We start from the raw sequence: 115,343 nt of genomic DNA, 5'->3' as shown, positions 1-115,343 counted from the left end.
ATGTAAAAGAGAAAATCGTGAAGGCTTTTTCGCTTGCTGAAGCGTGTGACATTGTAAAAGAACAATATATGGAGACATTGCTGGAAGGCGAATCATTTTACATTTTTCCCTTTGTTCGTCAGTTAGATTTTGATGATAACAAACGAGTTGTTTTGCCGGTGGAAGGTGAAATGGTAAGTATCGCTCGATTAGAGTAAATGGTTAATTAAAGTGAATTTTATATTGGTTCAAAAGCAAAGTTTCCCTCCTTTTGTATGTTTTGTGCAATTGGAAAATGCAGAGTTGTGCAGCGAGGAATGAAGAGTATTGCAACTTGACATGGAGCTCAGCGGGCATAACTATTAAGCCAAGAAGCCGGCAGTATCATGGGCTGGCTTTGCACAACATGGCTATCATGCCCGCCTGTTCATGTAAAGTTGGTCTAAGCCAAATTGTCTTCAAATTACAACCTGATTTAAAGAATTATGGAATAATGAAGAATTTCTTTTCTGTAAAAAAGACATATAATAAAAATTAAAGATGATGTGCGTTTTAATCACTGGAGGGGAATCGAGAATGAATTTTTCAAGAGAAAATCATTCAACCCTTGAAGAATTCTACAAGCTGAGAGAAAATACAGAGCAATTATTAGAGTATATAGATGGAGTCATATTTATGTCACCTTTTCCATCTACGAAACATCAAAGGATATCAGGAAGGTTACATGCACAATTATTCAATTTGTTAGAAGGTAAAGATTGTGAAGTATTTCATGCTCCTTTTGATGTAGAGTTGAAAAACGAAAATATGGTTGGTACAAAAATTGTAATACCGGATCTATCCGTCATTTGTGATAAAACCGGATTAAATGAAGTCAAATACGTTGGAGTTCCAACCATAATTATCGAAATTATCAGTCCATCTAATCAATCACATGACTTAGTTTTTAAATTGAATCTTTATATGCAATACGGTGTCAAGGAATACTGGATTGTAAATCCACTTCTGAACACGGTTCAGGTCTATGCGTTGGACGAAGAAGGTCAATATCGACAAGCGGATGTAGCAAAAGACGATGGAGTTGTGCACTCTACCGTATTGCCAAATTTCAAGGTGGATATAGAGAAGTTATTCTCTTGATTCGATGCTAAAAATCCTTTTCCTTTGGGTTTTTACATTATGATTTGTTGTATGACTCAGGAAATGTTCTTCCGGCTTTTTTATTCGCATATGATCTACAAATTGTAAATGATGAGGAATATAAGCCGTGAATCTTTGCAAAAGTATATAAGTATGACTGGAGAAAGGGGGAGAATTGATGCAAAGATACACAATACTTATATCGTGTACAAAAATGAAAAAGGTATTGTGAAAGAGTATCCAAATGGGAAAGTGGAAATAGAGGGAGACGGAGAGAATGAATAGAAAGTTCATTCTCTTCTTTTTTGTATACAGTGGAGTTAAAACGGCGTAGAAACGAAGGTATAATGTTTAAAATCATCTATTTTCTTATCAATGAAAAGAGAAACAAATAAAAGCGGCCTTTTGGGTCAGGTGAACTCAGGTAAAAATCATCGGGATAGGATGTTCGGCAATAAATCAGTCATTCTATTTTGATGTTTTTTTATTTATCAACAGAAAGTGGGGATTTAGGAATGGAAAACTATTGTGTTGTTCGATCAACAAAAGAAATGGACTATCAAGAAACAGTGGTGGAAGCTTTTTCTTTGGATGAAGCGAAGGAAATAGTTAGAGCGCAATATATTGAAAAGTTGTTGGAAGGGGAATCCTTTATTGTCTTTGCTATGTCCAACTATCTGGGGTTTGATGAACACAACCGGTTGATTTTTCCTTCAGGTGAAGTGTCGATTATGTTTGGGCGGCTATCGAAACAAAGATAAAATCAGCAAGATAGAAGAATTGCTCTATGGAGATAAATCTCTCCATAGAGTTTTTCTTTCTCCTCTTATTCTTTTATGCTTTGATTCGTTCCTTTATTACAATAGATGAAAATAGATAAGGGTGGAGGAACATGGAAAAGTCTGCATACACTTTTGGTAACGAAATATTGGAATGCGTTCTACTAGTTTTAAAAACTATCTTCTCCGGTTTCTAATGAACAATTTTGAGAGTTGGTTTCTTTAAGAACTAGGAAATTTTTTCTTGAAATGGGTGTGGAAAAAGAACCAGTCAATTCCTTTATAGAGAAAGTGAAGTAGCAAGTGGAACAAGATGAAAAGAGCGATAAAAGCGGACGATTGAAAGATACAGCCATTATAGTTGGTTACGTTTATAATGGTTGACAAGAAACCGGAGAATAGATACTCATTGTTCCTTTTATTAGTAACCGCACATCGTAACTAATATTAAGACAAAAAAACCGACAAATTTTATTGTCGGTTAATTGTAGATGTTAAATTACTTCAAATAAGATCATTTTTTAGTCTATCGTTCCGTACTTAAACTTTTACAAAGGATAATCCATTTTACATTGGCGTAGATTAATAGCTTCCTTTTCTTAAACTTGGATTTTTAGAGTAAAACCAATCTAAGAATGCTTTTGCCTTTTGGTAGGCCTCGGAAAATGAAATCCTTTCACGCAAACCCTTAATATTTATTGTTTTTCCGTCTTGATTAAATTGGCAGCGGTAAACATTAACGGTTTCGTCCTCATTACGCTCGATAAAGACATAACCATTAAGGCTATATTGATAGGCATACACCTCACCAAAATTGCCAACGAGCCAACCGCGGCTTTTAGTAAATTCGTTGTTTAGCAGCCGCTTTTTTAAGGCTTCTTTATTTGCTTTAAACTTTGGAAGTTCAAAATCTCTTTCCGAGCCTATATATAACTTGCTGTTATCGATCCAAATGTCAACATCATTAGTTTCTAGGTGATGAAGGAACTCTGTAATGGTCAAAGTTCCTGCACCACTTTATATTTTTTCTGTATTTCGGCATTATTAATAGGGAAATTAGGAGCCTTTAGGTCGTCTTGTTTCCCTTCTTTTACCCTTGTATTCCCAACTATTTTAAATATGTTAGGGCTATTAGGGTTTAAATTCGTTGATTGAAACAAAAAAGGGTTCACATGAATAAATTCTTTTCTACCCGACTTTCCGCCCCATACTCGTTGGATATAATAACGTGATTCTAAAACATCAAAGGCCCTACTTAATCGTTCAGCAATTTCGATTCTTTTTCTTGTTTTTTGCCAAATGGTTTGTCTACTGATGATTAATTCTTTTTCATTTAAAATCTTCTGTAAGATAAATTGAGCATCTACTAGTAATGGATTTTGCTTCATTATTCCAAAGGCTTTTTCTGCGTGAGAAATAAAATAATTCTTTAATTGAAAAGCATTGACCAATGTTTCTATATTGATGGTTGTTGGTATTTCTGCGATGCTAGTGGCTGTTTCTGCATGATGAGAAACATGCAGAAGTCCTGCAATTCGTACCAATTGTCCAACCAGTTTTCCGCCCCAAGATTTTAATCTATCATGCAAAACCCCGCCTTCTCGGAACTCCATTTCAACTTCAGATTGAAATTTGACTAATTCCATTTTGGCCGCTTCATCAAAGCGTAATATAATTGGATCTTTCGTCTTGAAATTTAATAACTTCTTTATTAAAGCAGTGTATTGATTTCGTATCTCTTGCGGAATGGGTGGTGAATTTGGATCACGATAACCAACGTAATCATTCGGAACAGCAAATAAGAAACGTGGGATAAATCCACGATCATGCAGAGATTCTGGCATACTTTGTAAGACACTGGGTTGTGCCGATATACAAATTGTTAACAATGGCTTATTCAATCTTTCTGTTCCACGTCCAACTCGGTCTACCCTGAGTGGATCACCACTGTATCCTTTCAGAAAAACATCTAGCTTTACTTTATCTGTACCCTTTCCTTTTAGTTTTTCCAACAAGTCTCCTTCTGCTGACATAATAGAGATTTTCTCGTTGTTTTCTTTTAGTCTAGTTACTACTATTTCTGGGGTTACATCATCAAGTAATAAAGATGGTAAATACAATTCAGGTAGCTGTTCTAATTCATCGACAACATCTTTTATTTCTTCTTTGATTGCGGGATCCTTCGTTTTTGCGAAGTCATTTTGAAGTTTTTCAATTCGCTTTTCTAAAGCGGTTCGTTCAACTTTTCTTTTTTTTACTTTAGATTTCATTTCTTCAATCAGTTCATTTTCAAACGAATAAATTGGCTCTGTCATACTAAGATAAACAGGAGTTTTCCGATTTGATGACTCCATCAATGGCATCGTGTAAGTGTTGAGGCTCTCCTTCCAGCCGGCCTTTGGTTCTATCACAAACTTTTCACTTAAAACAGTAGATAACACTCCTATTGCCACCATTGCTGCTAAATCAGGAGGCGTTTGAGTGAATTCTGCAACTGCATTGATCATATTTCGAATTATTGGAGTGTGGACCTCAATTGGAAATGCAGGAGTGTTATATTCATCAATGATTACTGGATCCTCCCACTCTACTTCCTTATAGGCATAGTTGTCAGAACTAATTCTTTTATGCTCTTCATTGACCTCTATCATTACATCGTTAAACAATTTACTTTCTTCTACACTCGATAATTTTCGGTCCTTTCGAACTTCTTCTTTGTCCTTATTAGATAATTTAAGAGGCATATCGGTTAAATTGCTTTCGTTTGTACGCATTTGCGCATTCAATCCTTTCTCTTTTTAGATTTTTGTTCTGTTTTAAGCTTAAATAAGATAACAGCAATCGTTAGCCATTCGAATACTTTGGAATAACTTTTTTTGAAAAAATATTAACTTTTTTTCAAATTGGCGAAGAAAGATTGAAAAAACAGTAAAGTTGGCCCTAAATTCCCTAAAATATTGGAATTACTTGTTGCTCAAGATGTTCCTCTAGGGAAAGGCGATTCCTTGATAGACCCTAAAGCCCCTAAAAGGAAAGGTATAAAGCATTTTATGGATAAACTTTCATATCTCAATTTTTAATCGAATATTTTGGATAAAATCATTATCAAGTGGTTGAAGTGTTCGGAGGGGAAGAAGGCTATCAAGAATGCTTGGATAGGGATCGAATGAAGACGAAATATTGTAAAGTGAAAAGAAACCATTGCTGCGAATTCCGTAATTCAAAATGAAAGAGTTAAAGGAAATTATAGAAGGGTTTCTCAAGGAACGTCAGTTGAATATTGATTATTTGTAAAGCCGGTAAAACATGGGTTTACTCGTTTTTATATTTTGAAAAAACATCGTGGTTGTTCAGGTATTTATTTGTTTATCGAAATAGCCTTAAAAAGAAAAAAGAACATCGGGGTAAACCGATGTTCTAAAGAGATAACCATGTTAATTTATCATGAAGCAACTCAATAGCAGTTTGCTGCTTCTCTGGCCATTTATCTTCTGGAAAGCGGAGTGGTAAACAAGGTAAATGGCTCTTATAGAATAAAATAGACTGCTCAAAACCCAATGGACTTAACGTAGAAATATTTTCCGTTTTAATAATAGCTTTGATGTTCTGGAAAAGGTAAATAAAGTAGCTATAGGCACCAGATTCGTATTCATTTACAACTCGTGAGAATACTAGCTGTTGCCTATTGCCATTCGTTACTATAGCATACAAAAGTGAACGATCTATGCCACTTAGCTTAATTCGGTAAGAATGATTTCCTTGACTAGCCAGATAATCTTTCAAACTCTTTGCTGCAATCTGGTTATATTTAAGTCGCTTTATCTCAAATAAAACGGTTTCTTCCAACTTGTTAAGAGGAGAAAGAACTAAGTTCACCCTTACAGCAAGTTTGTCCATTGCATTCATATAGGCGGTTAAAATTGTTGTCCATCTTCTTTTCAATCCATAAATTTGTCTTTTCGCATCGGTGATAAATAAGATTCCTGCTGGAAACTTGTTAATGTCTATTTGCGATAAATAATTCCTATAGTTGATGAATTTTTCATATAGTTGTTGATAACTTTCCGTTCCTTTGTCGATTTCTATGAAGTAGTTTCGGCCATCTGAAAGATGTAGTTCACTGTCAGGTCTTAACTTTCCTTGTATTTCCTTATATTTATATTCCCTTGTAGCATACATTGATAAACGGTAATCAATCTGCTCTTCTGAATAGAGGAATTCAAGTTTGATCAATGAATCGATTAGTAATAAATGATGCGAGATTTGTTCTAGCGGTGGTTTATAGATGCTGTATTCAAGATCTGCGTGGGTATGAAATCCTTCTATTTCATCAGCAAACTTGAACCCTTCTCCTACCTGACCTATTTCTATATTCAATACATCTTTTGCTAGTTGAAAACCCTTCGGTGTTAAGTAATAGATTGACCCCAAGCTAATCTCATCTTCTAGTTTTTTGGACGTGATGATTTTTTGTTTTTTAAGCCGTTTTAAATAATTGTGAATCATAGATTTTTGTGAATTTTTAGGTTCCCAGCTGTTATGCACTATCTGTGTTAATTGTAAGGCTGTCATTCCTCGAAAGCGATATAACGTTGTCAAGATGTCTTGATCACGACCTGATAACTTAATTTTACTCATACTGTGAAAATCCTCCTTTTAGTTGATATCAAGCTGTGGGAAAAAGAACTAAGTCACGGTTGTCCCGATGATTACCCAAGCCAACTTTATTCATTGTCATTTCGCTCCCAGTAAGGGATTGAAAGGCAATGAACTATCGTGACTGTGCTGGTGAATAATAATGAACCGTTCACAAGGTTATTAATAAGGTGATTCATTTAGTGACTGGGCTTCAGGAAACAAAAAACACTCTTCGGACAAGAAGAGCGTTCGCTTAGAGTGATCTATTTTTCATAAATCATCGTACCTTTATTTTCCGTACATTCGAATACTTAATAGAATGTTTATTAAAGTTTATTGCAGTAAAGTTTCACAACATGGTATTGTTTCATGAAATGACAAATGTATACGCTAATTTATTTTAGCCTCCTAAAAAATTTTTTTAGCAAAACCTTAAAAAGAAAAAAATACGAAGGTATACTCTTTAAGAATTTCAGCAAACCCTAGAAAATTATATTAGGAGGACAACATGAAAGTAAAAGAATTAATTCAAATGGTGAACGAAGAAGGAATGGATATTTATCAATTAAGCGAAGAGAAGGGTTTTTCAAAAGGAACATTGCGCCAGCGAATGATTAAGGAAGGTTATAGGCAAGATAAAGCAACAGGCAAGTGGATATATGAAGGTGATGAAGAACTGGAGCCGCTTGAAAAGGTCATCACGTACCCGTCAAAAAGAAAGCGTTCTGTATTAGAACAAACAAATCAATCAAATGTTAGTGGGAAAGTTGATCTCTTAACGGCTTTAATTCAGCTACCGCTTGACTATGAAACTGTGACTGGATCTTTCAAAACGGATAAAGCTCTTTTAGAACGGATGAAGAAATTCATTAAACAAGTTTCATTGCCTGCCGGCAAGGTTTATTCTCTGGCAATTCTTGAGTTTCTTGAAAAGTATGAGCCAGTGATAGATAACTTGAGACAACAAAAAAATAATTTTGAATTTATTAAAAACTCAACTTTCGCAGTGAAAAATTTATGAATAATCCTTGATTTGATAGGTTTCTTTGGGTATCTCATATTCACTTGACACTGAAAAAATTCGTCTAAAAAACAAAAAGACACCTCTTTCTTTTGGTAAACTATTGGTGACCAAACCAAAAAAACCAAAGAAAGAAAGGTGTCACCATTATGATAACGAAAAAAGAGTATTTTGCGCAATTACCAAAAGAAATAAAAGACGGATTTTCTGAATTACAAATTGGTAATCATTTAAGAAAAGCAGGAATTATCAAGGCTTGTGGTTATTCTTGTTTATCGATTTTTCAACTATTATTTCTTCTTGTTTTTCAATACAGAAACTGGTACCACGCCTTACAAAGCAAAAAGGCTGCCGATTTACCAGGAAAAGATACCATTTATCGTTTTTTGAACTCGTCTACGTATAACTGGAGAACCTTTTTACTATCTCTGAGCTCCGAAGTGATTCGTCGTGTGAAACAAACGATTTCGAAGCGCCGTGTTACCGTGTTTATTGTAGACGATTCGATTTATTCTCGTAACCGTAGTAAATCGGTTGAGCTTCTAGCTAAAGTATTCGATCATTCCACTCGTCAGTTTGTCAATGGTTTTCAACTATTAACGCTCGGATGGTCCGATGGCTTTACATTTGTACCTATCGATTTCGCTCTTTTGAGTTCAGCGAACCAAAAGAATCGCTTGAACGAAATCCATTCGTCCATTGATAAACGAACCACAGGCTACAAACGACGGCTCGAGGCATTGGAAGCAAAACCAAACATGGTGTTGAAATTAGTAGAACATGCATTGGATAAAGGAATTTTCGCTGATTATGTGCTCATGGATACATGGTTTACTCATGCCCCGTTGGTGGAGAAGATTCACTCCAAAGGCCTTTTTGTCATTGGTATGGTCAAACAGCTGAAACAACGGTATCTTTTCAACGGAGAACGTTTAACCTTGGAACAACTGTATCGAAAAGCGAAACGAGACATTGGCAAAAAAGAAACACTCGGCTCGATTCACGCAACCCTTCATACGGGTTTACCAGTGAAAATCGTGTTTGTGCGGAATCGAAACAACCAAAGTGAATGGCTAGCCATTTTGAGTACAGATACCACGCTGTCTAATGAAGAAATCGTTCGAATCTATGGGATGCGTTGGGACATTGAAACCTTTTTTAAATTCAGTAAATCGTTTTTACATTTAGCCAAAGAGTTTCAAGGTCGTTCCTATGACATGATGATTAGCCATACTACCATTGTCTTCACTCGGTATATCTTGATTGCTTGGCAACTTCGGAAAGAAGAGGATCCGAAGACCATGGGCAACTTATTCTTGTTTCTATGTGACGAAGTAAAGGAGATGGACTTTAAAACGGCTTTACTACAATTGATTTCTCTTTTCCAAACTTTGGCTGAAGCTAAGGTTTATTTGAGTATGGACATTTTTCAGTGTCAACTGTCCAATTGGATTACTTCTTTACCTCGTTATATCAAGGACTGTCTCCATATTTCTGTGTGCGAAAGTTGAGTTAAAAATATAAAACTCTAATTTTCTGAAAGAATGTATTCATAATATGATATTTAACATTAAGTTTATATATTTTCACTAAAAGTTAATTTCAGTGAAGGATGATGACAGTTGAAGCCTTGTAAACTTAGCAAGTTCAAATTAATTTAAATAAAGTTAAAAAAAGATAAAAAAGTTCTCAAAAAAGCTTAAAAAGAAAAAAATCGCTGATAAAATGAATCATGTCAAAGAGATCAACCAACTAAATAACGACTACTTCTCATAAAAAGGGAAAACCCCAAGAGAAGAAAGTTTGTAGAAGATACAGTGTGTAAATCCGCTGATTAGTGTGTTACAGACACACATCTATTAACTTTCCTTTTGGTGGTTTTCCCTTTTATTTTCTTGAGTAGAAGAAATGAATTCCTCAAGAAGATCCATCAACAACTGTTTCTGCTTGAGAGTTAGCTTAATTCCCTTATAATAGATGGTTTGATTCTCTCTAAAGACACTAAATAAATCGTGGGAAGGAGGCGAGGCTTTTTTCATATAACCTGCTTTTTCCATTAAATGCTCATAAGCAACATCCAAATGAGCATGAAACTGCTTTAACAGTTCTGGAGAGGGAATTCCCTTTTTACCAGTTTCAATTTGAGAAACGTAGGCGTTACTGATATCCAACAATTCAGCTAGTTGGTCTATCGTCAGTCCTTTCCTTTTTCTCAGTGAACGTAAATAAAGTCCAAATTCCTTTGCATCCAAAAAAAATCACCAACCAATGCTACACTTTCGTTTGCAGTGGCAAAGAAAGGAAGATATAATAATAACAAAAAGTTAATTTTTTATAACTAATAGTTAAATAAAAGGAGACCGTAGTATGAAAATTGTCTTTAAAGATGTAGAACAATTTCGCATAACATTAATTCAAAATGGTTATTCTCAACGGCAATTTTCGAAAAAGATTGGGGTGAGTGAAGCGTACTTGCATCAAATCATCCATCAAAAGAAAAATCCAAGCCCTGCGATTGCTAAGAGAATAACGGGCCAACTTGGACTAGATTTTCAAGATATCTTCATCGTACAACCGTAAAGAAAAGATGTTGTCGATGAAGATATTTTAAAGACCAATTATAACCCGTACTGGACCGTAGTTGTCTATCTATTAAGTAATCATAGCAGACTACAGAAGTATTTAACAGATGAATATAACAATATTCGAGAAGGATGACTTCGTTTATATTCTAACCATGCCGAGCTGGACTTAAACGAAATAGATTTCTTAGACAAAAATAAATAAGCACCTCGTCATAGAGGCTATGACTAGGGAGTTTAAGGGAGGCGAACTACATGTTATTTAGTGAAGCACAAGAAGCATTTAAAAAACATTTGATTTATCGTGAAATGAGTGGAGAAACAGTCAAAGGTTATATGAAAGATCTACGATGTTTTAATCGATATATGACAGATGTGTACAACGGAGCCATTTATGTTGAAGACATTACTACAGATGATATTGAAGAATATATGCATTATTTGCTTGACGAACGGGAACTCGCCCCTCGTAGTCGAAATCGCTATTTATTTAGCTTACGTTCGTTTCTAAACTATGCAGTGAAAAAGCAATGGGTCGAACATAATGTTGCCTCAGAAGTGGATCCAGTAAAAGTAATGGAAGAGAAAAAGGTGGCATTAACTGAAGAGGAAATAGATGAATTGCTGGCGACTATTAAGCATAAAATCGTAAAGTTTTCAGTCGCTTTCCTATATTATACGGGAATGCGAGTGAATGAAGCACACAACATAACTTTTGAAGACATTGATAATGAACGAAATCGATTATTAGTGAACGGAAAAGGGAAAAAACAACGTTACATTCCAATCGCTAAATCTCTCAAACCACATTTGGAAAATTATTTGACAAATATTCGCGGACCAATAGATTCACCGTATCTCTTAGCGACAAAGAAAACAGGAAGGCTTTCTGCAGGATATATTAATTATGAACTTCATAGAGCTACTAAAGAGCTTGGATGGGACAAGAATGTTACCTGTCATGCATTAAGAAGAAGTTTTGCTACCAATCTATTACGTAAACGTGTAGATGTTTTTAAGATTTCTAAATTATTAGGACATTCATCCATTAAAACAACTACAGTTTATTTGCAATTAAATGAAAATGAGCTACAAACAGACATTGATAAGCTTTAAGGAGGTATAATCGTGAGTATATCAGCAAAAAGTATGCCAATTTATGATGATAAAGTGAATTTAATCATTAGAAGCTTAGGAGATGGAATTTCAAGAGAGGAATTGGCTGCGCAGTTAAAATATCGTGATTATAAAGGTTTGGATATGTACATGCGTCGTAGAAATTTTACATGGGATTCTGATGCACAAAACTATAAACCGGTTGCAACACGTATTAATAAAAAGAAGACTATCCAAGAGGATACTCATAAGGGGAAAGTATCTCGAATCATGCAAGCGTTTAAAGGTGGAATGGATCCGAAAGCGGTAGCTAAGGAATATGGGTTTGCTAGTCATAGAGAATTAGCAGATTATATGACTAAAAAGGGCTATGAGTGGAACGGTGAAGAAGGAAATTATGTTCGTAAAACAGGAATTGAGAGCGTTGAGGAACTACAGAGTAAAGCATCTTTAACTTCAAAGGAACAAAAAGAGAATCAGGACAAAACATCCACAGATAAAGATGATGAATTATTTCATTTAGTGAAAACTCTTTATGAAAAGTTGAATATTACTTCAGATCCAATTGTTGATAGGGTTCCCCGATATCTAGTTTCGGGAATTGCCAAAACAAAATCAGTGCAGTTGAGTCATTTACTACATCAGTTGGTAGAAGATTTTAGTTATGAAAAGAACATTACACAGCGTCAAATTTTTGAGACAGCTATTATTGATTTCTTAAGAAAATACGGATACAAACATGAAGTTGACACTCTGCTTCGGAATAATTAAACCAAGAGGGATCTACCCTTCTTGGTTATACATATTTATTGTTCGTAGAATTGTGATTCTCTGATAAATCTAATTAAAATAGCTCTAATATTGTTCGTAGAACCTTTGAAAAGCAAAATAGAGATTGTTCGTATAATTTTTTTGATTAGGAGGACTGCAATGAAGGATTGTATTGAACATTTTGTCCGTTATCTATACGAAGAAGCAAAAGATCCAAAAACAATTACATCTTATCGAACAACTGCAAACCACTTTTTAAAATGGAAAGAGCAACGAGATGGAGTTTCTTATATAGAAGAAACTCGTCCGATTGATATTAAGGAATACATAAGTTACTTAAAGCATCAGTGTAAACGGAAGCCGGCAACCATAAATAAATATATAGCAGGATTAAAAGTCTTCTTTGCCTATTTAATAACAGAGGGAGTGATTAAAGACAACCCTATGACCCGTATTAAGATTGAAAAACTTGAATATGCCGGCAGTCCGAATCAAACAAAATGGTTAACAAAAGAAGAACAAGATCGCTTCATTAGTTATGTCGATTTAGAAAGAAACGAATTCCAGCGGCTTCGCAATCTTGCCATCATCGATTTGATGTTATATACAGGGCTGCGGGTTAATGAAGTGACATCTTTAGAAATAATGGATGTTCAAACAAAGGAAAGAGATATTAAAGTAATTGTACGTGAAGGAAAAGGCAATAAATATGCTACTGTTTTGCTTGTACAGAAACATGCGCGTAATTTACGAAAATGGCTTAAATACAGGAAACACCTTGTAAAACCAATTCATCTAGAATCTTCCCGATTATTTGTCTCCGAACGATCTCCATTTTTGTCTGAGCGGGGAATCCAAAAGATGCTAACCAAATACGCTCGGCTAGCAAACATGGAAAACATAACTCCCCACCGCTTCCGCCACAGCTTTTGTAAGAATTTAGCCAATGCTGGAACACCGATTGAGATTATTAGACGCTTAGCACGACATGAAAGTATCCAGACGACAGCTATTTATGTGGATTCTTCACAAGAAGAACAATTAGAGGCATTAAGAAGGTTGTGATATTTTTTTCACTAAGATCATTGATCATTGCCTATAATCTATTAGGATTCTTGAGCAATTAATAAAGGACATAAACAAACTGTGTTATTAGAAATATTGCGAAGAGCAAAGCAAGGTCCTTTATTTAAACCAGATGGTGTAGCAGAGTCATTGCATGGTGATTTACATGGTTTTGCAAAAATTAAGTCAAAATCACTCAATATACGAATCATTTATCGTCCTATGGATGGACAGCCAATTCGAATGGAAGTGATTGCAATCGGACCAAGGGATAAACAGAAAGTATATCGAATGGCGGCAGAGCGCTTGCAAAAATTTTTTGATCAAATGAAATTACTTAAAGATTGAGAATAAATATTAATTGAGCCTAAGCTTAACTAAAGTGGTTAGGTTTTATTGATTTGATTGATGATATTCTAAGCATATTTGATCATGTTAATGATCTTTACATACGTTGGTTTTGGCATTACTAACAACAATAATGATATTGAAACTTTAGAGAAATATTAATTAAATTAAAAGGTCCCTTTTAGGATCTTTTTTATTTGTCATTTTGTGCATTATTTTTTTGATTGAATATTACTCACTTCTCTTTTAAGTGAAATTGTAAACTCATGTCCATTTAATAATTTAAAACTATGAATAAAATCACATATTTTTACCAATTAATAACTATAAAAAGTTATTTTAGGTGATTAATGTGATTAAATGGACAAATGAAAAGGTCGAAAACATGCTGTTAAGTTTAAATAAAGGTTATCGGCTTCTAGAAATTATAAGGGAAAAAAAGGCTACATTTTTATTTATCAGTTGTCCGCAAGAAAATCATTCACCACAAAAAATGAACACAAGGTCTTTTTCTAAAAGAATAGATGAAAAGATTGAACTTTGCGATCAATGTGCTGGTAGAAAACATCATCATTTTGATGAAGTAATGTCAAAGGAAAAATTATTTCATTTATATGTTGAAAAAGATATGAGTTCTACAGAGATTGCATTAAAGCTGGGAGAGGGGGTTACAAGACAACATATTAATTATCTTCTACGCAAGTATGATATTCCTAGAAAACAACAGCACTTTAATCGTCCTAAGCCGTTACAGCATAGATTACCAAGAGAAAAATTATATCTCCACTATGTAACTGAGGGTAAAAGTCAGATAGAAATAGCTAAGATATACAACGAAAATCCTGCAAGTATTAAATATTTGATGCAAATTTATCGTATACCAGCAAGAAATAGAAAAGAGGCTAATAAGCTTAGATCTTTAAAATATGCCAAAGTCAATACAGGCTTTTTTGAAAAATTTTCTTACGAATTTTTTTATGTATTGGGTGTATTTCTTTCTGATGGATGGAGATCTGGTAATTTAATTGGAATTCAAATGACTGATAATGATGTTATTGAGTATATTGCAAAAGTCATTGGCTATACTGGGGAAATCCGTACTAGAAAGCCAAGATATGGCGGAAAAGTAAATGGCAAACAGATTTATGGAAGGAAAATAATATATGAAATCCAATTTCGAAACTTTAAAGTAGCGCAAATACTTAATGATTGGGGGTTAGTTGAAAGAAAATCAAAAAAATTATTATTTCCAAAAATACCAAAAAAATTTGTGGGGGCTTTTTTAAGGGGCTTTTTAGATGGAGATGGATCAGTCATTATAGAACAGCAAAAAAATAGTAAAGGGACGTATAAAACTAAGCAATTTAGATTGGTTTTTTACACTTCCTCAAAACAATTTAGGGATTCCCTATGTGAATTATTAAAGAAAGAGTACACAATCACTGGAGGGAGCGGATTTGAGAAAGAATCCAGTAAGTACTACCTTTCAATAGGTAATAAGCAAAGTGTATATACTTTATGTAGACTATTATATGAAGACATTAATGTATTCGGTATGGAAAGAAAAAAGAAAAAAATAAAATACATATTAGATTATCAAAAAAGCGATAAAATACCCGAATATAAAAGGCTTTCAATAGAAGAAGTTAAAATAATCAAACAACTTTTAAATCAAGGAATACCTATTGTTAAAATTGTTAAAAAAATTGGCTGCTCAACATCAGCCATTTACTCAATTAAGATTGGAAGAACACATAAGGATATTACTATCTAAAAAAGTTTCGTTTTTGCAGAGTTATGAATGGTCATTTATGATGAAATAAAAGAATACGTTAAATGACAGTCAAAAATTTTGACAAGAAAGGATAAAGAATCATGAGGACATCTAAATTCATAAACTCTATTAACATTGACGAATCATGGAAACCTTTTTTAAACAGACAAGAAGTGATAGAGGAATTATTTAAAATTGAACAACGAATTGGTAGCAACTACACCCCACCCGCTCCATTAGTCTTACGATTCGCTACCACGGATTTAAAGACGATTAAGGTTATAATGATAGGCAAGGACCCTTATCCGGAAAAAGGAATTGCCACCGGGAGAAGCTTTGAAGTTAATGGGGTTAAAGATTGGAACGATAAACAAGTTTCTCGTTGTTCCCTTCGTAACATTATTAAACTCCTTCACAAAACATATCTAGGTTATGAGAAAGCGAAAGGAATTAAAGAAATAAGAAAGGATATTCAATCGGGGAAATTTCCTATCCCTTCACCAGATCAAGTATTTTCGTATTGGGAAAGACAAGGAGTTCTCTTTTTAAATACGGCTTTTACATGTGAAATAGGGAAAATCGGAAGTCATCTTAATGATTGGAAATGTTTTTTTAGAATGCTGCTAACTTACATTGTTTCAACAAATAAAAATATCCGCTTTTTTTTATGGGGTAAAGAGTCCAGGAAGTATTCTCCATTTCTAACTAAATTAGGAGTAAGTCCAGAATATCTTTATGAAAGTACACATCCTTGTAACAATAGGGATGATGGAGATTATCAGAAAGGAACCAATTTCTTGAATAATCCATGCTTCAAAGATACCCTTCATGACATTAACTGGACATTATGATGATATTCGCATTGCCTATCTTGTGTCTGAGAAGAAAGTACAGCCCCATAACATATTGGGGATTACGTTTACCAATAAAGCGGCCAATGAGATGAAAGAGCGTGTATTCTTGTTTTCTTCCGGAAAACCTTCTATTAAAGTCTTGTGCAATCACAAATGAGGTATGTCAAAGATGCGTCAGGAATCTATAAACAGAATGGAACGGTGTCCTGTTTAAAAAGTCATGCTTTAAAGTATAGGTGTATTTTTTGGAACTTCTCTACAAATCAATTACGCCATATTCAGTAAATCGTTTATTCAATTCGTTCATTAAAAAGTTGTGTGCTTCTTGAGTAATTCGAATATGTGATCTTCTAAAATGCATGCTTTGAAGGGTTTTTTGACTAACATTGGTTCTTTTTCTTAAAGATGGAAAGGCTGCTTTACCAATACTATTGTATAAATCTATTAATCGGATTCCATATCGAATAGGAGCATTAATTACTTTTCCGCTTGTAAACTCAACATAGTAAGGAAACCGGTGTTTCCATGGCGCATTTTTAATATCAGTATCGCCAACTATATTATCCTTATGGAAACCATCTGTCTTAGCATATCCAACAATCATCGGAGTAGGGCGATCATTTTCATCGAAACTAACAATTGTTAAGAATAGAGTGTCATCCTTTACAATTCCACTTGGTCTGCGAGGAAAGTAAGTAGTATTTAAATCTCGACGTCGTATCCCCTTCATTTGTTGATAATTCAAATTATTAGGAATTCTATCCTCTCCTGTTCCTTCAAACTTTAACCAATAGCCAGTACTTTCTTCATCTAATTCATATGTATTTTCTAGGATGGATTCGAATAAATCAGGGTGTACAATTTTTTTCAGTTCTACACCCTTCTTTTTATTATTTGAATATGTAACGGTTTTATCTTTTTGATTGGCTGCTAATTGAGGAACATGTTTCTTTTCTTCATCAATCCATTCTTGTGTAACAATTCCTTCGTCCCCTGATAGTTGAATTTGTTCTAGTAAGTCATAGAAATATTCTTGTGCTTTTTCTGCAATTTCTGGTTCGTCGTCCATTAATACACAAATTTCATGGTTAGATACAAAGCCACCTTTTGTGAAATTGGCTGATCCAATAATGGTAGAATGTGAATCGAATAGATAGAGTTTTGAGTGTAAATCTACTAACGCATAAATATTCGCTTTTGCATGTAATAGATGCTCTAGCCCGTAAATACTACTGACACGTTCAATGAAATCTTCACGGTAAAATCGGGTAATGATATTACAAACGACTGAAGGATTCTCATTTAACCAATCTGCTAATAAGTTTGCTGTTTGTGTGCCAATAAAAGGTGAAACAATATTTAATTCGCCTTCTGTTTTCTCTAGGAGTTCTTGAAATTGATTTAGCAAGTTTTTTGATATTAAATTTACTGGCATCTTTTAACCCTCCTTGTATCTTTTTTCTCTTTCAACACCATACCTTGAATGTTACATGCATACTTTTTTAAGTAAATCAACAAGTCTAGTGAGAATAGCAAACTATTCAACATGCCCTCAAAACCTATTATATCAAGGGTTGATGCCATAATAATATTTTTTTGTGTAAAAAAATGGAATGTTGATGGAGTATAAGTGCGATTACTTCTAAAAGTTTAAAAGTTGAATTCAACAAAGCGGTTGATGATACAAAAGCTAAGTTTGAAGTGAAAAAAGGTTCTGTTACTGTAAACGTAGCAAAAACTACTTTCTCTGCGGATAAAAAATCTGTTGAACTTGAACTTGCTAGCAAATTATTTGAAGGCGAGTACACTGTTAACGTAACTGGTCTTGCTGATCAAGCTCTTACAGGTTCTGTTAAAGTTGAAAATGAGAAAGTAGCTAAAATCGAACTCCTTGGTGAAGTTGCTCCAATTAATGCACAAGACAAAAAACAGGCAACAGTTGCTTATCGTGTTTTAAACCAATACGGTGAAGATATTACAAAATCTCCAATTGCTACTTCTATTGAATGGCATGCATCTAGTGGTGTAACAGCAGCTGATGATGATAAAGGACTTTTAACTTTAACTAAATCTGATGGCTTTAAAACAGGAGATAAAGTTGCTTTAACTGGTATCAATACATCTACAAATACAGTAGTTTCTGATGTTGTAACAGTAAGTGATGCTTCCGCTACGGATACAGTAGAATTCGATGGCGTTTATAATAAAGATGGTAAAGAATTCTCTGGTGATCTAGACGTTTCTGATTTTGCTTTATTGTTAACTGCGAAAGATCAATATGGCAAAACCGTTAAGGCGGATCAAGTGAATGATGATGTTGTATTCACCTCTTCAAACCCATCCGTTTTGACAGTTTATAAAGCATATGATGAACAAGGAAAAGATAAGAACCAAGTTGGTTTGAAATTTAAAGCTGGTTCAAACTATGCTAATGGTGGTAAAGTAATTATCACAGCAATTTCTAAATCAAGTGGTAAGGTATCTCAATTTGAAGTGAATGTTAAAGCAGCTCCAAAACTTGATACCTTCACTTTAAGTGCACCTACTGATGTAGTGGCTGCTGGAGAAACTGTAAAGATTCCATTTACAGCTGTTGATCAATATGGAAATGCGATTACAAAATATGATGATCTTGAAAATAAAGTTACTTTCTCCTCTAATAATGCTGAGTTGAAGAAAGATGCATCAGGAAATGCTTATCTTGAATACAAAGCACCTGATACTAAAGGTTTACAAGTATTAGTAGCTACAGTTGCTGGAAGCGGAAAAGTTTCTCAATTAACTATTGATGTTAAAGATGCTGCATATCCTGCAACTATCGAATCTCTTAAAGATGTAACAACTACTGTATCGAAAAATGGTAGTGTAAAAATTGGTCTTTCTAACCTTGTAGTAAAAGACCAATATGGTCGTACTTTTGATCTTAAAGGTAAGTTATCCAATACAGCAGGTCTGGGTAAATACCGAATTGTTGCAACTGACTCTGAAAATGGTGCTGTAAAGGTTGACAATGCAGATACTTCAGCTGAAATCACGGCTGACGATGGTATTATTACAATTACAGGTCTTGAAAAAGGTTCGGAAGATGTAACATTTAAACTTCAGCAATCTGTAAAGAATAGTGATAACACTTATTCTTTTGAAGATGTAGCAACAAGCCCATTAAAAGTAACATTTAATACAGTCGATAAATCTGCATTTACTTCCTTTGAAGTTGGGGATATTGCACCGTTGTATGCTGATGGTACTGCTACAACTTACAAACGTGATCTTAAAGTTTACGGTGTGAAGGCTGATGGTACTAAAGTTGAACTTCCATCTTCTGATTACACAGTAATTACTGACAACAATGTCGCTTATGATAAAAATACAGGCACATTAAATGCTGTTTTAGATGCGACAAAAGACGCGGGTAAATTTGGAACAAAAGATGAAATCACTTCTAAAGTTACAGTAATTGTAGATGGATTTGATACACCGAGCACTATTACAAAAGATGTTGTAATTTCAAAAGAAGCTCCAAAAGCAGATAAAATTGAATTTACAGATGCAGTTTCTAACGGCGTAGCTTCTATTCCTGCAAGTGTTTTAAATGACGATTCTGATGATGCTTCCGATTTAGACGCAGTTCTTAAAGTTACTGACCAATATGGTGTTAAAATCGATTCTCCAAAACCAATTATTACTGTTACAAATGTAAAAGAGAAAACTGTAGATGCAGATCCTAATCAACGATTCAAGGTTGAAAGTAATGGATCTGATACAATTGATATTCAAAATGCAGAGGCTGGAGATACATTTACTGTAACTTACCTGTTAGACGGTAAAACAGTGACTGTTAAGTTTACCGTTGAATAATTTAAAAGCTATTACTTCGAAAATGTCGAAAAGCTCTGCGGAGAGAAATCTCCGCAGGGCTTTTCTTTTTCGATTCTATGTTATATGTTGGGGTTAAGAGACTTTTCAGGCAAAAATAAAAGCACTTACGAAGATCTCCCTTTAAAATGATAGTCGGCGAATACATCAAAAAGGAGATTTCGTAAATGCATTCTCATTTTATCACAAAACTGCTTGGGTTAGAAGATGTTGAAATCACTCATGTAGAGGATCAAATCACTCACTTTGAAATCCATATTCAAACGCCTGTAAAAGTTCAAAAATGCCCCTGCTGTCAGAAGGAAACTTCCTCTGTCCATGATGATTGGATTCAAAAGATTCGGGATGTAAAGGTCTTTGAAAAATATTGTTTTCTCATCTTGAGAAAGCGCCGATACAAATGTAAGTCCTGTGGAAAACGGTTCTACGAACTCTATTCTTTTCTAGAACGTTACCAGCGCCACACGAAAAGGCTCCTTCAAGCACTTTTGGTTAAAGTGAGGGAGTATAACTTTAAGCAGGTTGCCAAGGAAACAGGACTTGGGCATTCCACTGTCATTCGGCTCTTTGACAAGCACTATTCCTATGACAATAAGGCCCTCCCGAAAGTTCTGGCCATTGATGAATTGAAAGGGACTTCTGAAACGGGCAAGTACCAATGTATCATTGGCGATCCTGTAAACCGAAGGGTTTACGATATCATTCCTAACAGGAATTTATCCATTCTAAAGGAATATCATGAAACGAATGTCATATGGCATTCGGAATTTTAAGAGACTAAGAAATAAAGCTTTATGTTCACTCATCTAGTCAACTACAAAAAAAGGGGCACTTCGATAAGTGTACCCCAACAATTGACATAGAGCCTTCTTTTTTATTTTTAAAAGATAAAAAGGAGAAGCTGTACGTACTTCTTCTTCCTCACTCCCGCTTCCATTCTCCCTTACAATCTGGACATTGCCATTTAATCACCCGGTCTGCTTCCAGATTGGATATGCCGATTTTTCTGCTAAAGTGGGTGGCATTACCGTAGTGGTGCTGCAGTTCTTTCGGAATTGGGTTTCCCTGTAGATTGGCTCCGCAAAAAGGACAATCTTCTTTGCGATCATCCATGTTTTTTCACGTCCTTCCCAAGGTAAGAATGTCCTTTTTTATTTTCAGAAACGACAAAAGTTCTGTAAATAATCCAGTTTTAGACGATTTCCGGGTACCGTCAAGAATTTTGTGTAAGAGAGTATTCTCAGATACGTTTTTTTAATCTTGGAGGAGGTGTTTAGTTGTCTTATATGAGACTGAATATTCAGTCTCATATAAGACAACTTAGTCTCCCTAGACTCTGTTCTTCATGAACAAAATTTGGTCTTTCAGTATCTTTCTTCAAACATATCTTGAAGTGCCTTGTATGCCGTAGAAAACCCTTTAAGTTTTCTAGTGGACCATTTTTCATTCAAGTCCTGTACCGTTAAGAACGTGATTTTTTCTGCTGCTTCAATACTGGTTAAGCTGTTCATCGTTTTGAGTCGTTTACGTATATCTTTAATCGTTCGTTCAATCGCATTGGTCGTGTAGATGACACTACGAATACTGGTCGGATATTTCATGAATGTTAGGAGGACATCTAAATCTTGTTCCCAAGATTGGACTTCTCTAGGATACTTTTTAGACCACTTGTCTTTAAACTCATGAAAGGCTTGAATGGCTGCGTCTCTTGTCATCGAACGATAGATCAGCTTTAGGTCTTCAGCCACTTCAAATTGGTCTTTTTTCCTTACCTTGTTTAACGTATTTCTTACTTTGTGGACCACACATCGTTGAACATCGGCTTTCGGATAGACGGCTTTAAAGGCTTCTTCAAGACCTGGGAGTCCATCAAAAACACCAAGTAAGACTTCATGAGCACCGCGTGTATAAAGGTCTTGGAGAATCTCTTGCCAGCCATGCGCGCTTTCTTGACCTCCAACGTAAAAGCCAAGAATTTCACGATAACCTTCTTCATTGACACCAAGAACAACGTAAATGACTTCTTTGGCATACGTATCACGACGAACTTTTATATAAAACCCATCAAGATACAACACAGAATACCGTTTGTTTAATGGACGTTGTTGCCATTTTTGAATATCCTCCAACGCGGCATCTGTAATATGACTAATCGTGGTAGGAGAGTAGGTTGAACCAAGAATTCTTTCGATAAACTTCCCAATTTCTCGAGTGCTCATCCCACTTTGATACATTTTAATAATCGCCTGTTCCAGCCAGCCGTCTTGACGTTGATAAGGCTCAAACAGTTGAGTCTGGAAATCCCCGTTGCGATCTCTTGGAACCGTAAGAGCTTCTATTTTCCCGTACTTTGTATCAAGAGTACGGTGATAATAACCATTTCTTGAGTTTTGAACGTGTTCCTGTTCCACTTGGAGGAAATTTTTGATTTCTTCTCTCATGATGAATTCAAGCTTTTCTTGAACAAAATCTTTTATCATATTTTCCAGTTGATTTGCGAAATCTGAGTTGAGTATACTATTACTCATAAGGTAGGGTATCTCCTTTCAGTTTTGTTTGGTCGCAAATCTGAGAATACCCTGCCTTTTTCTTTTTTTCTAGTAGAAAAATTTGCTTACACAAAATAATTTACATCATCGATTTCCGATATGACATATTTTTTGCAAGGGTCTAGCAATTAATATTTTCTTAATACAAATATACAAAAATATAAAAATAAAGAACAAAAACATTAGAAAAATATTAGATTTTCTATTTAACTTAAATATCGAAAAGAAGTTTTCAGATTCGGCATTAACTGTCTTTATTTACCAACAACAACAGAGAAGAAGAGCAACGGTTAAGTTTAAATGATATTTTGATCGGCATCGAAAACGATCTTTTTTATGCGAAAAGCAAAACGCTCAATAAACAATTGCTGATTACGATCAATAATATGCTGAATACAAGAACAGCCCCTAATCCGATACGTTTATTGTACGATTTAAGCTTGGACGGCAAAAAATTTGGTATAATTTTCTTTAGGATATAATATTTTCTGAATGTTCGTACATACCAAAAAATTGGCCGTCCGGTTTCATTAACATCGGGCTCTCTCACGGCATACCTGCTTTATTAATTGTTTTGTGCAATGGCAGGAATTTTGTTGACGTTGTTAGCGATCCAAAACGGTAAAAAAACGCCTTGGGACAGCGCGTTTTTATTATCCAAAGTTTAAAATATGGATAAAAGAAAAAGGCAGGGTATTCTCTGATATTTTAAGAGGGTACCCTATCTGCATGAATACGGAATTACTTGAAAAATGTTCAAATTTCAATGAACGATAAGGTGGGATCTGGAAGCATGCATTTGAAGAAAATTTTAGTTGTAGATGATAATGAAGATATTTGTCTTACAATCAAGCAATATTTGGAACTTTATAATTACACGGTGGAATATGTACATAACGGCACCGAGGCATTGCAAATCATTAACAATGATTTTGATTTGATTATCTTGGACATTATGATGGAAGGCCTTGATGGAATGGAATTGTGTGGGATTATCCGTGACAAAGTGAATTGTCCGATTATTTTTGTCAGCGCAAAAACGCTGGAGGAAGACAAAGTTCAAGCTCTATCCATCGGCGGGGAAGACTACATGACCAAACCTTTCAGTTTAAAAGAGTTGAAAGCAAGAATTGATTCCCATTTAAGACGGGAAGAGCGGATCCGTTCGAATGACAGGCATTTGTTAAGTTCTAAAAATATTACCATCGATCTTTTGGCCAATGAAGTCTTTTGTAAAGGGGTTCAATTGCATTTAACAAAAAAAGAATATGAGATTATTAAATTGTTAATGTTGAATAAAAATATGGTCTTTTCTAAGGAAAGAATTTTTGAACGGGTATGGGGATTGGATTCGGAAAGTCAATTAGAAACGGTGACGGAAAGCATTAAAAACATTCGGAAGAAAATCCGGTCTTTGGATAAGGAAAACTCCTATATTAAAACATTATACGGATTAGGCTATAAATGGGATGTTACAAATGAAAAAGGATAAAACAATAAAAAGAGATTTTTATTTATTGGTTGTAAAGGTCTTTTTATCAACAATTTTGTCTTCGGCAGTTACTTATTTATGTTTAATCTATTTTATCTTTATGTTTACCGAAAATAATATGATTAAACCGACGGATTATTTTGTGAAATATTTGGATGTTATTGAAAAAAAGATTGAAGAAAGCGCTCCGGACATTTTAAACGGGGAGCTAATTAATCTAGATCAGTACAGTAAAAAAATTGAAGGGGAAGTATTGGATATCAATGGCAATCATCTTTACGGCGATCAGGATGTTGCGGGATATAAAGTGAAAGTCGGTGAAGTAATTAATCGTGAGATTGTAAAAGGAAGCTATGTTTACAGATTTATCCCCATTAAACATGATAATGCCATTCAAGCGGTGTATGTGCTGAAAGCTCCTTTCGGGTTTATCATTAATAATCAGGATCGCCTCGGAATCGTGTTGATTTATGTTGTGTTGTTGATTTCTCCGTTAATATTTTTTGTGATTTATTTAATTTTTTATACGTCCAAGCTGTATAAATCCTTGTTTAATAATATTAAAGTGTTGCTTCAGGCTGCGGATAAAATTTCCAACGGAGATTTTGATTTTAAGATCTCGGGATTGAAAAGAAAAGAGTTTATGAGGATCCAAGATTCGTTTAATACGATGATCGACGCTTTGAAAGAGATGATTGAAAGTATATCCAAGATCGATGATGAACGAAAAATCATGGTGTCGTCGATTGCCCACGACATACGAACGCCGTTAACTGTTATTCAAGGGCAAATGGATTTAATTAACGATTTGAAAGACATAGAAAAATTTGATATTACCCCGCATTTAGATATTATTCGGAAAAATTGCAGCAAAATGAGCATGCTTACGGACAATTTGTCGCTTCTTTATAAAGTGGAAAACGTCGACTTTTTGTTGAATATTAAAAGAGTTGATTTGGGTAAAATGCTTCATGAGAAAAAACAAGAAATATCAACCATGGCTCATTATAAAAAAAACGTTCATATTCATTTTGATGTCCACTTAAGCAAACGATATTATTTTCTTGATGAAGCCATGTTAATGAGGGTTTTGGATAATATTTTGTATAACAGTCTGAGATTTACAACTAGCGGGGAAATTAAACTTGAAGTACATGATGAATCCGACGGTCATTCAAGCAAAATTTATTTTAAATGTTCGGATACGGGGACCGGATTCAAGGAAAAAGATACGTCTCGGTTATTCAAGGCATTTTACCAAGATGAGCAATATAAAAACCATGTCGGGTTAGGCCTTTATATTTCGAAAAAAATTGTCAATAATTATGACGGACAGATTCAGGCGTACAATAATGAAAACGGTGGGGCAACCGTTGAGTTTTATATCAAGGAGCTATCCAATTATTTGTTGTAAATCGAGTGGAACTGTATCATCTTTTAAAAGAAAGGTTTCGACATATAAGGATTTTAAAAAATTTTCGCATTTCACAAGAAGAGGCGTCTCATCATTCGTTTTCGGATGGGAGATTCCCCTATTTTTATACCTTCAAAAAAGTGATGAAAAAATATAGGTAGCCAAAATAATATATTCGTAAAGAAAAAAGGTCTGGATTTTGTAATGCTCCGGGCCTTTTATGTGTCGGGAACTTTTAAGCTTTGAACAAATTGCTCAGAAAGTTTTTTATAATAGCGAACGCAGGTAAGGTAAAACCCACACCAGTTTTCCTCACTCACCATTCCACGGTCGCCAACGAGAAGCACTTTGTCGATCGGGTAACGCTTTTTCATATCCTCAATAACTTCCCGAACGTTTTTGTATCGTGCATATTGCCAGAGAAGACTTGGCGACCAATCGGAATGCCTTGTTTGGTCATGAGGAGTTCAATCAACACTTATTTCCGATCGGAACGGTGGTCTTTGGAGAAACCTCGTTTGGCAATCTCTTCATCAGCCTCTTCCCCTTCGAAGCAGGTGCTTGTCGTATCATAAAACACGATATCCACGTCTCAAGAGAAATCAAATCCGTTAAATTCCCATATAACTGCATTTCTTTTCTTTCTTCCAAGAAGTCCAAGGCACGATAGTAGTGTTGAAGCTGGATTTCGGAAAGCCCTTCTGCGTAAATGGTGTTAACTCACCGCTTGAAAATCCGATATTTACTTCCCGGATCCATCAGGCGATTTAATACCATGGCCAAAATAGCTTCATCATATTGTGAAGCTATTTCCGCGTCATCCATCAACTTCTTCAGAAGACGACCTAAACCGAGCTTGTCCCAAATTTTACGGAACAGATAGACCGGACCGAATTCCTTTGTCCATTTGACTGTAACAGAAGTTTTAGTTTGGTTATGGATTCGCTCAAAATAGCGCTCTGAAAATTTGGCCAGCCCTTCAATCAGCGTATCAAGAGAGCCGCTTTCCAATAAAATTTCCAACCTCCCCAAGTTATAGAGCGTCTCTTGGCGAACCTTATTTCACAATTAAGTTCTTGTTTTGTAGTAGGGTGGTATCAAACTTAAGTCAAAATAATTATAAAAACTTTATATTGAAAAGGTAGTATGAAGTTGGAAATGATTGATGGAAGTATCGAAAAAAATTGGGTGAATCCGTAAATGGTAAAATTGCAGTAATTTTCCGGATTCCCCTTAATACAAAGGAACAGAACATATGGCTTTTAAGACAGATCTGAGCTTTTTTAAATATGACTGTAAAAATATCGGGTCGGCAACATTGATCAAAGATGATGCTGATCAAGGAAACAGGGCGTTTTCCGGGATAACTTATCAAGCCGCCGAGTCGTTAAAATTTAATTTTTTTAACGTTGAAAGGAGAATAAAAATGTCAGAGTATTTTTTGGAAACGAAACAATTAACCAAAGCTTTCGGCAAACAGCTTGCCGTTGACAATGTATCAATCAGGGTCAAGGAAAACACGATTTACGGATTGCTTGGACCGAACGGAGCCGGGAAATCAACCATTTTAAAAATGTTAACGGGTCTTTTGCGGCCGACAAAAGGCGAAATTCTCTTTAATGGGCATCTGTGGAGCAGAAAAGATCTTAAGGAGATCGGCGCGCTTATTGAGTCACCGGCCCTTTACGGCAATTTAACGGCTTATGAAAATTTGCTGGTTCATGCAAAATTATTAAATCTTCCGGATTCAAGAATTAAAGAAGTGCTGAAAATCGTGGATTTGGAAAATACAGGAAAAAAGAAAGCCTCGCAGTTTTCCTTCGGGATGAAGCAACGATTAGGGATTGCCAAAGCACTTTTAAATGATCCGAAGCTTCTGATTCTCGATGAACCAACCAATGGACTGGACCCGCTTGGTATTCAAGAATTACGAAAACTTATCAGATCTTTCCCGAAACAAGGAATGACGGTCATTTTATCAAGTCATATTTTGCCGGAAGTAAAACAATTGGCCGATCACATTGGCATCATCCAAAACGGAAAACTTAAATATCAAGGAGAAATCGAGGAAGATCAAGATCTGGAAAAATTCTTTATTGATGTAGTCAGCGGATTATGAGGGAGGCTGTAAATCATGCTGAATATGATACAATCTGAACGTTTAAAATATAAGCGGACTTTTGCGAAAAAGCTTGTATATATTGCACCGTTTTTCTTTGTACTATACGCCATTATTACCATGCCTACGATCCATTCCAAATATAATTATTTCGAATACACGGTATTTAATTGGTGGCCGTTAATATTTCTTCCTTTGGGGACGGCATTGATCGCGTCACTGGCCGCCATGCGAGAAAAAAAGTCAGGAAATTACAGAGCTTTACGTTGTCACGATATCAGCATTCCGCGAATGTGGTTCAGTAAAATCATTGTGATTGCCTATTATACATTGCTTTCATCCATTGAACTGATCATTTTGTTGATCCTGTTAAAATTATTTTTACCCAACAGCATTTCATCAGCAGCTGTCGTTGTAATGGCCAGTCTTACCATATGGATCACATCGTTGGCATACATCCCAATCGGGTTGTTTTTTGCTGAACGATTCGGAACCGTTATTTCCATAATTGTCAGTTTGATAGGGATTGTATTGGGCGTGGTCATGGCTCCGGAATCATACTGGATGTTTATTCCTTGGAGTTGGGGAATGAGATTGATGTCTCCGATCGTCGGTGTTCATCCGAACGGAGTACCGTTGAAAGAAGGGAATCCTTTGTTGGATCCTTCCGTTATTCCAATAGGCATTCTTGCCTCCATTGTTATTTTTGTTTTATTATCTCTTGTTACCGCGTTTTGGTTTTCGAGAAAAGAGGTGAACTGAATTGTCTTTTTTGCATGTTTTGTCATCCGAATGGCTAAAGACAAGGCGTACAACCATTAGGCTGATCGTGTTTGTGATGCCGATTATTTATCCAATTTTTATGTTATGGTATTTTTCCAGATACAATGATCCATCTTTTTGGCAAGTGAAAATATATGGAGGATTTTTTGAGGTATTGAGCGTTTCGTTACCGATTATTATTTCTTTGCTTACCGGTTTGATCGCCTATCAAGAAGAAAAATCGGGAAGTTTCATGAATGTGTTGACTGGTCCTGTTTCAAGAGCGAAATTTTACTTTGGGAAACTTTCTTTGCTTATTTTTGCCGCCATTACGGATATATTCTTGGCAACTTTCCTTATGTTGTTGGGGATGAGATATATTTTGAACGTAGAAAATGTGCATTACGATTTATTTTTGCAAGGAGCGCTTTTGTCCTTGGTCGGATCACTTATTCTTTTTTCCTTGCATTTGCTGATCAGTTTTGCATTCGGGATGGGTGCGTCTATTGCGATCGGTGGCGGAGGATTCCTTGTTTCAGCAATTATTGGGGCAACGGTTGTGGGTGATAATATTTGGCAATATATTCCGTGGGCTTGGACCGTTCGCCTTTCGCAAGTTCCTATGTTATTGATGCTTAAGGTCAAACATGCATTCGGAATGGAGTTGTCGGACTTGTATTTTCAAGAGTTGATGAAAGGGATCATACCCGCAAGTATATGTTTTATTCTCGTAACATTACTAGGTTTAGTTTGGTTTAATCGTTGGGAAGGGGGCAAGTCCTATGAATAAAGGAAAAAATACAGGGGAAGGAGGAGAAAAGAAAAGTGAAAAATTCCGTCCTGCTTATGGCTGTTGCCGGGGTAATTCTTTTGGGAGGCTGTTCCCTATTAAAAGATTTGAAACAAACCGCCTCCGAGAATATGGAGATTGATAAAAGGTTGCCGAAGTATAAGTTGAATATGGAAAATTTTAAGGAAATCAGCTATGAGGGTAAAACCTATGAGATTCAAGAAGCGGAAGTTACGAAAGAAGATTTGGATGAACCGATTGGAAAGGTTACGGAAACAATCACGATTAATGAAAATAATGAGATATTAAGCAAAAAAGAGCTTAAAAAAGTTGAAGTGGTTCCAAAGGAAGAAGACGAGAAACGAACGCATTTAAACTATGGTTGGGTATACAGCATAAAAGATGTAAGTCCGGATGAAGAAGTTGCGGTAGTTATTAACAATAAATTTCATGTAGCCAAAATGAAATAAAGTTCATAGATGGTATGTATTTGAAAAGTACTTTCCTCTTTGGAGGGAGTGCTTTTTTTCGAGAGCTTAAAATATTTTGTGTAAACATCAACAATTGTTGCATTGAATATTGAATAGTGGAGCATCGGAGAATTCTAGCGTTGCCAAAACTGTTACTGCGGTAAATGCCGCTGCGGCCTTTTGGATCAGGTGAACTTAGGTAAAAATCATCGGGATAGGATGTTCGGCATTAAAGCCGTCATTCTATTCCGATTTTTTTATTTATCCAGAAAACGGAGATTTATTAAAGATGAAATTAAATTTGACACGCAACGCACTTTTATTAAAAAAAATTTCAAAATAATCGAAAACAGTCGATAAAATAGATGTCGATATTTATATAAAGAAAAATATTGGAAGGGGAAACACCTTAGATGAAAAAACAGTCATTAATATTCTTTGTGATTATTTTTTTCCTTACGACCGTCATAAGCGGGTGTGGCGTGAAAGAGGAAGATCCTTTAAAACACAAAACGAAGGTTGGCATCATGTTATCGGATGATGGCTTGGGGGACCAGTCCTTTTCGGATGCGGCTTTTCGAGGATTAATGAAAGCAAGAGATGATTTGGGCATTGTATTTGATTATCGTGAGTTGAAAGATACGAAAACATATGAACAAGGATTGAAAGAACTGGTAAAAGAGAAAAACGATATCGTGATTGGTTTAGGATATATGGTGCAAGAGGATTTGGAAAAAGTGGCCAAACAATATCCGAACCAAAAATTTGTGCTGATCGATGCCGTATCGGATTTGCCCAACGTCACTTCCATTACGTTTAAAGAAGATGAAGGAAGCTATTTAGCAGGTGTCATTGCCGCGTTGACGACCAAAACGAAAACAGTCGGTTTTATAGGCGGGGATAATGTTCCTCTTATTCAAAAGTTTGCGAGAGGTTTTGAAGAAGGAGTAAAGTCGGTGGATCCAAGCATTAAAATATTGACGAAATATGCCGGCGGCAACTTTGGCGATGATAAGCTAGGCGCTCGTATGGCTAAAGAAATGATTGCGAATCATAGTGACGTACTCTATGCGGCTGCCGGATTTACGGGGGTCGGAGTTTTGAAAGAAGCCGAAAAAAACCACGTATATGCCATCGGTGTGGACAGCGACCAATATTTTTATGCAGAAAAAGCCGTTGTCACTTCGATGATGAAAAACGTGGATGTCGCTATATTTAATATCATCAAAGATTACAAGAAAAACAAAGAACTGCCTTCTCATCCGATCGAATTAGGGCTGAAAGAAAACGGTGTGGGTCTTGCTCCTATTCGAGTCATTCCTTTCACGGATAAAGATAAAAAAGCGCTGGAGACAGCGAAAGAAAAGCTCATTAACGGAGAAATTACTCTTCATCAAAACTAGATACTGGAGGATATCATGACGATTAAAAAGAAAATTTTACTGAATTCATTGCTCATGTTAGCTCTCTCAATATTCATGATCGCATTCATCATTATTCGTATGTTATCCATACAAAGTTCGAACCAAGATTATATGAAAGTTTTACTGACTGTCCAAGAGTTAAGGGCCGAAACGAAAGCGACGATGCAAAGTTTAAATACTTTTGCCTACAACATGACAGATGGAAACAAACAAGATGCAGAACAACAATTAGAACTGACGGATAAACTGTTTAAACAAGCGGACGGACTGTTAAAGGAAAAAGAATCAAAACAAATTCTGAGTAAAGCGCAAGCGAAGTTTACGGACTTAAAATCTCAATCATTGGATGCTCTTAAAGATGAAAATGCTCCTGAAGTAAAACGGCAGTCGCTGAGAACCCTGGGTATCACAAATGATTTATACATGTTGGATCTCTATACATCCAACCACTATGAATTTTTGCAAGCATCATTGAAGTCTAAAATCAGTTTTGTCATCACGTTTGCTCTTATCGGAAGTATAATCCTGCTCGTCGTTACAGCTGTTGTCGTTATGAGAATGGCAAACGGTATTACGAATCCTTTAAAGAAGCTGGCGAAAAACGCACAAGAAATTGCTTCAGGGAATCTTATAGTCGACCATGTTGAATACAAACATCATGATGAACTCGGTTTATTAAACGATGCTTTTTCTAAAATGGTCGATCACCTATCCAATTTGTTGACTTCCATCGAACATGCCAGTGAAAAGGTAGACTTGTTCGCCAAAGAATTAGAAACGGAGAACCAAACGTTAACGGAGTCAAGCAACCAAATTGCCGTTTCCACCGATGAATTATCAAAGGGAGCGCAAAGCATTTCAGAGGATTTGCAAAGCTCCGTAGAATTAATCGAACAAATGGACCGGCAATTTGCTGACAACGTTGAAAAAGCAGGGAAATCTGTTGAGTTTGCGAATGATGCCAATACGGTGATCATGGACGGCAGAAATGCCATCAATGAACAAAAATCATTCATCGAGAACAATGTGAAAGCGACACGTACGATCGAACAAGCTACCAATAACTTTATCCAATATGCTGTCAAAATCGAAGATATGGCCAAAGTCGTTTCGGATATTGCAGACCAAACGAACTTGCTTGCTTTAAATGCGGCAATAGAAGCTGCACGAGCAGGGGAAGCAGGAAAAGGATTTGCCGTGGTTGCCGAAGAGGTCAAAAAGTTGGCGGAAGATTCCACACAGGCTACGAAACAAATCTTTGAGATGGTCAATTTCATTAAAAATGGCTTAACATCGATTACTTCTTCCGTTGAAGAAGGGGTTAAAATTGCAGATCAGCAAAATAGAAACATGAACCGCACCTTGGAAGTCTTCGAACAAATCGAAGAAAAAGTAAAAGGAATCACTTCGGTGCTGGAAGAGTTGGTCAGTGGGGTTGATCGTTCTAAAAAATCCAACGAATATGTTCTGCAAAATGTAGAGAGCATCAGTGCAGTTGTGGAAGAAACAGCGGCAGGAAGCGAAGAAATCTCTGCCTCCACTCAGGAACAGAAACATTCTATTAGTAAAATGGTGGGAAAAGTGTCTTCGCTAAGAGAACTGACCGAATCCTTAAATGCAACGATGTCTCAATTTAAACTGAAAGAATAGCAGATTGGGTGTGGGGCGTCTGCACCCGATCGTGGTTGAACAAAACATGTCGAAGAAAAGCTCTGCGGAAAGGTCTCTCACGAGGCTTTTCTTTTTTTATTTTCTTAGCGGAATGGATCATTCTTTGTTTTTTGTTTGAAGCGTCGTTCTGGCTGCCGCTTGGCTAATCGGCAAGAAAGATGATAAAACTTCATTCATTTTGATAGAAGTGATTTATAATATGTATGAAAGATTACGTATTTTAAGAAAAATTTACAAAATCCGACATCCTCAAGGAAATGCAAAAGTGGATAAATGGACATCTTTTACTGTTTGCGGCAAGGATTGAACCGGTGGTGATTTCGGAGTTGGATACATAAGCAGGGCATATTAATTCATTTCTTACAGCGCGAAGCCAAGAGAATCAGTCCGCTGCAACACTTTTTCTCGCTAAGCTGTTTGTAATGAAAAAGAGGAGATGCAACGAAGAAGAGCTGAGAAATGAAGCAATAAAAGACGTGATTTTTACGATAGGAGGAAAAATGAATATTCGCAAGCTGATTATTCCTGTTTCTTGTCTTGCACTTACGCTTATTATTGGTACATTCGGCTATATGTGGACAGAGCACCTGTCTTTTTTTGATGCGGTATGGCTGACGGTCGTTTCTGTGCTGACGATCGGCTACGGGGATATGACACCGACGACGATTCAAGGGAAGATTTTTACCCTGATTATTATTCCGGTTGCGATTGGGATTGTGACGTATATTTTGGCCCGATTTGCCAGTGCGGTGATTGACGGGAAATGGGCGGATGAGGTGAAACGTAGAAAAATGAACCATAAGATTGATCAACTGGAACAACATATTATTGTATGCGGTTTGGGAAGAGTCGGCAAACAAGTGGTTGCTCAATTAAAACGGGAACATCAGCCGATTGTAGCAGTGGAAAAAAACGAGCAAATATTAGAAAAAACAGAAGATCTTCTTTATGTAAACGGAGATGCCACCGATGATGATGTTCTCATCGCGGCCGGCATTGAACGGGCTTCTTGTATTGTCATCATGCTGCCAAGCGATACCGATAACGTGTTTATTACGCTCACGGCACGAGGAATCAATCCGAATATCCTCATTGTAACGAGGGCGGAGAAAGAAGAGGCGGAAAAAAAGTTATACAGTGCCGGTGCGGATAAAGTGATTAACACTTCCAGCATCGGCGGAAAACGAATGGCGATGTCCGTATTGAAACCAGTCAGCATGGAATTAGTGGATACCCTTTTGCAAGATTCGGAAGGAGCCTATAATGTGGAAGAAATCGTGCTGAGAGAAGATTCCAAGCTGGTCAATCAAACGTTAAAGCAGTCGAAACTCCGTCAAGTGTGCGGGGTCACCATTGTGGCCATCAAGCGGGGAAATACGATCATCAGCAACCCGAAACCAGATGAACAACTGTTGGCCAATGATTTATTGATTGTCTTTGGCAGAGAGGATCAGCTGCGGAAATTCGAACAATTGTGATGCGACCTTATCACCCGCCGGAATTTTTCTGCGTATGTGCTCTTAATATTTGAGACCATCTATTGATGGATGCTGCTTCCGCTAACTTTATTGCATTTGACTCTCGCTCGACGGTTCGCCATTCATGGTACTGACCGCTGAAAAGAATGGAGTAGTTTCTTGAACAATGGCAGACAATAAAGAGGAAGAGTTGGATAAGGAGAGAAATGTTTGAAAAAAATCATTTTATTCGGTGCTTTATTTCTTATTTGTTTGGGGTGGACAGATCAAACGAATGCGAAAACCATTTTAAATGCACCCTATATTCAGCAAATGCCCCAATTGCCTCGCGGCTGTGAGGTCACATCTCTCGCGATGCTTTTGCAGCACGCAGGAGTGAAAGTGGACAAAATGACATTGGCCAAGCAAGTGAAAAAAGTTCCTTTTCGTCAAAACGGCCTCTACGGCAATCCTTACGAAGGATTTGTCGGAAATATGTACACGTTCACACAAAGCGGCTACGGGGTCTATTATCCCCCCATTTATGAATTGGCTCAAAAATATATACACGATCGGGCTGTCAATTTGTCGAATAAAGATCTGAAGACGATTTATCAATTTATCGATCGCGGTGCCCCGGTTTGGGTCATTGTCAATTCAAAATTTAAGAAACTGCCTTCTTCTGAGTTTCGTATTTGGAATACCAGAAAAGGCAAAGTTGCCATTACTTATCGGGAACATTCCGTTCTTATAACGGGGTATGACGATCGTTATATCTATATCAATGATCCTCTGTACCATCGGAAAAATCGTGCGGTCAACAGGAAAGGCTTCGAAGCGGCCTGGATACAAATGGGCAGACAAGCGATCAGTTATTTGCCAAAACCGAATTGGAAGAAAGAGTTGAAAAAAGGACAGATAGGGAAAGTGACGATTTTAAAACCGATACAGCTCCAAAGCAAGAATGAAGCAGGTCAGCTCAAGTTCGTCCGAATGCTTTACCCATATGAGACCTATCGAGTGTACAGCTACAGCAAAGACAACGGAGGAATGTATCAGGTAGGAAGTAATCTTTATGTCAAAGCGTTGCAAGGATATTTTCTATATGAAACGCCTTAGTATAAGTGTCTGTTGTGCTTCGTAAAGTATGCTGAAAAGCTCTGTTTAGGCACTGGTATGTTCTTATTGATCTAGACAATGCCGCTATGAAAAATGATTAGGTAAGCCTATTGTCCTTCCGACACAAAAAGTCCTGTAGAAGCTTCTACAGGTTTTTTTTTCTTGTATTTGAAACTTTATTTTGTAAGGACAAAAGTAAAGAAGTTCATTTTTGAATTTCCTTCGATGGGAATTAGGCGTCGGAGTCTTGAATTATTTTCTATAAGTTCAATAAAAAAATGTTATTTAGGACATTGTGCCCATAAAATATGGTATAATTTAACTAGTATGGAAATACCACTACATAATTCGATAATATGAGAAAGGAGGAAATAGTAGTGAAAAAGAATCCATACATATCCTTTATCGTTGTAATATTTTTATTATTTAGTAATTTGATTTTTAACTATGGAAAGGCTGAGGCAAAGAATTCTTTTAAAGATGTACCGACGAATTATTGGGCGGCGGATGAAATTGACTATTTAAGCTCAAAAGGTATTATTAGCGGGTTTAATGATGGATCCTTCAAGCCCGGTCAATACATAACCAGAGGACAAGCTGCCATCATGTTGACGAAAGCTTTGAGCCTAAGTACCAAAAATCGTCCGAACCCTAATTTAAAGGATGTCAGCACGCGCAGCCCTTATTACAAACCGGTAAGTGCTCTAGCAGATGAGAATATTATCGACGATCTTATTAAAGATGGTTATTACTACCCTGGTCAGCTGCTGACGAGAGGAGAGATGGCGGCTATTTTGGCAAAATCTTATGGATTGGGTGGAACATCCACTGAAAAATACATCGATGTTCCAGATTACTATTGGGCGTATGAATACATTCAATCGTTGGCCGCAAACCATATTACAACTGGTTTTAGCGATAAGACTTTCAGACCCAATCAGCCTTTAACAAGAGCCGAATTTTCGGTGTTTTTATCAAGGATCATGGACAGTAAGTTCAGAAGTGTCGGCAATCGAACAGTCTATTTGGATAATGGGATTGAAGTGATGAATTTTCAGTCAGGGTCTTCGCAAAATTCATATAGTTCTGCTTATGCTGATCCATATTACACTGTAGAAAGCAATACGGGTGAAAAATACAAAAATTATTTGACTATGCATATAAGTTCCTTTGCAGATGCCGGACAAGGCTGGGAATATGTAGAATTTCCGTTAAATGGAAGATATGAAACTTTCAGTGCCATCGTCGGTTTAACCAAACAATACCAAAATACAACCAATGAAATTCATTTAAAATTTACAGCAGATGGACAGCCTTTAAAGAATATGACTTGGACTGCAGGAATGCTGACGGAAAATGTTACTGTAAATGTTAAAGGAAAGAAGATTTTAAGAATTTATATGGAAGTGGAAGATCCAAAAGACACTTCCGAAATAGGTTTGTTTAATCCTGTTTTTACCTTAAACAATGAACCTGCTCCATTAATCAGTGCGCCGCGTCCGTCTAAAACCGTTATCTATAATGAAAATGGGATTAAAATAATGAATTTTCAGTCAGGTTCTTCGCAAAATTCATATAGTTCTGCTTATGCTGATCCATATTACACTGTAAAAAGCAATACGGGTGAAAAATATAAAAATTATTTAACTATGCATATAAGTTCCTTTGCAGATGCCGGACAAGGCTGGGCATATGTTGAGTATCCTTTAAATGGAAAATACAAAACCTTTAAGGCGACAGTTGGATTAACCAAGATGTATCAAAATACAAAAAATGATATGACTCTTATTTTTTCAGCCGACCAACAACCTTTAAAAACCATGACATGGTCTGCGGGCATGCTTACACAAGATGTTTCAATTGATGTGACAGGGAAGAAAATTTTAAGAATCTATGTTGAGGTACCTAACCCGACGGATACTTCCGAAATAGGGTTTTTCAATCCCATTTTTATTAAAAATTAAAATGTGTGCTTGTCTCATCCTTAAGTCTGACGGAAAACACTGCAGAGAGAAGTCTCTGCAGTGTTAGTTTTTGTTTTTATAAATAAAAGATTCTGTATATGGCGAAAAGACAACTTATTCACTGATTTTAAATAGAATAGGAATAAGAACCAAATGGAAAAGGAGCGGTTTTATGGCAGTATCCTGTATAGAAGATACGTATAGAGGTCACAATGATAAAAAAGATCCTATTTATTCATCGTTATTATTATGCATGCGTAGGGTAGAGCGAAAAAGGATCTCAAATTTAGCATTTCTTTATCGAGTATTTGTCGAAAAATTTTTACGATATTTTTAGTATCGTTTTGGACGTATATTCTATATAATAAAGTTAAACAGCACGTTCGGAAGGAGGAAGGACTATGAACGTCAATGTTTGGGAGTTCATGGGAATTCAAAGGACGGATCAAACTGAATCTGATCGATTGTTGACTTTCATTATGAATAGTATGATCAGCAGTTTATTTCATTGTATGAAATGGTCACCTGCTAATTTTGTTTCGTTCCCCCAAATGGTAAAATACGGAATTGATCTTGACGATGAAAATTCGTATTTTTGGGACTGGATGAATGAGTACGGTATAGGCTATGTAAAAAACATTGGAAAAACGACGTTACCGGATACAGAGGAAATATTAAACTTTTTAACATATAGACAGATGCTTTTAGAGATAGACATTGAAAATGAAATCCATTCTAATCTGTTATTGTCTATTTCTGAATTACTTACAGCACTAAATGAATTTATAACGGGTTGTATGGAATCGTCTGCCACTGATTTAGTAGATGTTTTTGAAGAAACCGTTTTTTTTAATAATAGGCTGAAATCTGATTCGGATCATATAGAATGGGAATTTATATTAAGCTCTGCTGTAAATCAGCAGGGCTTTTGTTATAATTATACAAAAAAAGAGTGGATATTATTGGATAATCAACAGGCTTACGAGTTGTATACATTGGCTAAAACAAAAATTCAGTTAATAGAAGCAAGTCTTGAATCTGTACATATAGACAAGATGAAACCGTTTCAAAAGGGGAAATATGTAAATGAAATTGTTTTAGGTAAGCGCTTAGAACCAATTAGTGAAAAAGAAGTTAACACTTTTTTAAAAACCGTTGTGAATAGTAGGGAAGAGGGTAGTGGTGATATAGTATTAAAAATCGAAATTGTATACAAAGGACGTTTTAAGGCTAATACTTCTGCTTCAACAGAAAAATTAGAATACTGGACAGATATACAAACGGTTCCACAGTTATTGCCATATACTCGTAGTTTAATAACTTCTTTAACTTCTCATATGCTAATCGCACCAATTGTGTTACCAACGATGGATATCTTGGAATCAATGAAACTGAATCATGAAAATCAATCGGTCGGTGAGTAAATTGAATGCTTTGATGCGAATACAATTCTGCCATTCAGATTATCCATACCCTAATCTTGAACCAACGGCAAAAAAGATTGCCGAATTTTTATTTACTTATAGAAGTCAATTTAGGCCTTTTTGTGAGTTTATGAGGATCAGCAGTACATGGACGCTTGATAATTATAAAACAAAACTCCAAAAATGGTCTCAAGCCATAGCTCCTAATCGCAAAAAAGCAGCTCCAGATACTTTACAATTGATTAATTTAACTCATGAATTCTTTTCAGTGTGCCAAAATGAAGAAGATCGAAAAAAAATGCGCGGGCTAGTTCCGGAAAAGTTATTTGAAAAAGTCTTTAGTTTAAGGCACAGTGGTAAAAAAGGTGTTTTTGGATATGGGGTAATGGTAGTGGTTGATGGCAAACCGGTAAAATATATTCCGTCGTTTTCTTATAAAAAAGAAGATGACAGCGATGTTTATCGGCAAACGGTCGATGCTGGATTTTGGGATGGAGAAGTGGGAGAGTTTGCAGAGGTTAAATTCAGCCCAGAAGCCTTCCATACGAAAGACATTAAATATTTACAGTTACTAGCAAATGAGTTAAATACTGCAGGTCTCAATTATTCGATATTGTTGGTATCTTTTGATAATAAAGAATTAATACGCTTTAAGTTACAGCGTCTAGGTTTATGGAAAAAGGAGGATTCATTTTATTTAATTGGACGAGATGAGTTATTCCAATGGGGGATGAATTCTTAAAAGATGACTATAATGGAAAATAAAAAGACCTTTTCCTTCTAAATAAAGTGTAGATAGTAGAGATTCATCTTTTATACAAAGAATGGAAATAATATAGGAACAAAAGTATAATATAAGAAAGGAGGGATGTTTGATGATAGATGTTGTTCAAGTAAACCGAAGATCGATGTTTCAAAAAGTTCTTGTGACGTTTGTGATTTCTTTATTATTCGCAACGGTCGGTATGTATGCAGGGAAATTTGTTCCTCCGGTATTGATGTTTCCGTTGGCCGTAGCGGAATTTGTCATGATTTTCGCAGCGCTTTTATTAAGAAGAAGCAAAAGCGTCGGCTATACGTTTGTTTATGTTTTTACCTTCCTTTCCGGAATCACTACTTATCCGATCGTGAGCCATTATATTTCCGCAGCTGGTGCGCAAGTGGTTTTGATGGCTTTTGGTTCGACATTCGGGATATTTGCCGTCATGGGCTTGATCGGGGCCGTCACCAAAAAAGATTTATCGTTCTTGAGCACCATTTTATTGGTCGCCTTATTAGCGTTAGTGTTCATTAGCATTTTTAATATTTTTAGCCCGTTAACTTCCAGTGGAATGCTCGCATACTCGGTCATCGGGTCCATCGTTTTCTCTCTTTATATACTTTTTGATTTCAACCAAATGAAACACCATCACATTACGGAAGAAATGGTTCCGTTATTAACATTATCTCTGTATTTGGATTTCATTAACTTATTTATCAATATTCTTCAAATCCTCGGTATTTGGCAAAGCAAAGATTAGGCTGCTGTCGCCTGCAATATGTCAAAAGCTCTGCGGAGAGAAATCTCTGTGGGGCTTTTCCTTTATGTGCGCCCGGCATGTACATGAACTATAGGGTGTAAGTCCCGAACCCCGAAGACAGAAGTAGAGGTTAGCCAAGAGCAAGGGTGTCCGTGGTGACGCGGAATCTGAAGGAAGCTGGAGGCAAAACACCGGTCCGAGGAACACGAACCTCATATAAGGCTAGGTATGATTGAGTGAGTTTGCATAACAAAACAAAGCTCTTTCTGTCGAAGGTCATATCGAGTAAATGAGGCGGATAGATGGTGTGAAAGTGCATGTACTTACCCGGGGAGGTCTGGCGGATATGTGAAGTACTCTTCATAACCTACTTAGTGATAAGTAGCTGAACCGTCAGAAGTCAGCAGAGGTCATAGTATTAGTTGGTCTAGAACAACTAAGAAGGACCGAACAATTAAGAGAGAATAGCCCTTGGTATTCAGTGAGTCATGATGAACACAGAAAACGTAGTACCTCACTTGAGGGAGGAAGCGGTGAATCCCGTGGGAGACCTCTTGGAGGGTGGAGTGACCACTGGCATAAAGAGAACAGCTATTCACGGAAGTTATAAAGACTTGCGTCAATTATCTTAATTGAACCGCCGTATACGGAACCGTACGTACGGTGGTGTGAGAGGACGGGAGTTAATCGCTCCCTCCTACTCGATTCGCGTTCGCTGATATGACGCAAGGTTTAAAAGGAAGTATGGTCATAATAAAGAGATCCTGAAATTTCTAATAAGGAAAGGTGCGGAAATGAGAAAAGATCGTTTTTTCTCCCATCAGCTGGTTCAATCGTATCTTGATGATGTGTGCAAAAGGCTGCATGGTTTGCCTCCAGGTGTAAAACACCCCTTTATTCAAAAGGTTCGTACTGATTTATATGAAAAGGCATTGGAAAAAGAAAAGAAAGGGATTGGACAGGAAGAAATTCCTCAAAGTGTGTTAATGGAATTTTTGTCTCCGAATGAATTGGCGGTTGATCTTTTAAAAGAGTATGATAGGGAAGATTTGAATCATCATGTCATAAAGCTCAGCTACTCTACCGTGTTAGCCACAGGTTCTTTTGGTGCTCTTTCGGTGCCCATTTTGTTAGGGTTCGTCAATGTATCTGCCATTTTGCCTTTTGTGATCGGATTTATTATAGGGAATATCTATCTCCTATTCGGAAAGTTCACGTGGAATAGAACCCTTCTCTCTCATTTTCAAAAAACGATGAGATTCATCCCTTGGATGTTTGTGCTGCCTTTTGTTCTCTTTGCGGTCCGCACCATGATCGTCCGACAAATCGATCTGTTTTCTTTCTATTATTTAGTGGGGTATCTTATCGTGTCTATTTTATATATTCGTTTTCTTAAAATGTTGCCCAAACATCAAGAAACCAACACGGATTTATCGCGATGATATGCCCGCAAACCAATCATATGCGGGCGATGACACAGTAAATTCTCAAACTGTCTAATAGGTTTAATAAAATTTGGTTGTTAAAAAGCAGATCGTATATACCTGGCCGCTCTGGTGTCCTTTCATCACAACACGGATAAAAAAGTTGAGGGCCAGGTGTTGATCGGCATTCTCATTATTTCCCGCGGAATAACTGTCTTGGCAAAAGAGAAGAGAGAAAGTAGCCGCCAAAGAGCAGATAGACCGGAATAACCGGAACGCGGTAGCGTTGTCCGCCGACGAGTAGACCGAGGGAAGTCAAAACGGCAAATCCCAGTATAAATAAGATCAGAAATAAAATTTCCAGCCGCATTTTCTTTTCTTTCCATAAACTCCAGACGATTCCGGCTATGCTGATGAAGAGAGTCATCCAATCGAGGGCGTCAATCCCTTGGAAGAACAGACCGGTTTTCAGCACAAGCCGTTTGATCGTTTCGCCGGGGTAAGAGAGCATGTAATGAACGGCTTTTTCTTTTAACAACTCGCTTTTTTCTGATAAGCTCAATCGGCTGTATGAAAAATACTCAGGCTCTACAAATTGGTCGACGATGGTCGTTGCAAAGAACGCCACTTTCGTATGAGGATTATTGGCGATATATAGATTTTGCCCGCTATAGTTTTCCAAAAGCACAAATTTCCCGTGAAGAGACCAGTTGTGAAGCCCATTGGCGGCTAAACAAACAACGGGAATCAAAAAGGCGAGAATCGTCGCGGCTCGCAATTTTTTTGTCCGCCAATATAGGAGCCATAACAGGCCGAGCAGCAAAAACACATACATAAGATGAGGCCGGAATAATAAGCTAGCCGACAAAAGCGCTACGGACGTTATCAGCCATTTTGTTTTCTTTTCGTCGCGAATAAAGCGCAAGATGCTGTATAGGATTAAGAGAATAAACGTAATAAAAAGCGTTTCTGTCAGCAAATATTGCGGACCGTTCAACAACAAGACAGGATGAACAGCATACAGAAGCCCGGCCGCCATGCCCGATTTGAAACGGTGAAACAATTGTTCTCCCAAAAAGGCAAGAAGGACGCCGTTGAATCCGTAAACGACATACTGAAAAAGAATAAAAAGTTTAGCGCTGTGGAAAAACGCAAACGGCACTAAAAAAATGGAGAACAGCGGGGGCACAATAATGTCCTCTTTGCGGACGGTGTTGATCATCCCGTTTCCCTTGACGAAATTTTCGGCTATATTAAAATAAAGCTGACCATCCGGAGTAATGCGAAAGAATTGTTTTCCGGTTTGATATAAATAAAAAAGTAGTATTGCTTCCGTAAGAAGAAACAAGAATACATAACCGATTATGTTTCGTTTATGAATCGTTGGCATATGGAGATCCTTTCTATTGTCATTTTTCATTTGCATTATATCATGAAAATTCTGCTTTGAATTTACAGAGCCGGAGGATTTTGTCTTATGGAAAAAATCTTGATCATCATCCCTGCCTACAACGAAGAGGACACGATACACCATACTGTAAACCGGCTTCGAAACTCCTGCAGCTATGATTTTATTGTCGTGAATGATGGGTCCACCGATCGGACGGAAGAAATTTTAAACGAACATCAAATTCCCCATATCAGTCTGGCGGCGAATCTCGGGATCGGCGGAGCGATGCAAACCGGCTATATTTATGCGTACAGGAACGGATACGATTATGCGATCCAATTGGATGCCGACGGCCAACATGATCCGAAAGACTTGGAAAAATTAGTTCAGGCCATCACCGGCTCCGATTACGATATGGTCATCGGGTCTCGATTTGTGGAAAAAACCGGGTATAAAGGCAGTTGGATCAGGAGATTGGGCATTTATTATTTTTATTATATGTTAAAATGGATTGCTCACATTAAAGTAACCGATCCGACATCGGGCTACCGCATTGTCAACCGCAAAGTAATGAAAGAGTTTGTCCGCCACTATCCGGTTGACTATCCGGAAGTGGAAGTATTGGTGAGATTGGCGCACCAGCATTTCAAAATAAAAGAGATTAAAGTGGAAATGAATGAACGGCAAGGCGGACAATCTTCCATTACACCGTTTCGATCCATTTACTATATGTTAAAAGTCACGTTTTTTTCTTTAATTCGATCGGTTTTTTAAAGGAGCGTTATGTATATGGGGTTTGTGCAAATCATTTCGATTGTCATGGCCGTGTTGTTTTTCGTGCAAGTCGTGTGGCTGACTTCCAAAAATAAACTGCAGGATCAGCAGGCGTTCCTTTGGCTGGTTTTGTCTGTTGCGGCGATCTTGATTGCATGTTTGCTTCCGGTTTTAAATCGATTGGCACGGGCCGTTGGCATTTCGTATATGCCGTCTTTTATTTTTGTGGCGGCTTTTTTCGTCGTGCTGACTTTGCTGATGTATCATACGATTGTTTTATCCAAACAGCAGGCAAAGTTGACCAAAGTCATTCAAGAACTGGCCTATGTAGAAAAAGAACTGGAAGATCTGAAACATTCGCTCAGAGCGGAAAAGGAGGAACGCCATGACGCCGATTAATTTTGTGCTGATATTGGTCAACACTCTCATATTGGTGAGCGGACAATTTTTATGGAAATACGGGATGATGAAAAGCGGCCAAATTTTTTCCTCTCTTTTGGGGATTTTGAAGCTGCTGCTATCGCCGTATATATTGACCGGTTTGATTTTGTACGGGGCTGCTACGGTGTTGTGGCTGTTTATTTTATCGAAAGTTCCGTTAAGCGTGGCGTACCCGATCCAATCGCTTGCCTACGTGTTTGCATTGTTTGGGGCCTATTTCTTATTCGGAGAAACGCTGACAAGTTGGAAAATAGCAGGCGTGCTGCTCATTGTGGCAGGCGTAGCCATGATTAGCGTTCATAGCGGAAGATAACCATTATATGTCTAAAGAAAAAGACGAGGGAGCAGCTCCTTCGTCTTTTTGTCTTTTGGATGAATCTTAATAGAGTTCTGAAAAGCAACGGATCACACCGCTTATGCTTGTCCCGTTTCCGTTTAAATGGCACGTTTTTTTCTTTTTAAGAAATTCAGCATTTGGTAGAAACCTTCCCGATAAAACAGATACAGCCCTGCGACGTAAAAGACGACTCCGAGCGGCACCAAAATCAGGATCTGCCATAAAGGATAAAGATGATAAAGCGGCAGCGTTTCCTTTATGGCGATCAGTACGACCGACATCACAATAGTCGGCGGTAAAGCTTTTACGATCAATCGAAATAGCCGCACTTTTTGGGACGGATGAAAATCCTTATAAATCACAATGGCCGTGACGATCAAGTAATAGAAGGAAACGATGGAACTGGATAAAGCAAGCCCTTTATATCCTAATGGTTTGATTAAAATCCAGTCCAACAGTGCGTTCAGCAGGATCGTCGTAACGGTCACTCTGAAAATGATTTTTGTTTTCCCCAAGGCGTACATGGCTTTAGAAACGATATATTGCATGCCTTGCGTAACAATAATGGGCAGAAAGCAAACAAGCGCCATATAAGTGTAGTGCGTGTCCATCGCTGTAAACTTTCCTCTTTGGAATAAAAAAGCGATTGCTTCTTGTCCGACTAAATAAATACCTGCCGTAATGGGCAATAGGGTAACCAGAGAAATTTGCATTCCTGTATAAAAAATATCTTGAAACTTTTCCGGATCATCCAATTGTTCGGATAAAAGCGTAAAGATAATCGCCGCAATCGAAGTGGCGTAAATATTATGCGGGACGGATGTCATAAGCGATGCGTAATTTAAATAAGTAGCCGCCCCCGGAATGCTGGAAGCAAACGCCTTATCGACAAACAGATTGGTTTGGCTGACAACCGAGTTTAACAGCGAAGGGATCAAAAGCACCAGAAACGTTTTCCGAAATGTCGCATCTACATGAAGAGTAGGCTGCCAACGGAATCCCGTTCGATACAGATAGCTGAATTGGATGACCACGCCGATGAAAGTTCCGATGATAAACCCGTAAGCTAAACTGTTAATTCCCCAATAGCTGGAAAACACCAGAGCGAAAAGCGCACTGGTCAACGGCTGGACAAGCTTAGCGAATTGTGAAGGGACGAACACCCGATGCGCCTGTAAATAGGAATCTAAAATTCCGCTTAATGCCACTAAACTCATAAATAAAAAGAAAAATTGAGTGATAGCCACAGCGACTTTTTCTGTCTGTGGTGCCATGTGGCCATAAATGAACGGCACGATGTCAGGAACAAAGAAATAGCCGATCACTGTAATCACGAGGAAAAGCAGAACCGTAAAATTCATGACGCCATTCGCATTTCGTTCCGTTTGTTTAGCGTTCATTTTGGAATGGCTGACGTACAGCGGCAAAAAAACATTGTTAAAACCGCCGGAAATCATGTCCATTGCCAGGCTGATAAAAGAGAAAGCAAGAATATAACCGTCCGTCAGATGACTGACTCCAAATTCCCGCGCAATAATGCTTTCTCTCAGGAATCCCGACAGTTTAACAATGAAAGCTAAAATAGTCAGCCAAATGGCTGTTTTTTTCAAGGACATAACGAGACACCTCTTCAAAAATAAAATGCAACAGCCTTCCGAAACGGCAGCCGTTCTATAAGTAACGACTGTTGGAAGAGTTCATATGTTCATGTGTCATGTAATGGGAACAGCGCAATCGATGTCCAATAAATGATGGAATGTCGGTCCTGCCCTCTTTTCGATCCAATCAATCCACCTAGAAAAGCCGCCTCGCAGTAAACACGATCTCGTGTTTTTGCAACGCGGCGGGGAACGGTTGATTTTGGTTATGATGGAGAACAGTCTTCATCCTTTATGACGAGGAAAATTTTCCTGCAAGGTGGATGGAACCCCAACAATTTCACAAGGTATACAAATTTTAAATTCTATAAATGATTTATAATGATAGAGTAAAATAATGGATAATTTGGAATCCACTCAAGATGGTTTATATTTTACCATTGGCCTTATGAACATTCAATGTAAATAGTGCAAAGTATCAGTGAATTTGCTATACTATTTGAGTTGAGTACTATGCTTATTAATTTTGCGATTAAAAACAAATTTTTTGTTTTTCAATATCATCATAAAGAGAGGTCTTTCACATGCAAAAAATATGCGTAATGGGATTAGGATACATCGGACTTCCTACTTCTGCAGTTTTTGCGCAGGCAGGCTTTGATGTCGTAGGTGTAGACGTAAACGAAAAAGTGGTGGAAACGTTAAATAGCGGCGGGATCCATATAGAAGAAAACGGTTTGGAAGATGTCGTCAAAGAAGTGGTAAAAAAAGGAAAATTGCGCGCATCTACACAACCGGAAGAAGCGGATGTGTTTATCATTTCCGTCCCGACTCCTATTCATCAAGATGAAACCGCGGATGTAAGTTATGTGATCAGTGCGACGAAGATGATCCTCCCTTATTTGCGCAAAGGCAATATCGTCATTGTGGAATCGACCATTCCGCCAAGAACGATGGATGATATTGTCGCTCCTTTGATCGAACAGGCAGGATTGGATCCAAGAAAAGACGTGTATGTTGCCCACTGTCCGGAACGGGTGCTTCCTGGCCGAATTTTAATCGAGTTGGTGGAAAATACTCGTATTGTCGGGGGGCTGACGCCGGAAGCAGCGAAAAAAGCGGCAGATGTATATCGGAAAGTCGTGACAAAAGGCGAAGTCATTGAAACCGAAGCGTTGACGGCGGAAATGTCGAAGCTGATGGAAAATACGTTCCGTGATGTCAATATCGCCCTTGCCAATGAGTTGGCCAAAATCTCCAACCGACTTGGAGTGGATGCTCATAAAGTAATTGAACTGGCCAATAAGCACCCACGTGTCAACTTGCATCATCCCGGTCCGGGCGTAGGCGGCCATTGCTTGGCAGTAGACCCTTATTTTATCGTCGAAAAGGCGCCGGAAGAAGCGAATTTAATCAAGTTGTCTCGAGATATCAATAACTCCATGCCTGATTTTGTCGTAGAACAAGTAGAGAAATTGACGGCGGAATTGGCGAAACCGACGATTGCTCTTTGTGGACTGACTTACAAAGGCAACATTGACGATATCCGCGAAAGTCCGGCTCTTGAAGTAGTAGAAAAATTGATGCAAAATCCGCGCTATGAAATCCGGATTCACGATCCGCACGTTCAACCGGATCAAGTGCCATTTACGCTGCTTCCGTTTGAAGAAGCGATTCAAGATGCTCATCTTGTTGTGATTTTAGCGGATCACAATGAATTCAAACAGCTGGATCCTGCCGTATTAAAACAACGTATGAAAACGCCGGTAGTGTTTGATACGAAAAATTGCACGAATCTAAAAGACGCTGAGGGGATCACCCTTCATCGAATCGGCGATTTGACCAAATTAAAAGCAATTCAGGAATAAAGCAAGGGATGTCAAAAATGGAAAAGGAACAATATTTAGGCGTCTCCGTTTCACCATTGACTTATGAGGAAATCATTGCCGACATTAAAAAGCGGATTGCCGCGGGAAAAAAATCGACCGTCATTGCTGTCAATCCGGAAAAAGTGATGGCGGCGAACCGCGACCCGCTTGTAAAAGAATTAATCAATGAATCCACTTACCAAATACCCGACGGAGTTGGCATGATTATTGCTTCCAAGTTAAAAGGCGGAAAAATTCGCGAACGGGTGACAGGTGTCGATATGATGGGGCGGCTTCTTCGTTTTGCCGCAGAGGAAGGGCACGGTGTATTTTTGTACGGTGCCAAAGAGGAAGTCGTCTCAAAAGCAAAAGAAAATTTGGAACGGCAAATTCCCGGTCTGATCATTTCCGGCTATGAAAACGGCTATGTTCAAGACCAATCAGCTCTTATTCAAAAAATCAACGATTCCAAAGCTGTCCTTTTGTTCGTCGCTTTAGGAAGCCCGAAACAGGAATTGTGGATAAGAGAACATATGAATGAGCTGAAGCATGTGAAAGTGTTTCAAGGAGTGGGCGGCAGCTTTGATGTCTATTCCGGGATGGTCAAACGGGCCCCGGCCTTTTTCCGAAAAGCAGGCTTGGAATGGTTGTATCGGTTAATAAAAGAACCAAAGCGGATAAAGCGTCAAATGGCGTTGCCGAAATTTGTCCTGAAAGTATTGGCCAGTCGTTGAAGAGGAAGATGGCTGGCCTTTTAAAAAGCAGAAAGCGCCACTTGGAGGGGAAGTTCGGATGAAAGTACTCCATGTTATCAGCGGAGGAGAAACCGGGGGATCGCGCAAGCATGTGATTACCCTTCTAAAACAATTTGCAAAGAATGAAGTCGTCTTGGCCGTATTCCAAGAAGGAGCTTTGTCGAAAGAAGCCCGGGAAAACGGCATTCATGTCGAAGTGTTTCAGCAAACTTCCCGCTATGACCTTTCTGTTTTAAAAAAACTGGCCCGATATATTCGGCAAGAACGGTTTGATTTGCTGCACACTCATGGCCCTCGCGCCAATCTATTCGGTCTTTATTTAAAGAAAAAAACCAAAATTTGCTGGGTGACGACGATTCATAGCGATCCATCCCTCGATTTTATGAAAGCAGGAGTGAAAGGAAAAATTTTCACGGCGCTGCATCTTTATGCCGTGAAAAAGATGGATCATTACTTTGCGGTGTCTGAGCGGTTTAAGAAAAATTTAATGGCCGCCGGCATTCGTGGAGATCACATTACCACTATTTACAATGGCATTCATTTTACAGCAGAAAAAGCAGTTCCGGTGCCCAGAGCCGAACTTGGGGCGGACAAGGATGACATCTTGTTTGTCATGGTGGCGCGTCTGCATCCGATTAAAGGCCATGAAATCGTATTGGAAGCTCTTCAAAAGTTGGGGAATTCACAGGTAAAAGTGCTCTTTGTCGGCGACGGTCCGATTCGAAGCGAGTTGGAACAAGCCGTCGAACGGCGCGGCCTTTCCGAACAAGTCCGCTTTCTCGGCTTTCGAAAAGATGTTGAAGAAATTTATGCGGCGTCGGATGCGGCTTTATTGGCTTCCTATAGCGAAAGTTTTCCGTTGGCGCTGCTGGAAGCGGCCAATCAACATTTGCCCGTCATCACCACCGATGTAGGGGGAGTAAATGAATTAATTACGAACGGAAAAACCGGTTGGATTGTGCCGACTGGTGATGCCGATCTTTACAGGCAAGCAATGGAGGAAGCGATTTCCCGCAAGCAAAGAGGGGAGTTGGCAAAGATGGGCGATGACCTTTACCAACATGCCTCACGACATTTTTCCTTGACGAATTTGTACGAAATGATTCGAAATACATATGAACGTTTGCTGTCTTAACAGTCGAAAGTGACATGCTGATAGGACATATGGTGTGAGGGTCTGATCCCTCCATGCTTTGTGAATCGATCAGGGGATAAATGATGTTGTTATCCTGTTTTAGCATGGTGGATCCGGCCCTTTCCAATTGAAGAAGCGCTCCTTTTAGATTCAAAAGTTTAGCAGGAAAGAATGATCGTAAAAGGGGTTCTCGTTTCCTTAAACGGAGCGTAAATCATCATTCATTCCAGTCGCTTGTGCCGTTGACGACCATCTTAGGAATCATTTATAATCGGAAAAGTAGTGTTGCGAAAAATTGCGTTTTTCCTTAATATTTCGACAAACATTACGTGTCGAAAAAATAGAGTAAAAGGAAGGTTCAAATAGATGGCTGGTTTTCGAGAGAAGTATCAATACATCCTTGTTATGGCTTTATTTGTTTTGGTGGCACTCTTTTTTCCAAACAGTATGATCGGTTTGGCCGTTTCGCTCATAGTAGCTGCGCTGGCGTTTATTCGGCCGAAAGACGGTCTGTTGTTTTTGCTCATCTACTTTCCAACAAGGGCGTTTTTAATAGAGATAAATCCCTCTTTGAAAATAGCCGGTGATTTAATCGCCATTGCTGCCTTTTTAAGAGCGGTTTGGGATCAACGAAACGATTGGAAAAAGATGTTCCAATTTTCGCTGTTTGAATGGGGATTCTTTTTGTTCATTCTTATAGGTTGTGTGTCCGCGCTTATCACGGGGGTTTCCGTAGGGGCTATTATTTTTCAAGTTCGGGCTTTTGTGATTACATACTTGATTTTCTATACAGTGAAGCGGCTGTCGATTGAAAAAGAAGATATTCACCGCTTTTTATGGATTACTTTTACTATGTCTATGATTCTCTCCGTTCAAGGAATTGTCGAAAAAGTATCATTGCGGACTTTGTTGATGCCGGAAACATGGGTGGAGCGTTATATTTCTCCGACGAACCGGCAGCGCATTTACGGGTTGATCAACAATCCAAATGTTTTGGCTGTTTACTTAACGCTCGCCTTCATTTGCACGCTATACTTATCAACCCTTGTTTCCAAAAGAACGAAGCTGTTTCTCCTTATTGGTTCTGTTGTGATGATGGGTGTTTGGATCTTGACGTATTCAAGAGGAACGGCTATTGGGCTTGCCGTTGGCTTGATCACCTATTTGGCTTTGTCGAGAAATTGGAGAACCGTTGTGAAAGCTTTGCTGATCATCGTGCTGAGTGTAATAGTGATCAGTATTCCGGTGACAAAAGCGACGGAATTCGTCCAGAATATGAACGTGTTGAAAGAAAAGCCGATTGCGGCGCCTGATCAGCAAGGAGATGAATCACACGCGGAAAAACGGCTGAAAGAGACGTTTGAAGGCAGTACGATCGAGCAAAGTAAAAATACCGGCCGCTTGTTCATTGTCAAAAAGGGTCTGCAAATATTTAAAGACCATCCTGTTATTGGTTCCGGATTTTCGACATTTGGCGATTCAGCGTCAAAATCGTATTCATCGCCGATTTATAAACATTATGGGATCAACTTGAATATTTATTCGGATAATCAATATATTCAAGTAATTGCCGAAACAGGGGTGCTTGGCGTTGTTGGCTTTGCCGTTTTCCTGCTGGGAATGCTGGCTTTTCTCTGGAAAAACAGACATACGGCTTCCCCGTACGCCGATGCGCTTATTTCGATATTAATTGCCGTTTATGTTTGCGGACTGCTTTATAATATTTTGGAAGACAAAACGTTCACCGCCTATTTCTATATGATCCTTGGAGGAGTGGCTTCTATGGCGGCAGAAACGTTTGGGCGCCCCTTAAGATTTAGATGAGAAACGCATCAGCAACAATTTTTGTAAAAAAAGGAGAGTATATGGCTGGCAGCCTGCTCTCCTTTTTTGTTTATATCCGTTCTTGGTTTTGGCGGAATTCGATCTGTTCCTTCGTTTTCTTCCGGTGCAGAGGGACAACTTTTCTCTTTTTCCGTATCGCTTGCGATACTATTTTCTGCTAAACTCTTATATGTAAGGTGGATAAGCGAATGGCCGGCGCTTTTTGAGTATTCGGTTTTTCTTTCAGACGTGCACTCGTTTGTTTATATCCGCCTACAAGAGAGAAAGGTGATATAGGGGTAACGTGGATAAAGAAAGTGCTGCTCCTAATGATGTATCACGTAGACACGATGAATGACCTTTTTGTGCAAGCAAGAAGAAGGAAAAAGCATGAAAGCACAGTCATAAAGGGTCACCCGTGCGATAGCTGAGAAACGATGGAATGAAAGATTCATTTTATTGATAAATAAGAGGAGGCAAATCATGAAAATTTTACTCGCCACGGCTTATGATTATCCTCATGCGGGAGGGTTGTCCACTCATGTGACGACATTGAAAGCGGGACTTGAGGAGCTCGGCCATCAAGTGGATATCCTTTCTTTTTCGGACGTGCCTGCATGGAAGCGGAAAGCGCTGGCACAAGGACCAAGCTTCATATTAAATAAGTTCAAAAAAGGAAAAGGCATTGTATGGTCGCACAAGATGAGGAGAAAGTTTCTTTATGGGTTGATCGAAGCCAACAAACAGAAAGGATATGACCTCATCAATGCCCAAGATCCTTTCACTGTATTAGCCGCATTGGCGACCGGAATCCCGACAGTGGCTACTGTTCACGGTTATATGACGTTTGAGTCCATCAGTAAAGGATCGTTGCTGGAAAACAGCGCGGAAGAAGAATACATGAAAGATATTGAAGTACAAGCCTATCGAGGTGCGAGAAAGGTCATCACGGTTGATCAGCGCTTGAAGGAGTATGTGAAAGAAGTTTCCGGGATCGATGCCACGGCGGTGCGGAATTTCATCGATATCCATCAATTTAAGCCGAATAAAGAGAAAAAACAAGAATATAGAAAGAAATATGGTTTGTCGGCGGATGACCGTGTTTTATTTGTGCCTCGCCGGTTGACCAGAAAAAATGGAGTGATCTACCCGGCTCTGGCGCTTCCAGAAGTATTGAAAGAATTTCCTCAAACCAAGCTGATTTATGCCGGCAGCGGAGAAGCGTTGGATGAATTGAAAGAGATTGTGGAAGAAAACCGTCTCAACGATCATGTTGTCTTTTTGGGAGCCATTCCGCACGATCAAATTAAGGAGTTTTATGCCCTTTCTGATGTCGTATTAGTTCCTAGCGTCCACTCTGCAGGGGTAGAAGAGGCTACTTCCATTTCTGCTTTAGAGGCGATGGGATCCGGCTCTCCTCTTATCGCCAGCGCGGTTGGCGGTTTAAAAGAAATTGTCAACCACCAAGAAGACGGCTTGCTCGTGGAGGAGAAAAACATCAAAGAACTAGTCGAGTCTATTGTTTACTTATTCCAACATCCTGAAAAAGGAGAGGAATTCGCAGCCAAAGCCCGTCAAAAAATCGAGTCGGAATACTCCCATATCTCCGCAGCGAAAAAATATGAATCGGTGTATTTAAAAGCCCTTTAAGATTGGATGATATGGAAATAACAAAGCGGTCCCTGTCAACGCGGGGACCGCTTGCAACATCAAGACCGATAACCCGATTAAGAGTTTTCGGGCCGATCAGGTTTTAAATTCCAAAAACCAGCGGCAATTAAAAAAATCTTTCTTATCCTTTCAAACGAAAGACTGCGACCATCCTTTGAGATTAACATTTCTTAATGATCCGGTTTAAGATAAAAAGTTTCTTTGTTATTCCTGTTCCAGCTAATGGTCACCTCGATTGGTTCATTGTCCTTTACTGTACAACCATTGCAGCTGGAGGGGATTTGAATGGTGGTCCCCTTATGCTCCTCATCGTTCAAAGAAGGTTCCTCGTCGTTAACGATAATTTTAAGATTCTTAAAAATCGTCGTATCATCTCCGTTTTTATAATGGAAAATATATTTTCCGTTTTCACTATGGCTATCTATGGTCGCCGAGTATTGATCTTCCCAGTGATCGCTATTTCCGGAAAACTTCATATAATTATTATGGCTACAACCAATAAGGAATGACACCAGTGAACTACCCTCCACTTATCAACCTTACGGTTTGATTGAAGTGGGGGCTTCTCGGGTAATCCCGTCTAATGACAGAAAATTGACCGAGCTAACCCTCTCGTTCCGAAAGTTATTATTCTTTATGCTAATAAGCGTAATCCCTCATTTTTGATATTGATTGCTGAATTGTGATCGCAATCTAATACAAAGCCGCAAGAACATTTATATACACGTTCAGATAATGGCATTTCTTTTTCCTTGCCGCAACATGAACACTTCTTAGTGGAGGGAAACCACTTATCAATTTTCACAAGTTGTTTCCCCTGTTCTTTTAGCTTATACGCTAAGAAAGTAGTGAACATCCCCCAGCCGTTATCATGAACGCTTTTTCCAAAGTTGAGGGCTTGAGACATGCCTTTCATGTCTAAGTCCTCAATAATCACAGCGTCATAGTTTGTTGCTAATTCTTTTGACTTATGATGAAGAAAGTTTCTGCGCTGATTCGCTGTCTTTTCATGTAGCTTAGCCACTTTCAGGTGTTGTTTTTCCCATCTTGCAGAACCTTTCTTTCTTCGAGAAAGAATTCGTTGTGCTTTTGCTAATTTATCTAAGGCTTGCCGATAGTAACGTGGGTAATTGGCTTTCTTACCCTGTTCACTCTCGACATATAGACCATCCATAGCAAAATCCAAACCAACAACTTTCTGTATTTTAACTGGACGAATATCTTTCTCATATTCTGTCAAAATTGAAATGTAGTATTTGCCTGTCTTTGTTTTAGAAATAGTGCAAGATTTGATTTTATAATCAGCAGGTATCTCTCTATGCTGTTTCATTTTTATTGGCTTTTTGATTTTTGGCAGTTTGATATGACCATTTTCTAGCTTAATATTTCCGTTGACCATATTAGTTGTATAGGATTGTTTTGCTTTACGATTTTTGAACTTTGGAAAATCCGCATTTCCTTCAAAGAAATTCTTATAAGCAGTCTGTAAGTTCATTTGTGCATTTGCCAAAGCTAAAGAATCCACTTCTTTTAGGAATGGAAATTCACTTTTATATTTTGCAGGGGTCGGAAACTTTTGCTTTTTAAGCAATTCTTTATCATCCTTGAACTTTTCATACGTTTCTTTGCGTTCAGCTAACATCTTATTGTAGACAAAGCGAACACAACCAAATGTCTTAGCTAATAATGCGGATTGTTCTTTGTTTGGTAACAAACGAAACTTGAAAGCTTTGTTTTGCTTGGCCATATCAATTCACCTCACTTTGTGCGGAAAAATTTCGTATATATTGATTATACCGTAAAAAATCCGTACAATCAATATGAGGTGATAATCATGAGAGAAGAGAAAGAACGTGTAGAAATTCGTATGCCTAAGACGATATTAGAAAAATTGGAGCAATATCAAAAAGAAAATGGGATTCCAACTAGAACAGCCGCAATCTTAGAATTGTTGAGAAAAGGATTGGAAAAATAACTTTGGCTAAAGCCAACCGAAATTCATCTCCCACCTACTCATTGGTGCTATTCGCACCTTCACATTCCTAGAGGATGGGAGACTTCTTTCGGAAAGACGTTAAAAGGATAATGGTTCTCCTTTTTGTTCTTGGCTATTGTTGTTTCGTTTTTTCTTCAGACAATCCGTGATTTTGTTTGTATTGTTGAATGATAAGGGCATGTTGTTGGCTGCCGACTATTTGATCTGCTTTATTCGCATCCACTATTGGTTGGTCAATGGTGGAAAGCTTAAATAGCAGTATTCGTTTGACGGCCTCGTCAATGCGTGATGGCTTCACTTCTCCCTTGTGAACCGCCTCTATAATCCCGTTATACACTTCCAATTGGTGCTCATACTCATGACAGACAAGGAGAAGATCTGCTCCGGCATTTAAGGCATCTTTTCCTAAGTCTTTGTATGAGTAGTATTTATTGACTGCGCCCATTTCTAAATCATCGGTGACGACGATTCCTTTGTATCCAAGCTTGTTTCTCAACAGCTTTTGAATAATAATCGACGATAAGCTTGCCGGTTTTTTTGCGTCGTAGGCAGGATATTTTAAGTGTGTCACCATAACAAAGAAGTTTTGCGGATCCGTTTCCTGGATGATCCTTTTAAATGGGTAAATATCCGAGTTTTCCAAGTCGAGTTGATTGGCTTTAACGCTTGACGTATCAATATGCGGATCGATTGAACTGCGCCCGTTTCCCGGAAAGTGTTTTAAGACGCCGGTAATATGGGAATCGTTTAATCCTTTTAACACCATTGTTCCTTTTTCATAAACGTCTTCGGGCTGGCTGCCAAGCGAGCGGCTATCTTTCGCCGACAAATCCAAAACGGGAGCGAAATTGATTGAAATACCCATAGACGCTAATTCTTCGCCATTGAGTTTAGCGATCGAATAAACTTCTTGTGGTGAAGCGTATTTTCCTAATTCCTGTTGGGAAGGAATAGGCGATACTTGATTTCTCATGCGCAGAATATCCCCGCCTTCTTGGTCCACTCCAATCATTAATGGAATGGAAAAAGGATTGGATTTAAGAGCAGACTGCTGCAACGAATTGGACAATTCCGCTGTTTGTTTTGCCGATTTCATGTTTCGATCATAATAGATAACACCGCCGATATATTTGTGTTCAATCAGATCGGCAATTTTCTTGTTTGGAACAGGGTTTTTAAACCCTACCATCAGCAGTTGTCCCACTTTTTGTTCTAATGTCATGGCTTTGACCAGCTGTTCGACCTTTTCGTTCGGGTCTTGAATTTTATCGATTTTTTTCTTGGCCTCCATTTGGGCATTCGCTGTTTTCAGCCGCTCTTGTTCTTGATCAACTCGCTTTTCTTTGTTGTTTTGTTCGTTTGTTTCAGAGGCCAGTTTAGCCGGGTTGGGAACAGATTGAAAATGCCAAACAGCCAGTGCACATGCAGCTGCGATGACGAGGCAAAGAATATAAAGAGTCTTTTTCTTTTGCATTATTCTATAACCTCTGAGTTTATTTTTTTAATGGCAGGAGAGTCTAACTTCCATTGATCTCCTTCTTTCACCATGCCCCATGTTCCCTCCCACTCTTGTTTCAGTGTACCTGTTTCTTTGGAATCGTATGAAGTAAGGTGGAAGGAGACGGTTGCCCGATTGTTGTCCAAATAGACGACTGAAAAAGAATCAACATCGTTTTGATAATTGTCCTTTATTCCGTTTACCCAATCATCATAGTTTCTTTTTTGTTTCTGTCTAGCGGAAAACAAATCAAAGGCTTTTTCATATTCGTGGCTGGAAATACACGCATAATGGGACATTAAAACGTCTTCCAGCTCATTAGCAGTATTTGTACTATCCGTAAAGCTATCCATATCGTCTCCATCTTCAGCGAGAGGAAGATTGTCGAAATGGAGATCTACTTCTTGATCAGGTTCATGAATGGCCACTTCATTGCTTTTGAACGTTCCGGCAGGCAATTTTAATTTTGCGGAAATTTTCGTTGAACCATCCGTTTCCACGGGGCCGAACTCATCTATATCTCCCACTCGCTTGCCGGTGCTTTTTCCGTTCACATAAACAACAGCATCATCATAGTCAGAATATATCGTGACGTGATCCCCTGTCAGATCCAGATCAGCGTATAAATTATGATCGGTTGCATCCGTTTTCGGATCGAGTTCTTTTTTGTCGGAAACATTGGCGTATTTTCCCTCATAAAAAGCTTTGACCGTATGTTCCGAAGGCAGGAAGGGGCCGAAAGTTCGTTCTTTATCTTTTTCGATGTAACCCATTTTTTTGTTGTCAATGTATAAAAGAGAATGATTTCGGTTAACCGTTACTTTAATAAAAAACGGATGAGGAACAATTTTGTATTGGTCAATCAGATTCCATTTTTTATCTGATTTTTCGATGCTGACAAATGGTTCGTCTTCTGGTTTCACAACTTCGACCCCGTTTTCCAAAAGACGAGCATCATTCCTCAGTTTTTTGATCATGCTCGTATACTCGTCCGGATTTTTCTTTAAATACTGAATGAATTGTTTGGCTCCCTCTTCGTCAACTTTCATTTCTGTTTGGCCTGAATTGAACAGGTTGGCAAGTTCTTTGGCATTTCCCTGTTCGACTGTTTTATTGAAATGATCCACTAATTTGGACGGTTTATGGTTCGATTCCGCTATTTTGTAAGCAAAAAAAGCGGCTGCCAATACAATCACAGATATGGACAAAATGATTTTGCTTTTCTTAGAAATTCCTTTTCCTGAAAATGATTTCAATCTACGGCTCGGGCTTGGTGTTTCCGGCCCGACAGGCTCAGAGTTTTCTACTGCGGCGCCACAATGAGTGCAGAATCCTTGCCCTTGCTTTAATTTTTGGCCGCATTGCTTGCAATAAATTTCCAAATAAGCCCCCTCCTTTTTAAAATAAACCATGACAATTGGACTATTAATATATTACTTGAACAAGATAAAGTTCACAATGTTTTCTGGAAATGAAGTTATATTTATCCAGATTCATAAGCCTATAGTTATATACAATAATGGATCTATATGATAAATTTGTAATATCTGACCATAAGGAGGTATGGAAATGGGCGAATTGCAAACTAGAATTGGAGGGGGTTTGTTTAAGATCAAAGGTGGTCTTGAGCAAGGTAAGCAGAAGGTCCTATTGACCCAGGAAATCCTCCAGCACAAAAAAGTGATCGAAGAAGCCGGAGCCAAGCGGGCAGATTTTATTCTCCAGCTAGGGGAAGAGGTTTATAGAAAAATGAGATCCGGCGAATGGGAGCATAAAGAGTGGAGTGAGAGAATAGCTGAGATTGCTGGGCTTGATCAAACCATTTATAGGGCCAAACAAGAATTACAAAGACTGAATCAAAAGTTTGGATCTGATAATGTTTGCCGGCAATGCGGGGCTCAAGTGACCCCTTTGGACAAGTTTTGCGGCTCCTGCGGTGCGAAGGTAGTTCGGGAAGAAGACGTAAAAGAGACCGAAACAGTGGCTTGCTCTTTGTGTGGTGAACAAGTTCCTGTATCCGCCCAATTTTGCAAATGTTGTGGGACAAAAATGCATTGACAGGAGGTGGAGCAATGTATTGTAAATCATGTGGTGCGGAAAATAGTGATTCTAGTAATTACTGTTGGCAAGATGGTGCGTATTTAGCGGGAGATGGAAGAGCGTATCAACTGCTAACGCCGAAAAATGAAAGTGTCTATTGTTCGAATTGCGGTGAAAAAGTGGCGGAAACGGACAATTATTGCCAATCCTGCGGCAAGGAGTTATTTCTTTATAAGGGTGCTGAACGGGAAAAGCAAATAAAACCTGCTGTTTCATTGGGATTTCCTGCTTTTCAATTTTCGTATTTAAAAAAAGCCTTTATTCCGTCTATTAGCGCTTTTATACTCATGTTAATTCTTAATGCTGCGTTATTTCTTTTTGAGCAGCACAAGTTTGATGACCTGATCCAAAACATAAGCGAAAACAATCAATATTTTAATTTTGTAGAGGATCTTTCTCGTGAAGTAAACACCGATTTATATCCATTAAGTCATCCAATAGGATTGACCGATGTCGTGATGTTTACTCATTTGGTGGAGCCTACCTTTCACTTTAGCGTCAATGGATCTGCAGGTTATGGAGACACAGGTTCAATGAAGGGAACATTACATATTGATACTTTGTTTTTATTATTGATTTTTATTCCGATTTTTTCCTCGTTTTGCATCGGGGTTTTCAAGGGACGGAAGCAACGGACTGATAGCTTTTATGAGCAAATCTATACAGTTGCAGCCATTGGATTGATTTACGGTATATTTTTAAGCGTGTTTTCTCTTTTTAGCGGTTTTTCATTTGATCGATCTTTTGCAAGTCAATATTATAAAATTCATTTGGACTTTCATACTTCTTATTCATTTATTCAATGCTTTTTTACGGGTGGCTTCATAGCAGCGATCTTTAGTTTGATCGGCATGTTATTTGCCAGAGATTACCGCCATTTTACCAGCCATTTAATCGGGAATGTATCATTTGGACATGCCATTCACCAAGGGTTTTCAACGTTTATTCGCGGACTCGTCAGTGTGATGGCGGTCACCGTTATCGTTGTTTTGATCCAAGTAAACAAGTGGAAGGAAAATTTAGCGCTCCTTTTAGATGTCTCTGGTATGGATAAAATGACGGAAAATACGTCTATGTTTGCCACATTAGTTGGAACGCAACTAGGGGCGTTCATTTGGAACTTATTGCATTTATCACCGCTCACTAATCATTGGAAATGGGAAGACAGCGAGGGGGAACTTACATATTCCTTGTTTTCCGGTTTAAATAGCTCACATCCGGAATTCCTTCCATCGGATGCGGATTTGATGAATTTACTGGATCCTCCCATTTATTTAAAACTTGCGGTTTTAATCCCCATTTTCTTGTGTCTTTTCGCCGGCTATCGGCTAACGATGAAAAATGGATTATCCTTTAAGGAAATCGCAGTTTTTAGTTTGACTTACAGTTTTTTTATGCTTTGTTTGGCCGGAATTTCTAATTGGACTGTAGGAACCACTTTCTTTTCATCTGATAATAATTTAGAACAGTCCTTTCATTTTTCTTTAGGATTTCATTTGTTTGGAGTCTTTATTCGCAGTTTGCTTTTTTCTTATCTGTTTGCCGTTTTGGGAGGCTATTTGGCCAAAAAGAAACACATCGTGAACTGAGTTGAGACAGAATAAAGAAAGTAAGCGTTGAGGCAAAGCTCGCTTGTAAGCTGGTCTCTGGAACGGAAAATACTTTTTTCGGAAAATCCCGGAGAAAGATCACTGACTCTGGCGCCATGAGGCAGTTGTTTCTTATTTGCGAACGATCGATTAAAAAACTTCTGCGGCGGGAAGAGTATAAGATAGAACACGGAAAATGGGGAGTGATAAGATGAAGAAATTAGCGTGGACAACGTTGGCTCTGGGAGCTGCCTATTTGCTTCGAAATAAAGAATCCCGCCAAAAACTCATGCGCCAGTTTCAAGGGCTTAATCCTAATTCTGGAAACAGCCGTAATGCTCGATAAAAGAGAACTCTTCCCTTCATTGGGAAGGGTTCTTTTTTTGTCCAAAATAAAAGGCGGTTTTTGAAGATTGTTCATATAGTTCTTTCTTGTTTTTTGGGATGGTCGCTAGGTAAAAAGAAGCAGTATTGAAGGTCGCAACACACATAGGATTTATTTTATGTAAGAAAAGCTAACGATGTGACTGATTTGAATACAGATTTTTCGGATTTTTTTCAATTTATAGTCTTGATTCAATAGGAATAACGTATTATGATAATAATACAGACATAATATGATAGAAAATATAACATAATAAAAAGGGGAGATGGGAAATGGATATCGCCACTTCTGCATTTATGTTTCTTGCTACGCTTCTTGTTTGGATTATGACACCTGGAATTGCATTATTTTACGGCGGAATGGTGAAAAGCAAGAATGTTTTAAGTACAACGATGCAAAGTTTCAGCTCTATCGCCATTGTTTCGATAATTTGGATTATAGCGGGTTATTCACTTGCTTTTTCCACTGGCGGAAATGCTCTTATCGGAAATTTAGATTGGGCGGGTCTGAAAGGAGTCTCTTTTAAGCCGAACCCGGATTATAGTTCTGATATTCCACATAATCTTTTTATGATGTTTCAGCTCACGTTTGCCATTTTGACAGTAGCGATTATTACAGGGGCTTTTGCGGAAAGGATGCGCTTCTCTTCTTATCTTATATTCATTACTTTATGGTCTTTGTTCGTTTATTCGCCTGTCGCTCATTGGGTGTGGGGCGTCGGCGGTTGGCTTCGCGAATTAGGTGTTCTTGATTTCGCCGGCGGGAATGTCGTTCATATTTCTTCAGGCGTCACAGGCCTTGTGCTGGCTATTGTATTAGGCAAACGTAAAGATGCGCAGAATACGACACCGCATAATTTGCCGCTTACCATTATGGGGGGAGCGCTCGTTTGGCTTGGCTGGTACGGTTTTAATGTCGGCAGTGCTTTGACCCTTAACGATGTAGCAATGATCGCTTTTATTAATACGAATACAGCGGCAGCTGCCGGTATTATTGGATGGGTAGTAGTGGAATGGCTGGTGAATAAAAAGCCGACGATGCTTGGAGCCGTTTCTGGCGCCATTGCTGGACTCGTAGCCATCACGCCCGCTTGCGGATTCGTAACACCGTTCGCTTCCATCATCATAGGACTTGTTGGAGGAGCCCTTTGTTTCTGGGGAGTTTCTTACTTAAAAGCAAAGTTAGGCTATGACGATGCTCTTGATGCATTCGGCTTACACGGAATCGGCGGTACTTGGGGAGGAATTGCTACCGGTTTGTTTTCCACCGTTTCTGTCAACTCTGCGGGGGTCAACGGATTGTTTTACGGCGGTGCCAGCTTGCTTTGGAAGCAGCTTGTAGCCATTGGCGCGACATATGTATTTGTTGCACTTGTTTCTTTTATCATTATTAAGGCAATCGGATTGGTCTTGCCGATTCGAGTGAACGAGGAAGAAGAAACGGTTGGGCTGGATATTACCATTCACGGTGAAAAGGCGTATCACGACTAATTTTTTATAGGGGTGTGGTGTTTGTTATGAGTGATGTATTGACGAAAATCGAAATCATTACCCGTCCTACCAAATTTGACGAATTGAGACAGGCTTTGGCCAAAATAGGCGTCAGCGGCATTACCGTAACCAATGCGCTTGGGTGCGGATTTCAAAAAGGGTTTACCGAGCTGTACCGCGGCAAGAAAAAAGAAGTTGACATGCACGAACGAATTAAAGTAGAAATTGTCGTATGCGAGGTGCCTGTCCAACAAGTCGTAGATACAGCCAGAAGTGTTTTGAATACCGGCAAACCAGGCGATGGAAAAATTTTCATCCACGAATTGGCCGACGCCATCAAAATACGAACAGGAGACACAGGCTGCGCCGCACTCAATTAAAGGGGCCAGACCCTCATGGTGCATTAAAGTATTAATGTATAGAAGTTTTGGTTGAGTTGGTTGGATGTTCATCTTGCTTTTGGTTTGAACGTTTTGTCATAAACAAACAGGGACCGGATGTGTGATTCCGGTCCCTGTTTGTTTGTGGTTGGTAAAAGTGCAGTCAAATATGGTGAGGATACCATCGATGTGTAGTGTCCGTAACAAATATTTAAAGGAAGTGAGCGTAAGTTTCTGATCTGAGGGAGATGAACTTCATAGAAGCTTGTTACATTGAGGAGTATGAAAAACAAGGTAAAGTTCTTACTGTCGAAGAAGTTACAAAGTAAAAAATAAATAGATGGATAGAAAGACTGTACTCTTTTCTAACAAGAAGGTTTGTTTCGTTTGGAATGTTAAAGTGTTTCTAGTGAAGATTAGAGAGTTGATCCACTAACTAATCATTTCTGAACTTGTCTCAGTGGTAACTTCATTTCTTGTTGGTTTCGATTCACCGAGGCTAATATGGTTTGTTTATGCAACATTAGTGATGATGAGGCTGCAAATAATTATATATTCAGTAGAGAAACAGGGTGGGAAAAAATAATGATTACGATTAAAAGACAAACTCCTTTTTAAATAAGAGCATATTCATTGACATTACTATTACTAAAAAAATATGCTACAAAAAAATTGATTCATGACATGGACAAGAGTGAGAGAAGGACAGGAATTATTGGAAACATTCTCTTTATTTATTTTAATTACTCAACTTTCGCACACAGTAATATTTAAGCATTGCTTGATATAATTAGGTATAGTAACCAACCATTTATTCATTTGATTTTTAAAGATGTCCATGTTTAAAGAAACCTTGGATTCCGCCAAAGTTTGGAAAAGGTCAATAAGCGATTGAAGGGCAGTAATAAAATCTATGTCTTTTACATCTTCGCAAAGGATGTAAAAAAGGTTGCTAATCGTCTTAGGATCCTCCTCTTTTCGCATTTGCCAGGCAATGAGAATATATCGTGTAAAAACAATGGTTGTATGGCTAATTAACATGTCGTATGAACGACCCTGGAATTCTTTCCCTAAATTTAAAAAGGATTTATTGCATTTGAAGAAGACTTCAATGTCCCAACGCATGCCGTAAATACGAATGATCTCTTCATTTTCTAATGTTGTATCTGTGCTGAGAATAGCAAGCCATTCGCTCCGTTTATTACGGTTTCGTACAAATAGAATTTTTACTGGAATTCCATTGTCTAAAGTAGCATAAACGGATCCGAGAATGTCTTTTTTACCCATGTGCGTTTTTGCCAATTTGTAAAGTTGATTCAGTGTGAAACGTTCACCATTGTAAACGTATCGCTGCTTTAATTGCTTCACCATGCCAATGACAAATAACCCTTTGTTCGTAATCTTCTCAATTAAAGGCGCTTGTGTAAACCAGGAATCCATGAGAACATAGTCAGCTATAATCCCTTTTTCAAGCGCATGATCAAGTAAAGCTGAAGCCACGTCCGGTTTTGATTTCAGAGCTTCCTGGCGACGCTTATAGCCAGATGTTCGTTTATCAATATTGGTATTGATTTCTTGCAGGCGATTTTCCTTTTTCGGTGAACTTAGAAGAGCAAAATCAACGGGAATAAAAGTAAAACTATCGGTCCAGCCAAGGGTAAGCATTTGAAACCCTTTCAAGTACTGATGGGTAGAGTGATCAAAAACCTTAGCCAACAGTTCAACCGACTTACTACGGTTTCTTGAAAAGACAGAATCATCAATCACAAAAGCTGTGACACGATCTTTTGAAGTTAATGGTTGAAGCAGACGGATCATTTCACTGCTTAATGAAAGCAGAAACTTTCTCCAATGATAGGTTGGTGTATTTAAAAAGCGATAGACTGTATCCTTTCCGGGCAGATCCTGAGATCGTTTACTCATAAAAGCACGAAACCAGTTCTTATATTGGAAGACTAAAAGAAAAATCAGTTTGAAAACAGTAAGACAAGAATACCCGGAAAGTTTCGTAATATTCGCTTTTCTTAAATGATATCCAATATTTAATTCGGAAAATCCTTGTTTAATTTCTTTTGGTAATTGCGCAAAGTAGTCTTTATTCGTTATCATAGTGGTGACACCTTTCTTTTGGATTTGGTTTCGTCACCAATATTTTACCAAAAGAATAGGTGTCTTTCTTTATGTTTTAAAAAATGTCAAATGATAATTTTGTACTTCCAAAACCCATTTACATCAAGCATTTAAACAAGATTTTGGACTGCGAAAGTTGAGTTAATTATAAAATTAAAAATTTTTAAATTTTCGGTTGAACTGGCAGTTATTAAATGATATATAGTGAATTATAACTATTAAAAATGTACTAATTTTACTATGAAGGGGAGCTGGATGTGAAAAAAAGATTCCTAGTATTTTTCGTTTTTTTCTTACTTATAGGTAATTTGTATTTGCCCAATATACAAGTTCATGCGAGCACACAGTATTTAGATGTTCCAAATAATTATTGGGCAAAAAAAGAGATTGAATATTTGGCGAATACTGGTATCATCAAAGGATATAAAAACGGCAATTTTGGAATTAATGAGAAAGTCACTCGTTCTCAAGCCGCAACAATGATTGTTCGTGCGTTAAAACTAGATATGAGAAATCGTCCTAATCCAGGTTTTCAAGATGTACCAAAAAATTATCCTGCCTATAAAGAAATTGCTACAGCGGTTGATGAAGGTATTTTCAGTAAAAGCAGAAAGTTTTATCCAAACAAATCACTAACTCGCGCTGAAATGGCAAAAGTACTAGTAAATGCTTTTCACCTAAAATTTGAGCAAGATGTTAATTATAAAGATGTTAATCCTAGTAATTGGAGCGCAAAGTTTATTAGTATTTTATCTACAAATGGTATTGCAATCGGTTACACAGATTTAACGTTTAAAGGTAGTCAGCCAATAACTAGGTCCCATTTTGCTGTATTTTTAGCAAGAGTACTAAATGAAAACTTTCGACCAAAGATCATTATTTTTCCAAAAAGAATTGCTCCGGATGTGTACTATCCAATAGTCAAAGGAATTGGAAGTACGGCTGAGGAAAAGATTAATAACGCACTTTATCAAAAAGGATTGCAAGGGAAACAAGCCTATCAAGAAGTTCAAAAATCGAAGCAAGATTACTCGGATGACCCTTTTTCAAAATATTATACATATAACATGACTTATGAAGTGATGAGAAGTGATTCCCAGTTTATTAGTATTAAGTTCAATGATTATTCTTATATGGGAGGAGCTCATGGGTTATACGATTATACTAGCTATAACTTTGAGACAAGTTCCGGAAAACAATACCATACTTTAAAAGAGTACTTTGGCAATTCATCTGATTATGTAAGTGTTATTAATAATGAAATAAGGAAAAAAATATATCAACGACAATTGACTGACCCGTATTATTTTGAAAACTTTGACTCAATTGACCCTGAAACAGATCGCTTTTATTTAACAAATAAAGGAGTTGGAGTTTACTTCTCCTTATATGAATATACTTCATTCGCTGAAGGGATCCCTGAGTTTGTTATACCATATAGTTATTTTGAATGATAAAGGGGCCTGACCCCCATGGTGCATTAAAGTATTAATGTATAGAAGTTTTGGTTGAGTTGGTTGGATGTTCATCTTGCTTTTGGTTTGAACGTTTTGTCATAAACAAACAGGGACCAGATGTGTGATTCCGGTCCCTGTTTGTTTATTTTTGTGAAAGTATTCTAGCTCCGGATGCAAAATACGGTTTCCAATATTTTGCTCCGAGGGGTTGGATTTTTACGCCTTTGCTCGTTGCGGCGATAAATTGACTATTACCTAAATAAATTCCAACGAAAGAAACTTTTTTGCCGTCCAGTTTAAAGAATACAAGATCGCCAGGCTGGAGGTGATTATAGTCTACCTTTTGGCCTTGTTTAAATTGATCAGCCACTGTGCGCGGTAATTTCACATTTGCTGATTTTAAGTAAACATATTGTACAAAACCGGATGCATCAAATCCTTTTTCGCTTGTACCACCGTATTTATAAGGTTTTCCAACCAGTGTTTTGGCGTAAGCGGCAACTTTATCCCCTTTTACAGGAGCTGCAGCTTCTGCTTTGCTTGACAGAGGCGCCAAAAGGAAAGATACGGCCAAAGTCAAAGCGGCTGCAAGAGAAAACGCCCATTTAGATTTTGATAGAACTGGAACCATCGTTATATTCAACCTCCTTAGGAAATAATGTACTCTAACGATTTTTATTATATTTATCTTTTTACAAAATTGCAATATAAATGTAATAAAAGTAACAAAACAACCAAAACATTCCTTTAAACATCCTTAATCGTGAATGGAAGAATCGAAAAGTGACAGATCAATAGAGATCAAATGAGGCCTGCCATTCATACAGTTTTATTTCAAATATATGGAAATTAAAATGAAAATGGTTTCATTTTAATCTTAAGGAATTATTCCTAATTCTTCCTTTCTATTCGTTGACGAATAGACACTAATCCAATTATGATAGTGTTAATATGAATAATGGATCATATATTATCCTAATAAAGGGGAAGAATCGATGAACAAAATTATTCACTTTGTGTTAAAGAACAAATTGGCAGTTTGGCTCATGACCATCATCGTGACGGTAGCAGGTCTGTATGCCGGACTAACGATGAAATTAGAAACAATTCCGAATATTAATACGCCTATTCTAACGGTAACGACCGCTTATCCAGGTGCAACCCCTGAAGAAGTGGCTGACAAAGTAACAAAGCCGATCGAGCAAGCACTTCAAAATTTAGACGGGGTGAACGTTGTCAGTTCTTCTTCCTTCGCAAATGCATCTTCTGTCCAAGTGGAGTATACATATGAGAAAAATATGGATGATGCTAAGAGAGAGGCGGAACAAGCCCTTTCTGATGTGCAGCTTCCTGATGGCGTCAAAAAACCTGACATCAAAAAGCTGAGCATCAATGAAATTCCTATTCTTTCGTTAAGCTTATCGAGTGACAAAGAATCGTTGTCGCAATTAACGAAAAAAGTACAAGAAGATATTGTGCCGAAGCTTGAAAGAATCGACGGAGTCGCGAATGTGCAAATAAGCGGACAACAAGTAAATGAAGTCCAAATCGACTTTAATCAGGAAAAACTGAAAAAGTACGGTTTGGATGAAGAATCCGTTCAAAACTTTATTAAAGGCTCCAATGTCTCTCTTCCTTTAGGATTATATACGTTTCATAACAGCGAAAAATCGGTCAAAGTAGACGGAAATATTTCCACCATTAAAGATTTAAAAAACATGGAAATTCCGATTGGACTATCGGCAGGAGCATCTATGGGAACCGGACAATCTTCCCAAGTGCAGCCGGGTTCATCTCAAGGTGGATTACAAGGCGCCGGGCAACAGTCAACCGCCGTCCGAGGACCGCAGCAAGGAAATGTTTCGTCGGCCGGTATTCCGACCGTGAAATTATCGGATATAGCTGATATCAAGCTAGTCGGAAAAGCGGAATCTTTTTCCCGCACAAACGGGAAAGAGTCGATCGGACTGGAAATTGTGAAAGCGGCTGATGCCAATACGGTGGATGTGGCGAATGCCGTTAAAGATAAAATGAATGAAATCAAAGGGAAAAACAAAGATCTTCACGTTATTACGGCAATGGATCAGGCTAAGCCTATAGAAGAATCTGTGCATACAATGCTCAATAAAGCTGTTTTCGGGGCAGTATTTGCGGTGCTTATAATTCTTTTATTCTTGCGAAATATTAAATCGACGCTCATTGCCGTTATTTCCATCCCGTTGTCTCTAGTCATCTCTTTGTTTGTTTTGAAACAAATGAATATCACACTCAACATGATGACTCTTGGGGCGATGACGGTAGCCATTGGACGGGTAGTGGATGATTCGATCGTTGTCATTGAAAATATTTACCGGAGAATGTCCTTAAAAGAAGAAATATTGAAAGGAAAAGAGCTAATCCGGGAAGCAACGAAAGAGATGTTTATTCCTATCATGTCATCCACCATTGTTACGATTGCGGTATTTCTGCCTCTCGCTCTTGTTAAAGGAATGATTGGCGAGCTGTTTTTGCCTTTTGCATTGGCGATCGTGTTCTCGCTGCTGGCTTCTTTGCTGGTTGCCATTACCATCGTGCCAATGATGGCGAGCATATTGTTTAAAAAAGGGATTCATCGTCCAGAACAGCTAAAGTCAGGACAACCTAATAAATTATCGTCCTTCTATAAACGGGTATTAAATTGGGTGTTAAATCATAAGTTTATTTCATCGGCAGTAGCCATTTTACTGTTGATCGGAAGTTTATGCTTGATCCCGGCCATCGGTGTCAGCTTCCTTCCGAATATGGGGGACAAAATGGTGGTGGCCACATACACGCCGGCTCCGGGCGAGACGTTTGCAGACGTCAAAAAAGTGTCGCTTAAGGCAGAGGATTATTTACGCGGTCGAAAAGGAGCGGAAATCGTTCAGTTTTCAGTGGGCAGCGATAATCCGATGAATCCGGGACAAAGCAACAGTGCCATTTTCTTTGTTCAATACGACAAAGACACAAAAAATTTTGATAAAGAACCGGATCGAGTGATTAAACACCTGCAAACTTTAGGTGGAAAAGGGGAATGGAGCACCCAAGATTTCTCAGCGAGCGCAGGCAATAATGAAGTAACGGTGTATGTTTACGGAAATGATATGAAAGAGATTACCCCTGTAGTTGATCAAATAGAAAAGAAAATGAAAGAGCAAGGGGATTTTAAAGACGTGGAGGCAAGTACGGCTAAAACGTACGATGAATATGTGCTCGCAGTAAACCAACAGAAATTAAGTCAATTAGGGCTGACAGCCAGCCAAATTGCGATAGCTCTGAATCAACAGAGCGATCAGCCGGCTTTAACCACTGTTAAAGAAAAGGGTCAAGAGCTCAATGTTTATGTGGAAAACAACAAGAAAAACTATCAATCTGTTCAAGATTTAACGAATCAAACAGTACAATCACCGCTTGGAATGGACGTTCCAATCAAACAACTCGTCAATGTGAAAGAAGGAAAAACATCCGATACGGTCACGCGCCGAGATGGACGTTATTCTGTTCAGGTGAGCGGAAAAGTGAAAGAGGACGATATTTCTAAAGCTTCCATGAATCTGCAAAAGAGACTTGATCAAATTCATCACCCGTCAAGCGTTGATATTTCAATGGGCGGGGTGACAGAGGATGTAAAAGATTCGTTTACGAAGCTTGGATTGGCAATGGCTGCGGCAATTGCGATTGTGTATCTTGTTCTTGTGATCACTTTTGGTCAAGGTTGGGCGCCGTTTGTGATTTTATTCTCGCTGCCATTTGCGATCATTGGCGCTTTAGTGGCATTGTTCATTGCGGGACAAACCATCAGCGTTTCAACAATGATAGGTGCGCTGATGCTGATCGGAATTGTAGTAACGAACGCCATTGTTTTGATTGACCGAGTGATTCATAAAGAACGGGAAGGTCTCAGCACCAGGGAAGCGCTGCTGGAGGCGGGCGCCACTCGTATCCGTCCGATTTTAATGACAGCAATCGCTACGATTGGTGCATTAATTCCTCTCGCGATCGGTATGGAAGGAAGCGGATTGATCTCTAAAGATCTCGGCATCACTGTCATTGGCGGATTGACAAGTTCGACTTTGCTGACATTGCTCATTGTTCCAATCGTCTATGAATGGATGAGCAAATTGAGAAGAAAACGTTTTTTCAAACGTAAAAAGTCCGTCACTTCTGAGCAGATCGACCACGCATAAGATTGATGATTCGAAAGGAGGTCTAGCGCCATTGGGCAGCTAGGCCTCTTTTTTACCGGAAATTTCCTCTATACTCATTAGCCGCAATGGGATTTAAAAGGATGTTGAAGACTTTTTATGTCAAACTTGAGGATGATCGTATCAGTTTTCAAGAGAATTCGTGAACGATCAGTGATGAATGAGAACTCTTTTTTCTCAAATGAAAAGATACTGAGATTTGATCGATCTTCCATCGCTGTGGATATCATGAACCGCAGAGCAGGAAGAGCCTTTTTTGTGATGATGGATAAAGTGTCTCCGGAATGAATTTGAGCGATTCTTCTGACGAAACGGATGCACGGCCATCTGCTGTTTAATTGCTTTATGAACGGTTGAATGTATCCATTGGAAAGTGCATCCATTTTTGAGCACAAGAGAGGAATTTTTTTCATAAAAGGTGAATAATAATAAAGAATGTGGATTGACTAAGAGGAGGATAGGCAATGACAAATACATCTTATTCTGATGTATGGGATTTGAACTCTATATTTCCGGGCGGAAGTGAATCGCCTGATTTTCGTCGATTTTTAGACGACTTAAAAGGGAAAGTGAACATATTTTCTGATATGGTTTCTAACGGTCAACCGTTGAAATCAGTGAATGAAAGCGAGAAAACTGCCTTTCTAAAATACATAGAATCTATCAAAAGTATATTGGTGGATTTGGAGGAAGCGGAGTCTTTTATCAGCTGCTTGGAAGCTGAAAATACATCCGATCCGAAAGCCGGAGCTTTGCGAAACGAACTAACATCCCTTGCTGCCGAGTACCAAACAAGCTTTGTGTTGTTTCAGCAGATTCTCAGCCAAACAAAAGAGGATGTTTGGGCACAGTTGGTTCAAGACGAATCTTTAAAAGAAATCGAATTTGTGCTGAATGAATGGCGCGAAGAAGCCCGTGAAAAGCTTTCAACAAAAGAAGAGGCTTTAATCGAGGCCCTCGCGGTTGACGGCTATCATGGCTGGGGACAGATGTACGATTCAATGGTCGGCGGCATGCAAGTGACAGTGGGGGGAAAGACGCTTTCGATCGGCCAGGCCAATAATCTGTTTTCTGAGCCGGACCGCAGCCTCAGAAAAGAAGCGTTTGAAAAGCTGGAAAAAGCATGGGAAGAAAAAGAAGGATTATTCGCTGATATTTTGAATCATTTGGCCGGATTTCGTTTAAATGTTTATCGAAAAAGAGGATGGGAGTCGTTCCTGAAAGAGCCTTTAGAGGGGAATCGCATGTCGAAAGCAACACTCGATGCGATGTGGAAGGCCATTGCGAAACATAAAGAACCATTTGTCCGCTACTTGCGTCGGAAAGCGGAGCTTCTTGGGGAGGAAAAGATCGCTTGGTATGACCTTGAAGCGCCCATTGCTTCTGCAGCAGAGAAACGATCTTATTCTGAAGGGGCCGCTTTTATCATTCGCCATTTTGCGAAATTCGGACCGAAGCTTTCGGCATTTGCCAAGCACGCATTGGAGTCTTCTTGGATTGAAGCGGAAGATCGACCCGGAAAACGTCCGGGAGGATTTTGCACCACTTTCCCGAAAACGGAAGAATCGCGCATTTTTATGACGTATTCTGGCACTCTTGAAAGTGTAGCGACCCTTGCTCATGAATTGGGGCATGCTTTTCACTCCGATGTCCTGCGGCCGCTCAATATTTTAAATCGCCAGTATGCCATGAATGTAGCAGAAACGGCTTCTACTCTTGCCGAAATGATTGTCTCTGATGCCGCCTTGCAAGAAGCGGAAACGAAACAAGAAAAAATCGCTTTGCTGGAAGATAAAGTTCAGCGCAGCGTTTCCCTGCTCATGAATATACATGCTCGCTTTCTGTTTGAAACTCGCTTTTATGAAGAACGTCAAAAAGGAGTCGTATCCGCGGAAAGATTAAATGCTTTGATGGAGGAGGCGCAGCAGGAAGCGTTCGGCGGCGCTCTCGGTGTGACCCATCCGCATTTTTGGGCTTCCAAGCTTCATTTTTATTTAACGGATGTACCTTTTTACAATTTTCCGTATACTTTTGGCTATTTATTGGCCTTAAACATTTACGCGAGGGCTTTGGAAGAAGGGGCGGAGTATGAAGAAAAATATATCGCTCTGCTTCGTGATACAGCGGTTATGAAAGTCGAAGATTTAATCAAAAAGCATTTAGGAGAAGATCCGACAAAAGAAGAATTTTGGGAAAAGGGGATCCGCTTCTGCATTCAAGACGTCGAAGATTTCTTGCAGTTAATAGAATAAAAAAGAGGGCCCCGTCCGCTGGAACTACACCTCCAATTGTTCGTTGTGTCCAACAATTGGGGTGCAGTTCACGCTTTAACGGCAACGGGGTCCTTTCTAAACAAGTCAGCAGCAGCGATTCACTTTGCCGCTTTCATATCGTTCTTTCAAGGCAAACAGATAATATTCTTTTTCAGACATTATCGGTTTGTCAGGATGCGCCTTTTGGTGATGCTCCAAGTACAATTCGTAGTTAGGAAGTCCAAAAATCGTTTTGATGTTGCATCTTGTTTTTTTGATCCATGTCCTTACTTTTTCCAAAATGTTAACCTCCGATCGAAGTGTTCGAATATTTGGATTGAACAAACGGAGCTTCTCTCAATTCAATCTTTTGCTTTTTGATGATAATGCTGTACCATACCCGGATGGAATCAAGAATCAATAGAATGACGATAGCGATAAAGATTGCTGTAATGACAGCATCTAGCCGGTCGTTAAATACAATCTGCTTCATGACATCCATATTGGGGGCAGGTGCCAGTACTTGACCTGCGTCAATGGCTTTTTGATAAATTTTTGCGTGCGCCAAAAAGCCGATAGCCGGTACAGATGAGAACAGCTTCATGAAGGCAGCAACCAATGTGGTGACGCACAAGAAAACGAAAGGCACGATTGTGACCCAGCTGTATTTGGCTTTGCCCATTTTAATAATTAACGTAGTTCCCACGGCCAGCGCGATCGCAGCAAGCATTTGGTTGGAAATTCCAAACAGCGCCCAAAGCGAGTTGATTCCTCCGAATGGGTCGATCGCTCCTTGATACGTAATGTAAGCCCAACAGAGCGTAATCAGTGCGGATGCAATGATATTGTACAAATAATGATCAGTTCGCCCGAACGGTTTATAAAAGTTGCCGATAAAATCTTGCAGCATGAAACGACCGATTCTCGTTCCTGCGTCAATGGTCGTTAAAATGAAAACCGCTTCAAACAGAATGGCAAAGTGATACCAGAATGCTTTAGCCCCTGAAAGGAAATTCGTAAAAATTTCGGCCATTCCCACGGCCAGCGTCGGCGCTCCTCCGGTACGAGACATAATCGTCGCTTCTCCAATTTCTTTAGCCGCATTCGTAATTTCATCGGGGGTGATTTGGAATCCCCATGAAGAGATGACAGATGCGGCGTGAGCAGCGTCAGTTCCGATCACCGAAGCCGGAGCGTTCATGGCAAAATATAGTCCCGGATGGATAGCGCAGGCGGCGATCAAGGCCATAATGGCGACCCCTGATTCCATCAGCATGGCTCCGTATCCGATGGTGCGTGCATGGGATTCCTTTTCAATCATTTTAGGCGTCGTTCCCGAAGCAACGAGAGCGTGAAATCCGGAAACCGCCCCGCAGGCGATGGTAATAAATAAGAACGGGAACAAATTACCGGCAAAGACCGGACCTGAGTCGTCAATAAAACGGGACACCTTTGGCATTTGCAAATCAGGAAGAACGACAATGATACCGACAGCCAACAGTACGATGACTCCGATTTTCAGGAAAGAACTCAAATAGTCCCGTGGCGCCAACAGCAGCCATACAGGCAAAATGGAAGCGATAAAACCGTAAATCCCAATCATGATGGCAAGTTGAGGCGCTGTAAACGTAAACATTTTGGCTAAAACAGGAGACTCAGCCACAAACTGACCGCCCCAAAGCGCCAACATTAACAGAACGATTCCGAGCAGCGATCCTTCCAGCACTCGTCCCGGACGGATGAAGCGCATGTAGAGACCCATCAAAATGGCGATTGGAATCGTGGAAGCAATAGTGAAGACTCCCCAAGGGGAATTGACAAGCGATTTCACGACAACTAATGCCAGAACGGCGATGAGAATGATCATAATGGCAATAACGCCGATAGAAGCAATTAGCCCCCCAAAAGGACCTACCTCTTCTTTGGCAATTTGTCCAAGCGATTTTCCGTCACGACGCATGGACCCCATCAAAATCACGGCATCTTGGACAGCTCCACCGAGCACGACACCGATAATAATCCAAAGCATCCCCGGTAAATATCCCATTTGAGCTGCCAAAATCGGACCTACAAGAGGACCGGCCCCTGCAATGGCTGCAAAATGGTGGCCAAACAGCACCCACTTGTTGGTCGGAACAAAATCTTTTCCATCGTTGTGAATTTCAGCAGGAGTTGCCCGCTGATCATTCAGCGCAAAGATTTTATTGGCAATAAATTTACTGTAAAAACGATAAGCTACGGCGTAGCAGGATACTGCGGCTACTACTATCCAAGCGGCGGAAACGGTTTCATTATTGGCCAGCGCGAGAATGGCTAGCGCCGATGCGCCTAAAATGGAAACAGCCGTCCAAATGATAATAGAAATAATTCCGTTTTTCATAGAAGTACCTCCCTGTAGAAAGAAAATAATTTAAATATTCAATTTTAAATATATTCTAACTTTTTTGCTTCTTTTCTTCCAGATAAATTTTTCATTTTTTTCAAGTTTTTTTGCTTCTGTTCTATAACAGTTCCATATTATGTAATATTAGGAAAATAGTTCTTTGGATAGATAGATCAAAAGGCGAGGAAATTCGTTTTCACCATGACCTGTATCGAAATAATTGGAAAAATTTGATTTGACTCTTCCATCAAAAGCGGCCATTCACCATGGTTTTAAAAAAACGAGAACAGCCATACAGGCTGTCCTCGTTTGGATAGCAATGCTCGGCACTTTTATGAAAGGACTCTCCGTCCATCGAGATCTCAAAATCCGGTCGTCTTTTCGCCTCGAAGAATTTCATAAATGTTTCTTTTCCAATCAAAAAATTCACTTTCCAAAAAAAGCGATGACTGACGCGGTCTTGGAAATGGCACGGAAATATCTGCCAGCATTCGTGCCGGCCGTTCGGAAAATATCAGAATTCGATCCGATAAAAACAGCGCTTCTTCAATATTATGAGTGATAAACAAAACCGTTCTTCGGTATTGCTCCCAAATCGACATCAACCACTTTTGCATTTCCAAGCGCGTAAATTCATCTAAAGCCGAAAAGGGTTCGTCTAAACACATAAGCGATTGCGGACTGATCAAAGCGCGCAAAAAAGAAGCTCTTTGCTGCATTCCGCCGGATAGTTGATGGGGGTAGGATTTCTCGTGGCCTTCAAGACCGGCTGCCGCCAGCATGTTTCTAGCTTTTTCTACCTCTCTTTTTCCTGTCAGTTCTTGTCCAAGAAGCACATTATCCAGCAAGTTTCTCCATGGAAGGAGAGAAGGATGTTGAGGCATAAAGCTTACGTGTCCTTTTTGACCGGTGATGTTTTTTCCGTCCAACACAATCTCTCCGCTGTCTGGCACGATAATGCCTCCGATTAAATGAAAGAGAGTGGTTTTCCCGCTTCCCGAAGGCCCTAATATGGATACAAATTCCCCTTTTTGGAGGGAAAAGGAGAGATCCTGGATAACCGGCTTGTTTTCAAAGCTTTTATATACATGTTTCACTTCCAGGTGGGTCACCTTTTATCGTCTCCTTTCGGCTGCCATTTCATCAGCCTCTTTTCTAACAGGACGATAGCGAGAAAGAAGAGGAGGCTCAATGCCATAATGACAAATATCGCGACAAACACTTTTTCCGTTTGAAAAGAGGAGGAAGCAATCGTCATGAAGACGCCGATCCCTTCTTGAGCGCCGATCCATTCCGAAACTACTGCTCCCATTACGCTGTAGGCAGCGGAAATTTTTAATCCGGAAAATATGGACGGAAGGCTTCCGGGAAGCTCCAGTTTTAAGAATAATTGCGATTTCGTAGCTCCTGCCATTTCCATATAATACCTCAGTTCATGCGGCACTTGCCGGAAACCGTCCAGGGCAGCGACGGCCACTGGGAAAAAGCAAAAGAGAGTAATTATAATGATTTTCGGAAGAATTCCAAACCCAAACCAGATCACGAGCAGAGGCGCCAATACAATAATCGGGATATTTTGAGACAAAATCAGAAACGGGTATACCGCTTCTTTAAGTTTTGGCAGCAAATGAAGACAAACGGCAGCTAAAAAGCCAAACCCGCAGCCGATCAAATAGCCGGTTAACGATAGTTTTACAGTAGCGATAAAATGCGGAAGAAAATCCGGAAAAACTTTCACTCCAGTTTTGACAATGGCGGAAGGGGCGGGCAGCAGCCAGTTGGGAATATTCACGAGACGGGTTATCGTTTCCCAGACAGCTAAGAAAAGGAGGAGGATCGCAGCGGAGCGACCTCCCTTTGAAAAAATGCGTTTCATCGATATTTCTCCGTCAATTCATCCATGGTTATCCCATCTGGCCGAAATAAAATTTTCACCTGTGAAATAACGCTTGGACATCCTGCTTCCACCATTTTTTCATTCATTTTTTGAATAATGGGAAGTAAATCTTCCAAGTTTCCTTCCATTGTCGTTTCCAGCGGATGGACTTCATATTTCACTCCTGAGTTGGCTATCACTTCTATCGCTTCATCCACATAGGGGATCACGTCTTCTCCATTTTTGGTATGGGGAATGATTTGAATACTGACTAATGAATTGCTCATTTTTCTCCTCCTTTTGCATTCGGCAAGAATTGATTTGTGAAGGCTTTTTGGACGTCAATTCGCTTGTCTAATACGTGATGGTCGTACATCCAATCAGTGTAGTTTTCCCAAACTTCTTTCTTTTGCTCTCCCCAGCGCGGGGCATCATCTTGATATCTTGGGGAAAGCCATTCTTGGCTCTTCATGACGAGCTTTTTATCCAAATCGGGAGCTCCTTTTAACAACAAATTGGCCGCTTCTTTTGGATGGTCGATGGCATACGTATAGCCTTCAGAAACAGCAGCCATAAATTTTTTGGCGATATCGGGCTGGGTTTGAATCAGTTTTTCGTTCGTGATGATGACAGGGGTGTAGTAATCTAGTTTTTTGGAAAAATCCTTCAGATACAACATGTTGAGTTTTTCCCCTTTTAATTCGGCGTCGATTCCTTCCCATCCGTAAAAAATCCAGGCAAAGTCAACATCCCGTTTTACAGCGGTTAAAAAGTCGGTATTACCGATATTGAGAAATTTCACTTTGTTAACATCAGCTTTTTGCAGCTGCATGATCGATTGTATAACCGCTTTTTCAACAGGAGATCCCCAACTGCCGTATGTTTTTCCTTCAAAGTCTTTCGGTGATTGGATATGCTTGGCTACAGGAGAAGCAAATCCGGATGTATTATGCTGGATCACAGCTGCGATGGATACGAGCGGAATTCCTTGAGCACGCGCTTGTGTTACCTCTTCTTGCGAGCTGATCCCAAATTGAGCTTTTCCGGAAGCTACCAGTTGATTCGGTCCGCTTTCTCCAGGCTGCAAAATCGTGACATCAAGACCGTGTTTTTGGAAAAATCCTTTTTCTTTCGCCACGTAAAGACCGGTGTGGTTGGTGTTGGGCGTCCAGTCAAGTACAACAGACACTTTTTTTACATCTTTCGTGTCTTTGGCTGTTTGATCTTTTCCCCCTTGTTGGCCACAGCCGGCAAGAAGAAAAACAGCCGACAGAGCAAGAAGCCATTTTTTCATTTTTGTTCCTCCTAATCTATTTTTTAAGATGTTGAACCGCAATCAGGCAAAAGTCAATCTTTTCATGGAGGCAAATGGGAACAAAAGAAAAGCGTCCGGGTTGATCCCGAACGCCATATTTTCAAACAAGAAAAAACCGCCTGTTTGAGAATATGTTCCCTACGCTGGCATCAACCAGATCAGGTTCGAAGGGTCAGCATCTAGCGGATGCTTTCTCAGCCGGCACTACCGGCTCCCCTACAAATTCTCATCTTGGACCTATCAGCGCAAGATTCAACTTTCCGCTGATTGTGGTTACGTTATTCCATTTTCTATTTTTTAGTATGACTGAAAAATCTTTTCTTGACAAGGGGTTTAAACAGAAGAGTGCATATGCCGCGTTTTGAGTTTTCAGAGTTTTAGAGAGATAGAGTTACTTGCACGGTGTCTTGTCCGGTCATTTTTTTCTATATAAGGAGTGAAAGGAGGGGAGAACATGGCAGAAGCTAATTTGAAAGCATCGAGTTTGCGGTTGGTGTTCGATTATGGTTTGGATGAAAAAGGAAAGCCGGTTTATAAAGCGAAGACTTTTTCCAACATCCGGTTGGAAGCGACACCGGATCAGTTGAGCCAAGCTGCCAATGCTTTAGGTTCGTTGTCGGATAAGCCGCTTGTGAGAGTCGAACGCAGTGATCAGTCGGACATTTTGTAATGAATGAAGGAGGGGAGAAATATGGCTAAAACGCTTGAACTGCAGTTTAAAACGGAACTTGGGAAAACAGCGTCCATTACGGTGGACAGTCCGAAAGAAACGCTCAGTCCTGCAGAGATGAAAATGGCCATGACCAGCATCATCGCGGCTAACATTTTCCAAACGCCAAACGGTTCATTGGTTGGAATCCAAGGTGCGCGGTTGGTAGAACGTAATACTACTGACTATTCACTTGAGTAATTTCCGGTCCATCCATGATGAATGATCCCGTATGATAGGTTCATGCGGGATCATTCTTTCCGAACATTGACGAAGAATAGGAGGGGGAAAATGGAACAATTACTTTCATTCATCCAAGATGTAGGGTTTCCGATCGTGGTGACATTTTATCTGTTGTATCGTGTGGAGACGAAGCTGGATGACGTTATCCATTCGATTCAAACCCTCCCCGAACGGATGCGGATGAAAGCTTAGCCTTAAACCGATTCCATTCCAATGGCAGAGCCCTGCGCCTTTGAATCTATTGGTAGAGGCCGGGGCTCTTGTCTTTCAACGACATCAAAAGGGACAACAGAACCCTCCTGTTTTGATAGGAAAAGATGTGCCGGCTTCTCTTTCGGTCTACCATAAATAACGAAGATAAATATAGACGCTTGAGATAAGAATCGAAATAAGCATAAGCGGAAATCCGATTTTTAAAAACGAAGTGAAGGTGATTTTGACGCCTAGTTGGGCGGCAAGACCGGCTACGATTAAGTTGGCGCTGGCGCCGATCAACGTACCATTTCCGCCAAGACAGGCACCAAGAGATAAACTCCACCACAGCGGTTCGAGATTCTTAATTCCCAAATCGCCCATCGTTTGGACAAGCGGGATCATGGTGGAAACGAAAGGAATATTATCGACAAACGCCGAAACAATCGCGCTTAGCCATAAAATCAAAAACGATGCGATCGTCACATTCCCGCCGGTTATTTCTATCGCCTTTTTGCCGAGTGCGGAAATAAGTCCTGTTTCGACCAGCCCGCCCACAATGACAAACAGTCCTATAAAGAAGAAAAGGGTTGTCCACTCCACCTTTTTCAAAGCTGATTCCAAATATTCTCCTCCCGTCCATAACAACAGTATGAAAGCTCCTAACAGAGCGATCACGGCTGTTTCAACATGCAGAAGCGGATGGAAAAAAAAGCCGACAATCGTGATAAGCAGGACGGACAAACATTTTTTCAAAAGTACTGCATTGGTTATTTCTTTTTTTTCATCCAAAGCGAGCAGCTTTTCTTTGAGAACTGCCGAGGTGGTGAGCTGTTTTCGAAACAAAAAGGCGAGAATGGCGATCGTAACGAGCAACACAAGGAAACAGACGGGGGCCAAGTTATTCATAAAGGACAGAAAGGTTAATTCCTTAACGGCGCTTCCGATCATCATGTTCGGCGGATCGCCGATTAATGTGGCGGTTCCGCCGATGTTGGAAGCGAACACTTCTCCTAATAAATAAGGAACCGGGTTGATTTTCAAGCGGTTCGTAATGTTGAAAGTCATCGGCACGATTAAAAGCACCGTTGTCACATTGTCCAAGAATGCGGAACCGAAAGCTGTAATTAAGGAAAGGATAATAAGCAATTTGATTGGATCTGCCTTCACTTTTTTGGCCGACCAAATGGCAATGTAATGGAACAAGCCTGTCTCTGAGGCAATCGATACTATGACCATCATGCCAATCAACAATCCGATCGTATTAAAATCAATATGATCAATGGCCTGCTCCTGTGTCAATACGCCAAATACAATCATCAACAATCCACCGATTATAGCAACAATGGTTCGATGAAATTTTTCTAGAATAATAAAAATATAGGTAATGATAAAGATGCTCAATGCAATGATAGCTGCTTGGCTCAACGTATATCCCACCTATTCAACCACTCTTCAAAATTCTTTCCATAATAAAAATACTACTCCTATGCATTTGAAAATACAATTCATTTTGTGCGGAATTTTTCTATTTTTTAAAAAACAGGACTTCATCGTGTCTATGTATACATAAAGAGGTCCTGACCCAAAGGCAGAACCTTTCTCTATATGACTTATGAAAAATCTTCCGTTTGATGATCCGGTTCGTCCGTTTTTTTCGTGATTAAAATTTTATCTACACGGACATCGTCCATATCGATGACTTCCAGTGTCAAATGTTCAATATCGATTTTATCTTTGACGGCGGGAATTTTTCCTAAATAAAGAATCATAAAACCGCCGATCGTATGATAGGAGATTTTGGATTCAATATCAGGAAGCTCTTCGATATCAAAATACCGTTTAAAATCTTCTATGCTGACAAGCCCGTCAGCAAGCCAAGTATGGTCATCCCGTTCTATAATTTTCGGTTCATCGGGGTCGTCTTCCCCGGGAATATCCCCAATCAGTTCCTCCATAATGTCATGGAGAGTGATCAGCCCTTCAATTCCTCCGTATTCATCAATGACGATCGCCTCGTTGCGGCCTTCTTTTTTCATCGCTTCCAAGGCATGATACACTTTCATTGGCTCTGGGAGGAAAAGAGCGGGCCTTAATATGCTATGTAAATCAATCGGTTCTTGGCTCAAGCTTTGAGTGAGCAAATCTTTCGTGTGGATCATTCCGGCAAAGTTATCTAAATCTCCGTTTCCTGCCGGATAAATGGAATGGCCTCCTTCAATGATTTTTCTCAAATTGATTTCTAACGGATCTTCCAAGTCGATCCAAGTCAACTGAGTGCGGGGCGTAAAAATATCATTTAAACGCAAATCGCCTAAATTAAATACTTGCTCCACAATTTCATGTTCTACTTCTTCTACGATTCCGCTTGATACACCTTGTTCAATCATGTGCCGAATTTCCTCTTCCGTAACCGAACGGGTCGGCATCAATTGAATGTGAAACATCTTTAGAACAAAACGAGACAGAAAAGTAAAACAGCGCACAATCGGTTTGGTTATTAGTGCTAGCCAATACATTCCGTTGGCAAGAGCAATAGCCGTTTTTTCAGGATGATTTAATGCGACTCTTTTCGGAACCATTTCTCCAAAAATAATGGTCAGCAATGCAATCAAAACGATCACGAGAACATAACTGATGAGATCGATATATGGCATAGACGGGAAAACGGCGAAAAGCCAGCGAGAAAGCTCTTTAGCAATAGATATGCTGCTGATGGCGCCAATCGTCATCTCAATCAAGGTCAGACAAATTTGAATCGAAGATAACAGCTGATTTGGTTCTTTTGCTATCCGAAAGGCCCTCTTCGCTTTTTTTGCACCTGATTTCGCTTTTTCTTCCAATTCCGATTTGCGTAAAGCGACAATGGCCGTTTCCATCATGGACAAAATTCCGTTCATGAAAATGAGCAATAAAATGATGATCATGGAAGTCCATATCCTATCCAACGCGTATTCACCTTTCTTCTGTAAGAAATACAAGGTCTACTTTGAACATACACAAACTTTTCCAAAAAGTACAATAGAAAGATTATTCAGTGTGGACCATCCAACTTGCTGTAGAACGATTTTTGTCATAAATATTGGCTCTGACAGCAAGGGATCATGTTTGGAGAAAGCATTGGTGAAACATGTATAACCAACGATTTTGTGCTGCTTGGCTCCATCATCTTCTCGTTGATTTCCGTAAAAGTAAGCGATTGATGATAGAAAAAGTCCATAAGTGTTTATTTCATTAGTATGGAATTTTCGACTGCAAACAAAACATTCCACGCCCATTTTCCCGAAAAAAAACGGAATCGTTTTCGTTCGGATGAAAAGTATGGAAATTTTGAAAAATACCACCGGCAATGTCATAATAAAAATGGAGGAATGAAAGGAAAAGGGGATGAAAACATGTTTGAAATTGCCATTATCGGCGGAGGCCCTGCCGGCGGAAGTGCTGCTCTTTTTACCAGCAAAGCCGGAAAAAGGACGTTGGTTATTGATAACGGGAAAAGTGTAACCAAAAGAGCGTGGATTGAAAACCATTACGGTGTTGCGGAAATAACGGGACCGGATTTAGTAGAAATCGGTCGAAAACAATCAGAAAAATTTGGTGCGGAATGGGTGGAAGCGGAAGTAACAGACGTGAAGAAAACAGACAATGGTTTTGAAATTGTGACAGAGAAAGGCCGCTACGAAGCGAAACAATTGATTATTGCTACCGGAATGCTGACGAAGATTGCCGAAACGCTTGGATTAAAGGTGAAAGCAGGAACGGAACCGCGCGTCAAACAGATCATTGAGACGGACGGTCAAGGGCGGACTAGCATGGAAGGTGTCTGGGCAGCCGGAGTTGCGGCAGGGACAAGCGTTCATACAATTATCACTGCAGGCGACGGAGCCAATGTGGCGATTAATGTCTTGAGCGAGATGAACGGCGAGCGCTATGTCGACCACGATGTATTAAAATCGTCGAAATAAAAAAGTTGACTCCACTAGGGGTCAACTTTTTGTCATTCTTCGCATTTTAACAACTGTTCATTCAAATATTTAAGCTGGTCTTCCATTTGTTTTAACATCTTTTCCGCATTGGAGACGCTTTGGCCTGTAGATTCCAGTTTTTCTATATCGCCTTGAATGCGGATATAATCCATCTTGATTTCTTTTATGGCATATTCAATGTCGGCCCGTTTCAATGTCGCCCCTCCCGATCAATCGTTATTCCCATTATATAGAAATTGAGATGAGATTGCTATCTTTATTTTTTTATCAAATAGGCCAAACACGGCAGAGATGGAAGCGGACGACAACAGAAAACAACAGCCTTATAAAATTGGTGAGAGCAGCCGCGAAATCGATTCTTTAAAGCGAATTCTGAGAGGACGTAATTGATAACGATCAATCGTTAATTCTTGGCATTTCGTTAAATCTTGCTTGAAAAATTCCGATAGGTTTTGAGCTGTTTCTTCATGATAAATAAAGGCATTGACTTCGAAATTTAACCGGAAACTTCGGACGTCAATGTTCGCTGTTCCAACGGAGCTGATCTTTTCGTCTACGATAATCGTTTTAGCATGAATAAAGCCATTTTCGTAAATGTAGACTTTTGCTCCAACTTTCAATAGCTCCCCGATATAAGAAAGGGTCGCCCAATAAACAAAAATATGGTCAGGTTTGTTAGGAATCATGATGCGAATGTCTTTGCCGGACAAAGCGGCGATTCTAAGAGCGTCGAGTAAACTGGCATCAGGAATAAAATAAGGAGTCTGAATGTAGATTGATTTTTCGGCATTGGAAATCATTTTGATATAGCCGTTTTTAATGGCTTCCCATTCCGAATCAGGACCGCTTGTCACGATTTGAATGGGGATTTGTCCGGACGGACGGGATTCCGGAAAATACCGGTCTGAATATTGGATATCGTAGCGTGTCGGCGCCGCTTGATTCCAATCCAGGATGAAGCGTGTTTGAATCGCATGAACTGCTTTTCCGGTAATTCGTAAATGTGTGTCACGCCAGTAGCCAAATTTGGGATTCAATCCTAAGTATTCATCCCCCACGTTAAACCCGCCGACATACCCAATTTTCCCATCGATAATGACCAATTTTCTATGATTGCGGTAATTTAATCGTAAATTAATTAAAGGTATGCGGGACGGGAAAAACACTTCCACTCGGCCTCCGGCGGCTATTAAATGACGGAATGATCTTTTCGACAACCGCCTAGACCCCATTGCATCATAAAGAATTCTAACTTCGACTCCTTCTTTCGCTTTTTTTGTTAAAAGCTGAATCAGCTGTTTTCCGATGTGATCGGCACGGAAAATGTAATATTGAAGATGAATGTGGTCTTTTGCTTTGGCGATGTCTTTTAGTAATGCCTCAAATTTTTCTTGGCCGTCAACAAATATGTCTATATCGTTGTCTTGAGTGAGCACCGCGTCATTGTTGATAAGATGCATGTAAATTAAATCGCGGTTTTTTGCGGCATGTGGATCGCGAAAATCAAATCGGTCTTCTTTTAAAGCAGCGATTTGCTGGTCAATCATTTTTTCTATCCCGATTTTTTTAATATCATCCCAATCAAACAATCGGCGTCTTGTTAAATTTTGTCCAAAGATTAAGTACAGAATAAATCCTACGAGAGGGATAAAAAACAATACTAACAGCCATCCCCACGTAGCGCTTGGTTCCTTCCTTTCCAAGAAAATAATGACGCCAGCAAAAAGGATATTCAGAAGAAACAAGAGAATTAATAAAATTGCCAATATTTCCATATTCATCCCTGCCAACTTCCAGCTATTGAATTGGTTATTCTTCATCCCTGTTTTAAATGGAAATAGCAGCAGCCATCTTGTATAAAGAAGGGGACACTTTATACTTAGCATATTTTATCAGTATATTCCTTTGTTTGCTATAACGATACCTTATTTTTCTTTTTGTTTAGGAAAGGATTCGATGATTTTTCATTAAATGATAAGAATTTATTAAGGAAACTGTACTATCATGGTTTGCAAGAGGACCGCCGCTTTAAATGCAAGGATGGGGGAGGGATGATGGGCTGTTAAGAAGAGGAGATAAAGGTCAATATTTTTTCAAAAAAAAGATGAAACTGTTTGCCGTTTGATTCGTAGAAAAAGTATAAACTTCAAAATGAAGAGGTGTCTGTTGTGGTGAAGGACAGTGAGCGGATCGCAAGAGTAATCAACAAGCTTTCCAGTTTGGGCGTTAAAGTAACGAAAACGAAGTCTCGCTTGGATTTGTTCCGAGCTCTACAAGGATATAAAGATATCAGAGGAATTGTAAAGTTGTAAAGGTGTTTACATAGTTTAGTATGCGCGTATAAAAAAATCCACCTTATGATTGAATGGATGTTGAAGGTCATTCGTTGTCTGAGAATTCAGGGTAAAGACACCGTAAGAATCGTGAAAAAGGCGCCGGGATGAATTCCTGGCGCCTTTTTCGTTAAGAGATGGCTTCATTTTCCGCGAGCGAAATTTGTTTGGTCGGTGCTATTTGCTCTTCAGGTGATTCTTTTTTTAGAACTTCAATATATTTGATATGGTGATCCTCCATATCTAAAATACGAAATTCATAGTTTTCATAAAAAATAACATCCCCTTGGCTGGCATCATAGTTTTTCGTTAAAACCCAGCCGCCAATCGTGTCGACGTCTTCCTCTTCAATTTCCAGTCCAAGCAGATCATTTACTTCGCTGACCAGCACCTTCGCATCCAATATAAAATGATGCTCGTTGATCTTCCGAATCAAGGGAACTTCATCCAAATCAAATTCGTCGCGAATTTCGCCGACAATTTCCTCAAGAATATCTTCTACCGTAACCAAACCCGCCGTTCCTCCGTACTCATCCATTAAAACGGCCATATGGATTTGTTCCTTTTGCATTTTGATTAACAAATCATGAATAGGAATGGTATCGATCACTCTTATAATGGGGCGGACATAGGATTCGAGCGTTTGTTGGATGTTTTCTTGGTTTTGCACGTAATCTGTAAGGATTTCTTTTAAGTTTACTAATCCGATAATGTGGTCTTTATCCCCATCAATAATAGGGTAACGGGTAAATTTTTCTTCTTTGACGGTCTTTATAAAGGATTCTATTGTTTCATCTTTGGAAAGAGAAATGATTTCGGTACGGGGAACCATTATCTCTTTTGCAATTCGATCACCGAATTCAAAAATGTTGTTGACATATTTATATTCGGACTGGTTAATTTCGCCGCTTTTATAGCTTTCAGAAAGAAGAATGCGCAGTTCTTCTTCCGAATGGGCCAGTTCACTTTCCGATGTCGGATTTAAATCAAAGATTCTCGTTACGAGTCGGGATGAACCGTTTAACAACCATATAAATGGGAACATGATCCGATAAAACCAAATGAGCGGCTGCGCCACAAATAGAGTGATAGCTTCTGCTTTTTGAATGGCGAATGACTTTGGCGCTAATTCTCCTACCACTACGTGGATGAAGGTAATCAAGGCAAAAGCAATTCCCACTGACAAAATGTGTTGAACGGAATCGGCTAAATTCATGCTTTCAAATATCGGGTGAAGCATGCGGCCTACAGCAGGTTCGCCTAACCATCCAAGCCCAAGTGCGGTAATCGTAATTCCCAATTGGCAAGCCGACAAATATTCATCCAGGTGCGTAATGAGAGTTTTGGCGGCAACGGCTCGTTTGCTGCCTTCCTCAATCAATTGGTCGATCCGCGAGCTTCTAATCTTTACAATGGCAAATTCAGAAGCTACGAAAAACGCCGTTATTGCAATTAACATAACGACAAGAACCAGACTAAATATGTCCAAATAAATTTCCTTATCTCGCTGAGACGGCGAGTAAGGAGTCACCTCCTAAAGTATTTGAATGGCTTTATTGTTATATTTTTTCTTTATTGTGAATAACAAATAGTTCTTAAGTCGAAAGAAACAGGTGAACGGACGTCAAGAAAAAAAGCATCAATGTCCCATTTTATCACCCCAAATTCGTGTTTAAATTAACAATATTATAAAAAATACTTGAACTCCCGTCAATTGGAGGCTTTATTTCCCTATTTTATGGCGGGGAAAATGGTTTTATTCTAAGTCATCTTAAGATGGTTTTCAAGATTTATACACTTTTATCTAAAAAAGTATTGGCGTCTTTTTGAAAACAGGAGATTATCGCCTATGAACTCATTGGAGAGAGGAGACTGGTGAAATGAGCGACTTTAAGCATCTTCGCCTTTGAAAGGATGGGGAGGCATGGATGCTTAAAGTCTGATGAAAAGTTAAACCCTTGAGGGAGTGGTGCTGACTTTAGAAATTTCTACATACAAAATATGGTGTCCGTCCATTTCTGCAATCTTAAATTGGTACGGAAGATATTCAATAATATCTCCTTCGGCTAAATCATATTTTTGTGTGAGGAGCCATCCTCCGATAGTATCAACATCTTCTTCGTCCAAAGCGGTTCCGAGAAGATCGTTCACGTCTTCGATCAGCACTTTGGCATCTAAGAGGTAATGGTTATCTCCAATTTTGCGGATAAGAGGAACCTCGTCTGTATCAAACTCGTCCCGAATTTCGCCTACGATTTCTTCCAGGATATCTTCAACCGTTACAATTCCGGCAGTGCCGCCGTATTCATCCAGAAGGACGGCCATATGCGTCCTTTCCTTTTGCATTTTTACCAAAAGGCTCTGAACAGGGATCGTTTCTATGACGCGGATGATCGGCTTGACATAGTGTATAAGCGGCTTTTTCTTATTGTTTAAATTAGACACACAGTCTGTCAATACTTCCTTCATGTTAATCATGCCGATAATGTTATCTTTGTCTCCGTCCGTAATCGGATATCGGGTATACTTTTCCGCTAAAAGCGTTTCTAAAATATCCTCTAACGTATCGGATTGATCAAAACTGACAATTTCCATCCGCGGCACCATAATTTCTTTTGCCAGGCGGTTGTCGAATTCAAAAATTTTATTGACATATCGGTATTCCGATTGGTTGATTTCACCGCTTTTATAGCTTTCTGACAAAATGATCCTCAATTCTTCTTCAGAGTGAGCGATGTCGGTTTCGGTCGCAGGCTTTAAACCAAATAAATGAGTAACAAGCCGTGCGGATTGATTTAATACCCATATAAAAGGGAACATCACCCGATAAAAACCGATCAATGGCTTTGCAATCGCCAGCGTAATCGCTTCGGCTTTTTGAATGGCTACTGATTTAGGAGCAAGTTCTCCTAAAACCACGCTTAAAAACGTGATAACGGAAAAAGAAATCAAAAACGAAAGCACATGAGCGATGTTGTTTGGCAAATGCATCGCGCGGAACAATGGATGGATGAGAGCCTTTACTGTAGGCTCTCCAAGCCAACCAAGTCCTAAAGAGGTAATGGTAATCCCTAATTGAGTGGCGGATAAATAGGAATCCATATGGGTAATAATACGTTTTACGGCCACTGCTTTGTTGTTTCCTTCTGATACGAGTTGATCAATTCTAGAGGATCGCACTTTTACGATGGAAAATTCTGCTACTACGAAAAACGCTGCGAAAGCGATGAGCGCAAGAATAGCTATGATTTTGACGGTAATCAAAGCGTGAGGCTAGTTCCTGAGGGCGATCCACCTCTTGAATCTTAGCGTTCCGATTCAACGGAAGCCATTAACAAAGGGAAGATCGGCTCTTTTTGAAAATAGCCTCCCACACCTCCTATAATAATTTTCATGTCTATATCTATTGTCCTATTGTATCATAATTCCGATTTAGATCAGCAGTGAGAGCACCAAATTGGTAAACTTCATCGATTAATGGAAAAATATAGAGTAACGAGAGCTCTATATATAGGTTCTCTTTATCTTTCCCAAATAGCAAACTTTCACACCTGTTTAAATTAACCGATCCAGGAACCAGGAAGCGATCGTAAAATAAATGAGAAGTGAAAAAATATCGTTAATGGTCGTAATCAGCGGACCGGATGCTACTGCCGGGTCAACTTTTAATTTGTACAAGATCAGTGGGATCACCGTTCCGGCCAAAGTTCCAATGATGAGCGTGAGAAGAATGGAGAGGCTGACCACCAATCCGAGAATGGCGCTTCCTTGCCAGAAAAAAGCGATCGCAAACAAAAGAACAGAACAAATCGCACCGATAATGACGCCGACAACGAATTCACGTCCGACTAATTTTAAAGCTGTTTTCATATTAATGTCTTTAGAAGCAAGGCCCCTCACCACCACTGCCAATGATTGTGTTCCTGTATTTCCGGTCATGCCTGCAATCATAGGCATGAAAAAAGCTAAAGCGACTACTTTTTGCAATGTTGCTTGGAATCCTGAAATGATGCTTCCGGAAACGAGGCCGATAAACAGCAGCAAGATCAGCCATGGAAGCCGTCGAAAGGCAGCTACAGGCGCTTTTGTATCAAAATCGATCGCTTTCCCTGAAGCGGAAAGTTTTTCAATGTCTTCATTCGCTTCTTGTATGACAACGTCGATAATGTCGTCGAACGTGACGATTCCTTGCAAAACTCCTTCTTCGTCGACAACCGGTATCGCCAAAAAGTCGTAACGTTCAATGAGCCTGGCAATTTCTTCTTGGTCGGTTAGAACGGATACTGAAATGACACGCTCATACATGATATCCTTGATTTTGGCGTTTATATCAGCGAGAAGAAGATCGCGGTAGGAAACAACGCCCACCAGTTTTCGGTTTTCATCAATTACGTATAAATAGTTGATGGTTTCAGCATATTCTGCAAACGTCTTTAACTTATCTACGGCTTCTCTCACCGTATAATAATTGCGAATCCATACGAAACGGTTCGTCATGAGACGGCCGGCCGTTTCAGAAGGATAATTCATCATGTTTTTAATGATGGTGGACTCTTCTTTTTTCATTCCGGACAAAAACGATTTGATTCTTTCGGGAGACATGTCGTCGAGCAAGGACGCAAGGTCGTCGTTGTCCATATCGTCTAAGACCTTCCGCGATTTTTCTCTCCCGAGCTTTTTCAAAACTTCAAGCTGTTCTTCATGACCCAGCTCTTGAATCATATCGGTTAGGACGGGAATGTTTAGCTGTAAAAGAAAACGCAGTTTATGTTTTTCCGGTAAATTTTTATAGATCGTAGCCATATCGTAGGGATGCAATTCTTCCAAAAGCTTTTGAAAGTCTGTTTTTTTCCCTTCTTTTAAGGCTTTAATGACAAGAAGCGTCATTTGATCTTCTGTCAAATTTTGAATCACCGTCATTCCCTCCTTTAATGGGCTAAGTCCTTATTATAAATCGAAACATAAAAAATGGAGTCGTATGTTTTGGAATTCCCGGCTCTTTCTGTTCTCCGGCGTGATGAAATGCGGAGGAAGAATAGCCTATATTCCAAATCACAATAGAAATAGAATAAATCTAATGACAGAACGAATTTTTATTGCTTCAATCATATTTTATCATACGTCTTTTCACCTAATTTTGCTAAAATAGTAATGAGAATATGTGTATCGGATGGAAAAAGGAGATTGGGAAGATTCGGAGGTCATAAGATTGAGAAATCATGGGATTATGAAGGAGCTTATTTATATTCATTTAAATGCGGTTCATCAATATACGATGTCATATGGAATTGAGTTCCGCGAGTTTGTAAAATGTCTCCCCAAGGAACTGAATAATGTTTTGCTTTTGAAGCATAACTTTGACTACAGCGATTTTAACATGCACACTCTTTTAGATTATGCGGAAAAAGACAATTTGGATCGGCTGCTGAAAGAAGATGTGTATGAATATGGCGACTTTTGCTGGCTTGACTTTGAAGACACGGACGGGCTGAATGAATTGGAGGGGCAGGAAATCGCCGAGCTCCTTTATTTAGGACACAGCAAACAGCATTTAAGCGATCCTTTTTACAGCAAACTGAATAACCGCTACGTATATTTATCCCATGATGATGGCTGGTTCAATAAAACCTATTATCGATTTTTAACCGATTTTTATTATATGCTCGGACATGTGATTGCTTTGAAAATGAGCCATATAAGAGGAGAAAAGGGGCTGTTTAATCTGAAAAGAGGGAGAGAATTTCCTTCGGTTCCGAGGGATGTGATCGCTTCCTTCAAAGACAAGATGAAAGAAGGCATGGTCATCTCCATATCTAGAGCGGTTCAAACTCGACATAAAATTGAAATTCCCGTTTGGGTCATAGGGGATTATATCAATATGGATGAAATGGTGGATGACTATTTGGATAAAACGGGAGAGACTCCGGACGGGCAGCTGGTCTATGATAAAAAAATGCGGGAATGGAGCGCTTTATTTAAATAGAGAAGCCGACAAAACAAACGAAGGAACTCTGTATACCAGGCGAAGGTTAAGCAGCACTTGGCTTGCGATCTTTGTGAACCACCATGGCCAAATGATGTTTTGACCAAGACAGTAGAGCAATAGAATGGTGAAAGCCAATACTGGAAAGAGAAGAGCTCCGAATTCTCCTTAAGACGAAAAAAGATCTGAACTGCTAGTATTTTCTGACGGAAAAATATGCGTTTTCCTAAATGAGTGTAAAAGCCTCTTACGAAGACTGTAAGAGGCTTTTATGGCAAGTCCTTTTTCGGCTTGGAATTCGTATACAAGTTTAAGCAATTTTCTGAGCGAACTTTATTATTTGGCGATGGTTTTGCGGACAGAAACTTTTGCTTGCTTTGGCTTAATCATCATCAACAAGATGGAAATAATCGCAAGGGTACAGGCAATGATAAATGGCGTGTGGGCAGAAATGGATTCTCCTAGATATCCTGACAACACAGGAGCAACGGCTGCCCCGATCCAGCGGATGCAATTGTAAGTACCGGATGTAACCCCACGTTCATAAGGAGATACTTCCACCACGTAGCTTGTAAACAAGGCGTTGTTTAACCCGCATGCTAAACCGGAGACGATGACGATGGCAATCAATGCGATGCTGGAATGCACAAAGAATAAGGCCCCGACTAACATTGCAAAAACAAGTAAACTAAACGGCAAAATTTGTTTTGGAGAATATTTTTCTTCTAATTTGTGAGCTAAACCGGCAGATCCGTATGCAAGGAAAAGCCCCCATCCACAAAACACCAAGCCGATTTGAATGGCTGAAAGTCCAAGAGTAAGCGGCGTATAAGCCAGAACAACGAAAAATCCATAATAATAGAGCATTCCCGAAAGCGAGGCAATCAAAAAAGGCGGGAACGTAAACAAGTTTTTAAGGTCTTTCAATCCGGCCGGTTTACGCGTTTGTTTAGACGACGGTTCAAATACAAAGAACGCCACTAGCAGAAATGCAGTAAAAATCAGAATGCCGGTCGCAATGAAAGGAAACCGCCAGGAAAAATCCCCAAGCAGACCGCCCACTAAAGGACCGCCGGCCATACCTAAACCGATGGCGGCCTCATATAAACCAACCGCTTTTTGGGCATCGTCGGACAGAGCGATTAATAATGTCATAGCGGTAGCGAAAAACATCGAATTGCCGAGTCCCCAGCCGCCTCGGAAAATGGACAATTCCGGTATATTTTGGGAAAGCCCGCATAACAACGAAAAAATCGTTACCACGATAAGACCAGCAACCATAAGCCTTTTATCTCCGGCGCGGCTGGCCAAAATGCCGGCGGGAATCATCATAACGGACATGATGAAAATATAGGCGGTAAACAGCATTTCCACTTGCCAATGAGAAGCCCCGATTTGATCGGCAATAACCGGCAGGATCGGGTCCACAACTCCTATCCCCATAAACGCTAGAAATGACGCAAATACGGTAATCAATCGCGCGCGTGCAAAGTTTCTTTCTTCCATGAAAAATCCTTCCTTTCTGTATTGGTTTAAAACGATGGACCAAACAAAATCAGGCTCGTTTTTAGGTCGACTCACTCGTTCGCTCGCTCGTTTTTCATTGAGAGTGGCCAGACGTTTGCACTTGCTTGTTCCATCGTTTTTTGAAACGAAACGCATGCGGGAAAAAACAAGCCTCCTTTTTTGCCGAAAAACAAACAGCTTCTTTTTTCACGTCCTTTCCGGCGCTGGAATGATGTTGCCCAAGATCGTTTTTTGCCGTTTATTCCTTGTAAAAAATCATGTATTCATCCAATATGGCATCAATTTACATTTAACGTTAACGTCAAGGTTATATTTTGTCAATGATAAAAAAATCAAAAGGCTTATTTGTTTCCATTATTTTTGCATTCATGGGCTGTTCTTTTTAAGGCTGGCGTTTTTATAATGCGAATATAATAAGAATAAAAACAATCTCCACTTTCTAATCTATTTTCGGATTGACCCTTGATTTCCGGTTTCTTGTGGAAAAAGCAATGGGGAGCTTTTAAAGAAATTTTTTCCAGACTATGACCATTTCAGGAAAGTGAGGCGGACCATTCCAAATGGAACCTTTCTGCCTTTCTTTAGTAAACAGGAAATCTTGAATAAAGAACGAAAAGCCATGTATTATCCAGATTTTCTTAAAATTTCATAGTGTGATTGCATATAATCATATGAAGAAACGTTTTTCCGGCATGTAAAGAAATGATAAAATAGAAATGTTATTCAATGAACAGGAATAGAATGATTTTTCTTAACGAAAATCAACAATATTGGAGGTTCGTGATGAAAACGAAAGTTTGTTTATTATATGGCGGGAAATCAGCGGAACATGAAGTTTCCCTTCAGACAGCCAAAGCGGTGACGGAAGCGTTGGATTTGGAAAAATTCGACGTGTATCCGGTTCATATAAATAAAGAAGGACAATGGATTAAAGGACCGAAATTGGAAAGACCGGCAGAAAGCGTGGAAGATTTGCAGTTTTCGCCTCAAAACCAAGAGTCCACTCATCCGTTAGCGGCTTTCCTGGAAGGCGGTGAAGAGTTTGATGTGGTCTTCCCGCTTTTGCACGGACCAAATGGTGAAGACGGCACAGTTCAAGGGATGCTTGAACTTTTAAACATTCCTTATGTCGGAAATGGAGTCTTAGCCTCGGCGGCGGGAATGGACAAAGTGATCATGAAACATATATTTGCAGAAGCAGGCCTTGCCCAAGTCGATTATGTTTGGTTTACGCGCAGCCATTGGGAAAAAAATCAAGAAGTAACATACGAATTAACGGAAAAAGAAATCGGCTATCCTTGTTTTGTGAAACCGGCCAACCTCGGCTCCAGCGTGGGAATTAACAAATGTTCCAATCGAAATGAATTGGAAAAGGCCTTTAAGGAAGCTTTTCAATATGACCGTAAAATCATTGTGGAACAGGGAGTAAAAGCGAGAGAAATAGAAATGGGAGTGCTCGGGAACGATGATCCGAAATGTTCCGTACCGGGAGAAATCGTTCCTAAAAAGGAATTTTATGATTATAAAGCGAAATATCAAGATAATAGTACGCAATTGATTATACCGGCAGAAATTTCTGAGAAAGTTAAGGCAGAGATGGAGCAAATAGCGATCAAAGCTTTCCAAGCTTTAGATTGTTCCGGACTGGTTCGTGCCGATTTCTTTTTGACAGAAGACGGCCGAGTTCTGATTAATGAGGTCAATACGATGCCGGGATTTACCCCCGTCAGCATGTTTCCGCTTCTTTGGAAACATAGCGGTTTAGATTACCCTCAGCTGATTGAAACATTAATTGATTTGGCCATAAAAAGGCATGAGGAAAAACAAAAGATCAAATACACCGTTTAAAAGATCAAATACACAGTTTCATAGAGTGGACGCGGTTTTTCAAAATGCCGCGTCTGTTTATTCCGAGGAAGAAAAGGTGAAGGGAAATGATTGTCAAAACGATTCAACAAGTTGCTGAAATGATGGGAGCACCATATGAACTTTCCCATAAAGACATTGTGATTCAAGGAGTGAGTATTGATTCCCGAAAAATCGAAAAAGGGAATTTGTTTGTCCCTTTAAAGGGAGACCATACGGATGGGCACCGTTACGTCGAAACAGCGTTTCAAAATGGGGCAGCTGCTTCCCTTTGGCAAAAAGATGTTCCCAATCCACCGGAACATTTCCCGATCATTATGGTGGACGATACATTGGAAGCGCTCCAACGTCTTGCCAAAGCATATCGTGATGAACTGTCGATCAAAGTGGTAGGTGTAACCGGAAGCAACGGAAAAACGACTACAAAGGATATCATCAGCAGCCTTTTGTCGAGTCGATACCGCGTTCAAAAAACGGAAGGAAACTACAATAATCATATCGGATTGCCTTTGACGCTGCTTTCCTTAAAACAAGATACAGAAGCAGCGATTTTAGAGATGGGAATGAGTTCAAAAGGGGAAATTGATTTTTTGACGCGGATGGCTCGACCGGATATAGCCGTTATTACCAATATTGGAGAAGCTCATCTGTTAGATTTAGGTTCAAGAGAAGCGATCGCAGAAGCAAAATTTGAAATTATTAACGGCTTAGACAAAAATGGTGTGCTTGTTTACCACGGCGATGAACCGCTTTTGGAGCGACTAGTCCAAAATACGCCTCATTTGACGGTGAAAACGTTTGGGGAATCGGCAAAAAATGATTTATACCCGACGAAAATCCGTCAGACCAATGAGGGAAGCCGGTTTTCCATTAATACAGAACCGGAACGAGAATTCTTTCTTTCAGTGCTCGGTAAGCATAATGTGTTTAATGCATTGGCTGCTATTCTCGTTGCTCGTGAATTGGGGATCTCTTACGATGAGATTGAAGACGGCTTAAAAAAGATCGAATTAACTAAAATGAGATTGGAGCTTGTAGAGGGAAGCAAAGGAGAAAAAATTATCAATGATGCATATAATGCAAGTCCTACCTCGGTAAGAGCAGCGATTGATTTGGTTTCCGAACTTCAAGGCTACGAACGGAAAATTTTAGTTCTGGGCGATATGCTTGAACTCGGTCCGAAAGAAAAGCAATACCATGAAGAGATTGGAAAAGAAATCAATCCACATGCTATTGACTATGTGTTCACCATTGGTGCATTAGGCCAATATATTGCGAAAGGTGCGAAAACCGTATTGCCGGAACACCGCGTTTTCGCTTTTATGGAAAAAGAGAAACTCGTGGAAAAGCTGAAATCCTTGTTAACGGGAAATGAACTGATTTTAGTGAAGGCATCACGAGGTATGAAATTGGAAGAGGTCGTCCATCTTTTACAAGCGTAATGCTGTTTTTCGATGAAAACGGAACGCTTTTATTTGCTTTACGGAATAAAGTCCTTGCTTTTTTCCACTAAGAAGGATAAAGTTATCAGGATGATGGAATTGAATTTTATTCAATGAAATGGTACGATTACCGTAAATTGTTTATTACGCTTTCATGGGCAGCCCCTGCCCATGAGGCCAGGCATAAAATGTAGTTGCACGTCAGTTGCCCGCAAAAGGCCGATTGTTTCAGCGAAAAAGGCTGCCGCTAGTGGGAGTTTCACTTTGTTATTCATCTTTCATATCAATCCGCCAAAGGAGTCGGCATACCAACCGGAGGTCTCCTTTCATTTCCACCATTAAGAGGGTTAGCGATTGTGTACTTCTAGACTATAATGGAAAGTTCAAGCTCATTGCTTTTCGATATCTTTACTCGTATCCGTGTGTAGGAAACTGAGTTAGCGGATAAAAGTGACGCTAAATATCGCTCTTCAGTGGGAAGAGTATTTTTTTGTTTAAGGTGTTTTATTCATGTTTTTTTGAAAAACTAATTTTAAGACCGTTTCATGTGATTGAAACTTCCATATTTTTTCTTGATTGACTGTTCTCATCCATATCATTTTCATCAAAAGGAAAAATATAAATAAAAGGAATTTATCGTGAAACAATGAAGGCCTTTTTGAAAAGTAAGACGAAAAAAACTGCATATTGTGTAACAAACATTTATTTAGGTTTAAGAAGGAGAAGAGAGAATTGACAAAATTTGTAGAATTAGGTTTGAGTCCAGCTCTATTGAAATCGATTGACCAACTGGGTTTCGAGGAGGCGACTCCGATCCAAGCGGCCACGATTCCAAAAAGCTTAGACGGAAAGGATTTGATCGGACAAGCTCAAACGGGTACAGGGAAAACCGCCGCTTTCGGTATTCCGTTAATGGAAAAAATCGATACGAAAAATCATCATATTCAAGGAATGATCATAGCCCCTACACGGGAATTGGCCATCCAAGTATCAGAGGAATTATATAAGATCGGCTATCATAAACGGGTGCGCATTCTTGCAGTGTACGGCGGCCAAGATATTCAAAGACAAATCCGCGCTTTGAAAAAACAGCCGCATGTGATTGTGGGGACTCCGGGAAGAATTCTTGATCACATCAATAGACAGACATTAAAATTAGACCATCTTCATACGCTCGTTCTTGACGAAGCGGATGAAATGCTCAATATGGGTTTTATTCAAGATATTGAAACCATCCTTTCCCATATGCCGAAAGAGCGGCAAACCCTTCTTTTTTCTGCAACAATGCCGGAACCGATCCGTGCTATTGCCGAAAAATTTATGAAAAATCCGGAATTAGTTCAAGTGAAAGCAAAAGAAATGACGGTTCCGCAAATTGAACAATATTTTATCAAGATTCAAGAAAGAGAAAAATTTGACGTTCTTTCCCGGCTTCTGGACGTACAATCTTCTGAGCTTGCGATTGTATTCGGCAGAACGAAGCGTAGAGTGGATGAATTGACAAGGGCGCTTACTTTGCGCGGGTATTCTGCTGAAGGGATTCACGGGGACCTAAGCCAAATGAAACGCTTGAACGTCCTGAAAAAGTTTAAAGAAGGAAAAGTCGATGTTCTTGTGGCGACCGACGTTGCGGCACGGGGATTGGATATTTCCGGGGTTACTCATGTTTATAACTATGATATTCCGCAAGATCCGGAAAGCTATGTTCACCGTATTGGCAGGACCGGACGAGCCGGAAAAGAAGGAATTGCCATTACGTTCGTATCCCCTAGGGAAATGGGCTATTTAAGAGAAGTAGAACGAACGACGAAAAAACGGATGACGCCGATGCAGCCGCCGACATGGACGGAAGCGCTCATCGGACAACAAAAAGCAGCCGTGAATGAAATTGAGACATGCTTAAATAATGAAAATTTAGAGGACTATCAAGAATTAGCGAACGAGTTGCTGGCACAGTTCCCGCCAAGTCAAGTGGTGGCCGCTGCCCTTAAACTCCTTACAAAAGAACCGAACCGCACTCCTGTCCATATTACGGAGGAAGGGCCGCTGCCAATGAAAAAAGAGAGCAGACGTTCTTTTAATAAAACACAAGGAAATCAACGCAAAAATCAAAGATCGCGCGTGAGCCGAAGAAAATCCGTTCCAAAAGCATAGGAATTCCTATGCTTTTTTGTTTGCAAATATCTGGAGCGAGAAATGCGAAAACGGCTGGTTGCTTTCCGCCATTGTCGTTCTTAATAGGATGATCATTCAACAAGGAGTTTCTTTCGATACAGGATGCCCATGAAGAATCCGCAAGCAAAACCTGCCAGGTGGGAAACGATATTCACTTCGGTTTGAATAAACGTCATCAATAGAGCGATGAGTACAACCGGAAAAATGATTTTTTGATGATGATCGGCTAGCAAAGGGGGCTTCACCAGCAAGAAAGCGGCAAAGGACCCGAATAACCCGAAAATGGCTCCGCTTGAACCGATATGAGTGTAGGTTAAAGGCATAAATAGAAAGGTGGCGGCATTTGCGAAAATCCCGGATAATAAGTAGAGTAATAAAAACTTGATTTTTTTTAACATAATCTCTAAAGGAGGAGCGAATAAAACCAGTGTGATCGTGTTGAAGAAAAAATGGGAGAATCCTCTATGAATGAAAATGGAGGAAATGAGTCGCCACCATTCTCCATTCGCAATCGCGATATTGGTTCCGGAAAAAGATTGGTAGAAAGCGACAGCAGGGAAAAAAGGAATCCATGTCGCCAAATAAAATAGAGTCTGAATACCGGCTAATGTGGAAACGCAAGGATAATAACGGATAAAATCTGCCATTCGTTCACTGCGCTGAAACATGGACTTCACCTCTGGTTAAGGGAGTGACGAAGTTGGGGCAACAACGAAATGCTTTTCGATCCTGCGTTCCAAAAGCATTTCGATGCAAGATTCTCACATGCTACCTCCATTTATATGCGGCCGGAAATCATTTAGAAGGGACGAACTGTGATGATTATTGGCATTGGTTTAGATATTGTGGAAATGGAAAGGATTGAAACGCTGATTCGTCGTCAACCGAAATTTCCATGTAGAATACTGACTGCAAATGAAATGAATATATTTCAATCTTTATCGTCAAAACGGCAAGCTGAATATTTGGCAGGGCGATTTGCGGCAAAAGAAGCTTTTTCCAAGGCCTACGGAACGGGAATCGGAAAAGAGTTGACGTTTCACGACATCGAAATTCAATATAATGAGAACGGAAAACCGATGATCGTCAAGCCTTTTAAAGAAGGAGTTCATTTAACTATTACGCATAGCCGGGAATTTGCTGCTGCTCAAGTGATCATCGAAAAAATGGGAAAAGATTTTTAAAGTACATATTCCCTATGGTTGTCTCATATATTGGATAACAGCAGGAGAGACAAGATCGAAAAGCCGAGATTGCAGGCAACAGCGCTGGACGAAAGAGGCATAAGTGCCTGTTCATCTTAGGTTATTGAACATCTTCTCTCTCCCTTTCATGTTTAAATGAGACAAAGGGGAAGTGAAAAGAATGAAAAAGAATGTGGCGCTCTTATTCGTTGGCTTATTGACAATGATTGTTCTCGCTGCCTGCGGTTCTAAGACAAAAGAGGAGGTTGTTTCCGATCTAAATGAAAAAATCGGCAAATTAAAAGGGTATAAAGCAGAAGCGCAAATGACCTTAAAAGTGGGAGAAGAAAAACAAACGTATAATGTGGAAGTATGGAATAAAGAACATCAATATTACCGGGTAGAACTAAAGGCGGCCAAAAGAGACCAGAGCCAAATGATTTTGCGAAATGATACCGGTGTGTACGTATTAACTCCTGCCCTTAATAAAAGCTTTCGATTCCAAAGTGATTGGCCTAAGAACAGCAGTCAAGCATACTTATATGAGTCGTTAGTGAAAGACATTTTAGAAGATAAAGAGGCGAATTTTAAAGAAACGAAAAACCACTATGTATTTGAAACCAAAACCCGCTATCAAAACAAGCAAATCCTTCCTTACCAAGAAATCGTTTTTAACAAAAAAGACTTAACACCTGTCTCCGTAAAAGTAATGGACACCGACCACAATCCATTAGTCACCGTCAAATTCAAAAATTTGGATCTACATGCCAATTTTGATTCGTCGTCCTTTGATATGAAAAAGAATATGACAGGAGCTCAGCTTGAAGTACCGGTTGCTGCAAACTCGGGTGATCAAGATTTTTCCGTTCAATATCCTCTTGCTGATTTAGAAGGAACAAAGCTGGTGGAAGAAAATGAGTTGTCATCTGATAATGGGAAACGGGTTGTTCTTACCTATGGCGGGAAAAAATCGTTTACGATTGTTCAAGAAAAAGCTCACGCTGTTGAGGCTTCCGAACCAATTGATTTGGATGGTGAAGTGGCGGATCTTGGCTTTGCCATCGGGTCCATAACGGATCACTCGCTCTCTTGGACGTATCAAGGGGTTGACTATACGTTGGCATCGAAGAACCTCACGAAGCAAGAAATGATCAGAATTGCGAGTTCCATGCAAGGAAATCCCGAAAAATAAGAGGGAATACTTTTTTAATTGGTAATTTTACCCTATTTAAACAACGGAAACTCATATGATACAGAAAAGGCTGGCTCAAAAGTCATTTTACTTTTAGGCCAGTTCTTTTTTTGCATTTAAAAATTCGACAATATTTGTCATAATGAAGGGGAGTTTAGTGGAAAGAAGGGTCATGAGTGGATACATCTCAGTTTTACAGGGATACATGGGTTGAAATTAATTTGGATCACATTGCTTATAATGTAAAAGAAGCTTTGCAACTTTTGCCGTCTACAACGGATTTATTTGCTGTGGTAAAAGCCAATGCATACGGTCACGGTGATGTTCAAGTTGCCAACACCGCTATAAAGGCGGGAGCCAAAGGTTTGGCTGTGGCCTTTTTAGATGAAGCTTTGAAATTAAGGAACAGCGGAATCGAAGTGCCGATTTTAGTATTAGGAGCTTCCAGGCCGGAAGACGCCAAGTTGGCAGCAGACCATCGTATTTCGTTGACGGTGTTTCAGGAAGAATGGTTGGAAAGAGCGGAACCATTTTTGAATGGCTCCTCGTTAAGTGTGCATATGAAAGTAGATACGGGAATGGGCCGAATCGGTGTAAGGACCGAAAAAGAGTTGAAAGCATTGGAAAAACGAATTATGCGTTCCCCTGCCTTTCGATTAGAAGGGATTTTTACTCATTTTGCGACAGCCGACGAAGTAGATACAGATTATTTCCGGAAACAATTTGAAAAATTTCAAGTGATGGTGCAACTTCTGGAACAAAAACCAAAATATATTCATTGCGCGAATAGTGCAGCTACTTTAAGGTTTAAAGAAACATCTCATGCTTTTAATCTCGTTCGCTATGGAATTTCGATGTATGGGCTGTCGCCTTCTGCCGACATCCAATCCCTTCTTCCTTTTGAATTAAAACCGGCATTATCTCTGCATACAAAAATTGTTCATGTGAAAAAGGTGAAGAAGGGAGAAAGAATCAGCTACGGGGGTGTATATGAAGCAAAGGAAGATGAATGGATCGCTACTTTGCCAATCGGCTATGCAGACGGCTGGATTCGCAAGCTTCAAGGCCAAGAAGTGCTGGTTGGCGGGAAAAGAGCTCCTATCGTAGGACGAATTTGCATGGATCAATGCATGATCCGCTTAGATGAGGAAGTGCCCGTAGGAACGGAAGTCGTTTTGATCGGTAAGCAAGGCCGGGATGAAATCACGATGGATGAAATTGCGGCAAAGCTTGAAACGATTCATTATGAAATTGGTTGTATGATTTCCCATCGAGTTCCCCGTGTCTATATAGAATCCGGAAAGATTGTGGACGTTTCAAACCCACTTTTGTCTTCTCACCGGAAAATGTAAGCAGTGAATTTTTTTCTTTGTCAATATAAATGCATAATTTTCGTGTTTTTATGACGATAATAGGTGAAGAATTCATAATTTATCTTTTCGGGCGGCTCAATTGATGGTATCATGGATTTGGTAGTGTAAAGAGACGGTTATTGCAGTGAACGGTGGAGGTGTAGTTCGTGTCTGAATCCAGCACAACGACAGAAATCTTAATTCGATTGCCGCAGCAATTTTTAAACGAATTAGACGGATTTGCTGAGCAGGAAAATGTGAATCGCAATGAATTTATTTATCGCGCCACAAAAGCGTATCTTCGAGAACGCAAAAAGCGTCAAATAAGGGAAACGATGAGACGAGGCTATATGGAAATGGCAAAAATCAATCTTGCTATTGCCTCCGAGGCTATTCAAGCGGAATATGAGGCAGAGAATACGGTAGAACGATTAGTAAGTGGGGGCTAATCCTTTGATTGTTAAGCGTGGTGATGTGTATTTTGCAGACCTTTCCCCTGTTGTCGGCTCGGAGCAAGGCGGAGTGCGTCCAGTACTAGTCCTTCAAAACGACATAGGGAACCGGTTTAGTCCCACTGTAATTGTTGCTGCTATCACAGCGCAAATCCAAAAAGCCAAACTGCCTACACACGTAGAAATTGACGCAAAGCGATATGGTTTTGAGCGGGATTCCGTTATCTTGCTGGAACAAATACGCACAATTGACAAACAACGCTTAACGGATAAAATTTCCCATTTAGATGAAGAAATGATGGAAAAAGTGGACGAAGCCTTGCAAATCAGTTTAGGTCTAATAGACTTTTAAATGAACGCTCCTTGGTTGTCTAAAGGGGCGTTGTTATTTACTCACATTTAAAAACGTTTGCGGTTGCGTGTAAATGCAAAAAAAGCCGTTTATTTGTCGGAAAGTCTACTTTAATAAATTGGCTCTTATCTTTAGAGAAAAAAGATTTTTTCTTTGGACTGCCTATCTGCTTCAAAAATCTTCACCTTAACCTTCGTGTAGGTGTGTGATTGCCGTCAAGCAAAGCATACTCTGCGGATTTGCAAGGATAGCATTCAACATGAACCCGCCTTTTACTTCCGTTTGTTTGAGTCAGTCAAGACTTTGTGGGAATTTTTTTGGTTCGCTGAAAATAGATGTAAGTCATAGGTTAGCGAACCATTTTTTTGAATTTCATCCGTAAGCGCTTTCGGACTCTCATCCCTTGCCATGACAGACGAATATGTATACCTTTTTTTACCATCCCTTGAATTCAGACAGGGCATGATAGATCGGAGTCCCGGACGATTGCTGTAAATATGGCACGTTATTCCGCGTTACCTCTGGAAGAAGACGGCGGATGCGTTGTTTCGCCTTGTTCACGATCGTCTGTTTGGTAGATGCCGTTTCCTCCGCCGGATGCGACGATTCTTCTCCTAAACGATGTCCGAAAAGACGAATCCCATCCATCCGGGCAATCATTGCCTTGAAAAACGCCCTGAGTCCCTTGTCTGTCCAACTGCGGCGGTATTTCACCCGATACGCCAGCTGGCTCATCACGCTTTCAGCCCTCCCCATCGGATACATGCCCGTTGTGTCCACTCCTTGCTCCTTCAGCCATTCCCGGTAATCACGGATGCATCCCGGCATCGATTCGATCCGGTGGATCAAGGCAGCCAGCTGTTGTTCTTTCGCTTCGTCCCCCAGCGTGCCGAGGGCGCTGTTCAGTTCCACAAGCAGCTTCTCTTCATCCTGCTTCGCCAGCTTTTGCCGAATCGCCTGCCACCGTGGATGGCCCGAGAGGCATTGGCGCAACTCACGCGCCACGTGGAATCGATCCAATTGGAAGCAGACCCGTCCTTTGAAATACTCCCGGCACGCGGTAATCCATGGAGCGCCGTCCCCGTTGATGACAAGAAGATCCCGACACGGATCATAGGCATATTCGTTCATCAAAAATTCCTCGAAGCCTTCCCACACCTCCCCCTTGCCTTCATGGACGTAATGGCGCTGATTCACGAATTCGATCCGTGAGCCGTTGCGCTTCCATCCTTCGTGAACGGTCAGGATTTTGTCTTCCTTGGCCCGTTTTCCCTTCCCTTGGAGAGAGACAAACAGTCCATCGGCCTCCACAAACAGCACCCGTCCATATCGCTGGTCAACCGGGCAGTGCAGCGGAACTTCAGCCTCGAGCACCAACTGGCGGATCGTCTCATGGCTCATCACCGGATACCCGACCATCTGGGCAAGCGTATGAGCCGCTTTGCGATAGGAAGAGCACTCCACAGCCAATCCCATCGCCGTTTCTTCTAGACAAGGGCTGATTGACTGCGATCCATCAAACGCTAAAAAGGAATCAAGCAAAAACGTGTAACGGTTTTGTTCTCGGTCTAAATAGTAGTTTCGCTCAAAGGTAACTTCGCCAAACAAGGTTTGAATCGTGGTGCGTCGTTTGTCTTTCAAGTGGTACCGGCGCTTGTCCCGGGTTTCCGCCAATTGTCGGTCGATGTCCTCCAACAGAGCCGTAAACAGCTCGGTGAAGGCGTTTTGCAAGGCTCGAAACAAATCAAGTTCGATCTCTTTCCATGTCAACGAATTTGTGGTAAGATGTTGTTGAATATTCATGGGACTCTCTCCTCCTGTTTGATGGTGTGAACAATGATCATCTTACCAGGGAGAGAGTCCTTTTTTCATGTTTCCTGCTTGGGATCCTACCGCGCTTTGCTTGGTGGCCCCGATGAGGGGGATTGCGAACCTACGTTCCCAACCCCCTCATCGGGGAATTCTAAGAATTTCTCCCACAAACATTTTACTCACACCGTTTGTTTTGATCTATTTACCCGATGCACGCATTTCAGTCAGCCTTGTTTGAAAAAGGAAAACCGTTATTCTGAAAATTAGAAATATGACTGAGAATAGTTTATGATTGACTAAAGTGGTTTACATGACAGAAATCAGCAAACTTTCAATAGTACTAAAATGACTCGTTTTATGTTTATAAGCGGATGTAATTATCCGAAAATATAGAAAATTTTAGATAAAATGAAGTGGGGGATTCTCTATTTGTGTTGGAATTTTAGAGTGGGAGAGAAATGGTTTTTCGTTTTTAAACACTTCAAGGAGGAATGATATGAACGTCTTTTATAAGAATTTCATATTATCCATCGTATTATATTTTGTTTTAGTTATTTTTGATTATGTTGAAAATAATACATTCAATTGGACTGAAAACATGATACAATCTTTGTTTTTCGTTGTATTTTTTAGATTGTTTGTGTGGTTATTAGACGGGAAAAAGAATAAAAAAAATAAAACCTGACCTCTTAAAAATTAAGGGATCAAGGTTTTTATTTTTACCCCCGTATGCTGTGTGCCTCATCATTACATTTCATCAAATAGTACGCAAGTTGGGCCGCAATAGATACAGCCTTTTAAACACCCAGTTTTGCAGCTGCCTAACACGGGTTATAGGACTAACTGATAGAAATTCTCCAATTCGGTTTTTGGTTTTTTATTGAGACAGGCGTCTACCTTGGCAACCAGTTATACCATTCATTGTACTTCGATCATTTTAATATCTAAACCTATGAGATATAGCCGAATAAAGAACGGTATGGAAAAAGAGCAGCGATTAAGAAAAGATTGCGTTTTCCATGAGTTAAGAAAATTACGATTCTTATGCGGAGGAAAAGGAGAATTAGGTAGTTGTGGATTGGTTCGACTTGAAATAATTGGATAGTACATGCCTCGAAGTATTTGTTATTCTTTTTACAAATGGCAGATTCATTAGAAATTTTATTGAATGGGGCTTACAGAACGATTCAATAGATGATTTGACATCATCAGATTTTGTGGATATCTTGAACATGTAACAAGAAAGCAGAGGATGGAGTGTCATGGGGCAGCCTTTTGATTATATCGAGATGAAAATACCTGCCAAGCCGGAGTATATAGGAGTAATCCGTTTAACGCTATCTGGGATCGCAAGTCGAATGGGTTTTATGTATGAGGCTATTGAGGACTTGAAAATTGTTGTCAGCGAAGCGATTCTCAATGCAATACCATTTGCGTACCAAGAACAAGGAAAAGGAGAAATGGTCATTGGATTTTCTCTATATCATGATCGATTGGAATTAATGGTGGCCTATAGAGGTCAAAGTTTCCATTCATCTGATTTGAAAAAGGAGATGTGCCATCTTGAACAAAGGGAAGGAGAATTTTTTCGTGAAGGAGGATTAGGATTATATTTGATTGAAACGCTTATGGATGATGTGAAAATCCATCACCAAGAAGGGGTATCCGTCTTTATGACAAAATACCTTAAAAGAGAGCAGGTGGAGAGGGATGCGAAAACCATCTCAACCTAATGAATGTCCTTTTAAACAAAAGGTTATGAAATGGATCGAAGAGTTTCAGCGTCATAAATGCCAAGAATCGCAGGAAAAAATCGTGACGCATTATCATCATTTGGTTGAATCGATTGCACGAAAGTATTCCAAGGGAAAATCTTATCATGAGGACATCGTACAAGTTGGAATGATCGGGCTTTTAGGGGCCATCCGCCGCTATGACCGATCTTTTGGCAAAAGCTTTGAAGCGTTTGCGGTACCAACTATTGTCGGCGAGATCAAACGCTATTTGCGGGATAAGACATGGAGTGTTCATGTTCCCCGCAGAATTAAAGAACTGAGCCCTAAAATTCAATCAACAGTCGAAAAACTGACAAGTGAAATGCAAAGATCACCGCAAATAAAGGAAATCGCTGATTACTTGGATATCTCGGAAGAAGAAGTTTTGGAAGCGATGGAAATGGGGAGAAGCTACCAGACGTTATCCGTAGATCGTACAATTGAAGCTGATTCTGAAGGTGGCACTATGACACTGCTTGATATGGTGGGCAATGAGGAAAAAGGATATGAAAAAGTGGATCAGCGTCTCGACTTGGAAAAGGTTCTTCCTGTACTGAGCGAAAGAGAATGGAAAATTATACAGTATACGTATTTGAAAAATATGAGCCAAAAAGATGTAGGCGAAAAGCTGGGAATTTCCCAAATGCATGTGTCCCGTCTTCAACGTCGCGCCGTTCAAAAATTAAAAAAAGCCATTCGATCCGAAACGATGAATTCGGAAAAATGAAACCGATGCATAATTGGAAACATAGTGTGTCATTTGCTGCTTCCCAATCTCATAAAAAATTTGGCATAGACAGTTTTTCTGAATATAGAGATGGGGAAACCAAAAAAGCATAATTTTTCGTTTGAAACCAATGATAAGAAAGTATTTTTTGAGAGGAATTAGCAGTTTGATTGATTTTTTCTAAAAAAGAATGACGATGGGGATCACGGGCGAGAAGGGTTCTCTCGTCATTTTTTTTGGAAAAAATTGAATCAATGAGCTGCCAGAGTCCCAACCAACCCCCTACTTTCTTCCTCATTCCGTCTCACCTTATCTGCTAAAGAGGAAATTATGATAAAATGGGAGAACACATATATGATCAATCGAATGTCTATTAGAGCGGGTGTATTAGCTCACCTTGATGTTTTTTGAATCATCCGACTAGAGGGCAGCTTAATCACTCAACGGATAAGAAGAAGCTTTTGCTGCTCATCGATAGTGTATCGATTGAAAAGGACTTCCTCGATTCTCCATTTGGAAGACTTTTTTGCTTTTTCTAGAAGTTTAGGAAAAGGAGTGAACTCCGTTTTGAACGGAACGAATATGATTGAACAATCGACTGACAGAGAAATGAATTTACTAAAAAAGATAGCTGAAGAACAATCACTAAAATGGAAACAAGTACAAACGGTTATTTCCATGTTGGAAGAGGGCAATACAGTCCCGTTTATCGCTCGTTACCGAAAAGAAGCAACCGGAGCGCTCGACGAAGTTCAAATTCGTTCGATTATGGAAAGATGGGACTACCTTCAGAACTTGGAGAAACGAAAAGAAGAAGTTTTGCGCAGCATTGAAGGACAAGGCAAGCTGACGGAAGAATTGCAGCAAAAGATTTTAGCTGCTGATAAACTGCAAGAGGTAGAAGACTATTACCGCCCGTATAAACAAAAAAGACGGACAAAAGCGACCATTGCCAAGGAAAAAGGCCTGGAACCTTTCGCTCTTTGGCTGCTAAGTTTCCCGGTGACGGGGTCTGTTGAAGAAGAAGCAACGAACTATTTATCAGACGAAAAAGAACTTTTCTCGATAGAAGAAGTCATCCAGGGTGCCAAAGACATTATTGCGGAAATGATCTCGGATGATGCTTCTATAAGAGACTGGATTCGAAAAGAAACATTTCGAAATGGAACGTTAAAGTGTACGGTGAAAGATGCGGAAAAAGATGAAAAAAAGGTTTATGAAATGTACTACGAATATGAAGAACCGGTCATTAAAGCAGCTTCCCACCGTGTATTGGCCGTGAACCGCGGAGAAAAAGAAGAGATTTTGCGGGTGTCAATTCAAACAGATGCGGAAAACATTTTACGCTTTTTACAGAAAAAGGTCATTCAAAATAAGGAAAGCATATCTGCCCGTTTTGTTCAAGAAGCGCTGGAAGACAGCTACAAACGGCTCATACAACCTTCTATTGAGAGGGAAATTCGCAATCAATTGACGGAAAAAGCGGAAGACAGGGCGATCCATATTTTTTCAGAAAATCTGAAAAGGTTGTTAATGCAACCACCTTTAAAAGGAAAAACCGTTCTTGGAGTGGATCCGGCTTATCGTACGGGATGCAAACTGGCCGTAGTCGATGAAACGGGAAAAGTGCTTCATATCGGAGTGATTTATCCCCATCCTCCGAAAGCAAAGAAAGAAGAAGCGAAACGCCTTTTTATTGATCTCTTGGAACGTTTTCCAATTGAAGTAGTAGCCATTGGCAATGGAACGGCTTCTCGGGAAACAGAACAATTTGTGGCAGACATTTTAAAAAATATGGAAAAAGATATTTTTTACCTCATTGTAAACGAGGCCGGCGCGAGTGTTTACTCTGCTTCTGATTTGGCACGCGAGGAGTTTCCCGATCTTCAAGTGGAGGAAAGAAGCGCCGTATCGATTGCCAGAAGGCTTCAAGATCCTTTGGCGGAACTAGTCAAAATCGACCCGAAATCCATTGGCGTAGGACAATATCAGCACGATGTTTCACAGAAAAAATTGCAGGAATCCCTTAATTTTGTGGTGGAGACGGTTGTGAATTCAGTGGGGGTAAATGTCAACACGGCTTCAGCCTCTTTGCTTCAATATGTTTCTGGACTTTCTAAATCCGTTGCCAACAATATTGTGAAGTATAGAAATGAAAATGGCCGGTTTACTAATCGGATGCAGCTAAAAGACATTCCGAGGTTAGGAGCAAAAACGTTTGAACAGTCTATTGGCTTTTTAAGAATTTTAGATGGGGAAGAGCCATTGGACCGGACTCCTATTCATCCGGAAAGCTATCCGCAAGTCCGCCAATTGCTTGAAAAACTAGGATTTACGACAGCTGATCTTGGCACGTCTGAATTGCGGGAAGCGTTGGAACGGCTTTCCATTAAAGATGCAGCTGAATCGTTAGGCATCGGTGAACTGACTCTGAAAGACATTGTCGATGCTCTTATTCAACCGGAAAGAGATCCTCGTGATGAACTGCCTAAACCGCTTTTAAAGAAAGATATTTTGAAAATGGAAGACCTCAAACCGGGCATGGAGCTCGAGGGAACGGTTCGCAATGTAGTAGATTTTGGAGCTTTTGTGGACATCGGAGTGAAAGAAGATGGACTTGTTCATATTTCCAAAATGAAAAAAGAGTTTGTGAAACATCCTCTCGATGTAGTGTCAGTGGGCGACTTGGTCACTGTCTGGGTCGATCAGGTTGACTTAAATAAAGGAAGAGTTTCATTAACGATGATTGCTCCTAATGAGTAGACATGCACCAGAGTGCATTATCGCAGTGTGGGATGTCATCAGTCTATACTGACTTGAGCGGTTTTACGTTTTGCTTCAATTCTCTTTCCGTGTAAAAAAACCAGCATTGGTTCAATAACTTGATTTGGCTTCGGTCTTTTTGCAAAAACGCCATTCGCATTTGATTTTTTAGCCAATTAGGCATATCAAACCCTCCCAGTGTTGATAATCAACCGTCTAAACGGGCCGCAGGACTCTAGCTTTGAAGGCGGGTGCTGCGGCTTTCTTGATGCCATAAGCACAGGATTCTTTTGCGGTCGAAGGATGAGCACGTTTTTTTACCGAGTGGCACGAAATACAGTTTGTATGAAGCGATCAAACGAAGGCGCCGGATGTTGTGACAGAATATGCCAAGCTTAAAATCAAAAGAAAAATCCGGATACTAATAAGTATGCTGAATAGGTTTGTCAAGTTTCCAGAGGGGTGTTGAGGTTGGATAACAAAGAATTGCAGTCTCTAGTAGAGACTATTTCGCAACAATGGTTTGGTAAAGCATTTACTCATAAAGCGCTTTTTAACCCGAGGCTTAGAACTACCGGCGGAAGGTATTTGTTGAATTCTCACAATATAGAGGTGAATAAGAAGCATTATGAAGAGTATGGCTTAGAAGAATTAATAGGAATTATAAAGCACGAGCTTTGCCATTATCATTTACATCTAGAGGGGAAAGGCTACCGTCATCGTGACAGGGATTTTAAAGAATTAATGCATCGCGTGAAAGCGCCTCGTTTTTGTTCCACCTTGACCACTGTTCAGAAAAAGCGCTCGACAAAACAATATATTTATCAATGTCAATCGTGCAAACAAATTTTCAAGCGTATGAGAAGGATGGATACTAAGAAATTTGTTTGCGGAAAATGTAAAGGGCGACTCTCTTTAATGGAAAGTCATTTTGTAAGGCATTAAACAGAAGACGACTTTCCATTGACTGTTCAAAAGTTTTTTATATCATTTTTGTTATTTTGAAATAACCTGAGGCGGGAATGGAGACAGTAAGTGACAGGGTGTAATGGAACCTACATAAAATTTGTTGCAAAGTGATGGTGGGATCCTAAATAGAATGCCCATTTGAAGAACATGGTAATAAAAAAATTTTTCATTTTATGCTTGACTTGTTAAATATAGGTCATTATAATATGAAGAGTCGACAAGCTAATAAGTTATTTCAATTGTTCCGCAGTAGCTCAGTGGTAGAGCAATCGGCTGTTAACCGATCGGTCGTAGGTTCGAATCCTACCTGCGGAGCCACTTTATGAAGGAGAAGTACTCAAGTGGCTGAAGAGGACGGTTTGCTAAACCGTTAGGTCACAAATATGTGGCGCGCGGGTTCGAATCCCGCCTTCTCCGCCACCGTGGCCCGTTGGTCAAGTGGTTAAGACACCGCCCTTTCACGGCGGTAACACGGGTTCGAATCCCGTACGGGTCACTTCCATCTATAATCGGCAACAGTTGGACTGGCTGTTGCTATCTACGGTCCCGTAGTGTAGCGGTTATCACGCCTGCCTGTCACGCAGGAGATCGCGGGTTCGATTCCCGTCGGGACCGCCATTGTTTGTTGGGCTATAGCCAAGCGGTAAGGCAACGGACTTTGACTCCGTGATGCGCTGGTTCGAATCCAGCTAGCCCAGCCAACTTCTAAATGAGCCATTAGCTCAGTCGGTAGAGCATCTGACTTTTAATCAGAGGGTCGGAGGTTCGAATCCTCCATGGCTCACATTTTGCGGGTGTGGCGGAATTGGCAGACGCACCAGACTTAGGATCTGGCGCCTTCGGGCGTGGGGGTTCGAATCCCTTCACCCGCACCAAAAAAATTATTGACTTATTCTAAAAAAATAGTATAATAAGAAACGTTCTTTAAAATGCGGTCGTGGCGGAATGGCAGACGCGCTAGGTTGAGGGCCTAGTGGGGGCGACCCCGTGGAGGTTCGAGTCCTCTCGACCGCATCGGCAAATGCGCCCATAGCTCAATTGGATAGAGCGTCTGACTACGGATCAGAAGGTTAGGGGTTCGACTCCTCTTGGGCGCGCCATGTACAATTAAAAAATGTCGCATCGGGAAGTAGCTCAGCTTGGTAGAGCACATGGTTTGGGACCATGGGGTCGCAGGTTCGAATCCTGTCTTCCCGATTTGGAGATGCGGGTGTAGTTTAGTGGTAAAACCACAGCCTTCCAAGCTGTTGTCGTGGGTTCGATTCCCATCACCCGCTCCAATACAATAGATGGCTCCTTGAAAACTGAACAAAACGAAGCGTAAACCAATGTTTCAATTGAAACAAGCCAAGTCAAATTTCTTTTTGGAGAGTTTGATCCTGGCTCAGGACGAACGCTGGCGGCGTGCCTAATACATGCAAGTCGAGCGGACTTTCAAGAAGCTTGCTTTTTGAAAGTTAGCGGCGGACGGGTGAGTAACACGTGGGCAACCTGCCTGCAAGACGGGGATAACTCCGGGAAACCGGGGCTAATACCGGATAATATCTTCCTTCGCATGAAGGAAGGTTGAAAGGCGGCGCAAGCTGCCGCTTGCAGATGGGCCCGCGGCGCATTAGCTAGTTGGTGAGGTAACGGCTCACCAAGGCGACGATGCGTAGCCGACCTGAGAGGGTGATCGGCCACACTGGGACTGAGACACGGCCCAGACTCCTACGGGAGGCAGCAGTAGGGAATCTTCCGCAATGGACGAAAGTCTGACGGAGCAACGCCGCGTGAGCGAAGAAGGTCTTCGGATCGTAAAGCTCTGTTGTCAGGGAAGAACAAGTACCGTTCGAACAGGGCGGTACCTTGACGGTACCTGACCAGAAAGCCACGGCTAACTACGTGCCAGCAGCCGCGGTAATACGTAGGTGGCAAGCGTTGTCCGGAATTATTGGGCGTAAAGCGCGCGCAGGCGGTCTCTTAAGTCTGATGTGAAAGCCCACGGCTCAACCGTGGAGGGTCATTGGAAACTGGGAGACTTGAGTGCAGAAGAGGAGAGCGGAATTCCACGTGTAGCGGTGAAATGCGTAGAGATGTGGAGGAACACCAGTGGCGAAGGCGGCTCTCTGGTCTGTAACTGACGCTGAGGCGCGAAAGCGTGGGGAGCGAACAGGATTAGATACCCTGGTAGTCCACGCCGTAAACGATGAGTGCTAAGTGTTAGAGGGCTTCCACCCTTTAGTGCTGCAGCTAACGCATTAAGCACTCCGCCTGGGGAGTACGGCCGCAAGGCTGAAACTCAAAGGAATTGACGGGGGCCCGCACAAGCGGTGGAGCATGTGGTTTAATTCGAAGCAACGCGAAGAACCTTACCAGGTCTTGACATCCTTCGCTACCTCTAGAGATAGAGGGTTCCCCTTCGGGGGACGGAGTGACAGGTGGTGCATGGTTGTCGTCAGCTCGTGTCGTGAGATGTTGGGTTAAGTCCCGCAACGAGCGCAACCCTTGACCTTAGTTGCCAGCATTCAGTTGGGCACTCTAAGGTGACTGCCGGTGACAAACCGGAGGAAGGTGGGGATGACGTCAAATCATCATGCCCCTTATGACCTGGGCTACACACGTGCTACAATGGATGGTACAAAGGGTCGCGAAACCGCGAGGTGGAGCTAATCCCAAAAAACCATTCTCAGTTCGGATTGCAGGCTGCAACTCGCCTGCATGAAGCCGGAATCGCTAGTAATCGCGGATCAGCATGCCGCGGTGAATACGTTCCCGGGCCTTGTACACACCGCCCGTCACACCACGAGAGTTTGCAACACCCGAAGTCGGTGAGGTAACCCTTACGGGAGCCAGCCGCCGAAGGTGGGGCAGATGATTGGGGTGAAGTCGTAACAAGGTAGCCGTATCGGAAGGTGCGGCTGGATCACCTCCTTTCTAAGGAAGAAGAAAAGCAGAGGCGACTGTTCAGGTGCGACAAGCACAAGACAGCTTGCGAGGAGGTAGTATTTCAACCACCGCAGCAAGATGGATTGTGACCTCGAGCACCTAGGAGCCGGAGCTGGACAGATATCAATTGTACGCTTTCGTTTTGTTCAGTTTTGAAGGATTTCATCCTTCCAAGTTGTTCCTTGAAAACTAGATAGAAGAAAGAAGTAGCATAAACCGAGTATCGCCATCTAGGATAAAACCAACATGGTTAAGTTAGAAAGGGCGCACGGTGGATGCCTTGGCACTAGGAGCCGATGAAGGACGGGACTAACTCCGAAAAGCTCCGGGGAGCTGTACGTAAGCGTTGATCCGGAGATTTCCGAATGGGGAAACCCGCTGCCCGTAATGGGGCAGCATCCTTGCCTGAATCCATAGGGTAAGGAAGGCAACCCGGGGAACTGAAACATCTAAGTACCCGGAGGAAGAGAAAGCAACAGCGATTCCCTGAGTAGCGGCGAGCGAAACGGGAACAGCCCAAACCAGAAGGCTTGCCTTCTGGGGTTGTAGGACACCAATCGTGGAGTTACAAAGGAACGAGGTAGACGAAGAGGTCTGGAAAGGCCCGTCAGAGAAGGTAACAACCCTGTAGTCGAAACTTCGTTCCCTCCCTGGTGGATCCTGAGTACGGCGGGACACGAGGAATCCCGTCGGAAGCTGGGAGGACCATCTCCCAAGGCTAAATACTCCCTAGTGACCGATAGTGAACCAGTACCGTGAGGGAAAGGTGAAAAGCACCCCGGGAGGGGAGTGAAAGAGAACCTGAAACCGTGTGCCTACAAGTAGTCAGAGCCCGTTTACGGGTGATGGCGTGCCTTTTGTAGAATGAACCGGCGAGTTGCGATCTCATGCGAGGTTAAGTCGGAAAGACGGAGCCGCAGCGAAAGCGAGTCTGAACAGGGCGCATGAGTATGGGGTCGCAGACCCGAAACC

98 protein-coding genes, 11 tRNA genes, 2 rRNA genes, 2 pseudogenes and 1 riboswitch (2 of these 114 only partly in view) are annotated in these 115,343 nt (G+C 40.0%); of the genes and pseudogenes, 79 read left to right on the top strand and 34 right to left on the bottom strand.

All coding sequences use genetic code 11. From position 1 onward, the window contains the following. The 3 genes from NST12_RS15370 to NST12_RS15360 form a co-directional block, all read left to right on the top strand. Positions 1 to 197, top strand: the 3' portion of a protein-coding gene (locus tag NST12_RS15370; protein ID WP_341101922.1) for a hypothetical protein. 40 nt of this gene lie to the left of the window's left edge; the window shows 197 of its 237 coding nt (coding positions 41-237); its start codon lies off the left edge, out of view; it ends in the stop codon at positions 195 to 197. A gap of 358 nt (positions 198 to 555) precedes the next feature. After that, the gene (locus tag NST12_RS15365; protein WP_341101919.1) at positions 556 to 1,119 is read left to right on the top strand and encodes a Uma2 family endonuclease; all 564 of its coding nucleotides are present in this window, start codon (positions 556 to 558) and stop codon (positions 1,117 to 1,119) included. Between the two features lie 515 nt (positions 1,120 to 1,634). Then, a complete protein-coding gene (locus NST12_RS15360) occupies positions 1,635 to 1,880 on the top strand; it encodes a hypothetical protein (RefSeq protein WP_341101917.1) in 246 nt (81 codons plus the stop codon). Between the two features lie 600 nt (positions 1,881 to 2,480). Here the strand turns inward: NST12_RS15360 and NST12_RS15355 are convergent. From NST12_RS15355 to NST12_RS15345, 3 genes are all read right to left on the bottom strand, one after another. Continuing rightward, positions 2,481 to 2,900 (bottom strand): hypothetical protein, encoded by a 420-nt coding sequence (locus NST12_RS15355; protein ID WP_341101914.1) that lies wholly within the window; start codon positions 2,898 to 2,900, stop codon positions 2,481 to 2,483. After that, the gene (locus NST12_RS15350; protein WP_341101912.1) at positions 2,897 to 4,672 is read right to left on the bottom strand and encodes a YfjI family protein; all 1,776 of its coding nucleotides are present in this window, start codon (positions 4,670 to 4,672) and stop codon (positions 2,897 to 2,899) included. Before NST12_RS15350 ends, NST12_RS15355 begins: the two co-directional genes overlap by 4 nt. Positions 4,673 to 5,315: 643 nt before the next feature. Continuing rightward, on the bottom strand, positions 5,316 to 6,536 hold the full coding sequence (locus tag NST12_RS15345; RefSeq protein WP_341101907.1) for a replication-relaxation family protein: 1,221 nt from the start codon (positions 6,534 to 6,536) through the stop codon (positions 5,316 to 5,318). A 508-nt stretch (positions 6,537 to 7,044) separates the two neighbouring features. Between NST12_RS15345 and NST12_RS15340 the strand changes: the two genes are divergently transcribed. Together NST12_RS15340 and NST12_RS15335 are read left to right on the top strand one after the other, a co-directional pair. Further along, positions 7,045 to 7,557: a hypothetical protein gene (locus NST12_RS15340; RefSeq protein WP_341101904.1), complete on the top strand. Its 513-nt coding sequence runs from the start codon at positions 7,045 to 7,047 to the stop codon at positions 7,555 to 7,557. Positions 7,558 to 7,706: 149 nt separating this feature from the next. Beyond that, positions 7,707 to 9,068 (top strand): IS4 family transposase, encoded by a 1,362-nt coding sequence (locus tag NST12_RS15335; protein ID WP_003353499.1) that lies wholly within the window; start codon positions 7,707 to 7,709, stop codon positions 9,066 to 9,068. Between the two features lie 348 nt (positions 9,069 to 9,416). Here NST12_RS15335 and NST12_RS15330 read toward each other — a convergent pair whose 3' ends face one another. Next, positions 9,417 to 9,809 (bottom strand): helix-turn-helix domain-containing protein, encoded by a 393-nt coding sequence (locus tag NST12_RS15330; protein ID WP_341101901.1) that lies wholly within the window; start codon positions 9,807 to 9,809, stop codon positions 9,417 to 9,419. 115 nt (positions 9,810 to 9,924) lie between these two features. On the opposite strand from NST12_RS15330, the gene NST12_RS15325 reads away from it, so the two are divergent. From NST12_RS15325 to NST12_RS17200, 8 genes and pseudogenes are all read left to right on the top strand, one after another. Further along, positions 9,925 to 10,137 carry a helix-turn-helix domain-containing protein gene (locus tag NST12_RS15325; RefSeq protein ID WP_341101898.1) on the top strand — a complete coding sequence of 71 codons (213 nt, stop codon included), beginning with the start codon at positions 9,925 to 9,927 and terminating at the stop codon, positions 10,135 to 10,137. Positions 10,138 to 10,394: 257 nt separating this feature from the next. Further along, positions 10,395 to 11,255 carry a tyrosine-type recombinase/integrase gene (locus NST12_RS15320; RefSeq protein ID WP_341101895.1) on the top strand — a complete coding sequence of 287 codons (861 nt, stop codon included), beginning with the start codon at positions 10,395 to 10,397 and terminating at the stop codon, positions 11,253 to 11,255. Positions 11,256 to 11,267: 12 nt separating this feature from the next. Beyond that, positions 11,268 to 12,026, top strand: a complete 759-nt coding sequence (locus NST12_RS15315; RefSeq protein ID WP_341101890.1) for a hypothetical protein — start codon at positions 11,268 to 11,270, stop codon at positions 12,024 to 12,026. Between the two features lie 159 nt (positions 12,027 to 12,185). Then, on the top strand, positions 12,186 to 13,091 hold the full coding sequence (locus NST12_RS15310) for a tyrosine-type recombinase/integrase (protein ID WP_341101888.1): 906 nt from the start codon (positions 12,186 to 12,188) through the stop codon (positions 13,089 to 13,091). Positions 13,092 to 13,172: 81 nt separating this feature from the next. Continuing rightward, positions 13,173 to 13,439: a hypothetical protein gene (locus tag NST12_RS15305; RefSeq protein WP_341101886.1), complete on the top strand. Its 267-nt coding sequence runs from the start codon at positions 13,173 to 13,175 to the stop codon at positions 13,437 to 13,439. Positions 13,440 to 13,791: 352 nt separating this feature from the next. Next, on the top strand, positions 13,792 to 15,213 hold the full coding sequence (locus NST12_RS15300; protein ID WP_341101884.1) for an LAGLIDADG family homing endonuclease: 1,422 nt from the start codon (positions 13,792 to 13,794) through the stop codon (positions 15,211 to 15,213). A gap of 101 nt (positions 15,214 to 15,314) precedes the next feature. After that, a complete protein-coding gene (locus tag NST12_RS15295) occupies positions 15,315 to 16,064 on the top strand; it encodes a uracil-DNA glycosylase (RefSeq protein WP_328203410.1) in 750 nt (249 codons plus the stop codon). A gap of 7 nt (positions 16,065 to 16,071) precedes the next feature. Then, positions 16,072 to 16,170: pseudogene (locus tag NST12_RS17200) on the top strand (UvrD-helicase domain-containing protein); the annotation flags it as partial. Between the two features lie 153 nt (positions 16,171 to 16,323). Here NST12_RS17200 and NST12_RS15285 read toward each other — a convergent pair. After that, positions 16,324 to 17,502, bottom strand: a complete 1,179-nt coding sequence (locus NST12_RS15285; RefSeq protein WP_341101880.1) for a phospholipase D family protein — start codon at positions 17,500 to 17,502, stop codon at positions 16,324 to 16,326. A 266-nt stretch (positions 17,503 to 17,768) separates the two neighbouring features. On the opposite strand from NST12_RS15285, the gene NST12_RS15280 reads away from it, so the two are divergent. Next, positions 17,769 to 19,925, top strand: a complete 2,157-nt coding sequence (locus NST12_RS15280) for a hypothetical protein (RefSeq protein WP_341101877.1) — start codon at positions 17,769 to 17,771, stop codon at positions 19,923 to 19,925. 185 nt (positions 19,926 to 20,110) lie between these two features. Then, entirely contained in the window at positions 20,111 to 20,716 is a 606-nt protein-coding gene (locus NST12_RS15275) for a transposase family protein (RefSeq protein WP_341101874.1), read from the top strand. Positions 20,717 to 20,864: 148 nt separating this feature from the next. Here the strand turns inward: NST12_RS15275 and NST12_RS15270 are convergent, their stop codons facing one another. Further along, entirely contained in the window at positions 20,865 to 21,056 is a 192-nt protein-coding gene (locus NST12_RS15270) for a hypothetical protein (RefSeq protein WP_341101872.1), read from the bottom strand. 251 nt (positions 21,057 to 21,307) lie between these two features. Continuing rightward, entirely contained in the window at positions 21,308 to 22,471 is a 1,164-nt protein-coding gene (locus NST12_RS15265) for an IS256 family transposase (RefSeq protein WP_048623008.1), read from the bottom strand. A gap of 329 nt (positions 22,472 to 22,800) precedes the next feature. On the opposite strand from NST12_RS15265, the gene NST12_RS15260 reads away from it, so the two are divergent. The 3 genes from NST12_RS15260 (at position 22,801) to NST12_RS15250 (ending at position 25,398) form a co-directional block, all read left to right on the top strand. Next, positions 22,801 to 22,974, top strand: coding sequence for a hypothetical protein (locus NST12_RS15260; RefSeq protein WP_341101869.1), 174 nt, complete (start codon positions 22,801 to 22,803; stop codon positions 22,972 to 22,974). A 311-nt stretch (positions 22,975 to 23,285) separates the two neighbouring features. Beyond that, positions 23,286 to 23,984, top strand: coding sequence for a response regulator transcription factor (locus NST12_RS15255; RefSeq protein WP_341101868.1), 699 nt, complete (start codon positions 23,286 to 23,288; stop codon positions 23,982 to 23,984). Continuing rightward, positions 23,971 to 25,398 carry a HAMP domain-containing sensor histidine kinase gene (locus NST12_RS15250; RefSeq protein ID WP_341101865.1) on the top strand — a complete coding sequence of 476 codons (1,428 nt, stop codon included), beginning with the start codon at positions 23,971 to 23,973 and terminating at the stop codon, positions 25,396 to 25,398. The genes NST12_RS15255 and NST12_RS15250 overlap by 14 nt, the downstream gene beginning before the upstream one ends. Before the next feature lie 305 nt (positions 25,399 to 25,703). Here NST12_RS15250 and NST12_RS17195 read toward each other — a convergent pair. After that, a pseudogene (locus NST12_RS17195) lies at positions 25,704 to 26,460 on the bottom strand (IS1634 family transposase); the annotation flags it as partial. A gap of 364 nt (positions 26,461 to 26,824) precedes the next feature. Between NST12_RS17195 and NST12_RS15235 the strand changes: the two are divergent. The 13 genes from NST12_RS15235 to NST12_RS15175 all read left to right on the top strand — a co-directional run bounded on the left by NST12_RS15235 (position 26,825) and on the right by NST12_RS15175 (position 41,560). Then, positions 26,825 to 27,517: a lantibiotic protection ABC transporter ATP-binding protein gene (locus tag NST12_RS15235; protein WP_341101857.1), complete on the top strand. Its 693-nt coding sequence runs from the start codon at positions 26,825 to 26,827 to the stop codon at positions 27,515 to 27,517. A gap of 15 nt (positions 27,518 to 27,532) precedes the next feature. Beyond that, positions 27,533 to 28,279 (top strand): lantibiotic immunity ABC transporter MutE/EpiE family permease subunit, encoded by a 747-nt coding sequence (locus NST12_RS15230; protein WP_328205085.1) that lies wholly within the window; start codon positions 27,533 to 27,535, stop codon positions 28,277 to 28,279. A gap of 1 nt (position 28,280) precedes the next feature. Further along, a complete protein-coding gene (locus NST12_RS15225) occupies positions 28,281 to 29,069 on the top strand; it encodes a lantibiotic immunity ABC transporter MutG family permease subunit (protein ID WP_341101854.1) in 789 nt (262 codons plus the stop codon). Between the two features lie 35 nt (positions 29,070 to 29,104). Continuing rightward, the gene (locus NST12_RS15220; RefSeq protein WP_341101851.1) at positions 29,105 to 29,539 is read left to right on the top strand and encodes a NisI/SpaI family lantibiotic immunity lipoprotein; all 435 of its coding nucleotides are present in this window, start codon (positions 29,105 to 29,107) and stop codon (positions 29,537 to 29,539) included. Positions 29,540 to 29,952: 413 nt separating this feature from the next. Continuing rightward, the gene (locus tag NST12_RS15215) at positions 29,953 to 30,942 is read left to right on the top strand and encodes a BMP family lipoprotein (RefSeq protein ID WP_341101849.1); all 990 of its coding nucleotides are present in this window, start codon (positions 29,953 to 29,955) and stop codon (positions 30,940 to 30,942) included. 15 nt (positions 30,943 to 30,957) lie between these two features. Further along, the gene (locus tag NST12_RS15210) at positions 30,958 to 32,613 is read left to right on the top strand and encodes a methyl-accepting chemotaxis protein (protein ID WP_048624199.1); all 1,656 of its coding nucleotides are present in this window, start codon (positions 30,958 to 30,960) and stop codon (positions 32,611 to 32,613) included. 521 nt (positions 32,614 to 33,134) lie between these two features. Continuing rightward, positions 33,135 to 34,112 (top strand): potassium channel family protein, encoded by a 978-nt coding sequence (locus tag NST12_RS15205; protein ID WP_341101845.1) that lies wholly within the window; start codon positions 33,135 to 33,137, stop codon positions 34,110 to 34,112. A gap of 210 nt (positions 34,113 to 34,322) precedes the next feature. Beyond that, positions 34,323 to 35,210, top strand: coding sequence for a C39 family peptidase (locus NST12_RS15200; RefSeq protein WP_082142359.1), 888 nt, complete (start codon positions 34,323 to 34,325; stop codon positions 35,208 to 35,210). A 377-nt stretch (positions 35,211 to 35,587) separates the two neighbouring features. Beyond that, the gene (locus NST12_RS15195) at positions 35,588 to 37,174 is read left to right on the top strand and encodes an S-layer homology domain-containing protein (RefSeq protein WP_341101841.1); all 1,587 of its coding nucleotides are present in this window, start codon (positions 35,588 to 35,590) and stop codon (positions 37,172 to 37,174) included. A 401-nt stretch (positions 37,175 to 37,575) separates the two neighbouring features. Beyond that, positions 37,576 to 38,598 (top strand): hypothetical protein, encoded by a 1,023-nt coding sequence (locus NST12_RS15190; RefSeq protein WP_341101839.1) that lies wholly within the window; start codon positions 37,576 to 37,578, stop codon positions 38,596 to 38,598. Next, a complete protein-coding gene (locus NST12_RS15185; protein ID WP_341101837.1) occupies positions 38,573 to 39,340 on the top strand; it encodes a hypothetical protein in 768 nt (255 codons plus the stop codon). Before NST12_RS15190 ends, NST12_RS15185 begins: the two co-directional genes overlap by 26 nt. 133 nt (positions 39,341 to 39,473) lie before the next feature. Then, a complete protein-coding gene (locus NST12_RS15180; RefSeq protein WP_341101834.1) occupies positions 39,474 to 40,118 on the top strand; it encodes a Bax inhibitor-1/YccA family protein in 645 nt (214 codons plus the stop codon). 794 nt (positions 40,119 to 40,912) lie between these two features. Next, on the top strand, positions 40,913 to 41,560 hold the full coding sequence (locus NST12_RS15175) for a hypothetical protein (RefSeq protein ID WP_341101832.1): 648 nt from the start codon (positions 40,913 to 40,915) through the stop codon (positions 41,558 to 41,560). A 175-nt stretch (positions 41,561 to 41,735) separates the two neighbouring features. Here NST12_RS15175 and NST12_RS15170 read toward each other — a convergent pair whose 3' ends face one another. Next, positions 41,736 to 42,932 carry a hypothetical protein gene (locus NST12_RS15170; protein WP_341101829.1) on the bottom strand — a complete coding sequence of 399 codons (1,197 nt, stop codon included), beginning with the start codon at positions 42,930 to 42,932 and terminating at the stop codon, positions 41,736 to 41,738. Between the two features lie 87 nt (positions 42,933 to 43,019). On the opposite strand from NST12_RS15170, the gene NST12_RS15165 reads away from it, so the two are divergent. The 3 genes from NST12_RS15165 to NST12_RS15155 are packed head-to-tail and all read left to right on the top strand — an operon-like array spanning position 43,020 to position 44,460. Beyond that, complete coding sequence (locus NST12_RS15165; RefSeq protein WP_270584010.1) at positions 43,020 to 43,706, top strand: glycosyltransferase family 2 protein; 687 nt, start codon at positions 43,020 to 43,022, stop codon at positions 43,704 to 43,706. A 15-nt stretch (positions 43,707 to 43,721) separates the two neighbouring features. Then, positions 43,722 to 44,105 (top strand): DUF2304 domain-containing protein, encoded by a 384-nt coding sequence (locus NST12_RS15160; protein WP_048624189.1) that lies wholly within the window; start codon positions 43,722 to 43,724, stop codon positions 44,103 to 44,105. Next, entirely contained in the window at positions 44,092 to 44,460 is a 369-nt protein-coding gene (locus tag NST12_RS15155; protein WP_341101824.1) for an EamA family transporter, read from the top strand. Before NST12_RS15160 ends, NST12_RS15155 begins: the two co-directional genes overlap by 14 nt. A 122-nt stretch (positions 44,461 to 44,582) precedes the next feature. On the opposite strand, the gene murJ is transcribed toward NST12_RS15155, so the two are convergent. Further along, positions 44,583 to 46,100 (bottom strand): murein biosynthesis integral membrane protein MurJ, encoded by a 1,518-nt coding sequence (murJ, locus tag NST12_RS15150; RefSeq protein ID WP_341030287.1) that lies wholly within the window; start codon positions 46,098 to 46,100, stop codon positions 44,583 to 44,585. 566 nt (positions 46,101 to 46,666) lie between these two features. Here murJ and NST12_RS15145 point away from each other — a divergent pair. From NST12_RS15145 to NST12_RS15125, 5 genes are all read left to right on the top strand, one after another. Further along, positions 46,667 to 47,950 (top strand): nucleotide sugar dehydrogenase, encoded by a 1,284-nt coding sequence (locus NST12_RS15145; protein ID WP_003352990.1) that lies wholly within the window; start codon positions 46,667 to 46,669, stop codon positions 47,948 to 47,950. 17 nt (positions 47,951 to 47,967) lie between these two features. Further along, the gene (locus NST12_RS15140) at positions 47,968 to 48,684 is read left to right on the top strand and encodes a WecB/TagA/CpsF family glycosyltransferase (protein WP_270584013.1); all 717 of its coding nucleotides are present in this window, start codon (positions 47,968 to 47,970) and stop codon (positions 48,682 to 48,684) included. 58 nt (positions 48,685 to 48,742) lie between these two features. Then, positions 48,743 to 49,840: a glycosyltransferase family 4 protein gene (locus tag NST12_RS15135; RefSeq protein ID WP_341101819.1), complete on the top strand. Its 1,098-nt coding sequence runs from the start codon at positions 48,743 to 48,745 to the stop codon at positions 49,838 to 49,840. A 366-nt stretch (positions 49,841 to 50,206) separates the two neighbouring features. Beyond that, on the top strand, positions 50,207 to 51,664 hold the full coding sequence (locus NST12_RS15130) for an O-antigen ligase family protein (RefSeq protein WP_341101816.1): 1,458 nt from the start codon (positions 50,207 to 50,209) through the stop codon (positions 51,662 to 51,664). A gap of 483 nt (positions 51,665 to 52,147) precedes the next feature. Beyond that, complete coding sequence (locus tag NST12_RS15125; protein ID WP_048624179.1) at positions 52,148 to 53,314, top strand: glycosyltransferase family 4 protein; 1,167 nt, start codon at positions 52,148 to 52,150, stop codon at positions 53,312 to 53,314. A 191-nt stretch (positions 53,315 to 53,505) separates the two neighbouring features. Here the strand turns inward: NST12_RS15125 and NST12_RS15120 are convergent, their stop codons facing one another. Beyond that, positions 53,506 to 53,847 carry a hypothetical protein gene (locus NST12_RS15120; RefSeq protein ID WP_341101814.1) on the bottom strand — a complete coding sequence of 114 codons (342 nt, stop codon included), beginning with the start codon at positions 53,845 to 53,847 and terminating at the stop codon, positions 53,506 to 53,508. Between the two features lie 122 nt (positions 53,848 to 53,969). Continuing rightward, positions 53,970 to 55,082: an RNA-guided endonuclease InsQ/TnpB family protein gene (locus NST12_RS15115; RefSeq protein ID WP_341030168.1), complete on the bottom strand. Its 1,113-nt coding sequence runs from the start codon at positions 55,080 to 55,082 to the stop codon at positions 53,970 to 53,972. 87 nt (positions 55,083 to 55,169) lie between these two features. On the opposite strand from NST12_RS15115, the gene NST12_RS15110 reads away from it, so the two are divergent. Continuing rightward, complete coding sequence (locus tag NST12_RS15110) at positions 55,170 to 55,310, top strand: ribbon-helix-helix protein, CopG family (RefSeq protein ID WP_003352379.1); 141 nt, start codon at positions 55,170 to 55,172, stop codon at positions 55,308 to 55,310. Positions 55,311 to 55,443: 133 nt separating this feature from the next. On the opposite strand, the gene NST12_RS15105 is transcribed toward NST12_RS15110, so the two are convergent. Together NST12_RS15105 and NST12_RS15100 are read right to left on the bottom strand one after the other, a co-directional pair. Further along, positions 55,444 to 56,805 (bottom strand): glycoside hydrolase family 3 protein, encoded by a 1,362-nt coding sequence (locus NST12_RS15105; protein ID WP_328203394.1) that lies wholly within the window; start codon positions 56,803 to 56,805, stop codon positions 55,444 to 55,446. Next, positions 56,805 to 58,211, bottom strand: coding sequence for a zinc ribbon domain-containing protein (locus tag NST12_RS15100; protein WP_341101810.1), 1,407 nt, complete (start codon positions 58,209 to 58,211; stop codon positions 56,805 to 56,807). Before NST12_RS15100 ends, NST12_RS15105 begins: the two co-directional genes overlap by 1 nt. A 187-nt stretch (positions 58,212 to 58,398) precedes the next feature. Here NST12_RS15100 and NST12_RS15095 point away from each other — a divergent pair, with 187 nt between their 5' ends. The 5 genes from NST12_RS15095 to NST12_RS15075 all read left to right on the top strand — a co-directional run bounded on the left by NST12_RS15095 (position 58,399) and on the right by NST12_RS15075 (position 62,773). Beyond that, positions 58,399 to 58,887 carry a zinc ribbon domain-containing protein gene (locus NST12_RS15095; protein ID WP_048624175.1) on the top strand — a complete coding sequence of 163 codons (489 nt, stop codon included), beginning with the start codon at positions 58,399 to 58,401 and terminating at the stop codon, positions 58,885 to 58,887. Between the two features lie 14 nt (positions 58,888 to 58,901). Beyond that, positions 58,902 to 60,518 carry a zinc ribbon domain-containing protein gene (locus tag NST12_RS15090; protein WP_341101807.1) on the top strand — a complete coding sequence of 539 codons (1,617 nt, stop codon included), beginning with the start codon at positions 58,902 to 58,904 and terminating at the stop codon, positions 60,516 to 60,518. A 211-nt stretch (positions 60,519 to 60,729) separates the two neighbouring features. Continuing rightward, positions 60,730 to 60,864 (top strand): hypothetical protein, encoded by a 135-nt coding sequence (locus tag NST12_RS15085; protein WP_004439483.1) that lies wholly within the window; start codon positions 60,730 to 60,732, stop codon positions 60,862 to 60,864. Between the two features lie 311 nt (positions 60,865 to 61,175). Further along, positions 61,176 to 62,393: an ammonium transporter gene (locus NST12_RS15080; protein WP_270584257.1), complete on the top strand. Its 1,218-nt coding sequence runs from the start codon at positions 61,176 to 61,178 to the stop codon at positions 62,391 to 62,393. Positions 62,394 to 62,419: 26 nt separating this feature from the next. Then, positions 62,420 to 62,773, top strand: coding sequence for a P-II family nitrogen regulator (locus tag NST12_RS15075; RefSeq protein WP_040341414.1), 354 nt, complete (start codon positions 62,420 to 62,422; stop codon positions 62,771 to 62,773). A gap of 747 nt (positions 62,774 to 63,520) precedes the next feature. On the opposite strand, the gene NST12_RS15070 is transcribed toward NST12_RS15075, so the two are convergent. Then, positions 63,521 to 64,882, bottom strand: coding sequence for an IS4 family transposase (locus tag NST12_RS15070; protein WP_341101804.1), 1,362 nt, complete (start codon positions 64,880 to 64,882; stop codon positions 63,521 to 63,523). Between the two features lie 278 nt (positions 64,883 to 65,160). Between NST12_RS15070 and NST12_RS15065 the strand changes: the two genes are divergently transcribed. Continuing rightward, positions 65,161 to 66,357 (top strand): S-layer homology domain-containing protein, encoded by a 1,197-nt coding sequence (locus NST12_RS15065; RefSeq protein ID WP_341030273.1) that lies wholly within the window; start codon positions 65,161 to 65,163, stop codon positions 66,355 to 66,357. A gap of 145 nt (positions 66,358 to 66,502) precedes the next feature. Here the strand turns inward: NST12_RS15065 and NST12_RS15060 are convergent, their stop codons facing one another. Continuing rightward, positions 66,503 to 66,991 (bottom strand): C40 family peptidase, encoded by a 489-nt coding sequence (locus tag NST12_RS15060; protein ID WP_004439475.1) that lies wholly within the window; start codon positions 66,989 to 66,991, stop codon positions 66,503 to 66,505. Between the two features lie 364 nt (positions 66,992 to 67,355). On the opposite strand from NST12_RS15060, the gene NST12_RS15055 reads away from it, so the two are divergent. Then, positions 67,356 to 70,565 (top strand): efflux RND transporter permease subunit, encoded by a 3,210-nt coding sequence (locus NST12_RS15055; protein WP_341101800.1) that lies wholly within the window; start codon positions 67,356 to 67,358, stop codon positions 70,563 to 70,565. A gap of 482 nt (positions 70,566 to 71,047) precedes the next feature. After that, positions 71,048 to 72,835: a M3 family oligoendopeptidase gene (locus tag NST12_RS15050; protein ID WP_341101798.1), complete on the top strand. Its 1,788-nt coding sequence runs from the start codon at positions 71,048 to 71,050 to the stop codon at positions 72,833 to 72,835. A 105-nt stretch (positions 72,836 to 72,940) separates the two neighbouring features. Here NST12_RS15050 and NST12_RS15045 read toward each other — a convergent pair whose 3' ends face one another. From NST12_RS15045 to NST12_RS15020, 6 genes are all read right to left on the bottom strand, one after another. Next, the gene (locus NST12_RS15045; RefSeq protein WP_004439467.1) at positions 72,941 to 73,135 is read right to left on the bottom strand and encodes a YbdD/YjiX family protein; all 195 of its coding nucleotides are present in this window, start codon (positions 73,133 to 73,135) and stop codon (positions 72,941 to 72,943) included. Between the two features lie 4 nt (positions 73,136 to 73,139). Further along, entirely contained in the window at positions 73,140 to 75,215 is a 2,076-nt protein-coding gene (locus tag NST12_RS15040) for a carbon starvation CstA family protein (protein ID WP_341101795.1), read from the bottom strand. Positions 75,216 to 75,580: 365 nt separating this feature from the next. Further along, entirely contained in the window at positions 75,581 to 76,330 is a 750-nt protein-coding gene (locus NST12_RS15035) for an ABC transporter ATP-binding protein (protein WP_341101792.1), read from the bottom strand. Next, positions 76,327 to 77,094, bottom strand: a complete 768-nt coding sequence (locus NST12_RS15030; protein WP_327824151.1) for an ABC transporter permease — start codon at positions 77,092 to 77,094, stop codon at positions 76,327 to 76,329. Before NST12_RS15030 ends, NST12_RS15035 begins: the two co-directional genes overlap by 4 nt. Continuing rightward, positions 77,091 to 77,381 carry an MTH1187 family thiamine-binding protein gene (locus NST12_RS15025; RefSeq protein WP_048624165.1) on the bottom strand — a complete coding sequence of 97 codons (291 nt, stop codon included), beginning with the start codon at positions 77,379 to 77,381 and terminating at the stop codon, positions 77,091 to 77,093. Before NST12_RS15025 ends, NST12_RS15030 begins: the two co-directional genes overlap by 4 nt. Further along, complete coding sequence (locus NST12_RS15020) at positions 77,378 to 78,388, bottom strand: ABC transporter substrate-binding protein (protein ID WP_341101787.1); 1,011 nt, start codon at positions 78,386 to 78,388, stop codon at positions 77,378 to 77,380. The genes NST12_RS15025 and NST12_RS15020 overlap by 4 nt, the downstream gene beginning before the upstream one ends. A gap of 139 nt (positions 78,389 to 78,527) precedes the next feature. Then, positions 78,528 to 78,637, bottom strand: a riboswitch (TPP riboswitch). A 226-nt stretch (positions 78,638 to 78,863) separates the two neighbouring features. On the opposite strand from NST12_RS15020, the gene NST12_RS15015 reads away from it, so the two are divergent. From NST12_RS15015 to NST12_RS15005, 3 genes are all read left to right on the top strand, one after another. Then, the gene (locus tag NST12_RS15015) at positions 78,864 to 79,079 is read left to right on the top strand and encodes a DUF1659 domain-containing protein (protein WP_004439433.1); all 216 of its coding nucleotides are present in this window, start codon (positions 78,864 to 78,866) and stop codon (positions 79,077 to 79,079) included. 21 nt (positions 79,080 to 79,100) lie between these two features. Further along, positions 79,101 to 79,319: a DUF2922 domain-containing protein gene (locus NST12_RS15010; RefSeq protein WP_004439431.1), complete on the top strand. Its 219-nt coding sequence runs from the start codon at positions 79,101 to 79,103 to the stop codon at positions 79,317 to 79,319. Between the two features lie 90 nt (positions 79,320 to 79,409). Then, positions 79,410 to 79,553, top strand: a complete 144-nt coding sequence (locus NST12_RS15005; RefSeq protein WP_004439428.1) for a YvrJ family protein — start codon at positions 79,410 to 79,412, stop codon at positions 79,551 to 79,553. Between the two features lie 147 nt (positions 79,554 to 79,700). Here the strand turns inward: NST12_RS15005 and NST12_RS15000 are convergent, their stop codons facing one another. Together NST12_RS15000 and NST12_RS14995 are read right to left on the bottom strand one after the other, a co-directional pair. Next, positions 79,701 to 80,981 (bottom strand): ArsB/NhaD family transporter, encoded by a 1,281-nt coding sequence (locus NST12_RS15000; RefSeq protein WP_048624163.1) that lies wholly within the window; start codon positions 80,979 to 80,981, stop codon positions 79,701 to 79,703. Positions 80,982 to 81,166: 185 nt separating this feature from the next. Then, positions 81,167 to 82,501, bottom strand: coding sequence for a hemolysin family protein (locus tag NST12_RS14995; protein WP_341030259.1), 1,335 nt, complete (start codon positions 82,499 to 82,501; stop codon positions 81,167 to 81,169). Positions 82,502 to 82,948: 447 nt separating this feature from the next. Between NST12_RS14995 and NST12_RS14990 the strand changes: the two genes are divergently transcribed. After that, positions 82,949 to 83,518, top strand: coding sequence for an FAD-dependent oxidoreductase (locus NST12_RS14990; RefSeq protein ID WP_004439420.1), 570 nt, complete (start codon positions 82,949 to 82,951; stop codon positions 83,516 to 83,518). A 32-nt stretch (positions 83,519 to 83,550) separates the two neighbouring features. Here the strand turns inward: NST12_RS14990 and NST12_RS14985 are convergent, their stop codons facing one another. Beyond that, on the bottom strand, positions 83,551 to 83,733 hold the full coding sequence (locus NST12_RS14985; protein ID WP_004439417.1) for an SE1832 family protein: 183 nt from the start codon (positions 83,731 to 83,733) through the stop codon (positions 83,551 to 83,553). Positions 83,734 to 83,862: 129 nt separating this feature from the next. Next, positions 83,863 to 85,314 carry a cardiolipin synthase gene (cls, locus tag NST12_RS14980; protein ID WP_341102263.1) on the bottom strand — a complete coding sequence of 484 codons (1,452 nt, stop codon included), beginning with the start codon at positions 85,312 to 85,314 and terminating at the stop codon, positions 83,863 to 83,865. Positions 85,315 to 85,707: 393 nt separating this feature from the next. Here cls and NST12_RS14975 point away from each other — a divergent pair, with 393 nt between their 5' ends. Continuing rightward, on the top strand, positions 85,708 to 85,851 hold the full coding sequence (locus tag NST12_RS14975) for an Lmo0850 family protein (protein ID WP_156179267.1): 144 nt from the start codon (positions 85,708 to 85,710) through the stop codon (positions 85,849 to 85,851). A gap of 151 nt (positions 85,852 to 86,002) precedes the next feature. Here the strand turns inward: NST12_RS14975 and NST12_RS14970 are convergent, their stop codons facing one another. From NST12_RS14970 to mgtE, 3 genes are all read right to left on the bottom strand, one after another. Further along, on the bottom strand, positions 86,003 to 87,361 hold the full coding sequence (locus NST12_RS14970; RefSeq protein WP_048624161.1) for a hemolysin family protein: 1,359 nt from the start codon (positions 87,359 to 87,361) through the stop codon (positions 86,003 to 86,005). A gap of 461 nt (positions 87,362 to 87,822) precedes the next feature. Next, on the bottom strand, positions 87,823 to 89,136 hold the full coding sequence (locus tag NST12_RS14965) for a hemolysin family protein (RefSeq protein ID WP_048624160.1): 1,314 nt from the start codon (positions 89,134 to 89,136) through the stop codon (positions 87,823 to 87,825). 291 nt (positions 89,137 to 89,427) lie between these two features. Further along, the gene (gene mgtE, locus NST12_RS14960) at positions 89,428 to 90,786 is read right to left on the bottom strand and encodes a magnesium transporter (RefSeq protein ID WP_048624159.1); all 1,359 of its coding nucleotides are present in this window, start codon (positions 90,784 to 90,786) and stop codon (positions 89,428 to 89,430) included. A 295-nt stretch (positions 90,787 to 91,081) separates the two neighbouring features. Here mgtE and NST12_RS14955 point away from each other — a divergent pair, with 295 nt between their 5' ends. Further along, a complete protein-coding gene (locus NST12_RS14955) occupies positions 91,082 to 91,855 on the top strand; it encodes a hypothetical protein (RefSeq protein WP_341101780.1) in 774 nt (257 codons plus the stop codon). 336 nt (positions 91,856 to 92,191) lie between these two features. Here the strand turns inward: NST12_RS14955 and NST12_RS14950 are convergent, their stop codons facing one another. After that, the gene (locus tag NST12_RS14950) at positions 92,192 to 93,361 is read right to left on the bottom strand and encodes an MFS transporter (RefSeq protein ID WP_341101777.1); all 1,170 of its coding nucleotides are present in this window, start codon (positions 93,359 to 93,361) and stop codon (positions 92,192 to 92,194) included. Between the two features lie 804 nt (positions 93,362 to 94,165). On the opposite strand from NST12_RS14950, the gene NST12_RS14945 reads away from it, so the two are divergent. The 3 genes from NST12_RS14945 to NST12_RS14935 all read left to right on the top strand — a co-directional run bounded on the left by NST12_RS14945 (position 94,166) and on the right by NST12_RS14935 (position 98,844). Further along, positions 94,166 to 95,230 carry a D-alanine--D-alanine ligase gene (locus NST12_RS14945; RefSeq protein ID WP_341101773.1) on the top strand — a complete coding sequence of 355 codons (1,065 nt, stop codon included), beginning with the start codon at positions 94,166 to 94,168 and terminating at the stop codon, positions 95,228 to 95,230. A gap of 86 nt (positions 95,231 to 95,316) precedes the next feature. Then, positions 95,317 to 96,690, top strand: coding sequence for a UDP-N-acetylmuramoyl-tripeptide--D-alanyl-D-alanine ligase (locus NST12_RS14940; RefSeq protein WP_340397210.1), 1,374 nt, complete (start codon positions 95,317 to 95,319; stop codon positions 96,688 to 96,690). Positions 96,691 to 97,422: 732 nt separating this feature from the next. After that, positions 97,423 to 98,844, top strand: a complete 1,422-nt coding sequence (locus tag NST12_RS14935) for a DEAD/DEAH box helicase (protein WP_341101768.1) — start codon at positions 97,423 to 97,425, stop codon at positions 98,842 to 98,844. Positions 98,845 to 98,936: 92 nt separating this feature from the next. Here NST12_RS14935 and NST12_RS14930 read toward each other — a convergent pair whose 3' ends face one another. Further along, positions 98,937 to 99,533, bottom strand: coding sequence for a rhomboid family intramembrane serine protease (locus NST12_RS14930; protein WP_048624154.1), 597 nt, complete (start codon positions 99,531 to 99,533; stop codon positions 98,937 to 98,939). 150 nt (positions 99,534 to 99,683) lie between these two features. Between NST12_RS14930 and acpS the strand changes: the two genes are divergently transcribed. The 5 genes from acpS to ndoA all read left to right on the top strand — a co-directional run bounded on the left by acpS (position 99,684) and on the right by ndoA (position 103,397). Further along, entirely contained in the window at positions 99,684 to 100,049 is a 366-nt protein-coding gene (gene acpS, locus NST12_RS14925; protein ID WP_341102259.1) for a holo-ACP synthase, read from the top strand. A gap of 181 nt (positions 100,050 to 100,230) precedes the next feature. Next, positions 100,231 to 101,241, top strand: a complete 1,011-nt coding sequence (locus NST12_RS14920) for a LolA family protein (RefSeq protein WP_341101761.1) — start codon at positions 100,231 to 100,233, stop codon at positions 101,239 to 101,241. A gap of 176 nt (positions 101,242 to 101,417) precedes the next feature. Beyond that, positions 101,418 to 102,593, top strand: a complete 1,176-nt coding sequence (alr, locus tag NST12_RS14915; protein ID WP_341101759.1) for an alanine racemase — start codon at positions 101,418 to 101,420, stop codon at positions 102,591 to 102,593. 167 nt (positions 102,594 to 102,760) lie between these two features. Next, the gene (locus tag NST12_RS14910) at positions 102,761 to 103,042 is read left to right on the top strand and encodes a CopG family ribbon-helix-helix protein (RefSeq protein ID WP_004439375.1); all 282 of its coding nucleotides are present in this window, start codon (positions 102,761 to 102,763) and stop codon (positions 103,040 to 103,042) included. Between the two features lie 4 nt (positions 103,043 to 103,046). Beyond that, on the top strand, positions 103,047 to 103,397 hold the full coding sequence (gene ndoA / locus NST12_RS14905) for a type II toxin-antitoxin system endoribonuclease NdoA (RefSeq protein WP_004439372.1): 351 nt from the start codon (positions 103,047 to 103,049) through the stop codon (positions 103,395 to 103,397). A 435-nt stretch (positions 103,398 to 103,832) separates the two neighbouring features. Here the strand turns inward: ndoA and NST12_RS14900 are convergent, their stop codons facing one another. Beyond that, entirely contained in the window at positions 103,833 to 105,200 is a 1,368-nt protein-coding gene (locus tag NST12_RS14900; RefSeq protein WP_003355652.1) for an ISLre2 family transposase, read from the bottom strand. A 1,271-nt stretch (positions 105,201 to 106,471) separates the two neighbouring features. Between NST12_RS14900 and rsbW the strand changes: the two genes are divergently transcribed. Next, positions 106,472 to 106,942 (top strand): anti-sigma B factor RsbW, encoded by a 471-nt coding sequence (gene rsbW / locus NST12_RS14895; protein WP_048624151.1) that lies wholly within the window; start codon positions 106,472 to 106,474, stop codon positions 106,940 to 106,942. Continuing rightward, the gene (gene sigB / locus NST12_RS14890) at positions 106,920 to 107,711 is read left to right on the top strand and encodes an RNA polymerase sigma factor SigB (RefSeq protein WP_048624150.1); all 792 of its coding nucleotides are present in this window, start codon (positions 106,920 to 106,922) and stop codon (positions 107,709 to 107,711) included. Before rsbW ends, sigB begins: the two co-directional genes overlap by 23 nt. 49 nt (positions 107,712 to 107,760) lie before the next feature. Here the strand turns inward: sigB and NST12_RS14885 are convergent, their stop codons facing one another. Continuing rightward, positions 107,761 to 108,009: a hypothetical protein gene (locus NST12_RS14885; RefSeq protein WP_048624149.1), complete on the bottom strand. Its 249-nt coding sequence runs from the start codon at positions 108,007 to 108,009 to the stop codon at positions 107,761 to 107,763. Positions 108,010 to 108,320: 311 nt separating this feature from the next. On the opposite strand from NST12_RS14885, the gene NST12_RS14880 reads away from it, so the two are divergent. Then, a complete protein-coding gene (locus NST12_RS14880) occupies positions 108,321 to 110,474 on the top strand; it encodes a Tex family protein (protein WP_445662351.1) in 2,154 nt (717 codons plus the stop codon). Between the two features lie 43 nt (positions 110,475 to 110,517). On the opposite strand, the gene cmpA is transcribed toward NST12_RS14880, so the two are convergent. Further along, entirely contained in the window at positions 110,518 to 110,658 is a 141-nt protein-coding gene (cmpA, locus tag NST12_RS14875; RefSeq protein ID WP_147542788.1) for a cortex morphogenetic protein CmpA, read from the bottom strand. A gap of 287 nt (positions 110,659 to 110,945) precedes the next feature. On the opposite strand from cmpA, the gene NST12_RS14870 reads away from it, so the two are divergent. From NST12_RS14870 to NST12_RS14805, 14 genes are all read left to right on the top strand, one after another. After that, positions 110,946 to 111,419, top strand: a complete 474-nt coding sequence (locus NST12_RS14870) for a SprT family protein (protein ID WP_341030243.1) — start codon at positions 110,946 to 110,948, stop codon at positions 111,417 to 111,419. A gap of 267 nt (positions 111,420 to 111,686) precedes the next feature. Next, positions 111,687 to 111,761 (top strand) — tRNA-Asn (locus NST12_RS14865). A gap of 9 nt (positions 111,762 to 111,770) precedes the next feature. After that, positions 111,771 to 111,863, top strand: a tRNA-Ser gene (locus NST12_RS14860). 4 nt (positions 111,864 to 111,867) lie between these two features. Then, a tRNA-Glu gene (locus NST12_RS14855) sits at positions 111,868 to 111,939 on the top strand. A 46-nt stretch (positions 111,940 to 111,985) separates the two neighbouring features. Continuing rightward, a tRNA-Asp gene (locus tag NST12_RS14850) sits at positions 111,986 to 112,061 on the top strand. A gap of 8 nt (positions 112,062 to 112,069) precedes the next feature. Next, positions 112,070 to 112,144: transfer RNA gene (locus tag NST12_RS14845), tRNA-Gln, on the top strand. A gap of 10 nt (positions 112,145 to 112,154) precedes the next feature. Continuing rightward, positions 112,155 to 112,227, top strand: a tRNA-Lys gene (locus tag NST12_RS14840). A 6-nt stretch (positions 112,228 to 112,233) separates the two neighbouring features. Next, a tRNA-Leu gene (locus tag NST12_RS14835) sits at positions 112,234 to 112,318 on the top strand. A 56-nt stretch (positions 112,319 to 112,374) separates the two neighbouring features. Next, a tRNA-Leu gene (locus tag NST12_RS14830) sits at positions 112,375 to 112,457 on the top strand. 9 nt (positions 112,458 to 112,466) lie between these two features. Further along, positions 112,467 to 112,543 (top strand) — tRNA-Arg (locus tag NST12_RS14825). A 23-nt stretch (positions 112,544 to 112,566) separates the two neighbouring features. Further along, positions 112,567 to 112,640, top strand: a tRNA-Pro gene (locus NST12_RS14820). A gap of 9 nt (positions 112,641 to 112,649) precedes the next feature. Next, positions 112,650 to 112,723: transfer RNA gene (locus tag NST12_RS14815), tRNA-Gly, on the top strand. Positions 112,724 to 112,804: 81 nt separating this feature from the next. Beyond that, positions 112,805 to 114,359 (top strand): 16S ribosomal RNA (locus NST12_RS14810). 260 nt (positions 114,360 to 114,619) lie between these two features. Further along, a 23S ribosomal RNA gene (locus NST12_RS14805) occupies positions 114,620 to 115,343 on the top strand (it continues 2,209 nt past the right edge of the window). Together the 16S and 23S rRNA genes with 11 tRNA genes alongside form the textbook arrangement of a ribosomal RNA operon.

It is taken from the genome of Bacillus sp. FSL W8-1127 (assembly GCF_038006725.1).
Taxonomy (GTDB): Bacteria; Bacillota; Bacilli; order Bacillales; family DSM-4216; genus Bacillus_O; species Bacillus_O smithii.
The sequence above is the reverse complement of the archived record's forward strand: the minus strand, read 5'-3'. Positions and strand labels throughout refer to the sequence as shown.

Bases quoted from the DNA above. Each gene is read 5' to 3' on its own strand.
- NST12_RS15365 (WP_341101919.1), top strand. From the start codon at position 556: ATGAATTTTTCAAGAGAAAATCATTCAACCCTTGAAGAATTCTACAAG.
- NST12_RS15360 (WP_341101917.1), top strand. From the start codon at position 1,635: ATGGAAAACTATTGTGTTGTTCGATCAACAAAAGAAATGGACTATCAA.
- NST12_RS15350 (WP_341101912.1), bottom strand. From the start codon at position 4,672: ATGCGTACAAACGAAAGCAATTTAACCGATATGCCTCTTAAATTATCT.
- NST12_RS15345 (WP_341101907.1), bottom strand. From the start codon at position 6,536: ATGAGTAAAATTAAGTTATCAGGTCGTGATCAAGACATCTTGACAACG.
- NST12_RS15340 (WP_341101904.1), top strand. From the start codon at position 7,045: ATGAAAGTAAAAGAATTAATTCAAATGGTGAACGAAGAAGGAATGGAT.
- NST12_RS15335 (WP_003353499.1), top strand. From the start codon at position 7,707: ATGATAACGAAAAAAGAGTATTTTGCGCAATTACCAAAAGAAATAAAA.
- NST12_RS15325 (WP_341101898.1), top strand. From the start codon at position 9,925: ATGAAAATTGTCTTTAAAGATGTAGAACAATTTCGCATAACATTAATT.
- NST12_RS15320 (WP_341101895.1), top strand. From the start codon at position 10,395: ATGTTATTTAGTGAAGCACAAGAAGCATTTAAAAAACATTTGATTTAT.
- NST12_RS15310 (WP_341101888.1), top strand. From the start codon at position 12,186: ATGAAGGATTGTATTGAACATTTTGTCCGTTATCTATACGAAGAAGCA.
- NST12_RS15295 (WP_328203410.1), top strand. From the start codon at position 15,315: ATGAGGACATCTAAATTCATAAACTCTATTAACATTGACGAATCATGG.
- NST12_RS15285 (WP_341101880.1), bottom strand. From the start codon at position 17,502: ATGCCAGTAAATTTAATATCAAAAAACTTGCTAAATCAATTTCAAGAA.
- NST12_RS15275 (WP_341101874.1), top strand. From the start codon at position 20,111: ATGCATTCTCATTTTATCACAAAACTGCTTGGGTTAGAAGATGTTGAA.
- NST12_RS15270 (WP_341101872.1), bottom strand. From the start codon at position 21,056: ATGGATGATCGCAAAGAAGATTGTCCTTTTTGCGGAGCCAATCTACAG.
- NST12_RS15265 (WP_048623008.1), bottom strand. From the start codon at position 22,471: ATGAGTAATAGTATACTCAACTCAGATTTCGCAAATCAACTGGAAAAT.
- NST12_RS15255 (WP_341101868.1), top strand. From the start codon at position 23,286: ATGCATTTGAAGAAAATTTTAGTTGTAGATGATAATGAAGATATTTGT.
- NST12_RS15250 (WP_341101865.1), top strand. From the start codon at position 23,971: ATGAAAAAGGATAAAACAATAAAAAGAGATTTTTATTTATTGGTTGTA.
- NST12_RS15235 (WP_341101857.1), top strand. From the start codon at position 26,825: ATGTCAGAGTATTTTTTGGAAACGAAACAATTAACCAAAGCTTTCGGC.
- NST12_RS15230 (WP_328205085.1), top strand. From the start codon at position 27,533: ATGCTGAATATGATACAATCTGAACGTTTAAAATATAAGCGGACTTTT.
- NST12_RS15215 (WP_341101849.1), top strand. From the start codon at position 29,953: ATGAAAAAACAGTCATTAATATTCTTTGTGATTATTTTTTTCCTTACG.
- NST12_RS15210 (WP_048624199.1), top strand. From the start codon at position 30,958: ATGACGATTAAAAAGAAAATTTTACTGAATTCATTGCTCATGTTAGCT.
- NST12_RS15205 (WP_341101845.1), top strand. From the start codon at position 33,135: ATGAATATTCGCAAGCTGATTATTCCTGTTTCTTGTCTTGCACTTACG.
- NST12_RS15190 (WP_341101839.1), top strand. From the start codon at position 37,576: ATGAACGTCAATGTTTGGGAGTTCATGGGAATTCAAAGGACGGATCAA.
- NST12_RS15185 (WP_341101837.1), top strand. From the start codon at position 38,573: ATGAAAATCAATCGGTCGGTGAGTAAATTGAATGCTTTGATGCGAATA.
- NST12_RS15180 (WP_341101834.1), top strand. From the start codon at position 39,474: ATGATAGATGTTGTTCAAGTAAACCGAAGATCGATGTTTCAAAAAGTT.
- NST12_RS15175 (WP_341101832.1), top strand. From the start codon at position 40,913: ATGAGAAAAGATCGTTTTTTCTCCCATCAGCTGGTTCAATCGTATCTT.
- NST12_RS15170 (WP_341101829.1), bottom strand. From the start codon at position 42,932: ATGCCAACGATTCATAAACGAAACATAATCGGTTATGTATTCTTGTTT.
- NST12_RS15165 (WP_270584010.1), top strand. From the start codon at position 43,020: ATGGAAAAAATCTTGATCATCATCCCTGCCTACAACGAAGAGGACACG.
- NST12_RS15160 (WP_048624189.1), top strand. From the start codon at position 43,722: ATGGGGTTTGTGCAAATCATTTCGATTGTCATGGCCGTGTTGTTTTTC.
- NST12_RS15155 (WP_341101824.1), top strand. From the start codon at position 44,092: ATGACGCCGATTAATTTTGTGCTGATATTGGTCAACACTCTCATATTG.
- murJ (WP_341030287.1), bottom strand. From the start codon at position 46,100: ATGTCCTTGAAAAAAACAGCCATTTGGCTGACTATTTTAGCTTTCATT.
- NST12_RS15145 (WP_003352990.1), top strand. From the start codon at position 46,667: ATGCAAAAAATATGCGTAATGGGATTAGGATACATCGGACTTCCTACT.
- NST12_RS15140 (WP_270584013.1), top strand. From the start codon at position 47,968: ATGGAAAAGGAACAATATTTAGGCGTCTCCGTTTCACCATTGACTTAT.
- NST12_RS15135 (WP_341101819.1), top strand. From the start codon at position 48,743: ATGAAAGTACTCCATGTTATCAGCGGAGGAGAAACCGGGGGATCGCGC.
- NST12_RS15130 (WP_341101816.1), top strand. From the start codon at position 50,207: ATGGCTGGTTTTCGAGAGAAGTATCAATACATCCTTGTTATGGCTTTA.
- NST12_RS15125 (WP_048624179.1), top strand. From the start codon at position 52,148: ATGAAAATTTTACTCGCCACGGCTTATGATTATCCTCATGCGGGAGGG.
- NST12_RS15115 (WP_341030168.1), bottom strand. From the start codon at position 55,082: ATGGCCAAGCAAAACAAAGCTTTCAAGTTTCGTTTGTTACCAAACAAA.
- NST12_RS15110 (WP_003352379.1), top strand. From the start codon at position 55,170: ATGAGAGAAGAGAAAGAACGTGTAGAAATTCGTATGCCTAAGACGATA.
- NST12_RS15105 (WP_328203394.1), bottom strand. From the start codon at position 56,805: ATGCAAAAGAAAAAGACTCTTTATATTCTTTGCCTCGTCATCGCAGCT.
- NST12_RS15095 (WP_048624175.1), top strand. From the start codon at position 58,399: ATGGGCGAATTGCAAACTAGAATTGGAGGGGGTTTGTTTAAGATCAAA.
- NST12_RS15090 (WP_341101807.1), top strand. From the start codon at position 58,902: ATGTATTGTAAATCATGTGGTGCGGAAAATAGTGATTCTAGTAATTAC.
- NST12_RS15085 (WP_004439483.1), top strand. From the start codon at position 60,730: ATGAAGAAATTAGCGTGGACAACGTTGGCTCTGGGAGCTGCCTATTTG.
- NST12_RS15080 (WP_270584257.1), top strand. From the start codon at position 61,176: ATGGATATCGCCACTTCTGCATTTATGTTTCTTGCTACGCTTCTTGTT.
- NST12_RS15075 (WP_040341414.1), top strand. From the start codon at position 62,420: ATGAGTGATGTATTGACGAAAATCGAAATCATTACCCGTCCTACCAAA.
- NST12_RS15070 (WP_341101804.1), bottom strand. From the start codon at position 64,882: ATGATAACGAATAAAGACTACTTTGCGCAATTACCAAAAGAAATTAAA.
- NST12_RS15060 (WP_004439475.1), bottom strand. From the start codon at position 66,991: ATGGTTCCAGTTCTATCAAAATCTAAATGGGCGTTTTCTCTTGCAGCC.
- NST12_RS15055 (WP_341101800.1), top strand. From the start codon at position 67,356: ATGAACAAAATTATTCACTTTGTGTTAAAGAACAAATTGGCAGTTTGG.
- NST12_RS15050 (WP_341101798.1), top strand. From the start codon at position 71,048: ATGACAAATACATCTTATTCTGATGTATGGGATTTGAACTCTATATTT.
- NST12_RS15040 (WP_341101795.1), bottom strand. From the start codon at position 75,215: ATGAAAAACGGAATTATTTCTATTATCATTTGGACGGCTGTTTCCATT.
- NST12_RS15030 (WP_327824151.1), bottom strand. From the start codon at position 77,094: ATGAAACGCATTTTTTCAAAGGGAGGTCGCTCCGCTGCGATCCTCCTC.
- NST12_RS15025 (WP_048624165.1), bottom strand. From the start codon at position 77,381: ATGAGCAATTCATTAGTCAGTATTCAAATCATTCCCCATACCAAAAAT.
- NST12_RS15020 (WP_341101787.1), bottom strand. From the start codon at position 78,388: ATGAAAAAATGGCTTCTTGCTCTGTCGGCTGTTTTTCTTCTTGCCGGC.
- NST12_RS15015 (WP_004439433.1), top strand. From the start codon at position 78,864: ATGGCAGAAGCTAATTTGAAAGCATCGAGTTTGCGGTTGGTGTTCGAT.
- NST12_RS15010 (WP_004439431.1), top strand. From the start codon at position 79,101: ATGGCTAAAACGCTTGAACTGCAGTTTAAAACGGAACTTGGGAAAACA.
- NST12_RS15005 (WP_004439428.1), top strand. From the start codon at position 79,410: ATGGAACAATTACTTTCATTCATCCAAGATGTAGGGTTTCCGATCGTG.
- NST12_RS14990 (WP_004439420.1), top strand. From the start codon at position 82,949: ATGTTTGAAATTGCCATTATCGGCGGAGGCCCTGCCGGCGGAAGTGCT.
- cls (WP_341102263.1), bottom strand. From the start codon at position 85,314: ATGGAAATATTGGCAATTTTATTAATTCTCTTGTTTCTTCTGAATATC.
- NST12_RS14950 (WP_341101777.1), bottom strand. From the start codon at position 93,361: ATGGAAGAAAGAAACTTTGCACGCGCGCGATTGATTACCGTATTTGCG.
- NST12_RS14945 (WP_341101773.1), top strand. From the start codon at position 94,166: ATGAAAACGAAAGTTTGTTTATTATATGGCGGGAAATCAGCGGAACAT.
- NST12_RS14940 (WP_340397210.1), top strand. From the start codon at position 95,317: ATGATTGTCAAAACGATTCAACAAGTTGCTGAAATGATGGGAGCACCA.
- NST12_RS14930 (WP_048624154.1), bottom strand. From the start codon at position 99,533: ATGTTTCAGCGCAGTGAACGAATGGCAGATTTTATCCGTTATTATCCT.
- acpS (WP_341102259.1), top strand. From the start codon at position 99,684: ATGATTATTGGCATTGGTTTAGATATTGTGGAAATGGAAAGGATTGAA.
- NST12_RS14920 (WP_341101761.1), top strand. From the start codon at position 100,231: ATGAAAAAGAATGTGGCGCTCTTATTCGTTGGCTTATTGACAATGATT.
- NST12_RS14900 (WP_003355652.1), bottom strand. From the start codon at position 105,200: ATGAATATTCAACAACATCTTACCACAAATTCGTTGACATGGAAAGAG.
- rsbW (WP_048624151.1), top strand. From the start codon at position 106,472: ATGGGGCAGCCTTTTGATTATATCGAGATGAAAATACCTGCCAAGCCG.
- sigB (WP_048624150.1), top strand. From the start codon at position 106,920: ATGCGAAAACCATCTCAACCTAATGAATGTCCTTTTAAACAAAAGGTT.
- NST12_RS14885 (WP_048624149.1), bottom strand. From the start codon at position 108,009: ATGAGGAAGAAAGTAGGGGGTTGGTTGGGACTCTGGCAGCTCATTGAT.
- NST12_RS14880 (WP_445662351.1), top strand. From the start codon at position 108,321: ATGAATTTACTAAAAAAGATAGCTGAAGAACAATCACTAAAATGGAAA.
- cmpA (WP_147542788.1), bottom strand. From the start codon at position 110,658: ATGCCTAATTGGCTAAAAAATCAAATGCGAATGGCGTTTTTGCAAAAA.